The organism is Alishewanella aestuarii B11 (assembly GCF_000280055.1).
Taxonomy (GTDB): Bacteria; Pseudomonadota; Gammaproteobacteria; order Enterobacterales; family Alteromonadaceae; genus Alishewanella; species Alishewanella aestuarii.
The window spans coordinates 1-113574 of record NZ_ALAB01000005.1 but is presented as its reverse complement, the minus strand read 5'-3'; the positions used below and the strand labels follow the sequence as shown (position 1 = coordinate 113574).

Sequence of the window (113574 nt, the reverse complement as noted above, 5' to 3'; positions counted from 1 at the left end):
CAGTTTGGGCAGGCACCGTCACACCACCGACCGGTAAAGAGATATTTCGCTGGCAGTATCCGGCTGAGGGCTTAAACAGCATCAGGCTGGAAAAAGGTGCCGAGATGGGTCGTTTTAAACTGGGCTCTACCGTGATCCTGGCGTTCCCGCATGGCAGCATCGACTTTTTAGCTGACCAACAGCCGGGCACAGTGACCCGTATGGGCACCGCCTTTGCCAATATTAAGCCAACCAAGACGGCGGACTAAGATGCAAATTATTGCGCATCGCGGCGCCAGTGGTGAGTATCCGGAAAATACCCTGCTGGCGTTTCGCCAGGCCTTAGCCCAGGGCGCAGATGCTATCGAACTGGATGTGTTTGCGGTAGAGGGCGAACTGATTGTGATCCACGATCCGCATTTACAGCGCACCACCAATGGCAGCGGCAGTATTTACCAGCATAGCTTGGCACAACTGGCCACCATCGACGCCGGTGCCGGCGAGCCGATCCCACTTTTGTGGCAGGTGCTGCAGCTGGTACAGGGCCGCTGTTGGCTAAATATCGAATTAAAGGGCGCGGATACGCTCGATCCCTTGCTAAAGCTGCTGCAGCGCGCTGAGCGCGAGCTGAACTATGATCTTAACAGCCTGCTGATTTCCTCCTTTAATCATAAACTGCTAGCAGCCGTAAAAGCGGCGCGGCCTGAGCTAAAAACCGGTGCTCTAACGGCTTCACTGCCCACCGACAATTGCGCCTTCGCTGCGCAATTGCAAGCGTACTCAGTGCACTGTGATGCCGGTTTTATCGACGAGGCACTGGTTGCCGATGCCAAAGCCCGGCAACTACAGCTTTATGTTTATACGGTAGATGAGGCAGATGATTTAGCGCGGCTAAAGGCGCTGGGTGTCGATGGGGTTTTTACTAATTATCCGGCGCGCAGCCGCAAGCTTCTGACATAAAACCACAACCACCTGACGTAAAAAAACCTGCATTATGCAGGTTTTTTATCATCGGTTTCACAGCTATTACACTGATTGCAAAGCCGCATATTCATAATATGGGCAAACACGACGAGCGAGGCGCCAATCACCAGAATGACATGCTCGTAATCGTGGCCCCAGGCATCACGCTGCCAGTAAATAAAACCACCTAAGAACAGCGAATAAAACGGGTAGAGTTTGCGATGATAACGATGAAAGCCGATAAACAGCGTAATAAAACCCAGCACCATGGTAAATAACAGCACAAAGCCTTCAAAGGCATGGTTATGGGCGGCGGTTAAGCCCAGTAACGGTAATACAGGCAGGATCACCGGCAATAAAATACAGTGAATGGCACAGAGTGATGTGACCATAATACCGAACTTATCAAATAATAGCCTTGCCTTTGCCAGCACAACCGAACCCCTATCTTCGTTCCGAGTGTTGTCTCGAGACGATATAATATAACAAAGCACTGTAATTGCAAACCGCAGATTGCAAAGCCGCCGTCAAAAAAGTACACCGGCCACACCAGCAATAGCCAGACTATGGCATAATACGGCTACTGAAACACGAAGTGACATGATCAATGGAAAACTTGCTACAACAGTTGGATGAAAACCTGAAAGAACTTTACCGCAAGGCGTTGGATGCAGATGCTTTGCTGGAGCAGCTACAACAACAGGGCCAGGCCAAATATCAGACAGTCTTTAGTAAAGATGCCGGTTTCAAAGTCGAGAGCAACCGCTTTATGCCGTACCTGGCTGAAACCGCGGAACAGGTAGCGGCGATCCGCCATAGCCAGCAATTTAATACCAGCACACTACAGCGGGTCGTGCAACAGCTACAGCTGTTACATAAAACCCTGACTGAGTTCCGTGCAGCCGTAAAGGCGTAAGCGACACAGCCGGCAAGTTTGCCGGCTGGATGGATTACTGCGGGAAAACTGCAGTATTAGTGCGCAGTTTTCGGCGTAACGGCAGCATGCTGGGTGACGGCTGGCTGCACATTCTTAGTAAACCAGTCGTTTAGCATCACTCTTTCGTATTCAAACTCGGGTCTGGCGCTCGGCCGGCTGATGCGCTGTAAAAAGCCCATATCGCGCAAGCGCTCCTCACCACTCAGCACTTCCTCACCCCGCTGGTCACGCAACACATGACTAAAACGCACTGCCGGTGAATGTACATCTTTAATAATCCGCAGTGCCTGACCGCCAGTGCCGGCAAAGTAGTCGACATCACCCGCCAGATCGATATCGGTAATGGTCACTTGCCACTGATAACCCTCTGGCATCTGCGCCGCCATGTCGTTAAACATTTTTTCAAATGCGGTCTGTACCCGCTGTTGATAACGGCTACGGGTGTCATTGGTCGGCCGGATATCCGTAAATTTTTCCGGTTCCTGGAAGCTGACCTGCACCTCGGCAGCAGCGGCCTGGCCGATGCCCAACACCGTAATAAGGCTTAAGGCGATTAAATGATTACGCATTGTCTTTCTCCCGGTAGAAACCTTTCCTAAGATTGCGCTAAAAGTATAGATTGCGCAAAGTTTATGCAAGCTGAATAGCTAAAAAAAAGCCCCGACGTTTCCGTCAGGGCTTATTTATTTAAAATCAGCGGGTTACATCATGCCGCCCATACCACCCATGCCACCCATATCTGGCATTGGTTTTTCTTCTTTTGGCAGCTCAGTTACCATCGCTTCGGTGGTGATCATCAGCGAGCCAACAGAGGCAGCGAACTGCAGTGCAGAACGTGTGACTTTAGTTGGGTCCAGGATACCCATTTCCAGCATATCGCCGTACACGTCGGTCGCAGCGTTATAACCGTAGTTACCGCTACCTTCTTTAACCTTGTTAACCACAACTGATGGCTCTTCACCGGCGTTAGATACGATCTGACGCAGTGGCGCTTCCATTGCGCGCAGTGCGATCTTAATACCGTGCGTTTGATCTTCGTTCGCACCGGTTAAGCCAGCAAGTTTGGCCGCTACGCGCACCAGCGCTACACCACCGCCAGGCACCACGCCTTCTTCTACCGCAGCACGGGTAGCGTGTAAGGCGTCTTCTACGCGGTGTTTCTTCTCTTTCATTTCGATTTCAGTGGCGGCACCAACTTTGATTACGGCAACACCGCCAGCCAGCTTGGCCAGACGCTCTTGCAGCTTCTCTTTATCGTAGTCAGAAGTCGCTTCTTCGATTTGCTGACGGATTTGCTTCACGCGAGCGTCAATCGCCGCTTGCTCACCGGCACCATCGATAATGGTGGTGTTATCTTTAGTGATAACAACGCGCTTCGCGGTACCTAAGTCTTCCAGCGTGGCTTTTTCCAGTTCCATACCGATTTCTTCTGAAATCACAGTACCGCCAGTCAGAGTAGCGATATCCTGCAGCATCGCTTTACGACGGTCACCGAAGCCTGGTGCTTTCACGGCAGAGATTTTCACGATACCGCGCATATTGTTGACGACTAAAGTCGCTAAGGCTTCGCCTTCGACGTCTTCAGCAATAATCAGCAGTGGCTTACCTGATTTGGCTACGCCTTCCAGTACCGGCAGTAATTCGCGGATATTAGAAATTTTCTTATCCACAGTCAGGATAAAGGGGTTATCCAGTTCAACCTGGCCTGCTTCCTGGTTGTTAATAAAGTACGGAGACAGGTAACCACGGTCGAACTGCATACCTTCAACCACGTCCAGCTCGTTGTTCAGGCCCTGGCCTTCTTCAACGGTGATCACACCTTCTTTACCCACTTTGTCCATGGCATTGGCAATGATCTGGCCAATTTCATCATCAGAGTTAGCAGAGATAGTACCTACCTGCGCAATAGCTTTGCTGTCAGCACATGGCTGTGACAGGGCTTTTAATTCGGCTACGGCAGCGATGACAGCTTTGTCGATACCACGTTTTAAATCCATCGGATTCATACCGGCAGCAACGGCTTTCACACCTTCGTTAATAATGTTTTGGGCCAGCACAGTAGCAGTAGTGGTACCATCACCGGCTTCGTCATTGGCTTTAGACGCCACTTCTTTTACCATCTGGGCGCCCATATTCTCGAACTTATCTTCCAGCTCGATTTCTTTGGCAACTGACACACCGTCTTTGGTGATCAGAGGAGCACCGAACGATTTGTCCAGAATCACGTTACGGCCTTTTGGACCTAAAGTAACGCGCACAGCGTTCGCCAGAATGTTTACGCCTTTCAGCATCTTGTTACGGGCTTCATCGCCAAAACGTACGTCTTTTGCAGCCATTTTCGTATCCTTAAAAGTCGTTAATTGTTAATCAGAAAAGGGAAAGGGGAATTAATCCAGAATTACACCTAAGATATTGTCTTCTTTGGTGATCACATATTCCTGACCATCAATTTTCTCAGTGCGCTCTACATAGGCACCGAACAGAACCTTGTCGCCAACCTTAACGTCCAGTGGTTTCACATCGCCGTTATCTAAAATACGACCATTGCCCACTGCTACTACGACACCGCGCGTTGATTTTTCTGCGGAAGCACCAGTCAGAACGATGCCACCGGCAGACTTGCTCTCAGCGTCGGTACGTTTGATGATGACACGATCATGTAATGGACGAATATTCATGCTCTATCTCCTAAAGCGTTTGGGTTTTAACGTGACAGTTAAATTTTGTGTGCTCGCTATATGGGGCGAACCGAAAAAAATTCCAAGGGCCGGCAGAAAAAAATTCCGCAAAACACAGCCACGGTTTACCGTACAATGGTGCTAACCTAACAAAAAACCAAGGTCTGATATGCGCGATTATCTGCTGATCCTGTGTAACTGCCCGGATGAGGCAACGGCAACCGCCATTAGCACCCAGCTGTTACAGCAACGGCTGGTGGCCTGTGTTAACCGGCTACCCGCGGTACAATCCAGTTATATCTGGCAAGGCAAACTGGAGCAGGCGGTGGAAATTCAATTGCAACTTAAAGCGCCAAAGCGGAACTTTACCGCAATTGAGCAAGCCATAAGCGCCATTCACCCGTATGCTGTGCCGGAAATTATCGCCGTTGAGCTTTGTCAGCTGAATCAGGCTTATGCCGCCTGGATTAATGAGGTTACCTGTGATTAAACGCTGTTGTTATCTACTGCTGCTGCCCCTGCTGTTCCTGTTGCTAACCAGCACGGCGGCTGCGCAGCAGCAAAGCCCGCAAACCAGCCCGACGAATAATAATGCTGTGCTGCAAAGCCTGTTGCAGGGCCAGCCACAATTTTTACCGGTGGAACAGGCCTTTGTGCTGGACTACCGCCAGCAGGATAACGAGCTGTTGCTAAGCTGGACCATCGCCGATGGCTATTATATGTATCGCGATAAGTTTAAGTTTGGCGGCGTGGCAGTCAGCTTTTCGCATCCAAGCTATCCGGCCAGTATCAGTATTGAAGATGAATTCTTTGGCAAAACCGAAGTCTATTATCATCAGCTGCAGTTGAAGATCCCGCTGTCTGATATCGACGAAGATGCACTCTTTCGGGTGCAGTTTATGGGCTGCGCCGAAGCCGGTCTGTGTTATCCACCAACGACCATTGAAATTCCACTGACCCAGCCTGGCCAGTCTGAAACCAGCACCAGCTTAGCGACAACAGCACCGGTATCCAGCCAGTTTGGCTTATTGGAGCGCTTAAGCGAAGGCTCAGTGCTGGTGAGTCTGGGCATATTTTTCCTGCTCGGCTTAGGGCTGTCCTTTACCCCCTGCGTGTTTCCGATGTATCCGATTCTAAGTAGCATTATTGTCGGCCAGGGCCAGCGGCTGTCGACCCAACGCGCCTTTGGCTTGTCGATGTCCTATGTGCAGGGTATGGCACTGACCTACTCTCTGCTCGGACTGGTGGTCGCCAGCTTAGGCGTGAAATTCCAGGCGGCAATGCAGCATCCAGCCGTGTTAATCGTCGCTGCCGTGATCTTCGTGCTGCTGGCCTTGGCGATGTTCGGCGTCTTTAATCTGCAATTGCCAGCGCGCTGGCAGGAAAAGGTGGCTGGCGTCAGTAATAAACAACAAGGCGGCTCGCTTAAAGGCGCCTTTACCATGGGCGCATTATCCGGCTTGATTGCCTCACCCTGCACTACGGCACCGCTGTCTGCGGCACTGTTATATGTGGCGCAAAGTGGCGATCTGGCCCTTGGCGCCCTGACGCTTTATGTGCTGAGCCTGGGGATGGGTTTACCCTTGTTATTACTCGGTACCTCAGGCAGTCGCCTGCTGCCAAAAGCCGGCAACTGGATGAACGCGGTAAAAAATATCTTTGGCTTCCTGTTACTGGCCGTGCCACTGATCCTGTTAGAGCGCTTTTTACCTTTCTGGATCGTATTAGCCCTTGGCAGCGTCTTAACGCTGGCGCTGGTATTTTATTTATACCGCTTGCTGTTCAGCCTAAGCAGCGTCAACGCTAAAGCCGGTGTCGCAGTGCTGGCGCAGCTATTGTTACTGGGTATCTTCTGGCTGAATTTACAGTATTACCGCCCGGGCAGCCCGGCACTGCCGCAAGCGACGGTAAGCGCAGAAGGCGAGCATATTAATGCGCTCGGCTTTATTGTGGTAAAAGATGCCGATGAGCTGGCGCAGCAACTGCAGAAGGCGAAAGCGGCCGGTCAGTATGCATTGGTCGACCTGTATGCCGAGTGGTGCGTAGCCTGTAAAGAGTTTGAGCAATTGACCTTTCCAAGGCCGGAGGTTACCGCCCTCACCTCACAGATGCGGCTGATTAAAATTGATGTCACCCGGATGACCCGCAAAGATCAGGCGCTGCTGGATAGCTATCAGGTGTTGGGTTTACCCACCCTGCTATTTTTCGCCCCCGATGGCAGCGAGCTAACACAAAGCCGTGTCACCGGCTTTATGAATGCCAGCGCCTTTGCCAATCATTTACAGGCCATGATGCAATAATAATGACCGGCTGCAGCAAGCCAGGCTGCAGCCGAGTCCTTTCCTCTTGTCTTCCCCTTTAGGTCGCCGAGATCCTAACCATCCAGATGGCTACTGGCTGATAAGACCAGTATTTTGCTGCCATTTGCGGCGATTTCACTATAATAAGGCGCGGATCTGTCAGACAGGCATCGACAAGGTGCCCAAATTGGCCGTAAAGTGTGCATCTAACAGCTACGGCAACACTTGCTGACATCTTCCGGGAAAAGACAGGATAACTTAATTAATGACCGCGAATTTACGCATTCTGTTATTGAATGGCCCTAATCTGAATATGCTGGGTATTCGGGAGCCTGCGACCTATGGTGCCGCGACGCTGGCGCAAATTGTCGCCGGCTTGCAACAACAGGCAGCAGAGCTTAACGTGACGCTGACGGCGCTGCAATCGAATGCCGAGCATCAATTGATTGACGCCATTCAACAAAGTTATCAGCAGCAGGATTTTATTATTATCAATCCCGGAGCCTTTACCCATACCAGCATTGCGCTGCGTGATGCGCTGTTAGCAGTGGCGATTCCCTTTATCGAAGTACATTTATCCAATGTGCATGCCCGGGAAGCTTTCCGCCAACACTCTTATTTATCTGATATCGCCAAAGGGGTCATTTGTGGCCTGGGCGCCAGAGGCTACCACTATGCTCTGGATGCGGCGGTATCACTGTTACGACCACACAACCAAAATTAACTCAATCAGGCGAAAAAGATGGACATTAGAAAAATTAAAAAATTGATCGAACTGCTGGAAGAATCAGGCATTTCTGAGCTGGAAATTACCGAGGGTGAAGAGTCGGTACGTATCAGCCGTAATGGCCCGGCGCAGCACTATGCCCCAGCGCCGATGCATTATGCTGCCCCGGCTCCGGCACCTGTTGCCGCTCCTGCCGCCGCACCTGTGGCCGCCGCTCCAGCCGCTGCCCAACCTGCGGTGTCTGGTCACGTGGTTAAATCACCAATGGTCGGTTCTTTCTACCGCGCCGCTTCGCCAACCTCGAAAAACTTTGTTGAAGTCGGTCAAAGCGTAAAAGTCGGTGATACGCTCTGTATCGTCGAAGCGATGAAAATGATGAACCAAATCCAGTCTGACAAGGCCGGGGTGGTAAAAGAAATTCTGGTTGAAAACGGCGAGCCGGTAGAATTCGATCAACCGCTATTTATTATCGAATAAGATAAGGACGCACTAATGCTGGAAAAAGTCCTGATCGCAAACCGAGGCGAAATTGCGCTGCGCATTTTGCGTGCCTGCAAAGAGCTCGGGATCAAGACGGTAGCCGTGCACTCCACGGTTGACCGTAATTTAAAGCACGTGCTGCTGGCCGATGAAACCATCTGTATTGGCCCGGCACCGTCACCACAAAGCTATTTGAATATCCCCGCGCTGATCGCGGCGGCCGAAGTGACCAATGCCCAGGCCATCCACCCGGGTTACGGTTTTTTAGCCGAGCGCGCTGACTTTGCGCAGCAGGTTGAAGAAAGCGGCCTGGTCTTTATCGGCCCGCACCCGGATTCGATCCGGCTGATGGGTGATAAGGTTTCCGCCATTGAAGCAATGAAAAAAGCCGGCGTACCTTGTGTACCGGGCTCAGACGGCGCAGTCGGCGATGATGCGGCTACTAATAAAGCGATCGCGAAACGCATCGGTTACCCTATTATCGTTAAAGCTGCCGGTGGCGGTGGTGGCCGCGGTATGCGCGTGGTGCGTAGCGAAGAAGAACTGGTTAGCTCAATTGAAATGACCAAGGCCGAAGCCAAGGCCGCCTTTGGTAATGACATGGTGTATATGGAGAAATTCCTGGAAAACCCACGTCATATCGAAATTCAGGTGCTGGCGGATGGTCAGGGCAATGCGATTCACTTAGGTGAACGTGACTGTTCAATGCAGCGTCGCCATCAAAAAGTGGTGGAAGAAGCACCAGCACCGGGCATTACTCCAGAACTGCGTGCCTTTATCGGTGGCCGTTGTGTCGATGCCTGTAAGGTGATGAACTACCGCGGCGCCGGTACTTTCGAGTTCCTGTTTGAAAACGGCGAATTCTTCTTTATCGAGATGAATACCCGCATTCAGGTAGAACACCCGGTTACTGAGATGATTACCGGCGTCGACCTGATTAAAGAGCAGCTGCGCATTGCCTCTGGCATGCCACTGACCATTAAGCAGGAAGATATCGTGATCCGTGGCCATGCGGTGGAATGCCGGATTAACGCCGAAGATCCGGTTAGCTTTATTCCGTCACCAGGTAAAATCACCCGCTTCCATCCACCAGGTGGTAACGGCATCCGTTGGGATTCGCATATCTATGCCGATTACAGCGTACCGCCAAACTACGACTCCATGGTTGGCAAGCTGATTACCTACGGTGAGAGCCGTGATATCGCCATCGCCCGGATGCGTAACGCACTGGACGAGTTACTGGTCGAAGGCATTAAAACCAATATCCCACTGCATAAAGATATTATGCGCGATGCCGGTTTCTGCCAGGGCGGCACCAATATCCACTATCTGGAAAAGAAACTGGGTATTAAGTAACAACCATAACGTAAAAAGCCCCCGCCTGTTACCTGCCGGGGGCTTTTTTTATTTTATTATCACACTTTTTTGAAAACTCAGGCATTAAATCTATTAGCTCAAAGTCCTGGATCTGCGTCCAGGACTTTGTCAGCAGTCTGAGACAGCATTATTTATACTTTCTTTTTACCGTATTTATCTTTGATTAGTTAGATGATTCCCTTAACCACATTTAACACATCCTTATTTTTAGATATGTTGAAGTCAAAGCTTCTTGGTACTACATCGTTTTCAAAAATCTCACCGTATGTTTTGTTACTCCGGCTATTAACAGGGGTTAGGAATACATATTGCTTGTTATTTTTATTGGTGAATACATATATCACCATACCCTTATCTTTTTCTGACAGCTTAGGCTTGTCGTTTTCATCGCTGAATTTATCAATGTTGTAACCCGACTTTAAGAACGCTTCAACTTTTACTGATCTAGCGTAATCAAGTATGGCTCTCCTGTAGTTATTAGCTGTTTCATTTAATTTGCGATCATTGTAGTTTGCGCGATTAAATTGGCTGGTAAAGTTAGTCGCTGATTCCAGGCTTGCACGCTCTGTATTGATCTGACGGTCAAGATTTGCAATTTCGCGTTCAATTCTGGTTGGATTAATGCTTAATCTGTTAGAAGCGATGATCCGTGCATCTGATAATGCTTTTTGTGTCGTACTGACTTCCTGATTAGCTTGACGTCTCTCGCTTTGCAACTTCTCATAATCCATACCGTAGCTTATCAATGCTGGCGCTAAAGCAATTTGCGATTGATCTATCCGAGCTTCAACGCAATAGGCTACTGGAGTACCTCGATTGCTCATTACCTCAATTCGATTATCACACGGCGCGTTATTCTTTAACGCATAAGACCGATAAAAGTTTCTTGGTTCTGGTCTTGAATTAACATCGATAGGCAGATTGCTTTCCAAAACAATTTTCTTGAATTCCTCATAGAACTTTTCTTTTCGCTCGCTCATTTTGCGTTCAATGCCTTGATGCTTGCTTCTCGCTTGTTCGTGCAAGGCTAGCTCGTTTGCAGTAGCGGCATTGTAGCTTATCATTCTTTCTTGCAGCGTTTCACGCTCACCTTGAAGCTTGGTAATGTTACCGTTAATTCTTTTTGCCTCTACATCAATGTTAGATTGCACTCTCGTTCTAAGGGCTGCTAATTCACTTTCATAGACTTTTCTAATTTCTTCAATTTTTCGAAATTCATCATTTTTAAATGACACTTTATTAAGGGTTTTTAGATGACCATTTTCATCCACACCTGTGTCAAACCCTAAGCTGTTTTTTTCTTCAAACTCATTCGCTTTTTTAATGCTACTTTCAGTAACAATTACCGTGTAGCCCGTAAAGCTGTGTTTCTCTGTACTGTCGATTCTTTCAGCAAATTCGCTTTTTATACCATCAACCTTCTGGCCGCAGCCTAATAATGTTAACGCCGAAAGCGTAATTCCAAGTCCTAGTAATAATGTTTTTTTCATACAATATCGGTAAAAATACCGCTCCATCGTTAAGATTTTAGTGTCCACAAACTCTTTAAGTTTTTATTCTGAATTAATTTAATTAAAAACTCCACGTCAAATAACCAAGAATAAGCAGATTATCTGAGGGATCCCCAAAAATTCTGTAGTTAAAATAAAAAGTTAGGCGATTAGGGAACATTCATGGTAGTTCCCGATCTGATCATTCGTCAAAAGTCCCAAACCGCGGATGCTCACCATGAATGTTAAAACGATGCACGCCGATTTCCTCGGATTTGTCACCCCAAAGTACGTGACCCCCAGGGCAAGATTACGAGTGGTTATTTAATAACCATACCCATGCAGGCTTCCAGCACTGCATCCAAATAAGCCTCATTCATCAATGCCTGACGCTGCTTTCTTCTGATACTCATTTTTCGCTTCTCAGCGCGTAACATATTCAAACCAAAGTGTCGCATCGTGGCAAGATTAGTCGCTGCATTACCACGATATATCTGGCACGCATCCTCACCTAAACTCACATCCAGCACCCAGTGTAACTGGTTTTCGATACTCCAATGCTCGCGAACTGCGCTGGATAGCCGCTCGGCACTAAGCGCGGCTGAGCTGATAAAATAACGTTGTTCTAATACTGCTCGCTTGTCCTTTTCCACCCGATAGGTGGTTGCCATGCCCAAGGTTGTCAGCGCAGGCCACGCAGCTTTGAGTTTTTCCGGTAATTCACTGGCATCACATACCTGGAATTCTCGGTACTCCAAGCGCCCACGGTTCTTTTCCAGTGACTGCGCTGCAGTGTCTTTGTGCGCTTTACCCGCAAAGACTTGTTTTACTGCATCATGCAACTGCCCTTGGTTGCCTTTAACCGTCAACAGGTAGTCAGCTTCTTTATCTACTATCTGCTGCGCTATCTCTTTCTGGCATCCCATGGCATCCAAACTGACCAAGCATCCTTTAAGCTCCAGCAAGTTAAGTAGCTGAGGTATCGCCGTAATTTCGTTGCTCTTCTCGTCCGTTTTAACCTGGCCCATTACCACGCCATTGGCACTGGCAAAAGCGCTAACCATATGAATAGAAGAGCAGCGGTTTTCACCGAAATCTTCAATATCTTCCCAGCCCTCACAGCCTGCAATAACGGCACACAGCGTTAAAAACACCACGTCAAACAAGGGGTAAACGACCTTAGATGCTTGCCTTGGGTCTTCTAATTCTGAAAAGTGCTCTGCAAAAATATCGATGTTCATAAACTGGCTCCGCGCAAAAGCCAGTATCTGATCACAACGGAAAATCGCGGTCAATCAGTTATGTTAAAGTGCGCGTTAAATGTTCGTGATCTTGCCCTGACGTGACCCCAAAGTACGAGCAAAATGCGGCGTTTGGGTATACAATATCGCCCCTTTATTGGCGAGCTGAGGTTTTATCATGCCCTGGATCCAACTGCGGGTCACCACCACTGAGAAAAAAGCCGAGCAGGTCAGCGATATGCTGATGAGCTGGGGCGCCCAGGCTGTAACCTTTCTTGATGCCAAAGATACACCAATTTATGAGCCGCTGCCGGGGGAAATCCTGTACTGGGAAAATACCGTGGTAATGGGCTTATTTGATGCCGAACACCCGATGCAAAAAGTGCTGAAGCAGTTGGAAAGCACGGCGCTGTTTAAAGAAGGTCTCAGCTATAAGCTGGAACAGCTGGAAGATAAAGACTGGGAACGCGAGTGGATGGATAACTTCCACCCGATTAAATTTGGCAAGCGCTTATGGGTTTGCCCCAGTTGGCGCGATATTCCGGACCCGACTGCCGTTAATGTGCTGCTGGATCCGGGCCTGGCCTTCGGTACCGGTACCCACCCTACCACCGCACTTTGTATGCAATGGCTGGATAAGCATATCAAACCGGCACAAACCGTGGTCGATTTTGGCTGCGGCTCGGGCATTCTCGGCATTGCCGCGCTGAAACTTGGCGCCAGCCGGGTGGTCGGTATCGATATTGACCCGCAGGCGATTATGGCCTCTAAAGCCAACGCCGAGCGCAATGGCGTAGCCGGGCAAATTGAGCTGTATTTACCCAAAGATCAACCGAGCTTACAGGCCGATGTGGTGGTGGCCAATATCCTGGCCGGCCCGTTGGCGGAACTCTCGGCCGTTATCAGCGCCTATGTTAAGCCGGGCGGTTTACTGGCGTTATCCGGTATTCTGGAGAGTCAGGCACAAAGCGTCATGGCGGCCTATGCCAGCGAATTTGAGTTTGACCCTATCGCAGTACAGGAAGAATGGGTGCGCTTAAGCGCGCGGAAAATCGCCTGATTCAGGCGCAATTCAGCCGATTATGTTTTGCTGGCTACTGTTGCAAAAAACAGCAACAGTTAAATTATCTTTTAATGACATGCAGTAAATTCGCGGGTCGGTTTTTCGGAAAACACTTATTTTCAGCCTTTTAGGGAATGTCAATCCCTGAAACGGCAAAAAAAAGCAAAAATTGTTTAAAAAACAGCCTTTGCTTTAGTGGTAAAAATCCGTAAACTTAGCGCCCCTTGAGGACAGAGCCTTGGAATCAGTGGTGCGCATAGGTCCATATCAGTTAGCGAATCAGGTGATCTGCGCTCCGATGGCTGGGGTAACCGATCACACTTTTCGTGAACTCTGCCGCCGGTTTGGTGCGGCTTTAGCTGTGTCAGAGATGCTATCGAGCAATCCGCAGGTCTGGCAAAGCGAAAAGTCACAAAATCGGATGGGCCATCGCCAGGAGTCTGGTATTCGCTCGGTGCAAATTGCTGGCAGCGATCCGGAACAAATGGCTGCCGCCGCGCAGTATAACGTCGACATCGGCGCCGATATTATCGACATTAATATGGGTTGCCCGGCGAAAAAGGTGAATAAAAAGCTGGCTGGCTCAGCCCTGTTGCAATACCCGGAGCTGGTAGAGCAAATTGTGCGGGCAGTGGTACAAGCCGTTAAGGTACCGGTAACACTGAAGATCCGCACTGGCTGGGACCCGGAACATCGCAATGGCGTGCAAATCGCCCGCATTGCCGAGGATAACGGCATTCAGGCGCTGGCGGTGCATGGCCGCACCAAAGCCTGTATGTATAAAGGAGAAGCCGAGTACGACACCATTGCTGCCATTAAGCAGCAGGTGAAGATACCGGTCATCGCCAATGGTGATATAACCTCACCGGAAAAAGCGCAATTCGTGCTCGACTACACCGGCGCCGACGCCATTATGATTGGTCGCGCGGCCCAGGGTCGGCCATGGATTTTCCGGGAAGTGGTGCACTATCTGGCAACAGGGGAGAAACTGGCTGCGCCTTCGGTTAGCGAAGTGCAGCAAATCATGCTGGAACATGTGCAGGGCTTGCACCAGTTATATGGTGACTATGCCGGTGCCCGTATCGCCCGCAAACATGTGGGCTGGTACCTGGCAGAGCATGATCCGGATGGGTTATTTCGTAGTGAATTCAACGGTATTGAGCATGCCAATGTGCAGCTGGATGCCTTAAATAGCTATTTTCATAAACTAGCAGCAACCTAACGTAAAAGAGAAAAGCAATGTTTAATTCGAACGTTACTTCGCCATTTATCACTAACGCCCACGTTCAGTCTCAGGAAAAGCCACAAGCCTTATCCAGTGCCGTCCAAAAAGCTGTTGCCAACTACCTGCAACAGTTAAACGGCCAGGACGTTAACGATCTGTACGAGCTGGTATTATCTGAATTAGAGCGGCCATTACTGGAAGAAGTAATGAAATATACCCGCGGCAACCAAACCCGTGCCGCTAACCTGATGGGTATCAACCGCGGCACGCTGCGCAAAAAGTTAAAACAATACGGCATGTCATAATGCCAGGCGGGGTTGGCCCCGCTAAAAGCACCTTCGGGTGCTTTTTTATTGGCTAAACTTTAGTGACAAAATAGCAGGCTGGCAGCTGCAGCCAGCCTGAAGCAAGCAATAGCAAGCATTCGTTTCCGTGACAACCGTGACGACAACCGTGACAAAGAGAACCCGCTGATGAATACACTTCGCCCTGTGCGCCGCGCTTTATTAAGCGTATCTGATAAAACCGGTATTGTAGAATTTGCCAAAGCCCTGGCCGCAATGCAGGTTGAGATCCTGTCTACCGGTGGTACCGCCAAACTGTTGGCCGAGCATGGTATCGCCGTGATTGAAGTATCAGACTACACCGGTCATCCGGAAATTATGGATGGCCGGGTAAAAACCCTGCACCCGAAAATTCACGGCGGCATTCTGGCGCGCCGCGGCACCGACGAAGCGGTAATGGCAGCCAATAATATTGGCCCTATTGATCTGGTAGTGGTGAACCTGTATCCCTTTGCCAATACCGTAGCCAAGCCGGGTTGCACCTTGGCCGATGCGGTAGAAAATATCGATATCGGTGGCCCGACTATGGTACGTGCCGCCGCGAAAAACCATCAGGACGTTACCATTATCGTCAATGCCAGTGATTATCCGAAAGTACTGGCTGAGCTTAACGCCAATAATGGCGCCACCACCTTAGAAACCCGCTTTAGCCTGGCGATCAGCGCCTTTGAACATACTGCCCAGTACGATGGCATGATTGCCAATTACTTTGGTGCCATGTTACCGGCTTATGGCAGCGAAGAAGCCGCCAGCCGTTTCCCGCGCACCTTTAACAGCCAGTTTGTGAAAAAGCAGGACTTACGTTACGGCGAAAACAGCCACCAGCAAGCCGCCTTCTATGTCGATGCCAACGCCACTGAGGCCTCAGTTTCGACCGCGACGCAGCTGCAGGGTAAGGCGCTGTCTTACAATAATATTGCGGATACCGATGCGGCGCTGGAATGCGTGAAAGAGTTTGCCGAGCCGGCCTGCGTCATTGTCAAACACGCTAACCCTTGCGGTGTAGCGATTGGCGATAGTATTTTAGAAGCCTATAACCGCGCTTACAGCACGGATCCGACCTCGGCTTTCGGTGGCATTATTGCCTTTAACCGTGAGCTGGATGCAACTACCGCCCAAGAAATTGTAAGCCGTCAGTTTGTTGAAGTAATTATTGCCCCTAGCGCCAGCGCTGAAGCCGTTGCTGTAGTGGCGAGCAAGCCGAATGTCCGCTTATTGGTGTGTGGCGACTTTGCCGCTGCTGCGCCGGCGCTGGATATTAAACAGGTTAATGGCGGTATTTTACTGCAAGATCGCGATCAGCACCGCATCAGCGAGTCAGATCTGAAAGTGGTGACCAAACGGCAACCGACAGCGCAAGAGCTAAAAGATCTGCTGTTCTGCTGGAAGGTGGCGAAGTTTGTCAAATCCAATGCCATTGTTTATGTGAAAGACAGCATGACCATTGGTGTCGGCGCCGGCCAGATGAGCCGCGTTTATAGCGCAAAAATTGCTGGTATTAAAGCTGCAGACGAGAAACTGGAAGTAAAAGGGTCAGTGATGGCTTCAGATGCCTTCTTCCCGTTCCGCGATGGTATTGATGCCGCTGCCGCTGCCGGTATTACTGCAGTGATTCAGCCAGGTGGCTCAATGCGCGATGCGGAAGTGATTGCCGCCGCCGACGAGCACGGTATGGCGATGGTGTTTACCGGCGTGCGGCATTTCCGCCACTAAACGATTGGATAATCTGGCTGTGAACCAAATAAGCTGCTACTTTGGCAGCTTATTTATTTTTCGGCACCGGCAATAATGCCAGCGGATAGGTTGGCTCTGCCGCACCATGTTCTGGCGCAATGGCTTTACCGCAGGCCAGCATGTCAATGTGATGGCCATTTTGTTTACGAGCAGATAAGCTGATCCACTGCTGTTTAGCGGCATCCTGATAGAAAACCGAACTTGACAAAAAAATAACGCCAAAATAAAGTAAGGGCCTGCAGAGGTACCCGGCCTACCCTATTTACGGTGGTCCGTCGCGGGTAAGTTCAGCGTTCACACTCCTTGTTTTTACAGACTTAACCTGGTTAAGCCCTGTCACAGCAGTTTTCAATCGGATTATTATTTAAGGAGCCAGATGCTACTACTCTCTCTGATTTTACTGCCTTTTCTCGGTGCCGCTGTCGCTGCCTGTATGCCACAACATGCCCGTAACCGTGAAGCCTGGTTCGCAGCCATTATCGCGCTATGTGGCTTGCTACTCACGCTATCACAATATGCAGTAATCAGTGAGGGTACAGCCCTGCGTTATCAACTCAACTGGCTAAGCGCTTTTGACCTTAATTTGATTTTCCGGATGGATGGATTGGCCTGGCTATTTTCGGTGCTGATCCAAGGTATTTGTCTGCTGGTGGTGCTGTATGCCCGCTACTATATGTCACCCAAAGATCCGGTGCCGCGGTTCTTTGCCTTTTTACTGGCATTTATGGGCGCCATGCAAGGGGTAGTGCTCTCCGGTAATCTGATTCAACTCGTCATGTTCTGGGAGCTCACCAGCCTGACCTCATTCTTGCTCATAGGTTACTGGCATCACCGACCCGATGCCCGCCGCGGCGCGCGGATGGCCTTTACGGTGACCTCGATTGGTGGCCTCTGTTTACTGGTTGGTGTACTGCTGTTAGGCCATGTTGCTGGCAGCTATGATTTGGATCAGATCTTACAGCAAGCCGAGCAGATTAAAGCCCATGACTGGTATCTGCCAATCCTGATCCTGATTGCGCTGGGCGCTCTGACCAAGAGTGCCCAATTCCCTTTCCATTTCTGGTTACCCCACGCGATGGCCGCGCCTACCCCGGTGTCAGCTTATCTGCATTCGGCAACCATGGTAAAAGCCGGGGTGTTCCTGTTAATGCGGTTATGGCCGGTCTTGGCCGGCACCCCGGAATGGACCTGGATTATTGGAACTGCCGGGGTTTGTACCATGCTGATTGGTGCCTTTTTGGCGATTTTTCAGCACGATTTAAAAGGGTTACTCGCCTATTCGACGATCAGCCATCTTGGTCTGATTACCTGCTTGCTTGGTATCGGTACACCACTGGCCATGGTCGCGGCGATCTTCCATACCCTGAATCATGCAACCTTTAAAGCCTCACTGTTTATGGCGGTGGGAATTATCGACCATGAAACCGGTAGCCGCGATATGCGTAAATTATCGGGCTTACGACGGGTTCTGCCTTATACCGCTGCGCTGGCCATCGTTGCCAGCGCCGCTATGGCCGGGGTGCCATTGTTAAACGGCTTCTTATCAAAAGAAATGTTTTTCGCTGAAGCGTTAATGGTTGGCTCAGCATCAAACTGGTGGATGTCAGCCGCGGCCGTCATGATGGGTATCTTTGGTGTCGCTTACTCGTTACGCTTTATTCAGGTATTTTTTGGGCCACTGCAGACCGACGGCGGCGAAGAGGTGCACGAGCCGCCTCGCTGGATGCGCTTCCCGGTAGAGTTATTGGTCTTATGTTGTCTGGTGGTAGGCATCCTGCCAGAATTAAGTATAGGCATTCTGCTGGAAGCAGCCGCAGCCTCGGTGTTAGCAGAGCAATTACCGGAGTATAGCCTAGCGATCTGGCATGGTTTTAACCTGCCGCTCACTATGAGCATTATCGCCTTTATTGGTGGCATTGTTTTCTATCGCTGGCTGCAATTAAAATGTAATTTGCGCCAGCGAGATAAAGTCCCGCTATTCCACCGTTTAAATGGCAAAGAAAGTTACGAAGCCACTATGCTCTGGCTGGCAGCCAGTGCTGCCCGACTGGAGCGTTCACTCAGTTCACGCCGCTTGCAGCCTCAGCTGTTACTGCTCATCCTGGCAGGAATGGCGGCGGGAGCAGTCTTATTATGGTTTATGCCGACTGTTCCGGCGCAATTAACCTATACTCCCATTCACTGGCCCTTTGCTTTACTCTGGCTGGCTGGCACCGCCTGTGCTATTGCTGCGGCCTGGCAGGCAAAGTATCACCGGCTGGCAGCATTGATTCTGGTGGGCGGTACCGGTATCGTCACCAGCCTGACCTTTCTCTGGCTGTCGGCCCCGGATCTGGCACTGACGCAACTGATGGTCGAAACGGTAACGACCATCCTGTTACTGCTGGGCTTACGTTGGTTGCCGGCACGGATTTCGGCAAAAAAATTACAGTTGATTGCCAGCTCCCGCGATAAACTTCGACGCAGCCGTGACCTGTTGATCGCTATTAGCTCAGGGGTCATTCTCAGCGTAGTCAGTTACCTGATCTTGATCCAGCCTGAAAATCAAACGATAAGCCGGTTCTTTATCGAAAACTCCTTACCACTTGGTGGTGGCAGTAACGTGGTTAATGTGCTGTTGGTCGACTTCCGCAGTTTTGATACGCTGGGTGAGATTACGGTGCTGAGTATTGTGGCACTGACTGTCTATGCCCTGCTACGCCGTTTTCGGCCTGCAGCCGAAAGTATTAAACTGCCACCGCAGCAAACCAACCCGATTGATCCAGCGTCAATCCAGACGCCGGCAGAACAAGCCGGCAGTGGCTATTTGCAGGTTCCGGGCATATACATACGTTTGCTACTCCCGATTATTATCGTGGTATCGGTGTACTTCTTTATGCGGGGTCATAACTTACCCGGCGGCGGCTTTATCGCCGGCTTAATTTTTGCGGTCGGTTTAATTATTCAATACTTACTGGCTGGCACCGCCTGGGTTGAAGCTCGCTTAAAAATGCAGCCACACCGCTGGATTAGCGTTGGCCTGGGCTTAGCAGTGGTTACCGGCTTGGGAGCCTGGGTCTTTGGTCATCCGTTCCTGACAACACATACCGCGCATATCTATTTGCCAGTATTAGGAGAGCTGCATTTACCCAGCGCCTTTATCTTTGATTTAGGTGTATTTGCCGTCGTCGTAGGCACCACCATGTTAATCCTGACTGCTCTGGCTCACCAATCGGTACGTAGCCATCGGGTTCCGGGAGCAAATCCCGACGCCACTAACCTGCAACAGGAGGATCGCTAATGGAAATCATTCTGGCACTGGCGATTGGTATTTTATTTGCTTCCGGCGTCTGGTTGGTACTTCGGCCCCGTAGCTTTCAGGTCATTACGGGCTTGTTATTGCTGTCTTATGCGGTAAACCTGTTTATTTTTATTACCGGTCGGATCAGTCTGAATAAACCGCCGCTCACTCTCGATGAAACAGCACTGGACCCGGCGTTATATGCCGATCCGTTACCACAAGCGCTGGTACTGACAGCAATTGTTATCGGTTTTGCGACCACGGCGCTTTATCTGGTAGTGCTATTGGGCTCACGCGGGTTAACCGGCACCGACCACGTTGACGGTAAAGAGAAGGAAACGGACGAATGACCAGTATGTTGTCGGAAATTTTGGTCCTGCCTATTTTGCTGCCTCTGTTGACCGGTGCGGTACTGGTACTGGTCAATGAGCGTCATCACCAACTGAAATATGTATTAAATCAACTTAGCACACTGCTGTTGCTGGTGCTGGCCTGCTGGCTGTTAATCGTGACCGATGGTCCGGCTACCGGCGACGATTTGTTAGTGTATCTGGCGGCCAATTGGGTGGCGCCCTTTGGTATTGTGCTGGTTGGCGACAGGCTGGCCAGTCTGTTCCTGGTGTTGGCTGCGTTATTAGCCAACTGCGCGCTGCTGTTTTCCTACAGTCGCTGGGCTAAGCTTGGCGTACACTTTCATACATTATTTCAGCTCCTGCTGATGGGGATTAATGGCGCGGTATTAACCGGTGACCTGTTTAATCTCTTTGTTTTCTTTGAAGTTATGCTGGCAGCCTCGTATGGCCTGTTACTGCATGGTTATAACATCACCCGGATCCGGGCCGGCATGCAGTATATCGTGGTGAATCTGATTGCATCGGTGTTTTTTCTACTCGGGATTGCGCTGGTTTATGCGGCAACTGGCAGCTTGAACTTTGCCGATCTGGCGCGATTAATACCAGAACTGGCGCCGGCACAACGGCAACTGATGCATACCGGCGCTGCGATTTTGGCAGTGGCCTTTTTAACCAAAAGTGCAATGTGGCCGTTAGGTTTTTGGTTACCTACCACCTACTCAGCGGCTTCGCCACCCGTTACCGCCATGCTGGTATTACTGACCAAAATTGGGGTTTATGTGGTACTGCGCCTCAATTATCTGTGGTTTGGTGATACCGCCGGCAGCTCTGCTGGCTTTGGTAATACCATGCTGCTATATGGTGGCTTACTGACTCTGGCCTTTGGCGCTATTGGTTTATTGGCCAGTCAGGACCCGGGCCGGATTGCCAGTTACAGTGCGGTGATTTCCTCCGGTATCCTGCTGGCGTTAATTGGTTTAGGCCAAGATCTGACACTAAGTGCCATGCTATTTTATTTACTCAGCTCGACATTGGCAGTCGCGGCCTTCGTGTTACTGACCGAATTGATTGAGCGCATCTACACCCCAACCGACAGCGTATTAGCATTAAGTATGGAGTTTTTTGCACTCGATGGCGAAAAGAAGGAATCGGCCGGTGTGGTGATTCCGGCTGCGATGGCATTCCTGGGGCTGGCTTTTGCTGCCTGTGCTCTGATTATGGCCGGCTTACCGCCGTTATCCGGTTTTATTGCAAAGTTCAGTATCTTACATCAACTGCTACAAACACCAATGCACGCCAGTAGCTGGGTCTTCTTGCTACTGCTGTTTGTCGCCGGCCTGACTGCGATTATCTCGTTGATGCGTTTTGGTGTTCGCAGTTTCTGGACAGCACACAGTGCACAAAGTCCACGCCTGAAATTCAGTGAAGTCAGTCCGGTCTTATTGTTATTGCTGGTTTGCATTAATATGGCAATCTTTGCCGGTCCACTTAGTGGTTTGCTGGAGCGGGTCGCCGATGATTTAGTACAGACCAGCCGTTATATTGAGCAAGTATTACAAACGGTCGCTGTAAACCGGGAGGGTCAATGAGCCGATTCTTGCCGTCACCTATACTCTCACTGACGCTGCTGCTGATCTGGCTGCTGCTGAATCAAAGCATCGCCCCCGCCCATATCCTGTTTGGTAGTGTGTTGGCGCTGGTAGTGCCGCTTTATACGGCCCCCTTACAGCCAGTGCATAGCGGTATTCGTAAACCGCTGGTGTTATTCCGTTTATTAAGCTGGTCACTGGTGGAGATTATTCGGTCCTGCGTTAACGTCAGCCGGATTATTTTGTTTCAGCGCCAGCAAATTAACTCGCAGTTTATTCGGGTACCTCTGGATTTGCGTAATCCGGCGGGGCTGGCAGTATTGTCCTGCTTAATTAACTCGACGCCTGGCACAGTTTGGGTGGAGATTATTCCGGAGACCCACGAATTGTCGCTACATGTCTTTGATTTACATGATGCAGCTTGGTGGGTAGCTACCATTAAACAGCGCTACGAACAGCCCTTGCTGGACATTTTTGAAGCGGAGGCCAAATGATCGTTGTTTTAGAGTACAGTCTATATTTTGCGCAATGCTGCATGCTAATTGCCATGTTGTTGTGTACCTTGCGCTTAATGCGAGGCCCAACTGCACAGGATCGGGTTCTGGCGCTTGATACGCTGTGGATGGTGGTGATGCTGTTTACCCTACTGTTGGGGATCAGCTTTGCCAATTTGGTGTATTTTGAGCTGGCCATGTTAATCGCCCTGACCGGCTTTGTCTCGACCATTGCGCTGGCGAAATTTTTGATGCGCGGAGAGATTATCGAATGATGCAATTACCTGAAAGCCTGCCGCTCTGGCTCGGCATCCCGGTGGTGCTCTTACTACTGACCGGCAGTATTATTACGTTGATCGGTGCGCTTGGCTTGTATCGGCTGCCTAATTTTTATCAGCGGATCCATGGTCCGGCCATTACTATCACCTTTGGTGCAGGCTGTTTTTTAATTGCTTCTATGCTGTATTTCACTGGCCTTGAGCAACGTCCGGTGGTGCATGAACTGTTAATCACCGCATTCGTACTATTAACGGCGCCAGTCAGTGCCATGCTGATTATGCGAGCTGCGGTATACCGCGATTTACGTAACGAACGTAAAGGTAAAGAGCTCAGCGAAAATCTGCACGATAACATGCATCAATAATGCTTTAGGCACCCAGGCCAGGCATCATGATTTGGTCCTAAGCCTGGGATCCGGTATACTCCCTGCTCGGTTAATTTTTTCGGCGTAACGCATCCAATCGGATATTTTCTGTCGTCCTGAACCGTTGTAGATACGATGCGTATCGCCGAAACAGGAGGTGAAATTGGATAGTTCAACCCAAACACTACTGGATAGTGTAACGCAGGATAGTCACCTGCAATTAGTGCTGGCGCTGTCAGCTTTGTTAGTTCTGGCCTGGTTGGCCAACTTTATCGTCAAACAAATCCTGCTTAAAGGAATTTTCCGGCTACTTGGCCAACGAGCCCTGCCGGATGCTGCAACACAGCTGGCTTTTGTTGCCCGCCTGGCAAATGTGGTACCGGCCTTAGTGATCTCCACCGGTGTCAACTTAGTACCAGGGCTACCTGAGACCTTGATCACAATCGTGGCCAATGTTGCTAATGCTTTTATTGTGCTAACGATTGCGCTGGCGTTAAGTGGTTTTCTGACTATGGTCAACGGTCTTTACGAGCGACGGCCTGATGCGAAGAGCAAACCTATTAAAGGCTATATTCAGGTCGTAAAAATTCTGATTTACGCGCTGGCACTCATTCTGATTATCGCTGCGCTGTTTGATCGCTCACCGCTGATTTTGCTCTCCGGCTTAGGTGCCATGGCTGCCGTGTTGATGCTGATCTTTCAGGACACCATCCTTTCTCTGGTGGCCAGTGTACAAATCTCTTCAAACGATGTGATTCGTGTTGGCGACTGGGTTGAAATGCCTCAGCTCAATGCGGACGGCGATGTGATAGATATTGCTTTGCATACGGTGAAAGTCCAGAACTGGGATCGGACTATTACCACCATCCCGACCCGGCGCTTTATGACGGATCCCTTTAAAAACTGGCGCGGTATGCAGGAATCCGGTGGTCGGCGGATTAAACGCAGCCTGATGCTGGACCAGCAAAGTGTCAGCTTTCTGAATACCGAACAAATTCAGCGTTTAAGCCGCTTTCGTTTATTGCAGGCTTACCTTACAGAAAAGCAACACGAAATTGATGATTGGAATAAGTCTCTGGCTGAGCAAGGCAAAGAACCGGTGAATACCCGCAGGATTACTAACCTGGGCACCTTTCGTGCCTATGTGCAGCATTATCTGAAAAACCATGCCGGCATCCACCAAAATATGATTTGTATGGTCAGACAGTTAGCGCCGGGTGCAGATGGCCTGCCATTGGAGATCTACTGTTTTACTAATACCACGGCCTGGGTGAGTTATGAAAATATACAGTCGGATATTTTTGATCATTTACTGGCCATTCTGCCGGAATTTGGTTTAAGGGTTTACCAACACCCCAGTGGCATGGACGTCCGTGCGCTGCAACTTGCTGCACCACAGCCAATCGCCAATAGCGGCAATTAAGACATAAACCTGACCGGTAACGACCACTGTAAGCTGGCTGAGCCATCATCAGCCAGCTGCAGACAGGTTAAAGAGGCTTTGCGGATCTTTAATAATGGCGGCTGGCTACCGAGCAAAGCGCTGATTAACGCCGAGAAGTCCGGTTCATGCCCAACCAGCAACACCTGCTGCGGCCATGCCAATCTGGCCTGCTGCAGTGCGGTTAATGCCTGGCAGGTTGGCGTTTCCAGCGCCAGCCAATGCTGTTCCTCGGCCGACGGTAACCTTGCCACCTTACTGACGATAGCCGCCGTTTGGCTGGCTCTGGGGTAAGGGCTGCTTAGCACCAACTGCGGTGTCAGATTGTATTTCAACATAAAGTTAGCCACCTTGCGTGCCTGCCACCGGCCTTTTTCAATTAAACAGCGGTCAATATCCAACTGACCGGGGCGAATTACTTCGGCAGTGGCGTGGCGTAAGAAAAATAGGCTGGTCATAACAAAACCCTAAGTTAAAGTTGTCATGCATTAAACGCGTTTAAAATGACTTTTTTATGACGACGCAGCGATCCGAGCCATTAATTGCCGGATAAAATGCGCTTTCGCCAGATTGTACGCCTGGCGATCGTCAGCAAAATCTGCTGCAGCCTGACGTTTAATCCTGGCATACTCAGCAGCCACAAGCGGATGCTGCTGCAAATAATGACAAAATATCAGCTTCTGCCAATGCTCCGAATCGGGCGTCAGCATATGCAAATGATGGCTGCGCTGCCCCTCGGCGTTGCGTTTAATAAACCACAGATAATCAATCTCCTGCTCGCCTTTGACCTTTGGCCGCCAAAATAGTTGATATCCCTCAGCTGCCATCAATGGCGCTGCCTGGTCGCGGATCTGCGCCAGACTCGCGACTTCCACTAACAGATCGATAATGGGTTTGGCCGGCATCCCTGGGATGGCAGTACTGCCAAAATGTTCAATCCGGCCGGAAAAAAACTGTGGCCAGCGTTGTTTTAACCGCGCTGCCTCGGCAGCCGCCTGCGCTGGCCAGTCGGGCTGCCAATCGGACAGTCTCACCGGCTCAGTGCTGGCCTGCCGCCAATACTGGCTCATTTAAAAGATCCCGGATAACGAACGGAGTAAACCCTGATGTAAGGAAGGTTCGGCTTCCTGCCAGGTCAGATTAGCCTTGTTGGCAAAACCGAGCAATTTGACCTGGTATTTACGCCGATCTGTCATATTTTCCCACATCTGCTCTAGCTGGCCGCTGTCGCCCTGTACTAACCGATGTTCGCTTTGCTCCAGCACTAACGCCGGTGCCGACGGGTCCAGACGCTCTGCCACCTGAATATCCGCCAACAGGGTATAGTACTTGTCTTTGACCATTTGGTTACCGACATATTCAGCACCGGCAATCACAGCGACCGCCGCCAGTACCCGCACCACATCTTTAGTGCGGACGTCACTATCAAAATGCGTATCAGCGTAAATGACCGCTGGCGTGACACCACGTTGCCGCGGCGCTTTTGGCTCTGGCGGCGCCATCCCTGGGTGCATAAACTCGGCAATTTGTTGCTCAGTCATCGCATACTGCTCACGCAATACCTGTTGTGGTGGCTGATTGAGCACAGTACGGATATTTACCTGCAACCAATACTGAGCGGCTGCCGGAGAATTTACCAGCTGATAGCCGCGCTCGGTTAATAAGGCTGCCACATCGCGCATCAAAGGCTGCTGGTACTCGGCCGCGGTTTGCCGGATATCGAGAAACACCGTGCGCTGTTCTGGCTCCACCGGGTCCAGATAGATGGTCTGACTCATCCGCATCTGTACGTCCAGCTTCCCCTTACTGATCGAGGTATGCATGGCCGTACAACCAGTAAGCAGCCACAGTGCTGGCAGAAGCAGTACCAGCAAACGCATTTAGAACAATCCAGCCAGAGCGCGCGCCAGACCGTCGGTTAATAACGGTGCGGCCTCTTCCCACTTCAGGTTGGCCTGATTGGCTGAGCTGACCACCCGGGTCTGGTATTTACGCATATTGGTCTGTTGGGAAAAGGTACTACGGGTACTGCCGCTATCACCTTGCAATAACGTATGCTCAGAGCGCTCCTGCACCTTGCCGTCAAAGCGCTCCATAATCTGAATATCAGTGATCACGCTGTAGTACACATCCTGTACCATCGCATCCACTATGGTACCTACCGCCGCACCGGCTACCGCTGCACCAGCCGTCCCCCCTACAGAGCCACCGGTAGAACGATGGATCACCGCCCCTGTGACCGCGCCGCCGACGGCACCAGGTCCGGCAGCCAGCGCGCCCTGCGTTTCGCGGGCATTACTACGCCCTACCTGTAACACATTGGCTTGTAACCAGTAGTGCGCCCGTGACGGACTGTCAATCACCTGATAACCCCGGCTGCGCAGGCTGGCAACCACCTGTGAACGTAAATCAAACTCCGGTTTATCCGAGGTATTGCGGATATCAACAAAGACGGTGCGTTGCTCCGGTTCTACCGGCTCGAGGAAAATTGAGGAACTCATCTTGGTTTGCACATCAAGATTACGTTTCGCAACTGAGGTATGTAAAGCACCACAGGCGGTTAAACTGAGCATGGCACTGACGGCCAGCAGTAGGGTAATTTTTTTGATCATGGTTGGGTTCATCCATTCGGGCGTGTTGACTATTGCTACTTTAGCTTATTCTGACCAGCGAAACTGAATTGGCTCTGAATAAATTAGCGCCCGTAAAAATATCTGTTAGTGCGATGCAAACCTTGCTTTTAGCTTTACTTTTTTGCTGTAGCCGCTACAATACGCGCCGCTCTTTTGATTGTTCTTTATACAGCTCTTTACAAATAAGGTAATCGCTATGCATCCGATGTTAAACATCGCAATCCGTGCTGCGCGCAGCGCAGGTAATGTTATCGCCCGGGCCTGTGGCCAGCTGGACATGGTTCAGAAACTACAAAAAGGCACTAACGACTTCGTCACCAACGTTGATCGTGAAGCTGAACAGGCTATCGTGGCTGTATTAAAGAAATCCTTCCCAACCCACGGTATTGTTGGCGAAGAGCATGGCGATTACGGTAATAATGACAGCGAATTCCAATGGATTATTGATCCGCTGGATGGCACCACCAACTTTATTAAAGGCATTCCGCATTTCGCGGTCTCCATCGCCTTAAAACACCAGGGTAAATTAGATCAGGCGGTGATCTTCGATCCGCTGCGTGGTGAGCTGTTTACTGCCTCACGTGGCCGTGGCGCCCAGTTAAATGGTACCCGCATCCGGGTTAATAATTTACCGGATTTGGAAGGTACTATCCTGGCCACCGGTTTTCCGTTTAAAGCCAAACACCATTTAGACAGCTACAGTAAAATCTTTAACAGCTTCTTTGCCGATTGCGCTGATATGCGCCGTACCGGCTCGGCCGCACTGGATTTAGCCTATGTTGCGGCCGGTCGCTTTGATGGCTTCTGGGAAATCGGCTTAAAGCCATGGGATATCGCTGCCGGTGAACTGATTGTGCGTGAAGCCGGTGGTATGGTCTGTGACTTTGCCGGCGGCAATAACCATATGAAGAGCGGCAATATCGTTGCTGCCAGCCCGAAAGTGCTGCAGGCGATGGTTAAAGATATGCGCCCGCATCTGTCAGAAACGCTGGCGAAATAAAGACGCTTTAAGATATAAAAATCCGGCTGCGGCCGGATTTTTATTTGCCGCCAGTTTAACCTGGCTGATTCAAGGTTTAACCACTGGCAGATTGCGCTGCAACCAGTCCCGGTAACCACCGGCTAAACTTAGCACCTGCTGATACCCCATTTGCTGTAAGGTCTGGGCAGATAATGCGGAGCGATAGCCACCGCCGCAGTACAACACGATCTTTTGCTTCTTATCCGGTACGGTTTGCTCGATATCGCGTTCAATAATCCCCTTACCCAGATGCATCGCCTCTGGCAAGTGTCCGTCTAACCATTCATGATCTTCGCGAATATCCAGTAACACATAAGGCTCTCGATGTTGTAACAGCTCGTCAATGCTGATCTCTTTGATCTGGGCTTTGGCCGCCTCAACTAAGGCCAGAAAGCCTGGTGCATGCTGCTTACTCATCTGTTACTCCAAAAAAAATGCCAGTCGTTGACTGGCATTTTTAGCATATTTCAGCTGGAATTACAGCAGCGGCTCAGTACCTTCGCCTTCTTTTTCCGGCGGTGGCGGTGGCAGCATATCTTCGCGATTCAGCCCCAGTTGCACAGCGATACCGCTGGCAACGAAAATCGACGAATAAGTACCAATCGCAATACCGAATAACAGAGCAGTCGCGAAATTATGAATTAACGCACCGCCCATAGTGAACAGTACTATTAATACAATAATGGTCGTTAAGGAGGTGACCACCGTCCGGTTTAGGGTTGAGGTGACAGCATCATTCACGGTTTCTTCCGGTGTGGAGTCGCGTAGTTTACGGAAACTCTCACGAATGCGGTCAAATACCACTATGGTATCGTTAATCGAGTAACCGATCAGCGCCAGAATCGCCGCCAGTACCGTCAGGTCAAATTCCAGTTGTAATAACGAGAATAAGCCCAAAGTAATGATAACATCATGTGCCAGTGCTAATACCGCGCCGACGGATAGCCGCCACTCAAAGCGCATACCGACGTACAACAAAATACCCAGTAAGGCGACCAGCATCGCCAGGCCACCCTGCTCGCGCAGTTCAGCACCGACCGAAGGACCAACAAACTCAATCCGGCGCATCTCAATCTGGCTGTCACTGGTTTTCGCCAACGCAGCCATAATCTCGTTTGAGATCCGGCTTTGTTCTACACCGTCCCGGGGGGCGATACGGATCGCCACATCCTGGCTGGAACCAAAGTACTGCACCACCGCATCCGGATAGCCACTTTCAGCCAGCACAGTGCGGATCTGGCTCAGATCGGCGCTTTGGCTAAAGCCCGCTTCAATCACGGTACCACCGGTAAAGTCCAGCCCCCAGTTAATGCCTTTTACTGCCAGTAAACCGAGTGACCCCAGTACCAGCAAGGCCGACAGCATTAATGCCGGCCATTTAAAACGCATAAAGTTGATCGCTTGTTGGAAACGGAAAATTCTCACTGTGCCTCCTTACATCGGCAACGACTGTACACGACGGCCGCCCCAGAACAGATTCACCAGTAAGCGGGTACCCACTACAGCGGTGAAGATTGAGGTTAAAATACCGATGGCCAGCGTAATAGCAAAACCTTTCACCGGGCCGGTACCGATACCGAACAGGATCAGCGCGACCAGTAAGGTGGTAATGTTAGAGTCAGCGATAGTCGCGAAGGCCCGGTCGTAACCCTGATGGATCGCCTGCTGCACCGAGCGGCCTTCTGCCAGCTCTTCCCGGATCCGCTCAAAAATTAGCACGTTGGCATCAACCGCCATCCCCACTGTTAATACGATACCTGCCATACCCGGTAAGGTTAGCGTGGCCCCTGGGATCATCGACATAATACCAACGATTAACACCAGATTCGCAACCAGTGCGACGTTGGCAATCAGACCAAACACCTTGTAGTAGATCACCATAAACACTAACACGACCACCATACCCCACATAATGGCGGTCATACCCAGATCGATATTTTCCTGCCCCAGGCTTGGACCTATGGTGCGTTCTTCAATAATCTGGGTTGGTGCAATCAGCGCACCGGCGCGTAGTAACAGTGCCAGATTCTGTGCTTCGGCCGGATTACCAATACCGGTAATACGGAAACTACGACCCAGGCGGGCCTGAATAGTCGCCGCGTTAATCACTTCTTCCTGCTTGATCAGCACCGGGGTGCCGTCTGCCTGCAGCTCTTCACCCGGCTTATATTCGATAAAGACTGTGGCCATACGCCGGCCAATCGAATCACGGGTCGCTTGCGACAGCTGGTTACCGCCCTGGGCATCCAGTGAAATATTGACCTGCGGCTGACCATATTCGTCGTAACTGGAACTGGCGTTAGTGATATGCTCGCCGGTAAGCATAATGCGGTTTTCCAGCAAATATGGCTGACCATTGCGATCGTAATACAGGCTTGAGCCTGGTGGCAGGCGGCCATTTAGCGCTGCGGCTAAATCGCCCTGGTCATCCACTAAGCGAAACTCCAGCGTAGCGGTTGCCCCCAGAATTTCTTTCGCTTGCGCCGGGTCTTGTACGCCGGGTAGCTGCACGATAATACGATCGGCACCCTGACGCTGTACCAGCGGCTCGGCCACACCGATTTCATTTACCCGGTTGCGGATAATAGTAATATTCTGATTCAGCGCGTATTCGCGGATTTCACGGATGCGGTTTTCACTCAGGCTCACATTCAGGCTAAACTCAGCCGCACCATCGGTAAACACATACTCGCGATCCAGACGCGCCAATGCTGCGCGGGCAGCGGCAACATCTTCGGCCGAGCGCAGCAGAATTTGTACCTGACCCCGTTCAGTGTCAGCGGTGACCGAGCGATAACGCACCCGGGCCTCACGTAAATCGGCACGAAACGCCTGCGTCAGATCGTTGATATTCTTGTCCAGCGCGGCCTTCATATCGACTGCCATCAGGAAATGCACACCACCGCGTAAGTCCAGACCCAGCTTCATCGGGCTGGCACCGATAGCAGCCAGCCAATCCGGCGTAGTCGGCACCAGGTTTAACGCCGTCACATAATTAACATTACCCAGTAGCTCAGTGGCAACCTGACGGGCGCGCAACTGATCTTCCGCGCTGGCAAAACGGGCCAATACCTGCCCGGCTTCCAGGGTCACAGCTTTGGGCGTAATGCCTGCACTTACAAAAGCTTGCTCTAACTGCTGCCGGGTGTTTTCTGATACGGCACCACCACGGGTCGCATTAATATTCAGCGCCGGATCTTCCGGGTATAAGTTTGGCATGGCATACACCAGTGCCAACAGCAGCACCCCTACGACCAGGAGGTACCGCCAGAGCGGGTTTTGGTTTAACACTAAAAATTCCTTATCTATCCGAAGCGCAACTCAGCGCTGCAGCCAGTGCCGGGCAGTGGCTGCAGTGCTGTCTTACAGTGACTTTAAGGTGCCTTTGGGTAATACCGCCGCTACCGCTGACTTTTGCACTGTCACTTCAGTGCTGTCATTCAGCGCAATGGCGATAAAATCCTTGTCTTCGGCAATCTTGGTAATACGGCCGACTAAACCACCCTGCGTCAGCACTTCATCACCTTTGCCCAAAGCAGACATCAGGTTACGATGTTCCTTTACCCGCTTGGCTTGTGGCCGGTAAATCAGGAAATAAAAAATCAGACCAAAGGCCAGCAGCATAATGATCAGATCCCAGCCACCCCCCTGAGGTGCGGCAGCAGTGTCAGCATAAGCCTGGCTAATAAATAAACTCATTTGTATCCCCTTAGTATTGTAATGCGTTATTGGTTTGTTTCGTCGGCCAGTGCCGGCACCGGCAGGCCGCGTTTGGCATAGAAATCTGCCACAAAGTCGTCCAACTTACCAGCGGCAATAGCTGCCCGCAATCCCTGCATCAGCTTCTGATAATGGTGCAGGTTATGGATGGTATTCAGCCGTGCGCCCAGGATCTCGTTACAACGGTCCAGATGGTGTAAATATGCACGGGAATAATTTTTACAAGTGTAGCAATCACATTCTTTATCCAGTGGCGCCGTATCGTCCTTGTGCTTAGCGTTACGGATCTTGACCACACCGTCAGATACAAACAGATGGCCGTTGCGGGCATTACGGGTTGGCATCACACAATCAAACATGTCCACGCCGCGGCGTACCGCCTCAACAATATCCTCCGGCTTACCCACGCCCATCAGATAGCGTGGCTTATGTGCCGGCATCTTATCGGTGGTGTGATTCAGGATATTAATCATATCGGCTTTCGGCTCACCCACTGACAGGCCACCAATGGCGTAGCCATCAAAGCCAATCTCTTCCAGGCCTTGCAGCGAAATATCGCGCAGGTGTGGATACATGCCGCCCTGAATAATACCAAACAAGGCTGACGGGTTATCGCCATGCGCCTCTTTCGAGCGTTTGGCCCAGCGTAATGATAACTCCATCGACTTGCGCGCCTGCGGCTCAGTCGCCGGATAGGGCGTGCATTCGTCAAAAATCATCACGATATCGGAGCCAAGCGCGCGCTGCACTTGCATTGAACGCTCCGGCGTCAGCATAATTTTTTCGCCGTTAAGCGGTGAGCGGAACTTCACACCCTCTTCGGTAATTTTTCTAAGCTCGCCCAGGCTAAATACCTGAAAACCGCCCGAATCGGTCAGGATAGGCTTATGCCAGTGCATAAAGTCATGCAGATCGCCGTGCTTACGGATAATCTCGGTACCCGGACGCAGCATCAGGTGGAAGGTGTTACCCAGACAGATTTGGGCGCCGGTCGCATCCAACTCTTCCGGCGTCATACCTTTTACGGTGCCGTAGGTCCCTACCGGCATAAAGGCCGGCGTATCCACCACACCCCGTTCAAAAATCAATTGGCCGCGACGGGCTTTGCCATCGGTTGCCAGCAGTTCAAATTTCACGTTCTAACCTCTTCTGGCCGGAAAAACAGTCCGGCCTTGCCTACTCTGTTAGGGCCGGCAGCACAACGCCACCGCCCGGTGTTGCAGTATACCAGAAGACGCGCACTAACTGATAAACATGGCATCGCCGTAGGAGTAAAAGCGATACTGTTCGGCGATCGCCGTCTGATAAGCCGCCATAATATGTTCGCGCTGACTAAATGCAGAGACCAGCATAATCAGCGTTGATTCCGGCAGGTGGAAATTGGTGATTAACGCGTCCACTACCTTAAACTGATAGCCGGGGTAGATAAAGATCGCGGTATCGCCGCTATAAGGGGCGAGCGTGCCGCCATGTTGCATCGCTGCTGACTCCAGCGAGCGTACTGAAGTGGTGCCGACTGCCACCACCCGGTTACCACGAGCCTTACAGGCAGCAATGGCATCCACCACCTGCTGCTCAACCTCAAAATATTCGCTGTGCATCTTATGCTCGGTCACGCTATCAACCCGCACCGGCTGAAAGGTGCCAGCCCCGACGTGCAAGGTCACGTACGCAAACTCGATACCTTTTTGCTGTAACGCTGCCAGCAGCGGCTCGTCAAAATGTAACCCGGCTGTCGGCGCCGCCACGGCACCAGGCTTTTGGTTGTATACCGTTTGATAGCGTGCCTTATCCGCTTCGGTATCCGGTCGCGCAATATAAGGCGGTAACGGCATATGGCCCAGCCGCTCCAGCATAGTCAAAACCGGCTCTGCTGACTGGTATTCCAGTTCAAATAAACTGTCATGCCGCGCCACCATCGTTACCCGGGCGTCATTTTCCAGTATCAGCTCAGTGCCAACTTTGGGCGCCTTGCTGGCGCGGATATGTGCGAGAAAACGTGGACCAGACAACATCCGCTCAACTAACACTTCCACCTTACCACCCGAGGCTTTCTGGCCAAACAGTCGCGCCGGGATCACGCGGGTATTATTAAACACCAGCAGATCGCCCGGGTTTAGCAGCGCCAGAATATCTTTAAAAATGTGATGTGACAGCGCCCCGCTGTGCTTATTCATACAGAGCAGGCGGCTGGCAGAACGTTCGGCTTGGGGTTCACTGGCGATCAGCTGCTCTGGCAGCTCGAAACTAAAATCTTTTACTAACATAGTGCACTCTCTGGCTTTACCGGCCAATCCGGCGGGCGCTATGGTAGCAGAATTACCGTGCGGCAGCGCGTTTTTGCGTTATGCCGACCGAGGTTTAAGCTTAGGGCGTGTTGACGTTTGCTGCTTGTTTACTTGCCTTCGCGGCATTTGCTTTGCAGCACTTCGGCGATCAGGGCTGTCATTAGCTGGTAACTGCGCGCCTTACTGGAGGTCGGTCGCCAGGCTACGCCAATATCACGGTAGGCATTGCCGGTTGCGGCCGGCTGACTAATCAGTTCGGTACCTTCCAGTACACCACTGTTAATCGCCATCTGTGGCATAAAGGTGACGCCCAGTTTGTTATTCACCATCTGGGTCAGCGTATGCAAGCTGGTGGCAAAGAACGGATTCACCTTGCGGCTGTCCTCCAGCTCACAGGCCTTTACCGCATGCCCGGTTAAACAGTGTTCACGCTCCAGCAGGAAAATACTTTCATCCGGCCACTGGTTAATATCCTGATTAAAGCCACGGTCCTGCCAGTCGCGGTGTAGTACCAGATTAAACTGATCCTGTGCCAGTACTTCAGTATGCAGGGCACCGGTTTCATACGGCAGCGCTAATAGCACCATATCCAGCCGGCCTTCACTTAACGCATGCAAGGAATTATCCGAGGTGTCCTCGCGTAGCAACAGCTGCAGCTGGGGATAGCGCTCGCGACACAGCGTCATCACTTCGCCCAGCACAAAGGGCGCGATAGTCGGAATACAACCCAGCCGGAACGGTCCGGTCATCGGCTTACCCTGAGAGCGGGCAAAATCCGCCAGCTCTTCACACTGCTCGATAATATGCCGCGCCTGACGCACTACATCCTCACCCAGCGGGGTAAAAATAAAGGTTTTATGGTCCCGCTCCAGCAATTGCGCATCCATGGTTTCTTCCAGGTTAGCAATAGCAGCACTTAAAGTGGACTGTCCGATATAGCAGGCGTCGGCAGCACGGCCAAAATGCTGATGCTCATGCAGTGCCAGCAAATACTGCAGCTGTTTAATACTAGGCAGGCGTTTCATGCGATATTCCGATTAGTAAGTTGCTAATTCAGAGATTATTGCGATTAAAATACGGCAATTAGCCAACAGAGGCAAGAGGAATCAGGTACAACGCTGGTGTAACGTCGGGCAGCTGAAATAACAGAAGCGCCCTAAGGCGCTCCTGTGAGGATAGCTTACTGGCAACCAGGCTTAGCTTTTTAGCGGTGCAGCGCCTTCGATCCGTAATGCTTTTAAACGACGGCCAGAAGCCGACTCGTTAACATTCAGAATATGGTCACCGATCCGCTCCAGCCGGTTTAGCATATCGATAAAGATCACGCCGGCCCGCGGTGCATAATCGCCCTGCTCCAGCCGCAGGTAATGATTATCGCGGAACTGGTCGCGGTACTTATCAATAGCATCTTCACGTAGCAGAGCGTCTTTCATGCTAACTGCGGCCGGATCTCTGGCCACATTATCCTGCATCGTGGTGATGGCAGCTTTTAATGCCTGCATCATCTGCTGCATTTCAGCCGTCGCTGCTTCAGGCCATACCGATTCGGTTTCAACCATCCGCTCGCAGAGTTTCGCTACCTGATAATAGATATCGGCTACCCGCTCCATATCATTTATCGCCGTCTGCATAAAGCGAATGCGCTCGGTCATCCAGTGTTCCAGGTTAGTATGCTCACTGACCCGCACTAAATAATCCGAAATCTCAATTTCCAGTACGTCAGTGGCATCTTCATATTTGCGCACTTTTTCGATCAGTTTCGGCTTGTCGGCAGTGGGATCAAACAGCAACTCAGTCACCGAGTCGTGCATCTTGTCAATCACCGCAGCAAACTGCTGGATCTCTTTTTGTGCCTGAGTAATGGCCAGGCCTGGCGAAGTCATCACACCGGCACTGATATATTGCAGGTGAAACTCTTCATCCTTGCCGCCCCGATCCGGCTGGATATACTCAACAAAGCGCACCAGATACGGAATAAAGGCAAACAGGATAATCACATTCAGCACATTAAAGGAGGTATGGAATAATGACAGGCCAAGCGTCGCATTAGCACGACTTTCCGGACTACCAGCCATCAAGGACACTGGATTTTCGGTAAAGTACTGTACAGTAAAATCAATCGCATGCAATACCGGATAAATCAGTGCCATCATCCATAGCACACCGACCACATTAAAGAAGAAGTGGAAGCGGGCTGCCCGTTTTGCGTGCACGTTTCCGACCAGAGCCGCGATATTAGCGGTAACGGTAGTGCCGATATTCTCACCCAAAATCATCGCCGCCGCGATCGGGAAGGAAATCCAGCCTTCAAAAACCATCACCAGCGTAATTGCCGTTGCTGCAGAGGAGGACTGGGTTAACAGTGTCAGAACAGTACCTACCAAAACAAACAAGATCAATGACCAGTAGCCGTAGTTGGTAAAGGCATCTAAAAAGGCAAAAATTTGCGGGTTACTGTTAATATCCGGCACTGCACCCTTAATAAAATCCAGGCCGATAAACAGAATACCAAAACCGACCATCGCTTCAGCGATATTACGTAAACGGTTATTTTTCGAGAACAAAAAAGCGAAAAAGACACCGATTACCGCTACTGCTATGGTCGTAATTTTAAATTTAAAGCCAAATAGCGCCACCATCCAGGCGGTAATAGTAGTACCGATATTGGCTCCCATTATTACACCTGTAGACTGCACAAAGGTCAGTAAACCGGCGTTAACAAAGGTCACCGCCATTACGGTGGTGGTGGTAGAGGATTGTGTAATAGCGGTCGTAGCAAAACCTGTTACCACGCCGGTCAGGCGGGTGCGGGTCATACCACTTAAAATTCCTTTTAAACGATTACCGGCGATTTTCTGCAAGCCTTCGCTGAAAATCTTCATGCCGAAGATAAAAATCCCTAACGAACCAATAAGTTGCAGGAAATCAAAAAACGAATAATTCATAAATTATGCCCTGAACAGTACCAGACAACTGAAAGTCTCTTGCTCAGACAGGAGCTTTTCAGTTAGCGGGAACCACGTTTTGCAAGGTTGTGTTTCGCCGCGCATTATACTCAAAGCCCACTGTAATAAGAATGAAATATCTCTGAAATATTAGGGGTATCGAAAAAAAGCCTTTTACTTTATAACTTTAGACGCTATTTTTTGAATATTCATCAGCTGAGCACTATTTTCTGGCGCCAGCACAAACAACAATATCGGATACTAACTGAGCAGGGCAGCAAAAACCAAGGTGACAGACTAAGCTTGAGCTGGCCTAAGACAAGGGAACGAGCAGATGATCGACCTACATCAACTTTTTGATATTAGCCCTTTTCGCTGGCAGGAGATCCTTACTGCTATTGCCTGTGGTTTCGTGATTGGACTGGAGCGGCAACTGCGCGGCAAACCTGCCGGGATCCGCACCTCCATCCTTATTGTACTGGGCACTTATGTGTTTATCGCCGCCTCGATGTCGACCAATACCGAAATGACCGATCCATCCCGGATAATTGGCCAGGTAATTACCGGAGTTGGCTTTTTGGGGGCCGGCGTGATGCTAACACGGGATGGTATGGTGTTAGGCGTCACCTCTGCTGCCACTATCTGGATGTTAGCAGCGATCGGAGTTTGTATTGGCATCGGGCAAGACGTTGCGGCCATTAAGCTGTCAGTGCTGTCGGTGGTGATGCTGATTGGTATTGATATACTGGAGAACTCCAGCTCGGCACTGCGCCGGGGGGTTCATCGCAAGTACAGTGAGTGGGCTACCCGTAATGGAGGTCTATTATTTGGCCGCCGCCATGACGATAGCAGCGCAAACCGGCCAGATCCAGATGATCCGCATTAGCCGGGGCAGTTTACTATGACGAGCTGGCATTTAAGATAAGCCAACTCGTCAAAGCTTAGAGTACTTTAATTAATCACCGCGTAGTTGCTCTTCAAGCTTCTCGTGGCTGACATGACGCACTACCTTACCTTTAACAAAGAAGATAATGTATTCAGCTAAGTTCTTGCAGCGATCACCGATCCGCTCCAGCGAGCGTGCTGACCACAATACGTTCATCACTTTTGGAATTGAGCGCGGATCTTCAATCATATAGGTCATCAGCTGCCGGGTGATAGCCTCATATTCGCGGTCAATTTTCTTATCTTCCTTGTGCACCGCTAACGCCGCTTCCACGTCCATCCGGGCGAAGGCATCCAGCACATCGTGTAACATCTGCCCAACATGGCGCCCCATATTTTCCAGATTTACCAGCAAATCCTGCTGATCGCTGTTAAAGGATTCTAAGGCAACCTTAGCAATACGTTTGGTTTCATCGCCGATCCGCTCCAGATCAGAGATGCTTTTTAAAATCGACATAATTAAACGCAGATCACTGGCCGCCGGCTGGCGTTTCGCAATCATCCGGGTACATTCTTTGTCAATCTGAATTTCCCAGTCATCCACTTTCAAATCGTTGGCCATCACTTCCTGAGCCAGGTCGCTGTCGCCATTGGCGATGGCGTTCAGCGCATCAAATAACTGCCGCTCAATCAGACCACCCATTGACATCACATGGTTACGGATCTGCTCCAGTTCTTCGTTAAACTGGCTGGAAATGTGCTTTGATAAGTTCAGTTTATCCATGTGTATCATCCCCTTGTGGTCTGCTTGACCCGGTAACGCTTTAACCAAAGCGGCCGGTGATATAATCTTCCGTTTGCGCTTGCTGCGGATCGGTAAAAATCTTATTGGTGGCATCAAACTCCACCACCCGCCCCATATTCATAAAGGCAGTAAAATCGGACACCCGCGCTGCCTGCTGCATATTATGAGTCACTATCACTATAGTGTAGTGTTGTTTCAGTTCGTAGATCAGTTCTTCAATTTTCAGTGTTGAAATCGGATCCAGTGCCGATGCCGGTTCATCCAGCAGTAACACCTCCGGCTCGATGGCGATAGCGCGGGCGATCACCAGCCGTTGCTGCTGGCCACCCGACAAGGTCAGCGCATTTTCGTAGAGCCGATCTTTTACTTCCTGCCATAAGGCTGCCTTTACCAGCGCCGCCTCGACCAATTCGTCCAGCTGCCGCGGGCTATTCACCCCCTGCAAGCGTAAACCAAAGGCGACATTTTCATACACTGACTGCGGAAACGGATTCGGCTTTTGAAACACTATGCCGACCCGGCGCCGTAACTCAGCCAGGTCTATGCCATCCTGGTAGATATTTAACTGATCCAGCCAGACTTCACCCCGGGTTTCCGTGTCATCCAGCAACTCGTTCATGCGATTAAAACTGCGCAATAAACTTGACTTGCCACAACCGGACGGACCAATCAGTGCTGTCACCTTATGAGTCGGGATCTGCAGGTTGACCTGGTCCAATACCACTTTTCCAGCCAGCCTGACTGATAAATCCTGCACCGAAATTTTCACAACCCACTCCTGTTCAGAGTTTAACAAGCAATCATTACAGTTTTATGACGAGCGCTGCTGTAACTGCCGATAGTGACGGCGTAAGCGCATTGCCAGCAGATTAAGCGCGCCGATCAGCAGCAGTAACACCAGCGCAATAGCAAATACTCTGGGCTCAGCCGCATCCGCATTGGAGCTTTGCAAACCCACATCGTAAATCTGGAAGCCCAAGGTCATAATCTGTTGCTCCAGATGCAAATAGGGCCAGCTGGCGGAGACTGGTAATACTGGCGCATACTTCACGACCCCGACAAAAATCAGCGGCGCAACCTCGCCGGCCGCCCGCGATACTGCCAGGATCAAGCCGGTTAGCATCGCCGGCCGCGCCTGGGGCAAGATCAGTTTGTATAATACCTCAGCTTTGGTTGCACCCAGCGCATAGCCACCCAGCCGCAGACTTTGCGGGATCCGGGATAAGCCTTCTTCAGTGGCGACGATGACTACCGGTAAGGTTAGCAGCGCCAAAGTCAAAGACACCCAAAGTAAGCCGGGGGAGCCAAAGGTTGGTTGTGGCAACTGCCCGGCATAAAACAACTTATCAATACTGCCACCGAGTACATAGACAAAAAATCCCAGGCCAAAGACACCAAACACCACTGAGGGTACGCCGGCCAGATTATGTACGCTGAGCCGGACCAAACGTACCAGCCGGCTATCGCGGGCATACTCATGCAAATAGATGCCGGCCATAATGCCGATAGGTGCTACCAGCAGTGCCATCAACAGTACCGACAGCACAGTGCCCACTATCGCCGGCAGGATACCACCGGCGCTGTTTGCTTCCCGTGGTTCAGTGCTTAAGAATTGCCACCACTGCTTAAGATAAAGCTTTAGCTTGGCCGGCCAACTAAGCTGATTAGTCGGCAGCAGTAACAACAACTGGTTGGCCGCGACATTAAGCTGATGCCCATCGGCCAGCAGCAACTGGTAACCGTCGGCCGTCGCTGCCAGCTGCAACGCATACAGATCCCCCAACTGCTGCTCCCGCACCAGGGTCAGTTGCGGCGGTTGCTGCCATTCGGAAATCTGCGCCTGCCAGAACCAACGATAGCCGCCCTGCCCTGACGGTAAATAGCCTTGTCTTACCAGAATTCGCTCTGCCGGCGCGCTGGCATCCAAACCAGCAGCGGCCAATTGCGCAACCGACACCTGCTGCCGGCTAATCACCTCACCGGCAATCAGCCGGTTTTCGCCAGCTTGCTGATAACGGAATTGCACCAAATCCTGTGGCCAGAATAGTCCCAACCCACGCTGTAGCATCAGCCAGGACAATAACAGTACCAGCAGCAGAATCAGGGCACTGGTGAGTGCTGACAGCCAGAACCAGGCGTTGGTGTGTAGCCGCGGTTTGGTCATCCGTCTAGCCTCTGAAAGTTTCGCCGCAGTCGCTGCCGAAGCAAATCGGCCAGGGTGTTAGCGGTAAAGGTAAACACAAACAGCAGGATAGCAACCAGAAACAGCACCCGGTAATGGCTGCTATCCACTGCGGCTTCCGGTAGCTCGATGGTCAGCGCCGCGGTCAGACTGCGCAGCCCTTCAAACAGATTAAAATTAGTAATCGGCGTATTACCGGTTGCCATCAGAATAATCATGGTCTCGCCAATGGCCCGACTTAAGCCCAACATCACTGCCGCCAGAATACCGGGCACCGACAGCGGCAGGATCACCCGCTGAATAATTTGCCACGGCGTGGCACCGAGCGCTGAAGCGCCCAGCGTCAATGAACGCGGGATCTGGCTCATCACATCAAAGCAAACGCTGTAAACCAGCGGCATCACCGCCAATCCCATCGCCAAGCCAACCAGAAGCGCATTACGTTGCTGATAATCAATGCCCTGGCTGTTTAGCCAAAAACGGAAACTGCCATCAAACAGACTCAGCTGCAGCGTATGCCCCAAATATAGCGCCAGCAAGCCAACCGCTGCCAGTAACGCCAGTAGCAACAGTAATTCCCAGCCGCTGCCCGGTAATTTTTGTAATGACAGCGGCAACCTGGGCCAGAGCCAGCTTAAACCAAATACCAGCAGCGGCAGCAAGCCAAAAAAGCAAAGTAACGCCAGTAAATGTTGCTCCAGCGCCGGAGCCAGCCAGATCGCCGCCAAAAAGCCAATAATTACCGTTGGAAACAACGCCAGCAACTCAATCAGCTGACTTAGCCGGCTGCGCAGTGGTTCAGGTAAAAAGCAGCAGGTGTAAAGCGCAGCCAGCACCGCCAGTGGCACCGCCACCAACATCGCATAAAAGGCGGCCTTAAGGGTCCCCAGTGTCAAAGGTACCAGTGAGTATTTACCTTGTACCGCGGCACTGGCACTGCCGGTTTGCCAGACATATTCCGGTTGCTGCCAGCCCTCATACCATACTTGCTGCCACAAGGTGCGCCAGGAGATCTCCGGGTGCCGGTTATCGATAAGCCACTGTTGTTGCCCGCTGGCGTTACTGAACAGCAGGCGCTGATTGCCGGGTAAAAAATGCAGCTCACCTGGCTGGGTGTCTACTGCAGCCGGGCCCTGCCATAACGGCTTAGTCAGATTGGCATAGAACAAACTCAGATTACCGGCGCTATCCAGTACCGCAAAACCACTGCGCCCCTGCTCGGCAGCGATGGTCTGGATAGCGGCAGCGCGGCGGCTAAATGGTTTAACCCAGCTTAAACGTAACTGCCCCTGCTGATCTGGTAATAAAAACCACTGTTTTAGCTGGCCACTGCTGTCGCCACTGATCAAACTGCGCTGGCCGGCCAACCAGACTAAAGCGGTCAGATCGACAGTGCGATCGGTCAGACTTAAGCGCTGCAGGCAGCCTTGCTCCGCTCGCGTCCGATCCAGCAGGCAGGCTTCGCCATGACGGGCGGCTAACAGCAGATAGCGTTGCTGCGGCTCCGATAACACAAAAACCGGTTCAAACTCCGGCAACAGGGCGTGATCCGGCAGCACCACCCTGGGCGTCGTTGCCACCGGCAGCGGTTCGGCTAGCGCCTGCGGCGTACTGATGCTGACCGGTTTAAACAGTGGCAGCACTTCTGAACCCAGGTAAAAGAAGATCGCCAGTAAGGCAACGATAACACTACTGCCGGCACTGGTGATCAGCAAATACCAGAGTCGGTCCAACCAACGCCGGCGGCTAGCCCGCTGCTTATTTGTGGTTAATCGATTGTCCTGCGCTGGTATTGGCGAGTTCTGGCGCGTCATAGCTCCAGCTCCTGCCGGATCGACGCCAGCACTGAGGATGGCACCGGCACCATGCCTTCCGTTGCCAGCAGGGCCTGGCCCTCTGTGGATAATACAAAGCGTAAGAATTCGCGCTCTGCCGCTGGCAGGGCTTTGTCGGGCGCCTTGTTCAGGTAAATATACAGCATACGCGCCAGCGGGTAAGCACCGGAGGCAGCATGTTCGGCCAGCGGTAACACCGCGGCATCTTCAGTTGTTGGGCGCACAGCCAGCCATTTTACCCCGGCGATCTGTTGCCCCACTCCCGAGTAGCCAATGGCATTTATGCTCTGACTCACTGCCCGCACTACAGCCGCAGCCCCTGGCAATTGCTGAACCTGAGAGCGGAAATCGCCGTCACACAGCACTTGCTGGCGGAAAAAAGTGTAGGTTCCCGACGCCTGGTTACGGCCATAAGCCACCACTGGCCGTTGCTGCCAGACACCACTTAAACCGAGCTGTTGCCAGTTCAGAATGGGCGGCGTTGCGGCACACCAGCCATTTTGAGCATAGATCCCTTCCAGCTGCGCCATACTAATGCTGTTTAGCGGATTGTCCTGATGCACATAGATGGCCAGCATATCCAGCGCGACCGGCACTGCGGTTGGCAAATAGCCAAAGCGGCGTTCAAAGCGGGCCAGTTCAGCAGGGATCATCAGACGGCTCATCGGCCCCAGACTGGCAGTGCCTTCACTGAGCGCGACAGCGGCGGTCGCAGAGCCACTGCTCTGAATTTGCAAATTCAGTTGCGGATGACGAGCAACGAAGTGACGGCGCCAGATCATCATCATATTATGCAGCGTATCTGAACCGGCACTGGACAGGGTGCCGCTAAGCGGCGCAGCAGCAGGAGCGGCAGGCTCGCTCAGGTCGTCGCCAGCCAGGCAAGCAACTGACGCCAGCAGCAAGCCACAGCGGATTAGCCCACGCGATATAATCTGAAAAACAGCCATCTTAGAATATCTGCTCCAAAAGTCGCCTTATCTTACCCCAGAGCGCAAAAACCACCTAGGGCGTGTTGACGTTTGCTGCTTGTTTTTGCAGCCGTTTGGCTGGTGTTTATACAAGGCAGAGCTTGTGATGTGTAGTTATTCTACATGAACAAGCGATAACGCAGTAGAAACGCCAGCCAAACACTGCCCGAAGGGTTCGCGCTGGCGACGCTTTGCTCTTTGTGGCCTGCATGGATGCAGATCAGGGGCGAGAGCAGGACGCGGTAGCTTCACTCGTCACTTATTTAGAATAACTAAACCGGGTACCGCGTACTGCGCTCCTCGTTTCGCGATCAAAGCGCCGCCAGTGCGAACAAAATCTAAGCAGCAAGCGTCAACACGCCCTCAAGCAGTAAATAAAAATTCACAGCTGGCTTTAAAAACAAAAAGTTGCCGCTACACTCTATACAACAATCAGGAACAAAGGCGTTGTCATTCAGAGGAAGCAGTATGAAGCAGTTGGTACTCACCATTATCGGTAAAGATAAAGCCGGCTTAGTTGAACAATTATCGCGCGTAATTAATGAACATAAAGGCAACTGGATGGCCAGTAACCTGAGCCATCTGGCGGGCTTTTTTGCCGGTATAGTGCAGATTGAAGTCGCCGAGCAGGATCTTGATACCCTAACCTCGGCGTTGGCAGGCATCAAAGATCTGGATATCCGGGTGCAGCAAGGCGAAGACAGTACTCTGGATAAAGGTCAGCAGTTACGTTTTGTGATTACCGGCAATGATCGCCCCGGCATTGTCAGAGAGCTATCGACCATTCTTAGCCATAAAGGTGCCAATATTGTTGCCTTTGAAAGCAGCAAACAAAGTGCGCCCAATTGGGGCTCGCCATTATTTCATGCCCTTGCCACCATTCAGCTACCGGCTGGTATCGAGCGGGATGAAGTGACGGCCGCGCTGGAAGCCATTGCTACTGATATCGTTGTCGATCTGGAGTAAAAAAACCTCGCCACAGGAATGCCCTGTCATCGCTCTGTCATAAAACTGACATAGAGTGAAATCCAGGCAGTAAGCAGGAGCACACTATATGGAATCGTCCTCACCACAAACAGCGGCACTTGAGTATCCGCTGTTTCCGCGCGAACTCAGTTGGCTGGCGTTTAACGGCCGGGTGTTACAGGAAGCTGCCGACACCCGCAATCCACCGATTGAACGTTTGCGTTTTCTGGGTATTTACTCTAATAACCTCGATGAGTTTTTCCGGGTGCGGGTGGCAGATGTTAAACGCCGCATCCTGCTGAAGAAATACCAAACCTACGAGCACGAAGATGCTGAGCAGCTGTTGTTAGAAATCCAAAACCAGGTGCTGCAACTGGGTAAGCAGTTTAATAAAATCTATCTCGATATCCAGCTGGAGCTGCGCAAGCACAATATTGAGCTGATTGACGACAGTAAGTTAACGGAGCTGCAATCGGCCTGGGTGCGCGCCTTTTTTAATAATGAAGTAAAGAAGCATATCTCGCCGATCATCCTCTCCAGTACCGATGCCTCGCTGGGTAAAATTCTGGAAGATAACACCACCTATCTGATGGTGGAAATGACCGGTAGCCACAAACCGGAATATGCGATAGTGCAGGTACCAACCGATGAAGTATCACGCTTTATTGAATTGCCACTGCATCTGAATACGCGCAAGAAAAACGGCCATTACCGGCGCCAGATTTTGCTGCTGGACGATATTATCAACCATTGTGTCGCCGATTTGTTCCAGGGTTTCTTTGAGTTTGACAGTATTTGCGCTTTCTCGCTGAAGCTGACACGGGATGCGGAATACAATATCAGTGATACGCTGGACCAAAGCTTAATCGACAAGATGTCCAAGGGGATCCGGCAACGGCTGAAGTCAGAGCCGACCCGCCTGGTGTACGATGCCGCCATGCCAGAGCAGATGCTGAAAGTGCTGACCAAACAGCTGGGCACCGGCTCAATGGATGCGCTGATCGCCGGTAGCCGCTACCGCAACTTTAAAGACTTTATCGGCTTTCCGAATCTGGGCCACCAGAGTATGGAGTTTCCGCCGCTGCCACCTTTACCCAGCCCGGACTTTGAACAGCACCCAACCACCTTCGATGCCATTCGTAACAGCGATATCCTGTTGTATTATCCGTACCACAGCTTTGGCTATTTTACTGAGTGGGTACGCCAGGCTTCGTTCGACCCTAAAGTCACCCATATCCGCATTACTATGTACCGGGTCGCCAAACAATCGCGGGTGATCCATGCCTTACTGGACGCGGTGCGCAACGGTAAAAAGGTCACCGTAGTGGTCGAGCTGAAAGCGCGCTTTGACGAAGAAAACAATATCAACTGGGCACGTAAGATGACCGATGCCGGTATTGAAGTGATCTTCGGCCAGACCACGCTGAAAATTCACTCCAAGATTTGCTTAATCACCCGGCTGGAAAAAGGCAAACCGGTGCGCTACGGCCATATTGGCAGCGGTAATTTTAACGAGAAAACCGCCCGTATCTATACCGATATGAGCCTCTTTACTTGTCATCCTGACATCACCGCCGAAATTGAGCAGGTATTTGAGTTTATCCAGTACTCGTACCGGCCCTTTGTGTTTAACCATCTGATTGTCTCGCCCACCTGGAGCCGACCCAAGTTACAACAGCTGATCCAGCGCGAAATCGACTTTGCTGTCAGCGGCCGCAAAGCTGAAATCTTTCTGAAGGTGAATAACCTGGTAGACGAAGACATTGTCCAGTTACTGTATAAAGCCAGTCAGGCTGGGGTAAAGATCCGGATGATTATCCGCGGCATGTGCTCACTGGTACCTGGTATTCCGGGTAAGAGTCAGAATATTAAAGTACTGAGTATCCTCGACCGCTTTCTGGAACACGCCCGGGTTTATGTATTTCACAATGGCGGTGATACTGATCTTTATATCTCATCTGCCGACTGGATGACCCGGAATATCGACCAGCGGGTGGAAGTGGGAGTACCGATCCTGGATGCGAAAATCAAACAAACCGTACTGACCACGCTGGATATTCAGTGGCGGGATAACGTGAAAGCCCGTATTATTGATGCTAAGCAAAGCAATCCATACGTCAAGCGTGGCAATAAACGGAACATCCGTTCGCAGCAAAGTATTTACGAATTCTTTGCCAGCCAGAGCCAACTGACGCAGCAACAGGCAGATCCGGAATTTTGATAACCACCCCACAACAGGACAACGCCGCCAGTGCCTATATGGCGGCAGTGGACCTGGGCTCGAACAGCTTTCATATGGTGATCGCCCGCATAGTGCAGGGCGATATTCAACTGCTACATCGTGAAAAACAAAAGGTACAACTGGCCGAAGGTTTAAACGACGATCTGGTCCTAAGTGAAGAGGCCATTGAACGCGGCCTGACGGTATTACGGCAATTTGCCGATACGCTGCAACCCTTCGCGCCGCAATCGGTGCGGGTCATCGCAACCTATACCCTGCGCCGGGCAAAGAATGCGGCAACGTTTTTACGCCGCGCCAAAACCTTATTTCCGTTCCCAATCGAAGTGATTTCCGGGCAGGAAGAAGCCCGCTTTATTTATCAGGGCGTGGCGCATTTTGAACATTTCGATGGTAAGCGCCTGGTGATGGATATCGGTGGCGGTAGTACCGAATTTGCCATTGGTGAGGGCAGTCAGCCATTACGGCTGGCCAGTCGTAATATGGGTTGTGTCAGCTATGCCAAAACCCATTTCGGGGCCGGTAAAATCAGTAGCCGCCGTTTTCAACGTGCTATCGTTCAGGCCGAACAGGAATTAGAACCTATTGTCAGCAGCTTCCGCGCCAGCGGTTGGCAGCAAGCCGTGGGTACCTCCGGCACCATTAAAACCATTCGCGATATTGTGGTCGGGCTGGGCTGGAGTCAGGGACCGCTGGAGCTGACACAGCTGTTACAGCTAAAAGACTATCTGCAGAAGTTTGACAGCTGTGATGAACTGCAGCTTACCGGCCTAACCGAAGATCGTAAGCTGTTAATCTGCTCCGGCTTAAGTATCCTGATCGCCGCCTTCCAGATGTTGCAAATTGAGCAACTGGTTTATGTCGATGCGGCGCTGCGCGAAGGCGTGCTGTATGAAATGACCGATAGGTTGCAGCATCTGGATATCCGCGAGCAAAGTATCCAGAGCCTGGTGCAGCGCTATGCAATCGATCAGGCGCAGGCCGAGCGGGTAAAACAGACCGCCTTGCAGCTGCTGGCACAGGTAAAAGACAGCTGGCAACTGACCGACGAAGCTGCGCTACTACTCGGTTTTGCCGCCACTGTGTACGAAATTGGCTTACAGATTAACTCCTCTGGTGTGCAGAAACACTCGGCCTATATTCTGCAAAACGCTAACCTGCCCGGCTTTAACCAGGAACAGCAACAATTGTTGGCCTGTCTGGTGCGTTTTCACCGCCGGAAAATCCGGGCTGATGAAATCCCCTACTTCAGCCTGTACGAATTGCCGCTGGTGATAAACCTGCTGGTGCTGCTGCGTTTGGCGGTGCTGCTGAATCAGAAACGCCGGGATGAGTTTTTACCCGAATTACAGGCCAGCGCCCGGGTACAGTCACTGCAACTGCAGCTGCCGTTGAGTTGGTTACAGCAACAAACCGTGCTGGCAGCCGATCTGCAGCAGGAGCAGAAAAGTCTGAAGAAAATTGCCTTTAAACTGGACATCCCGGCGCTGCAGGATCTGAACGATGCTCAGCTCAATCAGGACGCAGTCTGATGTGCCGCTGCCCCTGGCTGGACCTGAGTAAGCCAGACTATGTCGCCTACCATGATACGGAATGGGGCGTGCCGGTACTTGATGATAATACCTTGTTCGAGTATCTGACGCTGGAAGCGGCCCAGGCCGGCTTGAGTTGGTATACAGTACTAAAGAAGCGGCAACATTACCGTCAGGCCTTTGCGGGTTTTGATCCGGTGCAAGTCGCCGCCTTTACTGAGCAGGATGCCGCGCGCTTATTGCAAAACCCAGGCTTAATCCGCAACCGCCTAAAAATTGCCGCCGCTATCAATAACGCCGCCCGTTTTCTGGAAGTGCAGCAGGAGTTTGGCAGCTTTGCCCGTTATCAGTGGCAATTTGTCAATTATCAGCCGCTGTTAAATCAACGCCAGACCCTGGCCGATTATCCGGCGCGCACGGCCGAGTCCGATGCGTTTAGCGCCGATTTAAAACGCCGCGGCTTTAAGTTTGTTGGCTCGACCATTATATACGCCCATATGCAGGCCTGTGGTATGGTCAATGACCACAGTATCGATTGTTTCCGCTACCCGCAGCTGATACAACAGGTCGCTAGTCTGGACCTGCGCTCAGCCCTCGGCCTTACTTCACCTTAAATTTAGCGCGCTTTTTCGGCGTCTGAGCACCCAGCACCAATTCGGGTGGCAAGGCAAAGGAAAAGGTACTGCCTTGGCCGGGTTCAGAGAAAATCAGCAGCTGGCTGTTATGGCGGGATAACACATGTTTGACAATCGATAAGCCAAGGCCGGTACCGCCGGTATTGCGCGCCCGAGCCTGATCAACGCGATAAAAGCGTTCCGTTAAGCGTTTTAAATGCTGCGGCGCTATGCCTTCGCCATTATCGGTGACAGTGAAGAGTGCGCGCTGGCCATCACGCTGCCAGCTAACCTGGATCACGCCGCCCGGCGGCGTATATTTAATAGCATTGGTCACCAGATTTGAGAAGGCACTGCGTAGCTCCTCTGGCGCACCGGTCACTTTAAGCTCAGGATCAATCTCAAACTGCAGGCTATGTTGTTTGTCGCGGTTCAGCGTCTCAGCTTCCTGCTGGATCAGAGCCAACATCGCCGGTACATCCACTTCCTGATCAAATTGCACCCGGGCCGCAGCTTCAATCCGTGACAGCGTCAATAGTTGCTGCACCAGACTGTCCATGCGCCGGGTTTGTTCCAGCATCACGCCATGCGCCTTTTGCCAGATCGGCGCTGCCGGCTGGGCACTGCCATCCATCATTTCCAGATAGCCCTGCAGCACCGTCAGCGGCGTGCGCAACTCGTGCGAGACATTGGCAACAAAGTCTTTGCGAATTTGCTCCAGCTGCTTCAGCTGGGTAATATCGCGGACAATCAACAGAAACTGCGCCTTGCCATAAGGCATCATTTTACATTCCAGCATAATGCTGGACGTGGTCGGTGACATCACTTCCAGCGGCTGCTGAAAGTTGCGCTGCTTCAGATACTGATGAAACTCCGGTGAGCGGATCAGGTTATCAATCCGCTGCCCTTCGTCGCTGGGCCAACGCAGGCCAACCAACAGCTGGGCTAACTTATTACACCAGATAATATTCCAGTCTTCATTCAGCACCACCACGGCCTCCGGCAGTGCTTCCGCGCCGTCGCGAAAGCGCCGTACCAGAGTTCGTAATTCTTTGCGTTTACGCCGCTCCCGCCGCTGCTGGAAATAAATACCGTCGAAGATTTGCTGCCAGCTGCCATCACCAGCCGGTGGCGTCAGTTTACGATCGCGCCACAGCCACTTATCAAGCAGAAAGATATGTTTGTATTGCCACAGCAGGTGGCCAAGGGTCATCAGCAACAAAGCCAATAACAGATGGCCAAACAACAGGCCGGCAAAGGCGGCTGCACCGTAATACAGCGACACCTTGGCCAGGATCTGTCGCTTAGACAGCAACAGGCGCATCAGAAGTTACTTCGCAGAGAAACGGTAACCAGAGCCGCGTACCGTTTGCACCAGCCGGTCATGACCGCTGGGCGAAATGGCTTTACGTAAGCGGCGGATATGCACATCAACGGTCCGATCCTCAACGTAGACATTGGTACCCCAGACATGATCCAATAATTGCTCGCGGCTGTAAACCCGTTCCGGATGGGTCATAAAGAAATGTAGCAAGCGGAATTCTGTTGGCCCCATATCCAGTGCCTGATCGGCAGCATTAACCCGATGTGAAATCGGATCCAGGCGCAGTCCTTGCACTTCTATCACATCGTCCAGACTGGTCGGTGCCACGCGGCGGATCACAGCTTTAATCCGCGCCATCAATTCTTTTGGTGAGAAAGGTTTGGTCACATAATCATCAGCGCCCACTTCCAGACCGCGCACCTTATCTTCTTCTTCGCCACGGGCAGTGATCATTATAATCGGTATATTACGGGTCACGTCGTGTTGCTTAATTTTCTTGGCGATCTGGATACCACTGCCGCCAGGCAACATCCAGTCTAGTAAGATTAAATCAGGATAGGGTTCAACCAATTGATTGATTGCCGCATCAAAGCTGTCGGCGGTATAGGGCTGATAGCCGTTTTGTTCCAGCACAAAACACAGCATATCGCGGATTGGGGCTTCATCTTCAACAACCAGTATTCGTCTTGACATAGTTCGCTAGCCTGTTAATAAAACTTTGCCCTATTATCAAAGCATAATATGACAGTTTTATGAAAACCGCGAATAAAGCCACCAGAAACAGCTGAATAATCAGTAGTTATCTGCAGCCTATAAACAAAAAAACCCCGCCAACAGGCGGGGTAAGATAATGCTAGGGCTTGTTGACGTTTGCTGGTTAGATTTTGTTCGTCTGGCGGTGTTTTGATCGCGAAACGAGGAGTGCGGTTTAGTTATTCTAAATAAACGACGAGTGACAAAGAGCAAAGCGCCGCCAGACGAACCCTTCGGGCAGCGTGTGGCTGGCATTTCTACTGCGTTATCGCTTGTTCATGTAGAATAACTACACATCACAAGCTCTGCCTTGTATAAATACCAGCCACTCAGCTGCAAAAACAACCAGCAAACGTCAACAAGCCCTACTGAACAGCAGATTAGAAATTGTACACCACGCCCAGTGACAGCGCTTTAGCGTCCTGACCAGTAACGGTATTCAGCTGGGTATCACGGCCACCGGCAGTAACGCGGAAGTTTGCATTGTCGTCATTTGACGTCACGGCGTAAGCAGCATACAGCGTTAAAGCACGACCGAAGTTACGATCAACACCAAACACAAACATATTGGCACCTGATTCGGCTACGTCATTCTTACCGGCAACATAGTACTGGCCACGCAGAGTGTAATCACCCATCTTGTAGCTGGTACCCAGACCGTAAACATTGCGGTCACCGCCAGGTACATCGCTGGCAGTTTGATACATACCTGAAACGCGCAGATCTGAGGTCAGGTCATAGTACAACCCAACACGTACAGCATTCGGATCTAAATCGTTAGTCCCTTCAAAGGTCTCATAAGCCACAGCAGCATAGAAGCCTTTCACTTCATAACTTACTGACATACTGTAAGACTCTTGAATATTGTCTACCGTAGCGCCAGTGTTGTTATGTGGCGTGTAGTGGAAATCAAATACGAAGTCACCAAATTTTGGTGAAGTATAGGCCACGCCGTTTCTGTAACGCTCGTCAAAGACGTTACCGATGTTAGCGTTGGTTGCGCCAGCAGTAGAAGTACGGGTCAGGTTACGGATATCACCTACGCGGTCACCAAACATATCCACTTTACCACGCACGTTTTTCAGTGGGGTGTCAAACTGACCGATACGCACAGTACCAAAACCGCCTTTTAAGCCGACGAAAGAATCGCGTGAAGCCCAGTTACCTGAACCTTCGTCAAAACGGATATTCTGTTCAATTTGCATAAAGGCTTCTAAACCGCCATCCAGCTCATGCTTGGCACGGAAACCTAAACGGCTGGAGTTGCTTGATACGTTAGTACCGCTGTCTACACCGTTATCCAGTGAATCAACTGACAGGTGAGCGCGGCCGTAGATCTGTACCGTGTTAGCCAGAGCCGGGGTCGCCATTACTGAACACAGTGCGGCGGCAACTAAACTTAATTTGATGGTTTTCATGGAACTCTCCTGATTAGCTTTTTATTGGTATGCTGAACACGGGACTTATTATCAGTAACAAAGATGTCAGTAATGTGGCTCTTGCATGAAGCTTTTATGACAAAGGCCGGATAACCGGCCTTTGGAGATAGCGAGATAAAACAAAAACTTAACCGTAACGACCGGTAATATAGTCTTCGGTTCTTTTCTGTGTCGGGTTGGTGAAGACGTCGTTGGTACCACCAATTTCAATCAGATTACCCAGGTGGAAGAACGCAGTACGGTCTGATACCCGCGCCGCCTGTTGCATATTGTGCGTCACAATCACGATAGTAAAGTTCTGCTTTAACTCGGTGATCAGCTCCTCGATAATTGAGGTCGCAATAGGATCCAGCGCTGAACACGGCTCATCCATTAAAATCACTTCCGGGCTGACCGCGATAGTACGCGCGATACATAGACGCTGCTGCTGACCGCCTGACAGACCGGTACCCGGTTGATTTAAACGATCTTTAACTTCATCCCATAAACCGGCGCGGCGCAGACTGGATTCAACCACATCATCCAGATCCGATTTTTTGCTGGCCAAACCATGTAACTTCGGGCCATAAGCAATATTTTCATAAATCGATTTCGGGAAAGGGTTAGGCTTTTGGAACACCATACCGACCTGAGCCCGCAGCTGCACCACATCCAGTGACGGCGCATAAATATCCTGGCCATCCAGTGCAATTTCTCCGGTTACCCGGCAGCTGTCGATGGTATCGTTCATCCGGTTTAAACAGCGTAAAAAGGTCGATTTACCACAGCCTGACGGGCCGATAAAGGCAATCACTTCATTCTCCACAATATCCATATCCACGCCGTGGATGGCCTGGTTGCTGCCGTAAAATACTTTGACATCACGGGCCGTCATTTTAATTTTTTGGCCGGCTTCATTAACTTTTGCAGTAGTCATACTTAATTCCTGTATTCAAAAACGGTTAGGCGGGCCAACTGTTACCAACGCACTTCAAAACGACGACGTAACCAGATTGCCAGACCATTTAAGGTCAGCATTAATCCCAGTAACACAATAATGGCGGCTGAGGTTCTGGCTTCAAAGAAATTCCGCAGCTCATTACCCTGCCATAAATAAATCTGTACCGGTAGCGCCGTAGACTGTTCCATCGCGCTGGACGGCACTGAAGCGACGAAGGATTTCATGCCAATTAGCAGTAAAGGTGCACTTTCACCCAGCGCCTGGGCGACACCGATAATGGCACCGGTGAGGATGCCTGGAATCGCCAGCGGTAACACATGGTGAAATACCGCCTGAGTTTTTGACGCCCCCAGGCCTAAAGCTGCCTGACGAATTGACGGCGGAATAGCTTTTAACGTCGAGCGGGTCGCAATAATCACCGTGGGTAAGGTCATCAAACTCAATACCAGGCCACCAACAAAGGGGGCTGACATCGGCAGATTAAACCAGCCGATAAAGATCGAGGCACCCAGTAAACCAAATACAATAGAAGGTACAGCTGCCAGGTTGTTAATATTAACTTCCACCAAATCGGTAAACTTATTTTTGGGTGCAAACTCTTCCAGATAGATTGCCGCCGCCACGCCCATAGGTACCGATAGCAGGATAACAATCAGCATCATATACAGTGAACCCATAAAGGCACCGGCTAAACCGGCCGAGGCCAGTGAGCTGCGTGAATCAGGGTTCATAAACAGGGCCCAGCTAAAGCGATTCTGAATCACGCCTTCCGCTTTCAGACTTTCAACCCACTCCCGCATCTTTGGACTTAACTGCTGCTTCTCATCCGGTAAGCTGCGATCGATATTGCCTTTTAACCAGACATCAATATTGGCATCGGTTAATAAAAACAGCTTTTGGGTTTGCCCGATAATAGCGGGGTTAGCAATAACTCTATCCCGCAGCGCAAAACGCTCGCCTGAGGTCACAATACGCGCCAAATCCCGCCGATGCTGCGCGCCGTCCGGAATCACCTTTAGCAGGGCATCCTGAATTAAGCGGTTAAAATTGACCATCCCGACTTCAGAGCGCCAGGCCAGATGCCGTTGCTCAAAAGCCTGTGGCGATTCGCCGGCCTGCAGCACCGGTTGTTCACTGATCTTGACCACTGCCGGGTCAAAGTGGATCTCCAGCTCAATACCATGCTGCCAGAACGCCGGTAAGCCTTTAGAGAAGATATTGATAAAGAGTAAGGCGACTAACAGTAAGCTGATGCCTACCGCCGTCATACCGGCAAAACGAAATAGCTTTTCCTGACGGTGCCTTTTCTTTAATGAGCGCACTACCTGCTGCTGTACCGGGCTGGCGCTATAAGTTGAAGACGCAGAAGTCTGCACAGTTTTCATAAGCTATTACTCGTATTGTTCACGGTATTTACGGACGATCACCAAAGCGACGATATTCAGTAACAGGGTAATCACAAACAAGGTTAAACCGAGCGCAAAGGCCACTAATGATTGCGGGCTGGCAAAATCATTATCACCTGTTAACTGGTTCACAATGGTTACGGTTACCGTCGATACGGCTTCAAAGGGGTTCGCAGTTAACGACGGGCTGTTACCTGCCGCCAGCACTACTATCATAGTTTCACCAATGGCGCGGCTGGCTGCCAGTAATACGGCGCCAACGATCCCAGGCAATGCTGCAGGTAGTACTACCTTGCGGATAGTTTCGGACTTAGTCGCACCCAAACCTAAGGAGCCGTCGCGCAGCGCTTTGGGTACCTGAGTAATAATGTCATCAGATAATGAGGAGATAAAAGGGATAATCATAATTCCCATTACCACACCGGCAGTCAGGGCAGAGGTAGCGCGGATGGTAAGTCCCAGCATCTGCCCCAAATCGGCTAAATAGGGCCCTACCACCACTAAAGCAAAGAAGCCATAGACAATGGTCGGGATACCGGCCAATACCTCGATAATAGGTTTTACGGTGTCACGCACCTTTTTCGGCGCATACTCGGCCATATAGATAGCCACCATTAAACCTAGTGGAATCGCCACTAATAACGCAATACCGGCGACCAGCATAGTGCCTGATAACAATGGTAATAAACCAAAGCTGCCCTGACTCCCGGTCAGGGAGCCGTCGGCAACACCAGCGGTGGAGAAACGCGGATTCCAGGTGGTACCAAAAAAGAAATCGCTGGGCTTAATAAAGCTAAAAAACTTCAGCGTTTCGCCAACCATCGACAGCACGATACCGATAGTGGTTAAAATTGCGATGGTTGAACAGATCAGTAAGGTCGCCATTAAGGCTTTCTCGACCTGATGCCGGGCGCGTAATGACGGCCGGATTTTCTGATAACTGACCAGCAAACCCAAAGCACCGATAATAAACATCAGCGCCGTTAGTAACAGCGTACTTTTTTGCTGCAGCGCGGTCAGATAATTAGCCGCACTAATCTCCCAATCCGCCGCTTCGCTTAATACCGCAAAATTGGTGGCAAGATTGCTGATACGACGCAGTAATACCTGAGCCTGCTCACCGCTGTCCAGTATCTCAGCAGGTAAGGATGCCAACACCAGTTGCTGGATCACTGCCGGCGAAAACCAATTCCACAACAGCATCACAAACAACGGCGGTAGTACCGCCCAAAGCCCAACCATCATGCCGTAATGATGGGGCCGTGAGTGCAGGCTGGCACTATTCTGGCCACCAGCCAGTTTACGGCTGCGCTGCATGCCTAGCTGATAGGCTACCGCCAGCAATACCAGCAAAATAATTATAAGTGACAAGTTATTCATCAGTGCTCCGCTACTGATCGTCAGATAATCCACTGATACTAGCTTAAAGTATCAAGATTGCACTTTTATGACAAAGTGACGCAAACGAAAAAAGGCGCCCTAAGGCGCCTTAGCGTAATATCGGATATTACAGAGATTTTTTGCTGCGGATAGTTTGCAGAACTTCAGCACGCTCAGCATCAGCCAGTGGGATCAGACCTGCAGCTTCCAGTGGACTACCGAAGCCTGAAGTCGCTTCAGACACGTGGAACTCAGCATATTCCTGCAGACCTGGGATCACGCCGATATGCTGGCCTTTTACATAGAAAAACAGCGGGCGAGATACCGGGTAAGTACCCGCGATAATGTTATCGATAGTTGGTACGATACCGCTTACGGTAGCCACTTTAATACGGTCACGGTTGCTTTCATAGAAGCTTAAACCGAATACACCGACTGCATCTTTCTGGGCCTGTAAACGGGCCAGAGTTTCAGTGTAGTCACCAGCGATTTCAACTACACGGCCGTCAGTACGCATCGCTAAACAGAAGTTATTCTGGTCAGCAGATGGCATGGCTTTTACTTCTGGCAGCGTCTTACAACCGTCCAGAATCACTTTCTCTTCATATACTTCACGGGTACCGTGGTTTGAACCAGGGATAGCTAACAGAATTGCCTGATCTGGCAGTGACTTGTCGATTTGTGACCAGCGAGTGTATGGGTTAGCAACCATCTGGCCATTTTGTGGTACCTGAGCGGCCTGAGCCAGGAATACGTGCACCGGCTGCAGAGCAAAAGTACCGGCATCAATGCGTGACGCAAAGACGATACCATCGTAGCCGATCTTCACTTCGATAACTTCTGTCACACCATTGGCTTTACAGCTGTCCAGCTCGGCAGGACGGATAGCGCGTGATGAGTTAGCGATATCAATAGTGTTAGTGCCAACGCCCTGACAGAATTGACGTAAACCACCGCCAGAACCACCTGAACCAACAACCGGTGTTTTGAACTGAGCAAAGCTGTTACCAAACTCTTCAGCAGCGATAGAAGAGAACGGCAGTACAGTTGATGAACCGGCGATTTGAATAGTATCGCGGGTAGCTTGCGCCTGAGCGGCAAAGCTCAGTGATACGGCAGTGGCCAGAACCAGTTTAGTTAAGTTTTTGATTTTCATTTAATCATTCCTCAAAGTGGACGTTTCAATTTGTACGGGCTTAGTCTGCTTGCTTTTTATTTCAGCAATATGACAATAGAAAACTTTTTCTCAGTTAGTGCGAAATTGTTGCCAGCCACGCTCTAACTCCGCGGCCAGCGCAGTCAGTTCTTCTGCCGCCTGCGACGACTGACTGGCGCCCTGATGTAATTGCTGGCTGGCTTGATGCATGGCCGCAATGCCAGACACAAAGCGGCCGGCGGTTTGCTGCTGCTCGGTTGCCCTGGCCTGCTCAACACTGTCTTTGGCTTGTACATCGGCCTGTGCAATGCTGGAATCATTCAAAATTTTGATGAGCAGCGCATCATCACCGACAAAGCCTATCCAGTCCTGATAATGTTTAACGGCTTTGGCAAAGGCCGCATCCAAAGCCGCAAAGGCCTCTTCATCCGTCGGCGATTTTATCGTACGCTGCTCACTAAAACCTTGCCATTGCGTCGCAGCTTCAGCCAGTAGCGCCTGCACGCTGCTACGGGTCGCCTCGGCCGAAGACCAGCCGGATTTATATTGCTGCACCTCGCTAAACGCCTGCTGTTGCAGAATTTTTTGACTTTGCATAACACCAGTCAGGATCGCCAGGTGCTCATGATACAGGCGGTTAAACAGCTGGTCCTTGCTGTTAGCGGCCTGAAAAGATGCCACCAAAACCAGCAGCAACAAACCCAGGGGTACCAGTCCCAATACCAGCACCCGGCTGGCGATGGTAGAGAAATTAAACATAGTGAGGACCTGCATCGGAGTGAAACTTGCGGCAACTTAACAGCTAAGTGTGTCTTTTTTATGACAGCAGCAATCCTTACGCAGGGATCCACGGCAGTAAGCGTAAAGTATATACTTGCTGCTACGCCTGCCTGACCGTCAAAACGTCAGGCAATTAACCAAGGATTTCCTATGCATAAACCCATTATCGTCATCACCGGAGCCGCGCAGCGTGTTGGCCTGGCACTGGCGTTAGACCTACAACAGGCCGGTTATCAGGTGGTGGCCAGCTACCGTAGTGAGCGACCGGGGCTGGCACAACTTAAAGCCGCCGGCGTGCTAACCTACCAATGCGATCTGACCGATCTAAATAGCCTGGCGGATTTTATCAGCCAGCTGCAGCAGCTTGGTCCACTGCGGGCGCTGATCCATAATGCCTCGGACTGGCGCAAGGATCCGCCGGCAACTGCAGACTCCTTGTTGGCGCAACTGCAAGCAGAAGCAGAAAGCTTTGATTATTTGCAGCAAATTCATGCCCGTACGCCCTACTTGCTTAACCGTGCGCTGCAGCCACAACTGCAGCTCAGTGAGCAGGCCGATATTATTCAGCTGAGTGATTTTGTAGCCAGTGTTGGCAGTAGCAAACATATTGCCTATGCAGCGTCCAAGGCCGCGCTAGAGAACCTGACCCTGTCTTTTGCCCGGCAATTTGCACCAAAGATTAAAGTTAATACCATAGCGCCGGCGCTACTGATGTTTAATGCCGGTGATGCCGAGGAATATAAACAGCAGGCTTTGCAAAAGTCGTTGTTACAGTGTGAACCCGGGGCACAGGAAGTGGTAACAGCAGTACGCTATATTCTGGACAGCCGCTATCTGACCGGACGGGTACTGGCGCTGGATGGCGGCCGGCATTTAAATTTACCCTGAGTTTCGCGTAAACCCCAACGCAACACTGAAGTTTAGACGCGGCGCACACAAAAACGCCGGCAGCAGGCCGGCGTTTATCCTCAAGGCGTTAGCTTAAACCTTTTTCACCCAGGCAGCACACCAGCCTTCTGAGGCGACTAATTTGCCCGGGAAAATGGCGCAAGGCCGCCATTCCTGGCCATCTTCACCCTGAATCAGGTTACAGTTACTGCATTTCTGACCTTCCACTTCCGACTTGTGGGTATAGCGCATCGCTGCCGCTAAAGGGTCATCCAGCTTTAATTGCTCAGCGGCAAAGGCTCTGAGCGTGACACCGCCCAGCGTCATACCAATGACGGTACCGGCTGAGATTTTGAAAAAGTTACGACGGTTAATATTATTCATTCGAACACTCCTGCATTGTAGTAAGGGCCGCTGGCCGTTGCCGGCTAACGCTGGTCTGCCCTGATTATCATACTGAGGATCCGTCTTTGCGGATTTGATAAGTATCAACTTAAGTTCGGCTTTTTAACCATAACAGCTATAGCGATACCCGGTGTAGGGTAGCAGACAATGGCCCGGGCTGCGACCAGGCGGGACAGCTACGCGGCAGAAAGATTGCCAGCTGTGGCCTTTTTACGGCACACTAGCAACACCCCAGCGCCTGAACTCGCTCTGGCGCCCACTTCTGACTTATAAGAATAATATATGCAAGAAACCACTGTTTTGATCACCAACGATGCCGTCGTTCTTGGCCTGCTGGCGCTGATCCTGGGGCTGGTGTTTTATACCAGTCACAGTGCTAACCGCTACTGTAAAGCTTTTTATCGTTATGTCCCTGCCCTGCTGCTTTGCTACTTTATTCCGTCACTGCTAAACAGCTTTGGCATTATTGATGGGGAAGGCTCGGCCCTGTACAAGATGGCATCGCGCTATTTATTACCGGCCAGTCTGGTATTGCTGACGCTGAGTGTCGACTTTAAAGCCATTATTGGCCTTGGCCCGAAAGCGCTGATTATGTTTCTTACCGGCACCCTGGGGATTATTATTGGCGGTCCACTGGCACTTTTGATGCTGGGTAGCCTGTACCCGGAAGCACTGGGCGGTGATATCTGGCGTGGCATGAGTACTATCGCCGGTAGCTGGATTGGTGGTGGCGCCAATCAGGCCGCGATGAAAGAAGTGTTTGAAGTTGATGGCAGCATTTTCTCGGTGATGATTACCGTGGATGTCATAGTGGCTAATGTCTGGATGGCGGTGCTGTTGCTGATGGCCAGTCGCGCCAGCTATTTCGACCAGAAAACCGGTGCCGACACCAGTGCTATTCGTCATCTACAACAGAAGATCGAGAATTATCAGGCTCAGCATGCGCGCATTCCGACCATGCATGATCTGATGCTGATCTTTGCCGTCGCCTTTGGCGTGACCGGTTTTTCACATTTAATTGCCGATATCGTTGCGCCCTGGATTGGCCGCGAAGCACCGGTGCTGGCAGACTATAGCCTGGCCAGTACCTTCTTCTGGCTGGTGGTGGTAGCCACCACCGTTGGCCTGATCCTGTCCGCAACCCGGGTCAGACAACTCGAGGCAGTAGGCGCCTCTAAAGTCGGCAGTGCTTTTTTGTATATCCTGGTAGCGACTATCGGTATGCATATGGATGTGACCGCCATTTTAGACTATCCCCTGATGTTTGTAGTCGGTATCGTCTGGATGGCCTTTCATGCCGGCCTGATGTTACTGGTAGCGAAATTGATTAAGGCACCGCTGTTTTATATGGCAGTGGGCAGCCAGGCGAATGTCGGTGGCGCGGCGTCGGCACCGGTGGTCGCTGCCGCCTTTCATCCATCGTTGGCGCCGGTGGGTGTACTGCTGGCGATCCTCGGTTATGGCCTGGGTACCTATGGCGCCTATCTGTGTGGCTTATTACTGCGGATGGTGGCACCTTAAAGCCTTGTTATTAGCACCGATAAAACAAAGCCCCGCGTTAAGCGGGGCTTTTTTATGTCACAGCAAAGCGCTTACTCTGACTGACGGCTGGCGCGTTTACGCTCGTTCTCGGTCAGGTGCTTTTTGCGAATGCGGATCGATTTTGGTGTGACTTCAACCAGTTCGTCGTCATCGATAAATTCCAGTGCGCTTTCCAGCGTCAGCTTGATCGGTGGCGTCAGGGTTAAGGCTTCGTCGGTGCCGGCAGCCCGGATGTTGGTCAGCTGCTTACCTTTTAAACAGTTAACGGTCAGGTCATTGCTGCGGCTATGAATACCGATAATCTGGCCTTCGTACACTTCGTCAGCATGGCTGGTAAACAAGCGGCCACGCTCCTGCAGCGTAAACAGCGCATAAGCCAGCGCTTTACCGGTCGCGTTAGAGATCAGTACGCCGTTGTTACGCTGACCGATGTTACCGCCTTTAAAGTCACCGTAGTGGTCAAAAGTATGGTACATCAGACCGGTGCCAGAAGTCAGCGTCATAAACTCGGTACGGAAACCGATTAAACCGCGGCTTGGCATCACGAAGTCCATCCGGATCCGGCCTTTGCCATCCGGTTGCATATCGGTCATTTCGGCCTTACGCTCACCCATCTTCTCCATGATTGAGCCCTGATGCTGCTCTTCCACGTCGATGGTCACTACTTCAAACGGTTCCTGCTTCACGCCATCGACCATTTTCATGATCACTTCCGGCCGTGATACCGCTAATTCAAAGCCTTCGCGACGCATATTTTCAATTAATACGCCCAGGTGCAGTTCACCGCGGCCTGAAACCCGGAATTTATCGCCGTCTTCGGTTTCTTCTACTCGCAGTGCCACGTTATGCTTCAGCTCGTTGTTCAGGCGCTCCAAAATTTGGCGCGAAGTGACAAACTTACCTTCTTTACCAGCAAACGGCGAGGTATTGACCTGGAAGGTCATGGTTACGGTCGGTTCATCAACCTGTAACGCCGGTAAAGCTTCAACCTTACTTGGGGCACAGATGGTATCAGAGATTTTCAGCTCACCTAAACCGGTAAAAGCCACGATATCCCCAGCGGTGGCTTCCAGCGTTTCATGCCGTTCTAAGCCTAAATAACCGAATACCTGACCAACCTTACCGTTACGCTTGCTACCGTCCGCGCCAACAATGGTGACCTGTTGGTTTGGCTTTAAAGTACCGCGTTTAATCCGGCCGATACCAATAATACCCAGGTAGCTGGAGTAATCCAGTTGCGATACCTGCACCTGAGTTTCACCTTCCAGCTCAACCTTTGGTGGCTCAACATATTTCACGATGGCTTCGAACAGATCGGTAATATCGTCTTTCTTCACATCGGCTTCTAACGATGCCCAGCCATTTAAGCCTGAGGCATATACAATTGGGAAATCCAGTTGCTCATCTGAGGCACCCAGATTGTCGAACAGATCGAATACTTGATCGATAACCCAGTTGACCCGTGCACCCGGCTTATCAACTTTGTTGATGACTACGATTGGCTTTAAACCGTGGGCAAAGGCTTTTTGCGTCACAAAGCGGGTTTGTGGCATTGGGCCTTCAACGGCATCAACCAGCAGTAATACCGAGTCTGCCATAGAGAGTACCCGCTCTACCTCACCACCGAAGTCGGCGTGGCCAGGGGTATCCAGGATATTGATCTGATAGCCATTCCAGCGTACAGACGTATTTTTTGCCAGGATGGTAATACCCCGCTCAGATTCCTGAGCATTGGAGTCCATGATCCGCTCCTGCAGCTTGGCGCGCGAATCCAGGGTACCGGATTGCTGCAACAGCTTATCAACCATAGTAGTTTTACCGTGGTCAACGTGGGCGATAATGGCAATATTACGAAGCTTGTCGATGGATGACGCTGTGACGCTCATGAATAACTATCCTCTGTGTGGCACTAGATGACCAGAATGACCACCAGGCGAACGCAAATAAAAACTAAAGGGCGCATATTCTACTCTGTTTTCGCGCCGAAACAAAAAACTCCTGCAAGCATTTCGGTATTTTTTTTCGGCAGCCCCTTTTCGCCGCCGATAATTGACTACACTGAAACGGGTTAGCTTTAGCACCATTATGAAGCGCTTGCGCACCAAGTTGGTGCAACACTAAGGCTTGGCGCAGCAGCCTTGCAAATTAAACCAATTAAATACAACACCTTAAGATATTGGCATATATCTGGCATTTAACAGGGCAACCAACCGGATATTTGCTCAAAATGGGTCACTTGGAGGAATACATGTCTGTAGAAAACGTACTGAAATTAATCAAAGAGAACGAGGTTAAATTTGTTGACCTGCGTTTTACCGATACTAAAGGTAAAGAGCAGCATGTAACGGTACCGGTCAGCCAGATCTCAGAGAGCACCTTTGAAGACGGCAAGATGTTTGATGGTTCTTCTATCATGGGCTGGAAAGGTATCAATGACTCAGACATGATCCTGTTACCGGACCCAACCACTGCCGTGCTGGACCCGTTTTTTGAAGAAACCACGCTGAATATCACCTGCGACGTCATTGAACCAAGCACTATGCAAGGTTATGACCGCGATCCACGTTCTATCGCCAAACGTGCCGAAGACTATCTGAAGTCAACCGGTATTGCCGATACCGTGCTGTTTGGCCCGGAACCAGAATTCTTTATGTTCGACGATATTCGTTTCGAAACCAATATGTCGGGCTCATTCTTTAAAATTAACTCTACGGAAGCCGCCTGGAACTCAGGTACCGCTTACGAAGAGGGTAACAAGGGCCACCGTCCGGGCGTTAAAGGCGGTTACTTCCCGTTACCACCGGTAGACTCAGGCCATGACATCCGTAGCGCCATGTGTATGGTGCTGGAAGAAATGGGTCAGGTAGTCGAAGCTCACCACCATGAAGTCGCCACTGCCGGTCAGAACGAAATCGCGACCCGTTTCAATACCTTAACCAAAAAAGCCGATGAAATTCAGCAGTTAAAGTATGTGATCCATAACGTGGCACACCTGTATGGCAAAACTGTTACCTTTATGCCAAAACCACTGGTTGGCGATAACGGTTCAGGTATGCACTGTCACCAGTCACTGGCTAAAGACGGCGTCAACCTGTTTGCTGGTGATAAATATGCCGGTTTATCTGAGCTGGCGCTGTACTACATTGGCGGTATTATCAAACACGCTAAAGCGCTGAACGCCTTTACTAACCCGTCAACCAACTCGTACAAGCGTCTGGTTCCGCACTTTGAAGCCCCGGTGATGCTGGCTTACTCTGCCCGTAACCGTTCTGCGTCAATCCGGATCCCGCTGGTACCAAGCGCCAAAGCCCGTCGTATTGAGTGTCGTTTCCCGGATCCGGCCGCTAACCCATATCTGGCCTTTGCTGCCCAGTTAATGGCCGGTATTGACGGTATTCAGAATAAGATCCACCCAGGCGATGCGATGGATAAAGATCTGTACGATCTGCCAGCAGAAGAAGCAGCTAACATTCCACAGGTTGCTACCTCGCTGGATGAGGCCCTGAACGAGCTGGATAAAAACCGCGCCATCTTCACCAAGGGCGGCGTAATGTCAGACGATATGATTGATGCTTACATCGCTATCAAGCGCGCCGAAGCCCGCAAAGTATCGATGGCAGTACATCCACTGGAATTTGAACTGTACTACAGCGTTTAAGTAAATGGCGGCAAGCCAGCGTTACTAATTCCTTAGTATTAAAACAAAAAGCTCACTCCGGTGAGCTTTTTTTGTAGAAAAGTTAACGCTTTCCAGCTAAAGTTAATCTGATCGTCAGGATGACATTTTAGGCATGGTAACCATGAAACTGCGGACACTGCTACTGCTGATAACTTTACTTGCGCTGCACGGCTTCGTAGCGGCTCAGGAAAAACGTATCTATGTGACCCGCGATGCCAATGGCGTAGTGATCTTCTCCGATAGTCCAACCCCCGGTGCCGAAGAAATTACCCTGACTGTGCGCCCCAATCTGATGGATCCGGTGGATACCCGGATGCCAGATAAAAAGCCCGCCGAACCCGAACCTTTTAAAGTCAGTATTATCCAGCCGGAAGAGCAAGGTACGGTGCGCGACAACACTGGCTCAGTTTATATTGAAGGCCGGATCACACCGCGTTTTCAACGCGGCTTCAGAGTGCGGCTGGTATTCGACGGTCTGGCTTATGGCGAGCCACAAAACAGCGCCGTCTTTGTACTACGCGATGTTGACCGCGGCGCCCATACTATTCAATTAGAACTCCTCGACCAAAACGGCAAGCTAATTGCAATAAGTCCTGTCACAACCTTTTATTTGCATCGGGCCAGCGTAATTTCACCAAATTAGTGCAAAGCCAGTGTAATCCGACTTCAGTCGGGCTAAACTGCCGCTCAAAAGCACCGATTTGGTGCAAAGGAGGGGTATGACAGCACACGCAAGCAGCCAGGGCTTGACCGAGCAGCTCACCACTGCAGTACTGGTGTTGGATAGCCAGTTACAGATTTGTTATTTCAATACCGCCAGCTGTGCGGTATTAGGGCTGGGCGAAAAACGTCTGGCGCAACATTATTTTCCGGCCTTATTCCAGCATCTGGATTTAAAAGCCAGCCACTTACACAATGCTTTATTGCACCGCCAATCCTTTAGTGTTGGCGATGTACAGGCGGTGACTATCGACGGCCGCCTGTTACTGCTGGATATTGCGGTAACCCTGCTGGAGCAGGAACAGCCGCAGTTGTTGCTGGAACTGCGACAAGTCGAGCAGCAGCGCAAGATTAGTATGGAAAATTTGCAACAACACCAACATCTGGCTGCCCGCGAGCTGGTACGCAATCTGGCACATGAAATTAAAAACCCGCTCGGCGGCCTGCGTGGCGCGGCACAATTGCTGGAAGAGTCGCTGAATAACGAACAAAAAGAGTACACCCAGCTAATCATTGCCCAGGCCGACCGCTTGCGCAATCTGGTGGACCGCTTACTGGGCCCGTACCGGCCACCGCAGCGTATCCTGAGCAATTTACATCAGATGGCCGAGCAGGTACTGCAACTGGCGCAAATTGATAATCCAGCGCCGATCCGCTTTCACCGCGACTATGATCCCAGTATTCCGGATTTTTACTTTGACCCTGAGCTGTTACAGCAGGCGCTGCTGAATATCGTGCGTAATGCCCAGCAAGCATTGCAGGACGGCGGCGATATTACGTTGCAAAGCCGTATTCTGTCGCAGCACACCCTGCACGGCAAAAGATACAAACTGGTCGCCTGTATCAAAGTGATTGATAACGGGCCGGGGATCCCGGCGGAGATCCGCGATACCCTATTCTATCCGATGGTCAGCGGCAAAGCCGGCGGCACCGGCCTTGGTCTGTCCATCGCGCAAACCCTGATCCATCAACAACGTGGCTGGATCGACTGCGAAAGCTGGCCCGGTCACACCGCCTTTATGCTTTATCTGCCAATTTCAGACTATGAGGAAGCACCATGAAACAGGATGTCTGGATCATTGACGATGATAATTCTATTCGCTGGGTACTGGAAAAGGCGCTGAGCCGCAGTGCCATTGACTGCGAAAGTTTTGCCTCAGCCGATCTGATGTTACAGCGGCTGGAATATGAACAGCCGGCGGTCGTGGTATCCGATATCCGGATGCCGGGTACCGATGGGATGGAACTGTTAAGCCGTTTACAGCAACTGAGCCCGGAACTGCCGGTGATCATTATGACGGCGCATTCGGATCTGGACAGTGCGGTCAACGCCTTTAAACGGGGCGCCTTCGAGTATCTGCCGAAACCCTTTGACGTGAACGATGCCGTCAGCCTGATCAGCCGCGCGCTGGAGCACAGCAAAAACCGGCGCGCCAAACAGCAGCCGGCAGCACCGCTGCTCAGTACCGAAATTATTGGCGAAGCGCCGGCGATGCAGGAAGTGTTTCGAGCCATCGGCCGCCTGGCCCGTTCCAGTATCAGTGTGCTGATTAATGGCCAGTCCGGCACCGGTAAAGAACTGGTGGCGCGGGCGCTGCATAAACACAGTCCACGGCATGAACAGCCTTTTATCGCGCTGAATATGGCCGCAATCCCGAAGGATCTGATCGAGTCTGAGCTCTTTGGTCATGAAAAGGGCGCCTTTACCGGTGCCCAGAATGCCCGTAAAGGCCGCTTTGAGCAGGCCGATGGCGGAACCCTGTTTCTGGATGAAATCGGCGATATGCCGCTGGACGTACAAACCCGGCTGCTGCGGGTGCTGGCCGATGGCCAGTTTTACCGGGTCGGAGGCCATCAACCGGTAAACGTCGATGTGCGGATCATTGCCGCGACCCACCAGGATTTAGAGCAACTGGCGGCGCAGGGCAAGTTCCGGGAAGACTTATTCCACCGCTTAAATGTGATCCGTATTCATCTGCCGTCCCTGAAAGATCGCCGCGAAGATATCGGTAAACTAGCACGACATTTTTTACAGCAAGCGGCGACCGAGCTGAATGTGGAAGCCAAAACGCTAAGTAAGGAAGCTGAGCAGGTGCTGACCCGGCTTGACTGGCCGGGCAATGTGCGGCAACTGGAAAATACCTGTCGCTGGTTAACCGTGATGGCCAGTGGCAAGCATATCGTGGTGGCGGACTTACCGCCGGAATTACTGCAGCAACCGAAAACTCAGCCAAAGCTGAGTAGCGCGGAGGGCCATACCGATTGGCAAAGTTTATTAGCAGCCTGGGTTAGCGAGCGCCTGGCAGCGGGTCAGGATAATATTCTGGACGAAGCCGCACCGGCCTTTGAGAAAATTGTACTGGAACAGGCGCTGCGTTATACACACGGCCATAAACAGGAAGCGGCCCGCAAACTGGGTTGGGGCCGCAATACGTTAACCCGCAAGCTGAAAGAGCTGGGGGTAGAATAGCTGCCTGAGCGGGTTGACGTTTAGCCCGCGTTCGCCGGCTGCCGGGCTTTGCGTTCTTTACGCTCGCCCGAATGCTGACGCCATGGTTTGCCCTCGCCGCTTTGGCGTTGGCTACGCAGCTCTGCCAATTGCTGCCGTTGTTCCGGCGTTAAAATCTGATGGATTTGATGCTGTAACTTTAAGCGCGCTAACTGGTGCTGCTCACGCTGCTCTGCACGCTGTGCCAGCAGTTGTTGCGCCGCCAGCTCGTCAAACTGTGGCGCGTCCAGCAGCTGTTGCATGGCTTCTGGATTACGCTGTTGTTGCCGGGCTTCGCGATGTTGCTGCATCAAACTCTGGATTTGTGCCCGCTGTTCAGCACTCAGATCCAATTGCTTTAATGGCAGCATAGTGCGCTCATGCCGCTGTCCCTCACCCTGCCAGCCTTTGCCAGGATGCGCCAGCGCCAGTGGGCTGCTTAACAGTAATACAGTACTTAAGGTCAAAATTAAGGTATTCGTTTTCATCATCTGCACTCCGCTTGGTTGACGCTTTCAGTTTAGCGCCGCTATTGCAAAGCAACGCAAAGCCAGCGTAAAGGTTCTGTAAAGGCCCTGACATTGCCCAGTCAAGCACGTAAACTGCAATTGTGATCACCTTTGAGGTATAAGATGCCGAAAATTCTGATGATTGACGACGATGTTGAGCTGACCCGCTTAGTGGCGGAGTATCTGGCATTAGATGGCTTCGAGTTTCTGGCAGTGCATGACGGCGAGCAGGGCCTGCAACAGGCCGCCAGTGCCGGTTGCGACCTGATCCTGCTGGATGTGATGTTACCCAAACTGGATGGCTTGTCCGTTCTGAAAGCGCTACGCCAGGGCCCCTACTGCCCGGTACTAATGTTAACGGCACGCGGTGACGATATTGATCGCATCCTCGGTTTAGAGTTGGGAGCCGATGACTACCTGGCTAAGCCCTTTAATCCACGCGAACTGGTAGCCCGGATCAAAGCCATTCTGCGCCGGATCGAATTATTACAGCAAGACGCGCCGCAGCAAGCCAGCGTGTTGGAGCTGAATGCCGTTAAACTCAATAGTCAGAACCGTCAGGTCAGCTGTAATCAGCAGCCGGTCACACTCACCGCGACGGAATTTCAGATTTTGGAGCAGCTGATGCGCCGCGCCGGCGAAATTGTCAGTAAGGATGAATTAAGCCGCCTGGTACTGGGGCGGCGGCTGCAGCAGTATGATCGCAGTCTGGATATGCATATCAGTAATATCCGCAAAAAGCTGGCGCAACATAGCGACAGCGAAAAAATCCAGACCCTGCGTGGCAGTGGCTATTTATTTCTGACGCAGGGTAACGGATGAACTGGCAACACTTAAACCCGTTAAACTCGCTGGCCGGCCGGATCTTCCTCTGGTTCTGGCTGGTATTGCTGTTGACCGTGGCTTTAACTTTAGTGCTGTCGCGCCAGCTGATGGAAGATACCGAGATCCGGCGGCTACCACCCGGGGTGATCCAGCAACTGCAGCAACAGCTACAGCCCTTGCGGCAAAGTCAATCCGCTGCTGAGCTGCTACAGCGCCTGGCCGCGCACGGCGAAGCACGCTGGGTGGTGGTGCAAACGGCGGATAATCAAGTGCTGACGCCGACACTGCTACCGCGCAACTTTAACCAGAACTGGCTGGCTGAGCTAAATCAGCTGAACCGGCCACGCTTGCTACGCCACAATAATACTCATCTGGCCGGCCCCTTTATGCTGCAGCTTGGCGAACAGCAACTGGCGCTATATCAGCTACGGCAACGGCCGGCGCAGCCCTGGTGGCGCCTGAGCAGCCTGTCACAGCCGCTGCTGATCCTGCTGCTGGTGCTGATCTCCGCGGCCGCCAGCTTTGCGTTAGCCATTTCAATCTCGCGGCCACTGCGCGAGCTGGTGCAACAAAACCTGCAATTTGCCAGCGGCAAACTCGATAGCCGGGTGCAGCGGCTGGCCAGACGCCCGGATGAATTGGGACAACTGGGCCGTAGCTTTAATACCATGGCTGAACAAATCAGTGCTCTGCTACATAATCAGCAGCGGCTGATGCGGGATATCTCGCATGAGTTGCGTTCGCCGCTGGCCAGAGCCCAACTGGCAATAGCGCTGAGTGAACGCCAGCAGGATCTGCAGCAGTTGCCGCGCTTAAAAAGCGAATTGGAACGGCTGGAAGCCATGCTGGATGAATTACTGACCTTCAGTAAGCTGGACGCCGGCCAGTATCAACTGGAGCGCCACCCGCTGGATTTGGTCGCTCTGGCCGAGGAAGTACTGAGTATTAATCAGCTGGAAGCCGATGCCAAACAACAACAGCTGGTGCTGCAGGCTCCCGAACAGCTATGGCTGGAAGGCGACAGCCGTTTGCTGGGCCGGGCACTGGAGAATATTGTCCGTAATGCGATGAAATACAGTCCGTCCGGCAGCCAGATTAATTGCACCATAAAGGTGCATGACACTCAGGCACAGCTGAGTATCAGCGATCAGGGCCCGGGCTTGGCCAGTGACCAACTGGAGCAAATTTTTCAGCCGTTTTACCGCGTTAGCCACAGCCGCGATAGCCAAACCGGCGGTACTGGTCTGGGGCTGGCTATTGTGGCCCAGATCATCCGCCAGCATCAGGGGCAGGTCAGCGCCAGCAATGTCAGTAGTGGCGGTTTGCAGATTAATGTTACACTGCCCCTTACCTGAACCAAGCCGTTACCCTGTCTGCCGATGACTCAAGCTTTTCCCGATATTCAGCAACTGGCCACTGAAACCGACCTCAGTGAGCACTGGCAAAGCCGCTTGCTGCCATTCTGGCAGCAGCTGCAGCATGGCGTTTTAAGCGGTAGCGGCGATGTGCCACTGGCCTATAGCTATCATCGTAACCCCGCCGCCAGCACGGCCTGGGTGATCAGCAGTGGCCGCATTGAAACGGCGATTAAATACAGTGAATTGATGCTGGAACTGGTTAACGCCGGTTACAGTGTTTATATCATCGATCATCGCGGTCAGGGCCGCTCTGGCCGCTTACTGGCCGATCCGCAACCCGGTTATGTCGAGAGCTTTGCGCATTATCAGCAGGATCTGGCACAGTTTTTACAGCACATCGTCGAGCCTGGCGGCCATCAGCGGCATCTGCTGCTCGGTCACTCTATGGGCTGTGCCATCGCAGCGGGTTTACTCACTGCTGAGCCCTGGCAGCGCTGGTGGCGTTTTTTCGATGCCGCGGTCTTCTGCTCTCCGATGTTGGGGATCCATAGCGGACCTGTGCCAACCCGGGTCGCTGAAGGCCTGGCGCTGGCTTATTGCCGCAAGCTCAGAGCTGAGCCAGCAGCTCAGGCTGGCTATTTCCCAGGCCAGCAAGCCTATCAGGCCAAGCCTTTTGCCGGTAATGATTTAACCTCCAGCCCGGCGCGCTATCAGGCGCTGCGCGATTGCTATCAGCGTGAGCCAGAGTTGCAACTGGGCGGTGTCAGTTGCCAGTGGCTGGTGCAGGCGATCCTGGCCATGCGCCAGCTCAGGCGGGATGTAGTACATTGCCAGACCCCGCTGTTATTGCTACAGGGCAGTGCCGATAAGGTGGTGGCCAATGGTGCACAACGGCAGTGGTTCGATGCACTGCCCGCCGCTTTACCCAAGGCGCTGTATAGCCTGAATGGCGGCAGGCATGAGCTGTTAATGGAGCAGGATGCGATCCGCCAACAGGTGCTGGCGGCCATTAATCAGTTTTTACAGCAACTAAGTCATGGCAGCGAAAAGGCCCTTTAAAGTCCGCCCGGATATCCCAGCTGCCGCCACGCCTCATAGCTGACAATAGCCACACTGTTCGACAGATTCAGACTGCGGGCGCCCGCCTGCATCGGGATCCGCAATTTCTGCTCTGCCGGCAGACTATCGCGTACACTGTCCGGTAAGCCACTGGTTTCCGAGCCAAACAGCAACACATCGTCCGGCTGAAAGCTAACCTGATGATAAAAGCGCGTCCCCTTGGTAGTGATCGCAAAAATCCGCCGCCCCTGCATGGCGCTTAAAAACTGCGGATAATCCGGATAACGGCTGACATTGGCCAAATCATGGTAATCCAGCCCGGCCCGCCGCAACTTTTTTTCTTCAAAATCAAAACCCATTGGCTCGATAATATGCAAGCGGCAGCCATTGTTGGCGGCCAGACGGATAATATTGCCGGTATTGGGGGCGATTTGTGGCTGAAATAGCGCCAGATGTAACATTCATTAAGCTCCGGTTTTTATTTCGTGTTAGCTCTTGTCCTGTAGGTAACAAAGCAACTATATTTAACAGTGGTTATTAATTGAACAAGGAATGTGTGCCCATGCTGTTGCTCACCCCGGGCCTTTGGTTATTGTTGCTGAGCTGGTCTTTCCCCGCTGCCGCCGAACAAAGTGTTATTGAAGGCAGTTTCTTATTAACGCTGGCGGCACTTGGTGTACTCAGCCTGGCGCTGGCCCTAACCTGGCTTAGTTTAACACGCCGCAGCCGCGCACTGGATGCCCAGCGCCAGGATTTTCAGCAATTACTGGCCGAGACCCCGGGTGCCATCGCTATTCTGGATCGCAATCTGGCAGTACGAAATGCCAGCAGTTCGTTAAAAAGCCTGTTAAAAGAGCAGGATAACAGCAGTGTCAGTATCAGTTTGCCGCTATTTGCCGATGCCGATGGCCAACATGCACTGGACCTTACGCTGAAACAGCAACTGCGACAGCAAGGCTTTTGGCACGGCGAAGCCTGGCTTAAAAACGAACGTCATTGTGAGGCCTTCAAGCTAAGTATCCATACCTTGCGCCAGCAGAGCAGTAAAGAACCGCGCTATATGTTGTACGGCCAGAATATCACCCATCTACGTAGCCAGAGTGCGCGGCAACAACAGCAAGTGTTACGTGATGACAGTACCTTACTTCCGAACCAACTGTTGTTTACTGAACAATTACGGCAGGCAATCCTAAGCTGTGACGAACATTACCCCAGTGTCGCCCTGCTATTAGTCCAGCTCAGGACCAGCCCGACCGCCACTATGGATGCCACCCCTGATGAGTCTCAGCTCATCGAAGCGGCAAAACGTTTACAACTGCTGGTATCCGATAAATTAGTGCTGGCACGCTATCAAAGTGACTGCTTTGCGATTCTGGTGCCACCGCATCTGTGCCAAACCAACAGTACCATCCTGCTTAATCAGCTGGCACATAAAATTATTGCTGGCTTCCGACAAGCTGATCCTGATGCTGCTTACGCTAATCTGAGGTTAGCAATAGGTATCAGCTGCAGTCCAAATGATGGTGAAGATGCGACCAACTTAATCAACAGTGCGGAGCGGGCACTACGACTGGCCAGCCAGCAGCAGGACCATGCTCTTTGTTTTGCCGACAGTGGCAGCCAGCAGCAGGCACCGGATTATCTGGCACTGGAAAGCGAGCTGTACCGCAGTGCAGCCCAGGGAGAGTTTGAACTGTTTTATCAGCCCAAGTTTAGTATCAGCAGTAACCGAATCGCTGGTTTCGAGGCCTTATTGCGCTGGCCCAGCCCGCGTCGCGGCATGCTGCCACCACCGACCTTTCTGCCGCTGGTTGAGGAAACCGGCCTGATTATCAATCTGGATCGGCTGGTATTTCGCAAAGCCTGTAAACAAGTTAGTTATTGGCAACAAACCGCGCTGATGCGCGGCCGGCTGGCACTGAATATTTCAGCCCAGCAGTTTGCCCAAACCGATTTCATCCGTTTTATGCAGGATACGCTCAGCGAGTTTGAGCTGAGCGCCAGTTTGTTTGAGCTGGAGCTACCGGAAGCGATTTTTAATCACCCGACTATCTGGCTGCGTGAGCGCTTACACAGCCTGGAGCGCATGGGGTTCCGGGTCCTGCTCGACAATTTCGGTGATGGTATAGCATCGCTGAATCAGCTAAGACAATTTCCGTTACACGGCGTCAAACTGGCACCCTCGCTGGTGCGTTATATTGAGCAGCAGGAACAACAACGTAATATCTGCGCCACCCTGATCCGATTAGCGGGCTATTTGCAGTTGGATGTGATTGCCACCAATATCGAAACTGAAATGCAGGCGTACCTGCTGCATGTGATGGGCTGCGACTGTCAGCAAGGACATCGCTTCAGCCGGGCGGTGCCGGCTGAGGATATCGGACAACTATTACTAAAAGAAAATCAGCTGCTGAATAATCAGCGGCAGCTGGCTAACTGATCTCGTCTTTACGCTCGCGGCCCAGTAGATCCTGGGCTGCCAGCTTGACGTTTTTCCCTTGATATAACACCTGATAGATCTGCTCAGTGATCGGCATTTCAACGCCAACCCGCTGCGCCAGATTAAACACCTCTTTGGCGTTACGGAAACCTTCCACCACCTGACCGATCGCCTGCATCGCCTCTTCGACCCCTTTGCCCTGCCCCAACAGCAAGCCAAAGCGGCGGTTACGTGACTGATTATCGGTACAGGTTAATACCAGATCACCCAGCCCGGCCATACCCATAAAGGTATCCTTTTGCGCGCCCATGGCACAGCCAAGACGACACATTTCAGCCAGCCCCCGGGTGATCAGAGCTGTGCGGGCATTAGCACCGAAGCCAATACCATCGGCCATGCCGGCACCAATGGCGATCACGTTCTTCACCGCGCCCCCAAGTTGCACACCAATAAAGTCGCTATTGGTATAGACGCGGAAAGTACGGGCACAATGTAGCAGATCAGACAGCTGTTTGATAAAAGCCGGATCGGCAGAAGATAACGAGATAGCAGTGGGTAAACCAGCAGCCATTTCTTTGGCAAAGGTGGGCCCGGACAGAACCGCCAGCGAGACCTGCTCACCGAGGATCTCACGGGCGACATCCTGCAATAAGCGACCAGTTTCCGGCTCCAGACCTTTGGTTGCCCAGGCAACCCGGGCATCCGCAGCCAGTAAAGGCTTAATCTGTCGCAGGGTTTCAGCAAAGGCGTGGCTGGGCACCACTACCAGGATATCGCGGCTTTGTTGCACGGCATGCGCCAAATCCGCTGTCACTTCCAGGGTCGGCGGCAGTGGAATATCCGGCAGGTATTTCTGATTCAGCCGTTGCTGCTGCATCTGCGCCATTTCGGCAGCATTGCGGCCCCACAGCGTAATAGGGTTACCATTGCGGGCCAGACAAATGGCAAGGGCAGTGCCGTAAGACCCTGCCCCTAATACCGTGATCGCAGAAGCGCTGCTCATTAAGCGTTCAGTTGCTGAGTTTCGGCCTGACGCTGTTGCAGATACTGTGCAAATAAGGCGTCAAAGTTAACCGGTGCCAGATTCAGCTGTGGGAAGGTACCACGGTTAACCAGGTTAGACACCGCTTCCCGTGCGTACGGGAACAGAATGTTCGGACAGAATGCCGCCAGCATATGCGCCATTTGCGGCTCTTCTAAAGCACCGATAGAGAAAATACCTGCTTGTTGTACTTCACACAGGAAGGCAGTTTCTTCACCAACAGTGGTAGTCACGGTCAGTGACAGGATAACCTGATAAACATTGTCTTCCAGCTTTTCGCTGCGGGTATCTAAATCCAGTTTAACTTCCGGCTTCCACTCTTTGCGGAAAATCGCAGGGGCATTTGGCGCTTCAAAAGAAATGTCTTTTACGAAGATGCGTTGAATTGCAAACTGTAAACCCTGTGCAGCCTGTTCTGCTGCGATGCCATTGGCTTGTTGTTCTGCCATGATAAATCCTGTTTAGTTATGCTTGTAATAATGAATCGAGTTTGCCCTGGTTATCCAGAGCAACCATATCGTCACAGCCACCTATGTGCTGATCACCAATAAAGATCTGCGGCACTGTGGTGCGGCCATTCGCCCGGCTAATCATCTCATCCCGGCGCTCAGGGTGAAGATCGATGCGGATCTCCTGATAAGCCACCTGCTTTTCACGCAATAAGCCTACCGCTCTGACACAGTAGGGGCAATATGCTTTAGTGTAAATAACAACGTCTGCCATGCTTACCTCTTTGCTTTGACAACCGGCAAACTGGCACCGGTCCAGGCATTCATACCGCCCTGCAGCACTGAAACCTGAGTAAAACCTTGCTTAGACAGGGTTGCCGCGGCTTTTTGCGCACTGACACCCATCTGACACACTACTATAATGGGCGTATCTTTTTGCTTTTCAAGGCCAGACAACTGCAGATTAGCAATTTGCTCCTGCTTAACGTTCCGGGCGTCGGTAATATGCCCCTTGCGGAAATCGTCCTCACTGCGAATATCCAGTAGCACGGCATTTTCACGGTTCACTTTTAACGTCAGTTCGGTCGGGCTGACCGCTTTCACCGGTGACAATTTCGACTTTAACCAGCCACCGATAATCAGTACCACTAACACCAGCCAGATCATGCTGAGCAGCAGATGATTTCCAATAAATTCGATCATTTGGTCCATAGGGCAAAATTTCTTCTGGTTGAGATTAAAAACAGCGCTGAGTATACCGATTTTATCGAAAATCGACAGCTAAAAAACCGCTCAGCCGGTTAGTACCGGCGGCTAACGGCGAATCATCACTGGTGCAAAAGCAAAAAAACGGTAAGATAAGCGCATTATTCCACCACCTTTGTAATCTGTTAAGGGAGATGCTATGTCCGCACCGAAAAAACCCCTGGTTTTATTAATTCTGGATGGATGGGGCTACCGTGAGGAACAACAGCATAATGCGATCGCCCAGGCCAACACCCCGGTAATGGATGCCTTATGGCAACAGTATCCACACACCCTGATTTCCGGCTCTGGCCTGGATGTCGGTTTGCCTGACGGGCAAATGGGAAACTCCGAGGTTGGCCATGTCAATCTTGGCTCGGGCCGGGTGGTCTATCAGGACTTTACCCGCATTACCAAAGCCATCGCCGATGGTGATTTTTATCAGAATCCGGTGCTGGTGCAAGCGGTAGATGCCGCTGTCAGTCAGGGCAAAGCCGTGCATCTGATGGGCTTGCTGTCACCGGGAGGCGTGCATAGCCATGAAGAACATTTACTGGCAATGGTGCAACTGGCTGAGCAACGTGGCGCGACCCAGGTGTATCTGCATGCCTTTTTGGATGGCCGCGACACCCCGCCTCGCAGTGCCGCCGCCTCGCTGGCGCTGTTTGAACAGCACTTTGCGCAAAGTGGTAAAGGTCAGATCGCGTCCATTATCGGCCGTTACTACGCGATGGACCGTGACAAACGCTGGGACCGGGTAGAACAAGCTTATAATCTGCTGACGCAAGGTCAGGCCGCGTATCGCTTTAACTCGGCCAGTGACGCCTTGCAAGCCGCCTATCAGCGTGATGAGAACGATGAGTTTGTCAAAGCCTCTGCCATTTTGAATGCTGCCGGCGAACCAATTCACTTACAGGACGGCGATGCGCTGATCTTTATGAATTTCCGCGCAGACCGGGCCCGTCAGTTTACCCGCGCCTTTGTCGATGCTGATTTCAATGGCTTTGTCCGCCAGGCGCAACCGAAGTTAAGCCAGTTTGTGATGCTGACCGAATATGCTGCTGATATTGCGGCGCCCTGCGCTTACCCGCCGGAAAGTTTGAACAATGTGCTGGGTGAATGGCTGGCTAAGCATCAGAAAACCCAGCTGCGGATCTCCGAAACCGAAAAATATGCGCATGTGACTTTCTTTTTCAGTGGCGGTCGCGAAGAGCTGTTTGCCGGCGAAGAGCGGATCCTGGTGCCGTCACCACAGGTCGCCACCTATGACCTGCAACCGGAAATGAGCTCGGAAGAACTGACTGACAAGTTAGTCGCCGCCATTCACAGCGGTAAGTTTGATGTGATTATCTGTAACTATCCGAACGGCGATATGGTCGGTCATACCGGCATTATGTCAGCTGCGGTCAAGGCCGTTGAAGCGGTTGACCGTAGTATTGGCCGGGTGGTTGCAGCCTTACAACAGGTTGGTGGTGAGTGCCTGATCACCGCAGATCACGGTAATGCCGAACAAATGCAGGACCCGGATTCTGGCCAGGCCCATACCGCCCATACCAGTGATCCTGTGCCGCTGATCTATGTCGGCCGCCCGGCTACGGCAGTGGAAGGTGGCATCCTCAGCGATATCGCCCCGACCATGCTGCAGCTGATGGGTATGCCGATCCCCGCCGAGATGACCGGCAAAGTCCTGATGCAATTGCGTTAATGTCAAAGCGCTTGCCTTACCTGTTCGCAGGCTGTTTCTGGCTCAGCCTGCTGTCCACAGCCACGTCTGCCCAGCAGACGCCGCAGGCTGAGCGGGAATTACAGCAGCTACAGCAACAAATCAAGCAAACCGAGCAGCAAGTCCGGCAACAACGCCGTCAATTGCAACAGGCGGAGCAGCGGTTGCAGGCCGCAGACAAAGCCCTGGCGGAAGCCGCGCGTAAACTCAGGGACACTCAGGGCCGCCAGCAACGGCTGGAGCGGGAAAGTGCTAACCTGAACCGGCAGCAACAGCAATTGCAGCAACAACTGGCAGAGCAGCAGCAATTATTGGCTGAACAACTAAAAAGTGCCTACAGCCTTGGTCAGCACGATTACTCGCGCTTGCTGTTAAACCAACAGGATACCGGCAAGCTGGAACGGGTGCTGACCTATTATCAGTACTTTAATCAGGCCAGATTACGTCAGCTAGCTCAAATCAATCATACCGTCAGTGAACTGGAGCAGGTCAAACAGCAACTGGCCAATCAACAGCAGCAGTTACAAACCGAACTCAGTGCCCTGCAACAACAACAGCAACAACTGAGCGAAGCCCGCGGTAGCCAGCAGGCGTCCGTCAATGAATTGCAGGCGCTGTTAAAGCAGCAGGGTAATCAGCTTAGTTATCTGCGGCAAAACGAAACCACGCTGCAAAATACCATCAACGAACTACGTCGTCTGGCGGAGCGTAATCGCGATCTGTCAGGGCTGACCGCAGGTCGGGGCAAGTATCCCTGGCCGCTGCGTGGTCGGGTATTGCAGCGCTTTGGGCAAAACCGCCAAGGTGGCCTGGCCTCACGCGGTATCCTGATCCAGGGGGTAAGCGGTGCTAATGTGCAGAGCATCGCGGATGGCCGGGTGATCTACGCCGACTGGCTAAAAGGCTATGGCTGGGTGATTGTGGTTGACCACGGTAAAGGCTTTATGAGCCTGTATGGCCATAACCAGAGTTTACTGAAGCAGCCCGGTGACAATGTGCGCGCCGGTGATGCCATTGCTCAGGTTGGCGCCAGTGGTGGTCAGGCAGACCCGGGGTTGTATTTTGAAATCCGGGAAAAAGGCGAAGCGGTTAACCCGTTAAATTGGCTGGGCGCACAATAAAAAACTTGCACCCGACTAAGGCTGTCCTATAACCTGAATGGGTGAGGTTAATATCAGGTTTTTCAGTATGCTGCGCATGACAAGCGGAAAACCGGAGCAATAAAAGGAATCCTAGTGCGACTGCTGCGTCTGTTATGTCTGAGCCTGTGCTGTCTGAGTTTACCGCTACTGGCCAGCCCCCGGATTGCGATCATTATCGATGATATTGGTTATCAACGCGCCGATCTGAAGATGGTGGAGCTGCCGCATGCGCTAACCTATGCCGTTCTGCCGCATACTCCCTATGGCCGGCAAGCCGCCAGACAAGCCGCTCAGGCGAAAAAAGATGTGATGCTGCATATGCCGATGGAAGCCAGCCAGCAAAATGCGCTGGGGCCGGGCGCGCTGACCCGCAATATGAGCCGCCAGCAAATTCATCATACCCTGCAGCAGGCGCTGGCAGATATCCCATACGCCATTGGCATTAACAACCATATGGGAAGTCTGTTTACCGCGCTGGAGCAGCCAATGGACTGGACCATGGAGTACCTGCAGCAGCGCCGGTTGTTCTTTGTCGACAGCCTGACCACCCCACAAAGTACCGCCAAAAAGTACGCCAGCCAGCATGGCGTGACGCTGCTGTCGCGGCATGTATTTTTAGACAATGAGTTAAGCGAAGCGGCGCTGGAGCGGCAGTTTAAACAATTACTGCAAATTGCCCGCCGCCATCAGGTCGCGATTGCGATTGGTCATCCGTACCCGGAAACCTATCGCTTTCTAAAACACCGCTTGCCGCAGTTGCAGGCAGAAGGCATTGAGCTGGTGGGGATCTCGGCGTTACTGCCACAGGAACATCAGGTGATAGCGGCAGGTGTGACCGCACCGGCGATCGCGGCACCACAGGAAGAATAATCACGACCTAATAAAAAACGGCGCTGCGGCGCCGTTTTTTGTCAGTCTGCTTTGACTATTAGTGTTGTAATACCTGCTGCAGCTTTTTCATCGCATTTTTCTCCAGCTGCCGCACCCGCTCAGCCGAGACCTGATAGCGATCGGCCAGCTCCTGCAGGGTTAGCTTCTGATTATCCAGCCAACGGGCACGTACGATATCCTGGCTGCGATCATCCAGGGTGCGAATCGCCGCCTGTAACCGATCCACTGCTGCGGTATCCCACTGATCATCGGCAACCTGCGCCGCCAGATCAGAACTTTTATCTTCCAGATAGTATACCGGCGCCGTATAGGCCTGCTCGTCATCTTCATCCGGCGCATCGAATGGCATATCATAGTTGCTCATCCGAGCTTCCATTTCACGCACTTCGTGCTCAGCCACACCCAGCGACTCAGCAACCTGCTGCACTTCCTGCTGATTAAACCAGCCCAGATGCTTTTTGGCCTTACGCAGATTAAAGAACAGTTTGCGCTGTGCCTTAGTGGTGGCAATTTTAACGATGCGCCAGTTTTTTAGCACATATTCATGAATTTCGGCTTTAATCCAGTGCACGGCGAAAGACACCAGGCGCACGCCTACCGCCGGATCAAAGCGCTTTACCGCTTTCATCAGGCCAATATTACCTTCCTGAATTAAATCGCTGATTGGCAGGCCATAACCGGCATAGCTGCGGGCGATATGCACCACAAAACGCAGATGCGACATAATCAACTGGCGCGCCGCTTCTAAATCACCGTCTTGCTGCAGGCGTTCGGCCAGACCGCGCTCTTCTTCAGCGCTCAGCATCGGGATAGTACTGACGGCATGGGTGTAAGCCTCCAGACTGCCGCTGGCTGCTACCGTAAGGGGCATGTAAGCTGATTTCGTCATGGTATTGCTTATCCTGTGTTGAACTAAGTGAGCTGATATTAGCACTCTTTGACTGAGAGTGCTAATACTAGTTGCAACTCTTTATAGATCTGGTTTTTATAAGATAAGCAATTTTTATAACCAGCTGTCAGCTTAGCCGCAGCGGGCTCAAGACGGCTCAATGGCCCGTAAATGACGGCGTACCGACAGATAGGATCCCATTACTCCGAGTAGGATCGCCAGTAACAGCAAGCCGCCGAACTCATGCAGACTCATTGCCTGTAACTGAAAATCGCTCTGGTACAGGCTGCTGATGCTGGCAATGGCGCTGCGCAACCACCAGAGTAAGGCTTCGGTGACCAGAAAGGCCAATAGCCCACCAAAGACGCCGAACCAAAGCCCGGTATAAAGAAAAGGTCGCTGAATAAAAGCATCGGTCGCGCCGACCAGCTTCATCACTTCAATTTCATCGCGCTTATTAATAATTGATAAGCGGATGGTATTGCTGACAATCAATAACACGGCACTGAGTAACAGCAGACCAATGGCCACCACCGCTTGCTGTAACAGCAGCACCAACGCATCCAGCCGTTGCAGCCATTCCAGATCCAGCTTGGCAAACTCGACTATCCGCTCTTTTTCCAGCTGCTGTTGTAACTGCCGGGCGGCAGCAGGTTCAGTATGCACCGGTAGCACCACCAGCACATCCGGCAGCGGGTTGTCGGTCAGATAATTCAGCGCCGCGCCAAAGCCGGATGCCTCGCGAAATTCTGCCATCGCCGCCTCTTTACTGATATGCCGCACGCCGACGATCTGACTGTCTGCTTCAAGAATGGTTTTCAGGCTCTGCACTTGCTGTGGTGTCGCGGTGTCACGGATAAACAGATTGATTTCTGCCGCCTTGGCAAAGCCCCCACTAATTTGCTGCACATTCTTGACCAGCAGGTGCAGCGTCGTTGGCAGCGTCAGGCTCAATCCCAGTACCGCTATCGTCATCAGTGAGGAACCCGGGGTACGCCAAAGCTCCCCCAAACTAAATACCGCCTGGCGGATATGGTGCACAAAAAACATCACAACACGCTGTATCGCATTAACGCGGCTGGCCTTAGCACCATGGGCCCGGCTGCTGAACAAAATACTCATAGCGGCTCCTGTGCTGGCATCAGGCCATCATTAATCATCCGGCCCTGCTTTAACGTCAGGGTGCGGTAACGCATCCGGGCAATCAGCCCCAAATCATGGGTTGCCACCAGCACCGAGACGCCAACCTGATTAAAGGCTTCAAACACCCGCATAATGTCGCGTGACAGTTCCGGATCCAGGTTACCGGTTGGCTCGTCAGCCAGTAGTAACGGCGGCTTATTAACCACGGCCCTGGCGATACCAACCCGCTGCTGCTCACCGCCTGATAAGGTCTGTGGTAGACAGCGCTGCTTATCCAGTAAACCGACCTTATCCAGCGCGGCGTGCACCCGTTTTACCATTTCCTTACCGGTAAAACCTTCAATCACCAGCGGCAAAGCCACATTATCAAATACGGTATGGTTCATCAGCAGCCGGTGATTCTGGTAAATAATGCCGACATCGCGCCGGACATAAGGAATTTGACTGCGTTTTAAGCGGCTAAGATCGATATTGTTAATCATCACCCGGCCAGTGCTGGGGCGTTCAATCATGCTGATCAGTTTCAGGATAGTACTTTTACCTGCGCCGGAGTGGCCGGTCAGAAACACCATTTCGCCTTTAGCGATACGAAAGTTAATCCGCTCCAGTGCCACAAAGCCACCCGGATAGCTTTTACTTACCTGATCAAACTGCAGCATAGCGGTTATTCCTTGTTAAACAGCGCCCGGATAAAGTCCTGGGCCTGGAACTGCCGCAGGTCATCGATGGCTTCCCCTACCCCGATAAAACGGATCGGCACCTTAAACTGATCGGCAATCGCAAAGATCACCCCGCCTTTGGCGGTACCATCCAGCTTGGTCAAACTAATACCGGTCAGAGGGACCGCTTCGTTAAAAAGTTTGGCCTGACTCAGCGCATTCTGGCCGGTGCCGGCATCCAGCGTCAGCATCACTTCGTGTGGTGCCGCCGGTTCAATCTTTTGCAATACCCGGACAATCTTTTTCAGCTCTTCCATCAGGTGTGCTTTATTTTGTAAGCGGCCGGCGGTATCAGCGATCAGCACATCGACTTTACGGGCTTTGGCCGCCTGATAAGCATCAAAAATCACTGAGGCGCTATCCGCGCCGGTATGCTGGGCAATCACCGGGATCTGATTACGTTCGCCCCACACCTGCAGCTGCTCCACCGCGGCGGCCCGGAAGGTATCGCCAGCCGCCAGCATCACGGTTTTGCCCTGCTGCTTAAACTGCTGTGCCATCTTACCGATAGTCGTGGTTTTACCAACACCGTTTACCCCGACCATCAGGATCACAAAGGGGCCGTCACTGGCTTCAGGTTGCAGTGGCTGTTCCACGTGCTGCAACAACTCGGCCATATCCTGCTGCAGTTTTTCATACAGCAGACCGGCGTCTTTCAGTGCCTTGCGATCAGCATGGCTGGTTAACTGTTTAATCAGCTTCTGGGTCGTATCCATACCGACGTCAGCCAGCAGTAACTGCGTTTCCAGCTCTTCGTACAGCTCGTCATCAATTTTCTTGCCAACGAACAGTGAGGCTAAACCAGCCCCCAGATTCAGACTGGTTTTCGCCAGTCCCTGCTTTAAGCGGGCAAACAGACCTGGCTTTTTCGGGTTATCCAAGATCGGGTTAACCTTGGGTGCTGCGGCCTCTGTCGGTGCTGCTGGCGCTGGTGCAGCGGTAACCAGCGCCGGACTGCTGTCTGCCTGCTGTGCGGCGGCCGGACTTTCCTGGGCTGGCAGGTCGGCCTCAGGCGCATCCGTTACTGGCGCCGCCGATACTGCTGTATCAGCAACCGGCGTAGCAGCGGCTGAGGTTTCCGTTGTTGCTGTCGCGTTAGCGGCCGTAGACTCAGGCTGAGTTGCCGTGTCCGGTGCATCTGATGGCTTCTTACCAAAACCAAGCCAGGAAAAGAGTTTATTCTGTTTTGTCATATGCAGTTAGGTCAGAGCTGAAAACTAGGATAAAATTGGCCTTATACTAACACCTTTATCTGTCAGGCAAAAACGAATCAATGAAACAATCGAGCAGTCGTGGTAGTGCAGGCGGCCCCAGCGGTTTCGTCAGAATCATCAGTGGCAAATGGCGGGGTAAAAAGCTGCCGGTAGCCGATGCCGCGGGCCTCAGACCCACGACCGATCGCGTTAAGGAAACCCTGTTTAACTGGCTGATGCAGGATACGGCACAAAGTACGGTGCTGGATTGTTTTGCCGGTAGCGGTAGCCTGGGTTTAGAGGCACTGTCACGCTACGCTGCTTATCTGACACTGGTAGAAAAAGCGCCGGCATTGGCGCGGCAGCTGCAGCAACATCTGAAAGCGTTAGCAGCGAGCAATGCTGAGGTGGTTAATGCCGATTGTCTGCAATGGCTGCAGCGCCCGGCACAGCGGCAATATAATCTGGTGTTGATCGACCCGCCATTCCGGCAGGGCTTGGCACTGCCTTGCTGTCTGGCGTTAGAGCAACAGGGCTGGCTGACAGACAGCGCCCTGATCTATCTGGAAACCGAGAAAGAACTGGCATTAGGAACCATACCCGCCAACTGGCAGCTGCTAAAGGAAAAGGTTGCCGGCCAGCTGGCCTATCGCCTCTTTCTGCGCCATAGTAGCCGCTAAATAAGGTTACTCTGTCTCCGGGCTAAGCTCCATACCGAGGTTAGTTAGCCCCTGCTCTTTGACCCAGGCTTTTAACTGCTGCATTTGTCCGCGGCCGATCCGCGTCATAGGTTTGACCAGTTCGATTAGCTCCGCCAGACACTCCATCTCGTATTGCATCAAGGGGTGATCCCGCACCAGCTTTTTCAGCTCAGCTTCGGTGGTAATATCCGCGTCTTCCGCTTCATATTCAATCAGCCGGGCCACGGTGGCCTGCGAAATCTTCGCCACATTAATAAATTCGGCGGCATCCTGTTCGCGGATGCCATTGAGCATCATATCCAGCGCCGTGGCGCAATCAACCGCCGGATAGACCCCGAACATATCGTAATGATTGACCTCAGGCGTCGCCAGCTCCAGTTCTTCCGCCAGGCGCTCGAAATTGATTTTCGCTTTCGGTACCGTCAGCCACTCCCAGCACAGATCAAGAATTTTGCGCACCAACACCGGATCGCCGAACTGACTGACTTCGCTAAACAGTTGATAATTCGGTAACATCCGCTCCAGCAAACTGGCAGCAATTGCCGCCTGCTGCGCCAGATTAAGTTCGCGCATCTGCTGAAAGTTATTGGCTTTTTGTTTCATAGCATTCCTAAAAAAGAGTGTTCCTGTCAAAAAAATAGCAGGCTAGCCGGCCTGCTTTGGCGCCTATTATGGCATGGTCGACAGCTGACGCTGTGCATATTCAAATTTCAGCTTGTATTCGGTCAGCCGGCTTTGCAGATCGGATAAGGCCGCCTGATGCTCTTCCTGGCCTTTGGCTAATTCCTGCCGCAGCACCCGAATGGTCTCCCGGGCCTGATCCGCTTCCAGCTGCTGTTTCTCGACTGTGACCTCCAGCCGCAAGCGGGCCTGTTGCAGCAGTAAATCCTGCCGCTCCAGCTGTTCCCGTAATTGCTGCTCACTGGCGGCCAGTTGCTGTAATTGGGCAAGCTGTTCGCTTTGTTGCTGATTCAGCACCTGATTTTCTTCCTGCAATTGCAGATACATCTGCTGCTTAAATTGCAGTTTCTGCCCCAGCTCTGTCTGCTGCTCAGTCAATTGCTGTATCAGCTGGCGTTGTGACTCAAACTCAGCCTGTACCAGCTCCAGTTGCTGCTGTAATGACGCCCCCTGAGCCGCCAGCTCGTCAGCCTTTTGTTGTTCAGCGGCAACAGCTGCTGCCGCTTGTTGTTTATGCTGCTGCAGCTGTTCGGTCAGTTCAGTCAGTTTCTGTTCGGCTTCTGCCTGGGCGGCTGCCGCTTGCTGCTCACGCTGTTGTAGCTGTTCGGTTAATTCCACCAGTTTCTGCTCAGCGTCTGCCTGGGTGGCGGTAACCTGCTGTTCGCGCTGCTGTAGCTGCTCGCTAAGCGCCGCCAGTTTCTGTTCGGCTTCCGCCTGGATGGCCAGCGCTTGCTGTTCACGCTGTTGTAGCTGTTCGGTTAATTCCGCCAGTTTCTGTTCGGCTTCTGCCTGTGCCGTAGCTGCGTGTTGTTCGTGTTGCTGCAGCTGCGCAGTGGTCTGCGCCAGTTGTTGTTGCAGCTCGGTTACTTTTTGCTGTTCAGCACTCAGCGTACTGGCAGTGCCAACACTGGCTGCAGCCAGCTGCTGCTCCAGCTCTGCCACCTTTTGCCGTTCCGCCGCATAAGCGGTATCGGCCACGGTCAGTGCCTCCTGCTGCACCTGCATTGCCTGTTGCAGCTCGGCTAACTGTTGCTGCAACTGACCAGCCATTTGCTGTTCTGAGGCGTGTTGTTCTGCCGCACTGGCTTGTTGTTGCTGCAACCCGGCTAACTGCGCTTCTAATTGCTGCAGTCTTTGCCGTAATTGCTGATTTTGCCGTTCCTGTTCCTGTAACAGCCGCGGATCGGCAGCAGGTGCCGGCACGGCCAACTCCAGCTGCTGCCGGCTTTGTTGCCAATCTTTGTAGAGTTTTTGATAAGCCTGTTCGTGGGCGATAAGCCGCTGCTGCCATTGGGCATCCAGCGCAGTTTGCATTTGTTGCAGCCAGAGTTGCTGCTGTTGCTGTAACTGGGTGGCAAAGCTGGCCAGTGCATCAGACAGGGCGGCTGAGGCCTGTTGACTGACTGCTTCAGGTTCAGCTCTGGTTGGCGTTTTATCCTTTGTTTTCATTATTATCTCGTAAAATCTGCCGTTACAGGCTGGCAATACACTATGCTAAGTGTAATAGCAGCACGCATGCAATGCTAACTTCTTAGCAGCATCAAGTCAGTGACTCCTGTCTGGCTGGGTAATTTGCTGTGCCAGCCGGAACTTAGTTTGCTTGCCGGCGTCAAAATATGCAAGTCGCCGCCGGGTTGATCGCAGAAATGGCTGGCGTAGTATAGTAAGATATCAAGGCTAAGTTGATTGAGATGGCGGTAGTTATGAATAAGCAGCATTCTTCCTGGCTCTGGCGCGGCATTCTGCTCGCCTCAGCCTTGTGGTTAACAGCCTGTGCCTCAGGTCCTAAAGTGCGAACCGATCAGGCGCCGAACGTCGATCTGAGTAGTTATCAAACCTTTGGCTTTATGTCCGAATTGGCAACTGATCGCGCCGGCTATACCAGCCTGGTGACCCAGCACCTGAAAGCCGCTATTACGGCGGAGATGACAGCGCGCGGTTACCGGCTAAGCGATGATCCACAGCTGTTGATTAACTTTAACTCTAACGTGGCCCAGCGTTCCGAAGTGCGCAGCACCACTTCACCCAGTCTGCATCCGTACAGCTACTATTATTATCGCCGTGGTCTGTATGCGCCTTTCCCCTACTATCAAACCGATGTGGAAACGGTGCATTACCGCGTTGGTACCGTAAATATTGATTTAGTGGATGCCAGCCGTAAGCAACTGGTGTGGGAAGGGATCGCCGAGGGCGTATTAAGCCAGCAGGATCTGCAGCAACCACGCGAGTCCACCGCGCGGGTCGTCAATCATATTTTTCAGCAGTTTCCAGGCCGCCGTTAAATGCGCTCAGCGCTGTTGAGCCCACAACGGGCTCAACGGCACAATGCCCGATACTATTACAACTTAGCTGCCAACTCTGCAACCTGCTGCTTTAACGGCGTACAGTCCGCACTGGCATCGGTTTGTTGGATCGATAACGTCAGCTCTGCCACCTTCAAGCCAAACTTATGCATCGTGGTGCGGTTAATCAGATTTTGCGGATCAATCAGATATAGCCAGTCTTTAACCGTCACATCCAGGGTGCTACCATCGTAAGGGATGCGCAACACATATTGCCAATACAACGCATTACCGGCCAGTTGGCCGCTGGCTTCCCCTACCACGTCACCGGCCGTACCACTGATTTTGCCTGAACTGTCCTGCTGCAGCCGCCAGTGCCGCTGCTCGATACGGCCGTCACTAAAATAGAACACCTCGTACAGGTCGCCACGGCCTTGTTGCCACTCGCCACAAAGATCCGCGGTAAAGCGTAGCGTCTGGCGGCCACGCCAGTCGTGTAGCACGCCATAGGCGCGGCCACTGCCAGCGAAGAACTCATCCAGTTTTAATACCGGCGTTTGTTGCCGGTAGTCCAGTACAGTTTTGCTGCAAGCGGTCAGCAGCAGTGTCGCCGCTAGTAAAGCGATGCGCATGGTCAATCCTCCTGTTTCTTACGTTGCTGATACGCGAGTCTCTATGAGCTGGCTCACTGCTATGGCAAACTATGTCCGTTACCGCTTTTGGAGTCATTATGTCAGCGCCAACCGCAACCGACTGGGACAGCATTATCACCCCCTTCTATCAGCAGGGCTGGGTTTGGCTACCCACTTTTTTACCCGAGCCGCTAACCTCTGCGCTATTGGAGGATTTGCAGCAGCAGCCGCTACGCGCGGCAGGCGTGGGCCGCCAGGCCGCGCATTTGCAGGATCAACAGATCCGGCGCGACCACACCGCCTGGCTGGACGCCAGTACGCCAGCACAACAGCAGTATCTGGCACTGATGCAGCAATTGCAGCAGGTATTTAACCAACGCTGTCTACTCGGCCTGTTTGATTTTGAATGCCACTATGCGCGTTATCAAAGCGGTGACTTTTATCAGAAGCATCTGGACGCCTTTCAGGGCCGCTCCAACCGGGTGCTGACCACGGTTACCTATCTTAACAGCGTCACTGAAGGTGGCGCTCTGGCATTGTATGACGAGCAGGATCAGTTGATCCGGCAGTTTCAGCCAGCAGCCGGCGGGTTAATTGTATTTGAGAGTGAGCGCTTTCCACATGAAGTGCTGCCGGCCAGCAGCCCGCGCTTTAGCATCGCCGGCTGGTTTCGGCGCAATAACAGCCTGAATGGCCTGATTGACCCCAGCCGCTAAGCGGCTGTCAGTCGCGCACTAAGCTGAGCTGACTGCCGACCGTCAAGCCGCGGGCGGCAAACCAGCCGCGCGGTTTCTCCAGGGCGGCAATCACCGGGCCTTCCGAGCTGACAATGCTTTCATCATAAGGCTCAAGTGGCTTAATACTCTGGATCTGCCAGTTGGCATCAATAAAGGCGACATCCAGCTCCAGACCGGTATTACGCATCCACAAACTTATTGACTCCGGCGCCGTGTATAACAGCAGCATACCCGGCTCGGCACTTTGCTGAAACATCAGACCGCGGGCTCGTAACGCCGGCGTATCGGCCAGTTGCACCGCAACTTGCTGCCCGGCAAAGGCGATCTGGGCCCTGCCAAACGGCGGCTCTGCCTGCACGCTGCAGCAACCCGCTAACAGCAGTAAACTAAGTAAATAGGCTTTCATATCAGTGCTCTTTCCAGTTAATTATGAATGATTCAGTCGGAATTAAAATGCCCTCAGGCTAGGCGCTTGTTTGCAGGTTTAGTGGCGCTAAATCAAAAACAAGCAACGACGTCTGAGGGCATTTTAAACCGACCCTGCGGGCGTTTGCCCGGGCTTCCAATGCCGCGTTGTCTCGTCTTGACAGAGCGCCACTATGCCTTCGACGAGTCGCCTTGCCTTGAAAGCCCGGGCAAACGCTGAACACGTCATAATTAACTGGAAAGAGCACTATACTCCCACCGCCACCCCGACAAACAGCAGCATACCAACATAATGGTTATCCAGGAACGCGGCAAAGGCGCCCTGAGGCCCCTTCGTCGCCCGGTAGTGCTGCCAGGCAAAAGCCGGCACACAGAGCGCCAGGGCTAAAAAGAACGGCCAGCCCAGTGCCAGCGTTTGCCCAAGCAATGCCAACAGGCCCAAAAAGCCGAGTTGCAACAGCGCTATCACCGGCTGGGCATAACGGCCAAACAACACCGCCGTCGATTTAATACCGGCCTTAAGATCATCGTCACGGTCGACCAGCGCATAAAAGGTATCATAGGCCACTGTCCACAGCAGATTCGCCAGATACAGCCACCAGGCATACAGCGGTACCTCGCCCTGCAGCGCCATAAAGGCCATCGGGATCCCCCAGCTATAGGCCGCACCCAATACCAGCTGTGGCAGATGGGTGTAGCGTTTCATAAAGGGATAGCTGCTGGCCAGCAGCACGGCCACCAGCGCAAGCAGTTGGGTTTGCCGGTTTAAGAACAGCAGTAAGCTGGCAGCCAGTAACAGCAACAGCAGAAACAGCTGCAGCGCTTCAACCGGCTGTAGCTGGCCACTGGCCAGTGGCCGGGCTTTAGTGCGGCTAACCTGACCATCAAAATGGCGATCGGCATAATCATTGATCACACAACCTGCTGAGCGCATTAACAGCACGCCGAGGCTAAAGATCAGCCAGTAATCGAGAGGCGGGATCCCATCCGCAGCAAGCCATAATGCCCACCAGGTAGGCCATAGCAGCAGATAGGTGCCGATCGGCTTATCCAGCCGCATCAATTGCCAGTAGGCCTGGCGTCGTTGCCAGCTTAGCGTTGTCATAGCGTCTCCACCACCGGCAGAAAAACCTCTGCCACTAATAAGGGCGCACCGGCTACCGAAAACACGGAGCGTCTGGCCCAATATTCACCCGCAGCGATCTCTGCGCTTGGCCGCGGCAGGCTAAGCCGGGCAATTTCAATCGGACTGCGTTGCAAATCCGGATACTGAAACAACAACTCGCCCAATGGCTGTTCCCCGAGGGCAGCCAGCTGCTGCAAGCGTTGTTGGCTGGACTGCGGGATCCAACTCTGGGCATAGACGGCCGCTTGTTGATCGCACCACATTAACACCTCGCGGCGGGTACAAAGGCTACTGGCCGGCAGCAGCGACTGTAAGGTCTGCGGCAGTGGCAAAGATTGCTCCGCCAGCAACTGCAGCCGGAATTGCTGACAGTGCGCTTTTAAACGGGCGGTCAGTGACGCCGGCTCCAACAGCCAGGGTAACAAAGTAGCCGGTGCCTTACTGGCATCAGCCTGTTGCCAGGGTTCAGCACAGGCCGCCAGCGAAAATACTGCTGTCATCAGTTAGTCGGGTTCAGAATGCAAAAATTGCCGCATTATAGCAAGGGCAGGAATTTTTTTAAGCGGCAATTCGTTTAACTATTCTTTACCCGGCCATTCGCCTAACTTTTTTAAGTCGGCAATTCGCCTAACTAAGAGACTGCTGATATGATTATCAGAAATCCGCTCCGATGAGGAAAGCTAACGTTGCGCGTATTACTGCCCCTGATCTTTGCACCACTGCTGTTATTAACAGCGCTGCCTGCCCAAGCACAGCAAAATGTGCCTGAGGTGGTGTATTACGGCTTTGACCCGGATATCGTCACCAACTATGTCACCGAAAACCGCCGCACCCTGGGTTACTTGCGGGTGTCAGTAGAGCTGATGTTACCCAGCCGGGATATGCTGAAAACCATCGAGTACCATGAGCCACTGATCCTGGATACCATTATTGGCATTCTGAGTAAGCAATCGGAAGAGAAGGTCAAATCCCTGCATGGGCGCGAAGAGATCCGACTGATTATTCTGGAACAGCTGCAACAGGTGCTACGCCGGGAAACCGGACAGCCGATGGTGCAGGATGTGTTGTTTACCAAATATCTGTATCAGTAACGGCAGAGCCTGCCGTTACTGCCAGCTGAATTATTGATGCCGCCGGTCCCGGCTTAACCAGGCCCAGAGTAAGCCACAGCCCAAGCCGCCCAGATGCGCCCAGTTCGCCATATTAACCCACAGCAGATCGAAGAAGCCCAGCAGCAACCACAGCAACATAAAGCCAAACAGACCATGCCCCAACTGATAGCGCTGGCGACCGCTTAATACATCACTCAGGTAGCAATAGCCCACCAGCGCATACACTACCCCGGATAAGCCACCAAAATTGGGACCGGCCAGTGCCAGTTGCAAGCCATTGGAAATCACCGCACTGCTCAGCGTCAGTTGCAATAAAAAGCCACTGCCTCTGAAGCGTTCGATTTTGGCGCCCAACAAGCCCCACCAGGCCAGATTAAACACCAGATGCGTCAGTGAGAAATGCAGTAATATCGGAGTAAGCCAACGCCAGAGCTCTGCATTATTGGTTAACAGCAGTGCCTGAGCGGCCGCGCGAAAATCCAGCTGTTGCCAGCCATAGACCGCCAGCGTCAGCGCAACCAGCAGCAGAGTTAGCGGCAGTTGGCGCCACAGCTGCTTGGACGGCAGCCGGATCGATGGCTCAAGTTGCACACTGTTACTCTGTTGCCAGGCTGCCGCCTGATAACGCGGATGATCCGGCTCACGGATAAATTCCGTCAACAGGGCTTCCACTTGCGGCAACTGCGCGCTGTCGGCCAGCAGCAGTGTCAGCTCGCCTTCCAGCTGCAGCTGCACCGTCAGCCCCTGACTGGTGCAGTAATCGGCAAATAACAGCGCCGCCGGCTGGGCCCGAAACTCCGCAACCTTAGTCAGCATCAGGCGTCACTGTGCCCGCTGACAACAGGCTGCTGGGTGCGCCAGCTCTCAACGCCGCCATCCATACTGTACACCTGTTCGTAGCCCTGCTCTGCCAGATAACGCGCCGCGCCCTGACTGGAATTACCGTGATAACACACTACGACCACCGGCTGTTCAAATGGCACCTGGCGCATAAACTGGCCCAGGCTGGTGTTGGTCAAATGAAAGGCGCCCGCAATATGACCACTGGCAAAACTTTGTTCGTCGCGGATATCGGCAATTACTGCCTGCTGGGCTAATAAATCCAGCGTTTCTGCCACTGAAATACGTTTAAAATCACTCATAGCTACTCCCGGTGCAAGGCCGTTATCATACCGCAGGTTGCCGCACTTTAGTACTAATCCGGCGAAATCCGGCTGCAGACACTGGACAGAAGGTTAAACTTTCATTAACAATACACCTTGATATCCTGTAAGGAGCTTAAAATGACGTTACTGATAATTCTGGCCTTGCTGGCGGCGGTGGTATTTTACCTGATCAGCATCTTTAACCAGCTGGTTAAACTGAAAAACCGTTTTCAGAATGCTTTTGCGCAAATCGAAGTACAACTTAAGCGCCGTTATGATCTGATCCCCAACCTGGTGGAAACTGCCAAAGCCTATATGCAGCATGAGCGCGAAACGCTGGAAGCCGTGATCGCCGCCCGTAATGCCGCGCTAGCCGGGCTGAAAGTGGCCGCCAATAACCCGGGCGATGCCGGTGCCATCAGCCAGTTAGCCCAGGCCGAAGGCGCGCTGCAAGGTGCAATGAGCCGCTTTAGTATGGTGATGGAAGCTTATCCGGACCTGAAAGCCAGCGCCAATATGCAGCAGCTGTCAGAAGAGCTGACCAGCACCGAAAATCGTGTTGCTTTTGCCCGTCAGGCCTTTAATGATGCGGTAACCGAATATAACACCTACAAGCAAAGCTTCCCGCCGATGTTCTTTGCCGCCAGCTTTGGCCACAAACAGGATGCCAAGCTGCTGGAATTCGCTGACAGCGCGCAAATTCAGCAGGCTCCCAAAGTCAGCTTTTAAGCAATGGCGAGCAATTTCTTCCAGCAACAGGATCTGGCCCGGCGCAATACCCGGGTCCTGATCACGCTGTTCGCTTTGGCGGTGCTGGCGCTGATCATCCTGACCAATCTGCTGGTGATGCTGAGTTTCAGCCTGTTTCAGGGTGGCCCGGTACAACTGCCATGGGAAGTGATCAGCAGCATCAGCCTGGTGGTACTTGCCGTGGTGGGCCTGGCGATTATGGCCAAGTGGCAGCAACTGAAACTGGGCGGCCGCAGTGTAGCCGAAGCGCTTGGCGGGGTGCGTCTGAAACCGGATGCTCAAGATCCGCTGCAGCGCCGGTTACTGAATGTGGTAGAGGAGATGGCGCTGGCAGCTAACCTGCCGGTGCCACCGGTTTATCTGCTGGCCGAACGCGGCATTAACGCCTTTGCTGCCGGTTACAGCCCGGCCGATGCGGTTATTGGCGTCACTCAGGGCGCGCTGGAGCAACTTAGCCGCGACGAACTGCAGGGCGTGATCGCCCATGAATTCAGCCATATTCTGAACGGCGATATGCGCATGAATATCCGGCTGATCGCGGTGCTGAATGGCATCTTATTTATCGGCCATCTTGGTTATTACCTGTTACGCGCCGGCCGTGGCGCCAGCTATGCCCGCTCCAGACGCAATAATAATGATGGTGCCGGCGCCATTATGCTGCTGGGGCTTGGCCTGGTCGTGATCGGCTATCTCGGTTCGTTTTTTGGTAATCTGATTAAGGCTGCCGTCAGCCGGCAGCGCGAGTACCTGGCCGATGCTTCGGCGGTACAGTTTAGCCGTAATCCAAGCGGTATTGCCGGCGCCTTAAAGCGCATTGGTGGTCATCAATACGGCGCCAAAGTACAACACGCCAATGCCGATGAAGTCAGCCATTTATTTTTTGGCGAAGCGCTAAGCCGCTGGGTGGCGATCTTTGCTACCCATCCGCCGCTTGAAAAACGTATTCGCCGGCTGGATCCAAGCTGGAATGGCCGTTATCCAAGCAGCCAACAGCCAGTCAAACCCACTGTATCCCAGACCCCGGAGCAACCGCAGGAGCGCCAGCGTCGCGCCATGCTGGCCGCTATCCCGGTGCTGCTAAGCCAAAGCAGCCATCAAACCCGTCCGGCACAGGCTATCGCCTGTGCGCTATTACTCAGAACTGAGCAGCTAGCCAACCAACTGGCCCAGATTAAAGCCTATGGCGGCAGCCAGTTGCTGGCCGAAGTTGATCAACTCTCCGATGCGGTACAACGCCTGGCCCTGCCACAGCAGGTGCAGTTGTTGCAAATGTCGGTGCCAGCGTTAAAGCAGCTGAGTGAGTCAGAGTTCCGCGCCTTCGATAAGTTACTGCGACAACTGGCCGGTAACACGCCGGATCTGGCACAGTGGCTTAGCTTAAGTTTGCTGGAGCATGTGGTGGCCAGTGAATTCGACAGCAAAGAACTGGTTCGCCAGTATAACCGCCAAAGCCTGGCCGACCTGTTGCCCGCCCTGCTGCCCTTGCTCAGCGCCGTTGCCAGCGCCGCCGGTGACAGCAATAAGCAGCAAGCCTGGCAGGCCGCGCTAAATGCGCTGCAACTGCCAGCGGATACCACGGCACCTCAGGTAGACTTTAGCCGCCTGGATCAGGCATTGCGGCCGCTACTGAGTGCGGCTCCGGCAATCAAACAACAGGTCTGGCAGAGCATCCTGGCAGCAGTCGCTGCTGATCAGGCGGCAACGGCCGCAGAGCAGGGCTTACTTAACCTGCTGGCGTTACTGCTGGAGCTGCCGGTGCCGCTGACTGCGGATTTCCACTAGCCGGGCCGGCAATTGCGGTTAAATCGCTACAAGATCCGGCCAGAGGGCTTTAGTGCAGCTCCGACCTCAGGTAGAATAGCCGCTTGTTTAGCAAGCCGGGGTCGCCATGTCTGATAATCGTTTGTTCCTGTTGTACGATCCGTCGTTCGACGAAATGGATGCCGAAGGCTGCCCGGGTTTTGGCTATGTGCTGCTGTTTTCCGAGCAGGATGCCGAACAATTTACCCCGGGTGAAAACCCCAGCTGCGCCGCTGTTTCAATGCTGTTTACCGATCATGCCGATGGCAGCATCAGCGGTGACTTATTAGGCTGGGCGCATCTGGATGATCCGGTATTTCAGCGCTATCCGCTCGGGCATTTTCTCGCCTTAATGGAGCAAGCCGCCCAGGTGGCGATTAATGCCTACCGTCAGGTGCATCAGGTACCGGATAAGCTGGTGGCGGTGCATTTAGCAGACGACGACCTGCTGCAATTTGATGTGCAGTTTCTCGACCTGCAGCTCACTGATCAGCAGGCAGAAACGCAACTGGCACAGCAATTAATGCTGGGCCGGCCTTACCTCGATTCGTAAATCCTTAGTTCTGATTAGCGGCGCACGACAAAAGGCATACCCAAAAGTGCACAACCGGGAGTAAAGCAGATGGTAAAAGCAATCGATATGAGCCTGGTTGAGCATGCGCTGCAGGGCTTTACCATTCCGCCACAACCCCAGGTACTGCGGCATATCCAGCAACAACTGAATGCTGCCGAACCGGACTTAAACCGTATTGCTTCGCTGATTGCGCTGGATATCGGTATTGCCGGCTTTACGCTCAAGGTAGTCAACTCGGCCTACTTTGGGCTGCGCAATAAAATTACCTCGGTGGAGCAAGCCTGCCGCTATCTGGGATTAAACCGGGTAGTGATGCTGGTACGCAGTGTACTGCTGCGCTTTACGCTGGAAGAAGGCCGCCAGGATGAGTTTAGCCGCAAGCTCTGGACCAATGCCCTGCATACCGCCACCCTGGCGATGACACTGGCGAAACAGCTGAATTTTGATCAGCAGTGCCAGGACGATTGTTACTCACTGGGGCTATTTCGCAACGCCGGCATGGCACTGATTAGCCAACAGGCGCCGCAATATGCCACTGTGCTGCAGCAAGGTTTGCTGCAACAGCAGGCGGTCAGCAGTATTGAAGAGCAGCATTTTCATACCAGCCATGAAGTGCTGGGCTATCTGATTGCCGAATCCTGGGGTCTAACCCAGACACTGTGTAATATTATTGCCTATCACCACAGCCCGGCGCTGTTGCTGGAAACCGATAACCAGGCCGAACATCAGCGCTTTGCCATTTTAAAAATTGCCGAATTTTTCAGTGGTGAAAGCCGGCAGCTGTTTCAGGTTAATCTGGATCCGGAATGGCAGCTACATCAAAGCCGTATTCTGGATGTGTTGGAGCTGGAGCCGCTGCAATTGCCGGAGCTAGCCGAGCTGTTGCACCGCCAGGAACTGCGCACCATCTATAGCGTTTAAGGCGGCTTTATGGCCCACCACAAAACCACCCTGCCGCAAAAAATCTGCCCGGTGTGCCAGTTAGCTTTTAGCTGGCGCAAAAAGTGGCAGCGTAACTGGGATGACGTGCGCTACTGCTCTGAGCGCTGCCGCCGGCAACGCCAGCATGCGCACGCCAGCTCGCCGCAAGACAGCAACTAAATGAAGCAAAACAGTAACTAAATGAAAATCGTACTGGCCCCGATGGAGGGCGTGGTTGATCACCTGATGCGCGAGATGCTGACGCAAATTGGCGGCTATGACTTGTGCATTACCGAATTTGTGCGGGTGGTGGACCAAAAACTGCCGGCCCGGGTGTTTACCCGGCTGTGCCCGGAACTGCTGCAAGGTGGTAAAACCCGCGCCGGCACCCCGGTACGGGTGCAATTATTGGGGCAGGAACCACACTGGCTGGCCGAAAATGCAGCGCGGGCGGTGGAACTGGGCTCACCCGGCGTCGATCTGAATTTTGGTTGCCCGGCAAAAGCAGTGAATAAAAGCCGCGGCGGCGCCGTGCTGTTAAAAGAAACCGAGACCCTGTATCGGATCGTAAAAACGGTGCGCGACGCAGTGCCAGCGCAGTTCCCGGTCAGCGCCAAAATTCGGCTCGGTTATGACGATACCAGTCTTGCGCTTGACAATGCTAAAGCCATTGCCGAGGCCGGCGCCAGCAGCCTGGCGATCCATGCCCGCACCAAAAGCGATGGGTACCGGCCACCGGCGTACTGGCCCTGGATTGCCAAAATAAAGCAGCAGGTAAAAATACCGCTGGTTGCCAACGGCGAGATCTGGAATGCCGAGCAGGCGCTGCTCTGTCAGCAGCAAAGTCAGTGCCAGGATATTATGCTTGGCCGCGGCGCGCTGGCGATGCCCAATCTGGCGCGGCACATCCGTGATCAGGCCGCCCCACTGCCCTGGCCAGAGGTGCTGGCGTTATTGATGCACTATTCCGAATTTGAAATTGCCGGCGATAAAGGCAAATATTACGCTAACCGGGTAAAGCAATGGTTTAGTTACCTGAAACTGCAATACCCCGAGGCGCAGCAGTTATTTAGCCAACTGCGCTTACTGACCAAAAGCCGGGATATTTTGCAGTTACTTGAGCAACAACGCAGCGACCAGGAGGCCACATGACGCAGGGCAGTCTGATTTGCCTGGGTACCGGCATTATGCTGGGCGCCCATCTGGACCCGCTTAGCCGCAACTATATCGCTGCTGCCGATGTGGTCTTTGTGCTAATGGCCGATGCGTTAACCGAGCAATGGTTACTGGAAATGCACCCGGACGCCCGCTCACTGCAGCCTTATTATCATCAGGGGCCATCACGCCAGCATAGCTATCAGCTAATGGTTGAGGCGATGCTGGCTGAAGTCGTAGCCGGTAAAAAGGTGGTTGGCGCCTTTTATGGTCATCCGGGGGTCTTTGCCTGGGTACCGCATCAGGCAGTGAAGCAGGCGCAGCAACAAGGTTATTTTAGCCGGATGCTACCGGCGATCTCAGCCGAAGACTGTCTGTATGCCGATCTGGGGATTGACCCGGGCCGCTATGGTTGCCAGCTGTACGAATGCAGCCAGTTTATGTTTTATCAGCGCACTATCGATACCGCCGCCTACCTTATTTTATGGCAACTGGGTGTTGCCGGCGACCGCAGTCTGGCACGCTTTGCCACCCCCGGCCAATACCGGCAGCTGTTAAGCGACTATTTATGCCGTTTTTATCCGCCGGCACATCAGGTTACCCTGTATGAAGCGGCCAGCCTGCCGACCCAGCAAGCCCGCATTGAGCATTTGCCTCTATCAGAGCTGGCACAGGCCACTGTCAGCGGTAAAACCACACTGGTGATCCCGCCCTGTAGCGCGCTACAGGCCAATACGGAGCTGCTGCAACAATTGGCCGCACTGGATCAGGCAACAGATGTTAGCCGTTAACGGCACCAGCCAACCCGGCCTGACGTTACAGGCTCTTGACCCTGCGGCCGAGCCACTATTTCTGGCGTTATTTTGCGAACCCCAGGTAATGCGGCATATCGGTCCGGCACTAAGCATAACGCAGGCGCGGGCGCGTTTTAATACGCTGCTACAGCACCTGCAGCAGCCTGCCTCTTTGCCTGTGACCACAGCGACAACCACCAGCTGGCCGGCAGCGTACTTTCAGGTACAACTGGCCGGAGTGGGCGCTATCGGGCTGGCGATGTTATTACCGGGCGCCAATGCCAGCGAGGCTGAGCTTGGCCGTATGTTGTTACCTGCCTGGCAACAGCAGGGGCTCGGCACCCAACTTAGCCGATTGTTGATTGCGCAGGCCGGGTGTCTGGGCGGAATTGAAACCCTGAGCAAAAGGATCCAGCAGCAAAATCTCGCCGCCCTGCATTCGGCAGCCAAGCTGGGGTTTAAGGTCAGTGCCGAACTAGCGGATGGCTTTTTACGGCTAAGCCGGCCACTTAAGCTGAACCCGGCGGAAGAATCCCGAAAATAAAACCAAAGGCCCCTTGCTGCTGTCATAAAAACTGCCTACATTAGACATATCGACCTTTAATTACCGAGCCCTGCTAATGTCTACTTTATCCGAGCAACTACTAAGCCTGGCACTTACGCCGCTCTGGCAGCCCAGCGTCGAATCCGATAATGCTGCGCTACTGGCTTCGCTTAATACGGCAGAGCAGGCATTATTGCGGGAAAAGATTATCTGTTTTGTCTACACACCTGAGCCTGAAAACCCAGAGGAAAAAGAAGAAACAGAGGAAACAGGAAATCCTAATCCACAAACTCCGACTCCAAGCGATGACAAAGAAAACTTATCGTCAATTCGGCTAGCCGGTTAGAGAATGAAGGTCCTCGCTTTTAGGTGTTTTTTGCTTCTAGCACTAGCAGTTGCTAATGTACCAGCTCTTGCCAGCGATTTTAGTCAACACTTAGAGCAACTGAACGACCTAAGGCTCAAAGATCGCAATCAGTTCCAAGGAAATGTCAGGCAGCTATATGAAAATACTGACAAAACTACGCTAAGTAACACTGAGCTGGGTCATTTGTTATTACTAACTGCTTGGGACCATGTACTTACTGGAGATTTTGAGCGCGCCTTAAATCAACTCGAACAAGTTGATACGAATATAAGTCCGGAACTTGAATTAAAAGTAAGTAGCTTAAAAACAAACATTTATGTTTTAAGCTATCGATATAGTGATGCATTCCTACAAGCGGAACAAGTTTTAGTTTCTCTACCAACGATAAGAGAGCCTTCTCTTTACACCCAAGTAGCAGGTCCTCTTATTCTTCTTTATAACAACGTTGAGAGATTTGAGCTAGTTAATCAGCTTATTGACCAAGGTCTAAGAATTACTTCCGATAATGCTTTGCGCTGTCGGTTGATAGCTCCGAAACTACAAGGTGCATATAAAACTAAAAATTTCCAACAATACTCACTAGATTTCGACTCAACACACTCACTCTGCGAACTCGCCAACGAAGTTATTTTCTCACTACTAATTATCCGCAACCATATGTTCTATTTACTGGAACAACAGCAAGCCGCTGCTGCCCTGGCGTTTTATCAGCAGTATTATTCTCAGGTTGAACAGATTAATTATCCGATTTTAACCGCAGGTTTTAACGCCGCCGCCGCAGAAGCGCTATTACAACAGGGCGAGTTGGCTGCGGCCAATGAGCTGGCGCAGCGCGCTGAGCAAAGTTTACCGGGCGATCGGAATGATCCGGCGGTGCTGAGTACCTACCGGGTACTAACGCTGCTGGCGCAGGCGGAGCGTAACTTTGACAACCTGCTGCGTTATAGCGAAAAACGCCGTGATACCGAGCTGGCAATTGCCAGAGAAAAAGCCTCGCAGCAATTGGCTTACCAGCTGGCCAGTGGCGAAGCCCGTCTGAAAGAGCAACGGATCCAGCTATTGGATAAAGATAATGAACTGCTTACGCTGGAACGTAATTTATATCAGCAGCAGGCGGAAAATCGCTATTTAATGCTATTACTGATTGGTAGCCTGAGTTTAATCCTTGGCTTACTGACCTACCGTGGCCTGACCCGCAGTAAGCGTTATCGCAAAATGGCCGAGTTTGACCAACTTACCGGCATTAGCAACCGTTATCATTTTACCGAGCAGGCGAAGCAGGAAATTACCCATTGCATCCGGGCGCAGCGGCCGGTAGCGCTGATCCTGTTTGATTTGGACCACTTTAAACAAATTAATGACCGTTTTGGTCATGCCGCCGGCGACTGGACCTTGCAACAGGTGGTGCTAAGTTGCCGCAACTTTATCCGGCATAGCGATATTTTTGGCCGTATTGGTGGCGAAGAGTTTGTGATCCTGCTGACAGACTGCACGGCCGAGCAGGCGGTGATGCTGGCTGATATTTGTCGTACCGCACTGGCAGATATTGATACCAGTGGTTATCAGCAGCAATTTAAAGTGACCGCCAGCTTTGGTGTAGCAGACAGCAATCAGGCCGGTTACGATTTAAGTGCGCTGCTGGCAGCAGCTGATGCTGCGATGTACCAGGCCAAACAGCAGGGACGTAATCAGGTGTACTGCCCCGCCACAGCGGACGGGGCTGTTTAAGCCGGGGCTTAAGACCAGTTTAGGATCACCTTACCTGACTGGCCTGAGCACATAATTTCAAAGCCTTCTTTATAGTTTTCCATCGGCATTTCGTGGGTAATAATCGGGCTTAAATCCAGACCAGACTGAATTAAGCTCGCCATCTTATACCAGGTTTCAAACATTTCCCGGCCGTAGATGCCTTTAATTACCAGGCCTTTAAAGATGACCTTATTCCAGTCAATCGCCATGGTCGATGGTGGAATGCCCAGCATGGCAATCTTACCGCCATGGTTCATGGTATCCAGCATGCTGTTAAAGGCTGCCGGTACGCCAGACATCTCCAGACCAACATCAAAGCCTTCGGTCATGCCCAGTTCCTGCATCACGTCTTTCAAGTTCTGTTTGCTGACATCAACGGCGCGGCTGGCACCCATTTTCAGCGCCAGCTCAAGCCGGTATGGGTTGACATCGGTTACCACCACATGCCGGGCACCAACATGGCGCGCGACTGCGGCCGCCATAATACCGATAGGGCCAGCCCCGGTGATCAGCACATCTTCACCCACCAGATCAAAAGACAGGGCGGTATGTACGGCATTGCCAAAGGGGTCAAAGATCGCCGCGATATTATCCGGGATATTGTCCGGCAGCTTAAAGGCGTTATAAGCCGGGATCACCAGATACTCAGCAAAAGAGCCGGTACGGTTTACCCCCACACCAATGGTATTACGGCATAAATGCACGCGGCCGGCGCGGCAGTTACGGCAGTAGCCGCAGGTAATATGGCCTTCACCGGAGACACGGTCACCCAATTTAAAGCCGCGCACTTCTGAGCCCATGCCTTCAATGACGCCGACATATTCATGGCCAACTACCATGCCATGCGGAATGGTGTTCTGCGCCCATTCATCCCATTTGTAGATATGTACGTCTGTGCCACAGATGGCGGTTTTTCTGATCTTGATCAGGACATCGTTTGGCCCCACTTCCGGTTTCTCAACCTCGGTTTGCCAAATACCCGGTTCTGCTTTTAATTTTGCTAATGCTTTCATTATTACGCCCCGCCTTATGCGATCACGCCCATGTCTTTACCAATACGGATAAAGGCCGCAATGGCTTTATCCAGCTGCTCTTTTGTATGTGCCGCTGAAATCTGGGTGCGGATCCGCGCCTGGCCTTTTGGTACTACCGGGAAGGAGAAGCCAACCACATAGATGCCCTCGGCCAGCATCCGTTTCGCCATTTCGGCAGCCACCTTGGCATCACCCAGCATGACCGGAATAATCGCATGATCTTTACCGGCCAGCGTAAAGCCGGCAGCGGTCATCTGCTCGCGGAAATAATTGGCGTTTTGCCACAGCTTTTCCCGCAGTGCGCCGCCCTGCTCCAGCATCTCCAGCACCCTAATTGACGCCGTAACAATAGAAGGTGCTAAGGAGTTTGAGAACAGATATGGCCGTGAACGCTGGCGCAGCCATTCGATAATTTCTTTTTTACCTGAGGTATAACCACCGGAGGCACCGCCCAGCGCCTTGCCCAGGGTGCCGGTAATAATATCGACTCTGTCCATCACGTCACAGTATTCGTGGGTGCCGCGGCCATTTTTACCCACAAAACCCACGGCATGGCTATCGTCAACCATTACCATGGCGTTGTATTTATCGGCCAGATCACACACCGCTTTTAAGTCGGCAATCACGCCATCCATGGAGAACACACCATCAGTGGCAATCAGCTTAAAACGGGCGCCATCGGCATCGGCCTGCTGCAGCTGGGCTTCCAGCTCGGCCATATTGTTATTGGCATAACGGTAGCGTTTGGCTTTACACAGCCGCACGCCGTCAATAATGGAAGCATGGTTCAGTGCATCCGAGATCACCGCATCTTCAGCACCGAGGATGGTTTCAAACAAACCGCCATTGGCATCAAAGCAGGAAGAGTACAGGATGGTATCTTCGGTACCTAAAAAGGCACTAATTTTTGCTTCCAGCTGTTTATGGATATCCTGGGTACCACAGATAAACCGCACTGAGGCGACACCAAAGCCGTGGCTTTGCAGGCCCTGCTGCGCGGCAGCAATCAGTTCGAGGTTATTGGCCAGGCCCAGATAGTTATTGGCACAAAAGTTTAGTACCTGCTCGCTGCCAACGGTAACGCTGGCTTGTTGTTGTGAGCTGATAATACGTTCTGCTTTGTACAGACCTTCTGCTTTCACCTCTTCGATTTGTTGTTGTAGATGGTGCAGAAAAGCGCCATTGCGCATAAAGCCTCCTCTGGCAATGTAGGCGGGTAAGTTGATTTGACGCGCTATTGTACTTTCTAGCGGCCCTTGCTGCAGCGATTATACCGAAGATTAGCGGGGCTTGCCTGCCCCGCTTGTAAAGAATTGGCTACAAATCGGCCGCTGCCTGATCTGTTCCGACCAGCTGACTATAGTAGTGCTGCAGTTGCAGCATATCGGCGCGGGCGGCAGCGGTGGCATAGGGCTTAAATAATAGCAGTACTTTCAGGACGCCACGGTACAGGTTGGCCTGATTCACTTCGGCCTGTGGCGCCTGGGTTTTCAGATAGCTGATCCAGAAGGTAACCAGCAGTTTGATATTGTGCGCCAGATCGCGGATATCGGCCTCATCGACTGCAATGACGCCCTGGGCTTTTAAGGCTTTAATTACCGTCATCACCCGCGCCAGTACGCCCTGCTGCACCTGCAGGTAATCCTGTTGCAAGGCCGGATCCCGTGACAGGATATCCGGCAGATTGGCGTAGAAAAAATGAAACCGCCACATCAGCTCAAATACGATATCCAGATAATCAGTCAGGGCATCCAGCGGCCTGGCTTGGGCTGAAGGCGGTTTAATCCGCGTTTCCAGCAGCTTGGTATATTCACGGAAAATATGCCGGATAATGTCTTCTTTATTGCGGAAGTGGTAATACAGGTTGCCGGGGCTGATGCCCAGATGGGCTGCAATATGGTTAGTGGTAACCTGACGCTCACCAACCTCATTAAATAACGCAATACTGGCTTGAATAATCCGGTCTTTGGTTCTGAGCTTCTTTTCCATTGCGAACTGCAGGCTTCTTTTTTTAGGCGGTTATTTTGCTATAGTAACGCCAAATTGACGTTAAATGCCAGCAAGCTCTGCGCTGGCCCTGACAGGAACTGCTTTTGATGCATATTCGTGCGATTTACCCCGGTACCTTCGATCCTTTAACCAATGGCCACGCTGATATTGTACTGCGTGCCGCGCGGCTATTTGAAACCGTAATTGTTGCGGTAGCTGCCAACCCCAGCAAACAGCCGTTATTTAGCCTGGATGAGCGGGTCGCGCTGGCCCGGCAGGCCTTTGCCGACTGCCAGAATGTGTCAGTAATTGGGTTTTCTGGTCTGCTGGCTGATTTTGCCAAAAGCCAGCAGGCACAGGTGCTGATCCGCGGTGTACGGGCGGTAGCAGACTATGAGTACGAATTTCAGCTGGCCAGTATGAACCGCTCGTTAAACCCGGAGCTGGACAGTATTTTTATGACGCCGTCGGAGAAAAACACCTTTATCTCGTCGACCTTGGTTAAAGAAGTGTGCCGGCATGGCGGCGATGTCGCCAGCTTTGTCCCCGAGCATGTGAAACAGGCCTTACTGGCAAAGTTTGGCCGCGCTTAGTCACGCTTAGCCGCGTTTAACAGTATGCGATAGCCACCAACGCAAAACGGCAGCCGAGGCTGCCGTTGCTGTTTGCCGATAACGCTTAGGCCTTAGCGGCTTCTTCGCGCTCAGCCAGTTTTTGTACCAGCTTCTGCGTATGCTGCAGTGACATCAGGTGCGCATAAATTGCCGTCAGATAACCCAGCTTACGCAGTTCGAGGAAGGTTTCGTCGCTCAGCTCATTCAGCTTTTGATCGTCGACCATATGGATGCCGTTGATATTGCGCTTTTCTTCGTTGATGGTAACTGTTAATACCTGCTCTTTCAGCAGACCCAGGCTTTTTAGTTTTTCCATAAACACCTGCGTCATCTGGGCATAATCAACGTACTCGCCCATTTGCTGCTTGCGCACAGTTAAAAACTCACTTTCGCTGCCATCATCGTTAAACAGCGGGAAGCCTTCGGCTTCATTTACCCGCTCTGAGGCTTCATCAATCGCCACCATCAGGCGGTCACTTTCCGGTGCTTCCTGTACCAGCACCAGCGGATAGTTACGCACTACGCGCGGTACGTACATGGCTTGCCATTTATCATCAACCAGCATCAGGTTTTGCTGCGACGCCAGGCCCAGTAACACAACCGGCTGGAAACGCTCAGTTTGCTGATCTTTAACAAACACTACCGGGAACTCGGCACCGGCTACCACAAATTCATGTACTACTACCGGCAGCATATGTTCCTGCGCGATATGGCTAAAAGGCCGCACTGAGCTGATTTTGGTTTTCGCGTGTTTTTCTTTGTGCAACCCTACAACTTTATTCTGTTCCATAAACGACTCTGTTCTCTGAATTTTTTCTCTAATTGCCCGCCGGTCGCGGGCGCCTGTAGCAGATCGGCAGCGCTTTCGGGCCAGTTTAGCGAGCAGCTGACCGCGCAATCTGCCCGTGTTATATCACAGCTTTATGACCACAGTAAGACCCTGTTGCCTATTACTGCGTGAATTCATAATAGGTCGGTGAGCCCGGACCAACCGGCAGCCCCAGTAAAAACACCCAGATATAAAACAGCACCACCCAACCGATAAAGAAAATCATGGTATAGGGCAGCATGGTAGCAATCAGGGTACCTATACCTAGGTCTTTCTTATAGCGGGCAGCCACAGCCAGGATCAGGCCAAAATAGCTCATCATCGGGGTGATAAGGTTGGTTACCGAATCGCCAATGCGGTAAGCAGCCTGGATCACTTCGGGCGAGTAGCCAACAATCATTAGCATCGGTACAAAGATGGGGGCAAAAATTGCCCACTGTGCCGAGGCCGAGCCCAGCGACAGGTTAACAATGGCGCACATCGCAATAAAGAACACAAACAGCATCGGGCCGGTTAAACCGATATCCTGTAGTAAGTTCGCACCTTTCACCGCCAGAATGGCCCCCAGATTCGACCAGCCAAAAAAGGCCACAAACTGCGCCGCAAAAAATACCAGCACGATATAGAGCCCCATCGAGCTGATGCTTTTCGCCATCGCATTAATCACATCACGGTCGGTTTGCATGGTGCCGACCACCTTGCCATAAACAAAGCCCGGAATAGCAAAGGACACAAAGATAAACACCACTATGCCTTTTAAGAAAGGCGAATCGGCGACTAAGCCGGTATCCGGGTGGCGCAGCACACCATCGGCCGGCACCACGCTAAGTGCCAATAGCAAACAAATACCGAGAAAAGCTAAACCGGCCAGCTTTAAGCCCTTACGCTCCTGCGCACTAAGCTGTTCCAGCTTTTGCTCGCCCAAATCGACGGCAGCTTCACTCACGTTATATTTGCCCAGTTTCGGCTCAACAATTTTTTCGGTGACAAAGGCGCCCAGACCAGCAATAACGAAGGTACTGGCAATCATAAAGAACCAGTTTGCTTCCGGGCCCACCACATAGTTTGGGTCAATCAGATTGGCTGCCGAAGTGGTAAAGCCGGCTAGTAACGGGTCGACAGTGCCGATAAAGAGATTAGCGCTGTAGCCACCGGATACGCCGGCAAAGGCCGCCGCTAAGCCCGCCAGCGGATGGCGCCCCAGCGAGTGGAAAATCACAGCCGCCATCGGGATTAGTACCACATAGCCCAGCTCAGAAGCAGTATTCGAGATAATACCGGCAAAGACTATAGTCACTGTGACCATACGCTTAGAGGCATTCATCACCAGGCCGCGCATGGCGGCGGAAATCAGACCCGAATGCTCAGCAATACTGACCCCCAGTAACGCAACCAGCACCACGCCCAGTGGCGGGAAGTTGGTAAAGTTGGTGACCAGATTCGAGACAATACGCTGCAAGCCATCAACATTCATCAGGCTGACTACCCGGATCATGCCATCGGCGGCGCGCCCGGCAGTGCCTTCCGGGCGGGGATCGACAGCACTAAAATCAAAGTAACCGGCAATACCGCTACCAATCACCACAGCCAGCGCAAAGCAGGCAAACAGCGTAACCGGATGCGGTAATAAATTACCTAAAAATTCTACGGTATCGAGAAAGCGGGTAAACCAGCCACGTTGTTCCGGGGCGCCTTGCGGCGTCCTGCTGGTAGTTGTCATAGGTGTATCCTCTTGGTCTGCGGCTTGGCGCTGTCTTAGCAGGCCTTTGTTTTAGCTTCGGTTTATCGCAATATCAGCCGTATGATACCCACCCGGTATCACGATAAGAGCCTTAATTGAAGCGCGTAAAAATCTTACAAAGCGGCTAAATCTACCACAGGTCGCCCGCTTAGCAAAGTCGCTAACGCTGATGTGGCAAGCCTGAGCGGGCAGCGGCCAGGATACCCGACACTCAAACATAGCACTAAAGTACCGTTGAGTAACGGCGCCGGCTTTTTTAGTATCAAACCATAGCAGTTAAGCGGAGAGTGATTATGCAGGTTGTTATTACAGGCGCGACCGGCGGCATTGGTTTTGCTGTGGCAGAGGCTTTTGCCAAGGCACAGCACCAGGTGGTGTTGGCCGATTTGGACGAAAAGTTATTAACCGAAAAGGCTGCGCAGTTACAGGCACAGGGCTATCAAGCCGATTATTGTGTGCTGGATGTGACTAATCCGGAGCAGATTGCCGACTGCGCGGCGCGCTTTCCGGCCGATATTCTGGTCAATAATGCCGGAATTCAACATGTGGCACGGCTGGAGGATTTTCCTCCGGAAAAGTGGCAGCTGCTAATTGAGGTCATGCTGACCGGGCCGGCGATGTTAACCCGTGCCATGTTGCCGCAAATGCGCGCCAACAACTTTGGCCGGGTAATTAATATCGGCTCTATTCATGCTTTGGTGGCCTCGCCGTTTAAATCGGCCTATGTTGCCGCCAAGCACGGTTTACTTGGTTTTAGTAAAGTCGTGGCACTGGAGAATGCCGACTGTAACTTTACCATTAATACCATTTGCCCGGCTTATGTAAAAACGCCGCTGGTGGAAAAGCAAATTGCGGCCCAGGCCAAAGAGCATAACCTGACCGAACAACAGGTCGTGGAGCAGATCATGCTAGCGCCAATGCCGCAAAAAGCCTTTATTGATGTCAGTGAAATTGCCCAGACCGCGCTGTTTTTATGCCAGGACGCCGCCAAACATATCACCGCGCAAACGCTGGTATTGGACGGCGGCTGGACGGCGCGCTAGCAAGTTGCGCGCTTATTCGGCACAATCAGCCAATACTCTGAGATGAATTCTGCGGCTGAAATGATTCAAAACGCCAGCGGCATCGGTCTGGCGATCCTTGCCGCCATTTCACTACTCTACTTATTGGTGCTGTATTCGGTGGGCTTATTTGGCCGCCGGGTCAGCGCCCATCACCCTTTGGCGCCCTGGGTGTTTAGCCTGGCGCTGTCAATTTACTGTACCTCCTGGGCCTTTTATGGTGTTACCGCACAAGCTGTGGTTAATGGCTGGTGGCTGCCACCCACCTATATCGGCTCTTTTATCCTGTTTTGGTTTGGTTTTAAGTTAGTCGCACGTATTGCCATTGCCTGCCGGCGCTACCGTATTACCTCTATTGCCGATTTTATCGCTACCCGTTTTGGCCATTCCCGCTTACTGGCCATCTTAATAACGGTGATTCTGTTTTTAGCCGTAATGCCCTATGTCGCGTTGCAACTGCAGGCCGTCGCAACCAGCATTAATACCTTAGTTGGCAGCACCACCGGCGAATATTGGTATACCGATACCGGGCTTTATGTTTGCTTGTGGATGGCCGTGTTTGCCATGCTATTTGTCAGCCGCAGCGCCAAAGCGCATCAACCCAACCCCGGCCTGATGACAGCTATTGCCTTTGAGTCGTTAATTAAGCTATTGGCCCTACTGGCGATTGGTGCCTTTGTGGTCTGGGGCATGTTTGACGGCTTTGCGGATATTTTTAGCCGGGCGGCTGATAACAGCGCGGTACAGAATATTCAGCAACAAGCCCTGCCAGCCCACACTTACTGGGTGCATGTGTTACTCGGTTTTGCCGCTACACTCTGTCTACCACGGCAATTCCACGTCAGCTTTGTTGAGAACCAGCGCCTGAGCCATTTACGCAGCGCGCGCTGGCTATTTCCGTTATATCTGCTGTTAATGGGTATTTTTACCCTGCCGCTGGGTCTGGCCGGGGTGATGCTGCTGGGTGAACAAGCAAATATTGATCTGGTGGTTTTACAATTACCGCTGGCCGCCAACCGCACCGATATCGCCTTATTGGCTTATCTGGGCGGCTTCTCTGCTGCAACCAGTATGGTGGTCGTAGCGACAGTGGTACTGGGGATCCTGATTACCAACGAATTACTGGTGCCACTGTTGTTCCGGCGCAGTAAACTGGATACCGCCGCGCAAAACCCGATAAAAATTGCTACCTTACGCAGGCTGGCAATGCTATTTGTGTTGCTGCTGGGCTTTATTTATTACCGCGCTATCGGCAGTGGTACTGGTCTGGCACAGCTTGGCCTGACTGCTTTTGCTCTGGTTGCCCAGCTGGCACCCGTGTTAATTATGAGTTTGCTATCACGGCGCATCAACCGCAGCGGCGCTATTGCCGGCTTGCTAAGTGGCGCACTGCTCTGGGCTTATATTCTGCTGTTTCCAGAGTTAGTACGCGCCGGCATTATCAGCAGTAGCATCCCGCAGCAAGGCTTGTTCGGCCTGACCATGTTGGCACCACAGCATTTGTTTGGCTGGCAGGGCGATAGCATTACACTGGGAGTAGTGCTGAGTTTAAGTGTTAATAGCCTGATGATTTTAGTGGTCAGTCAGTTAACCCAAACCGGACTGGGTGAATATTTGCAAAGTGGCCGCTTTCTGCGCAGCAGCAAAGAACCCGCACCAAAGCCACAACAACAACTCAGTTTTGAAGAGTGCTATCTGCTGGTGCGCCGTTTTGCCGGTGAGCGTGAGGCACAGCGTTTACTGCAACGCAACCTGCGCGAACGCGAACCGGATTTACAGCGCCAGGCATCCGCCAATTTTATTCAGGCCACTGAGCGTAGCTTAGCTGCGGTATTAGGTGGCGCCTCAATGCGCCTGGTGATGGGCGCAATTGGCCGTCACGCCCGCCTACCGATGGAGACAGTCGAACGCTTTGTTGATGAAGCCGGACAGGTGTTTCGTTTTAACCAGAGCTTGCTGCTGTCAACCATTGATAATATCAGCCAGGGGATCGCCGTCGTAGACGCCGACCAGCGGCTAATAGCCTGGAACCCACGCTATATTGAGATGTTTAGTTATCCACCTGGCATGGTTGAAGTGGGTAAGCCTGTGGCCGAGCTGATTCGCTTTAACTTGCAGCGCGGTCTGATTGATTCGGCCGATATTGAAGCTGAGGTGCAAAAACGGATTGGCTATTTACGCCAGGGCAGCCCCTATAAAGTGCAGCGCCGGCAGCAAGATGGCCGGGTGCTGGAAATTCAGGGCAATCCGTTGCCCGGTGGTGGCTTTGTTACCACCTATACTGATGTCAGCTCTTTTATTGCTGTGCAGCAACAGCTGGAGCAAAGTAATCAATTACTGGAGCAACGGGTAGCAACACGCACCAGCGAACTGCAGCAACTCAATGATCAATTGCAAAAAACCCAGCGCCAGCTGGAAGCCAGCACCCAGGCCAAAACCCGGTTTTTTGCCGCGGCCGGCCATGACTTAATGCAACCTTTTAACGCTGCAGCCCTATTCGCCAGCCTGTTGCGCCAAAAAATCGCCGAGCCAGAGCTAAGGCAATTAACTGATAACCTGAGCCAGTCGCTAAATTCAGCAGAGGAGCTGCTAACTGCCATTCTTGATCTGACTAAACTGGATTCCGGGGTGGTTAAACCGCATCATCAACCTGTGGCCGTGGCGCAGTTACTACAGGATCTGGCCCGCGATGCAGCCGTACTCGCCGAACGTAAAGGGCTAAGGTTTAAGCTGCATAGCAGCAAGTTAGTGGTAAATACCGACCGGAAACTGCTAAAACGGGTGTTACAGAATTTATTAGCCAATGCCATTCGTTATACCGAAAGTGGCCGTGTGATCCTCGGCGTAAAACGCACTGGCCACACCTTAAGGCTCTGCGTACTGGATAGCGGCGTTGGCATTGCCACCGCCGATCAGCAGCGGATTTTTGAAGAGTTTCAACAAGGCAGCCAGCCGGATCAAAAAGGCCTGGGCCTGGGTCTGGCAATTGCCCATCGCATCAGTACTATTCTGGATCATCCACTGCAGCTGCAATCGGTACAGGGCCGCGGCAGTTGCTTTAGCGTTACCCTGCCGCTGATCAGCGGTAGCACTGCGGTCAGCGTTAGCCCGGCACTTAGCAACGATATCAGCGCCAGCTTTAACGGCAAAAAAATCCTGCTGCTGGATAACGAACCCCAGTTGTTATATGCCGTACAAAGCCTGCTGCAAAGCTGGCAGTGTGAAGTGCGGGCGTTATCACAACCGGCTGAGGTACTGGCTGCGCTGCAACACGGGTTTCAGCCCGATCTGTGCCTTTTTGACTACCACCTGGATAATAATGCCACCGGCATTGAGGTCGCTAATCAACTTAGTGCCCATTTTGCGCTGACTGCCCCCGTTATTATTCACTCCGCCGATCATGATCAGCAAATCCGCGAGCTGGCACTCAATAGCGGTTATTACTTTTTATTAAAACCGTTAAAGCCGGTGGCGCTAAAGCGCTTGTTTCAGCGGTTATTGAAATAAAACGCCCTCCTTAAGCACCATGCTTTATAAACCGTTAAGTTTTATCGGTTCTACTTTTTATAAATTATTATTCTTAGATGCTCCTTTACCACTCACAAATTAACGCCTATAAATTAATCACCATTAATTAACTTATTTATCACAAATGACAGGAAATAACCTTTTCCGGCTTGCCGCGGTTAAACAGCAAGCAAACCGGCTGGAAGGCGACGTCATCATAGCCCAGCCGCTCAGCGGTACTGTGCTTACCGCCAGCCTGGTTGCAATAGTCGGCAGTTTAATTAGCTTTCTGGCGCTGGCTGACTTTAACCGCAAAGAAACCGTAACCGGCTATCTGCAGCCTACCGCGGGTTTAGCCAAAGTCTACGCCGGACGCACTGGCGTAATTAGCCAGGTCTTGGTCCGGGATGGCAGTGAAGTCGCGGCCGGTACGCCACTGCTACTGATTCAATTTCCCGATCAATTGGCAGAAGGTGAGTAAGCGTCCGGCGAACACATCTTTTATTTGCTAACTGATCACGCATCATAGTGCTCACTGTTGCCAACTGTGAGACTTATGAATGACAGCTTTAAAACACCCCGATGTGCGCCGGGTCTTTTCCCCTGAGTTTAAATGGCAGATTGTCCGAGAATCCAAAGAGCGTACACTGTCCGTTTCTGAATTAGCCCGCAAATACGATGTGAACACCAACCAGGTATTTCGCTGGATGCGTGAAGCTGAGGCGGGTCAGGCTTTGTGGGTCAGACGCGCTAAAGGTGAACCGGATGCGCCTGTAGCTGCTTCAGCTTTTCTACCTGTCAGCGTCCGCCCGGCTAATGCAGCAGCCCCCGTTTTGCCTAAAGCTGCCATCACGGTGTCATTTCGAAGTGGTCATCAGTTGATGTTGCACGAGGCGACACCGGCCCTGTTAGCGCAACTGGTGGCAGCGTTATCATGATGATGTTATCGCGTGATGTGCGTATCTGGCTGTGTGCGGGTTTCACCGATATGCGCAAAGGGTTTGATGGCCTGGCTGCCATGGCGCAGCACGTCCTGCAAAAAGACCCTTTCAGTGGTCATGTGTTTGTCTTTCGCGGACGGCGTAGTGACCGGGTGAAATTACTGTGGTGGGATGGTCAGGGCTTGTGTTTATTCTACAAGCGTCTTGAGCAGGGACAGTTCGTCTGGCCTGTCGCAAAATCCGGTGCTGTGCATTTAACCCAAGCGGAGTTAGCGCTACTGCTTGAAGGCTTAGACTGGCGTCCGCCCGCCAGAAAAAATACGCCAAAAAACACAGCTTAAATACAATTAATCAATGAGTTA

115 protein-coding genes (1 of these 115 only partly in view) are annotated in these 113574 nt (G+C 52.1%); 58 read left to right on the top strand and 57 right to left on the bottom strand.

Going from position 1 to position 113574, the window contains the following annotated elements:
* Together asd and AEST_RS03430 are read left to right on the top strand one after the other, a co-directional pair.
* On the top strand, positions 1-248 hold the 3' end of the coding sequence (gene asd, locus AEST_RS03435) for an archaetidylserine decarboxylase (protein WP_008607078.1). 628 nt of this gene lie to the left of the window's left edge; the window shows 248 of its 876 coding nt (coding positions 629-876); its start codon lies off the left edge, out of view; its stop codon occupies positions 246-248.
* A gap of 1 nt (position 249) precedes the next feature.
* Positions 250-939, top strand: coding sequence for a glycerophosphodiester phosphodiesterase (locus AEST_RS03430; protein WP_008607076.1), 690 nt, complete (start codon positions 250-252; stop codon positions 937-939).
* A gap of 32 nt (positions 940-971) precedes the next feature.
* Here the strand turns inward: AEST_RS03430 and AEST_RS03425 are convergent, their stop codons facing one another.
* Complete coding sequence (locus AEST_RS03425; RefSeq protein ID WP_008607075.1) at positions 972-1376, bottom strand: MerC domain-containing protein; 405 nt, start codon at positions 1374-1376, stop codon at positions 972-974.
* 173 nt (positions 1377-1549) lie between these two features.
* Here AEST_RS03425 and AEST_RS03420 point away from each other — a divergent pair, with 173 nt between their 5' ends.
* A complete protein-coding gene (locus AEST_RS03420) occupies positions 1550-1858 on the top strand; it encodes a hypothetical protein (RefSeq protein ID WP_008607074.1) in 309 nt (102 codons plus the stop codon).
* A gap of 56 nt (positions 1859-1914) precedes the next feature.
* Here AEST_RS03420 and AEST_RS03415 read toward each other — a convergent pair whose 3' ends face one another.
* The 3 genes from AEST_RS03415 to AEST_RS03405 form a co-directional block, all read right to left on the bottom strand.
* Positions 1915-2448: a DUF3016 domain-containing protein gene (locus AEST_RS03415; protein ID WP_008607073.1), complete on the bottom strand. Its 534-nt coding sequence runs from the start codon at positions 2446-2448 to the stop codon at positions 1915-1917.
* A gap of 132 nt (positions 2449-2580) precedes the next feature.
* Entirely contained in the window at positions 2581-4215 is a 1635-nt protein-coding gene (groL, locus tag AEST_RS03410; protein WP_008607072.1) for a chaperonin GroEL, read from the bottom strand.
* A 51-nt stretch (positions 4216-4266) separates the two neighbouring features.
* The gene (locus AEST_RS03405; protein ID WP_008607071.1) at positions 4267-4557 is read right to left on the bottom strand and encodes a co-chaperone GroES; all 291 of its coding nucleotides are present in this window, start codon (positions 4555-4557) and stop codon (positions 4267-4269) included.
* Positions 4558-4726: 169 nt separating this feature from the next.
* Here AEST_RS03405 and cutA point away from each other — a divergent pair, with 169 nt between their 5' ends.
* From cutA to accC, 5 genes are all read left to right on the top strand, one after another.
* Positions 4727-5047, top strand: a complete 321-nt coding sequence (gene cutA / locus AEST_RS03400; protein WP_008607070.1) for a divalent-cation tolerance protein CutA — start codon at positions 4727-4729, stop codon at positions 5045-5047.
* Positions 5040-6857 (top strand): protein-disulfide reductase DsbD, encoded by a 1818-nt coding sequence (locus AEST_RS03395; protein WP_039925052.1) that lies wholly within the window; start codon positions 5040-5042, stop codon positions 6855-6857. Before cutA ends, AEST_RS03395 begins: the two co-directional genes overlap by 8 nt.
* Before the next feature lie 265 nt (positions 6858-7122).
* Positions 7123-7581, top strand: coding sequence for a type II 3-dehydroquinate dehydratase (gene aroQ / locus AEST_RS03390; RefSeq protein ID WP_008607068.1), 459 nt, complete (start codon positions 7123-7125; stop codon positions 7579-7581).
* 18 nt (positions 7582-7599) lie between these two features.
* Positions 7600-8061: an acetyl-CoA carboxylase biotin carboxyl carrier protein gene (accB, locus tag AEST_RS03385; protein WP_008607066.1), complete on the top strand. Its 462-nt coding sequence runs from the start codon at positions 7600-7602 to the stop codon at positions 8059-8061.
* A gap of 15 nt (positions 8062-8076) precedes the next feature.
* Positions 8077-9420 (top strand): acetyl-CoA carboxylase biotin carboxylase subunit, encoded by a 1344-nt coding sequence (gene accC / locus AEST_RS03380; RefSeq protein ID WP_008607065.1) that lies wholly within the window; start codon positions 8077-8079, stop codon positions 9418-9420.
* Positions 9421-9608: 188 nt separating this feature from the next.
* Here the strand turns inward: accC and AEST_RS03375 are convergent, their stop codons facing one another.
* Both AEST_RS03375 and AEST_RS03370 read right to left on the bottom strand, forming a co-directional pair.
* Positions 9609-10931, bottom strand: coding sequence for a hypothetical protein (locus AEST_RS03375; protein ID WP_039924999.1), 1323 nt, complete (start codon positions 10929-10931; stop codon positions 9609-9611).
* 320 nt (positions 10932-11251) lie between these two features.
* On the bottom strand, positions 11252-12172 hold the full coding sequence (locus AEST_RS03370) for an ISAs1 family transposase (RefSeq protein WP_039924996.1): 921 nt from the start codon (positions 12170-12172) through the stop codon (positions 11252-11254).
* A gap of 178 nt (positions 12173-12350) precedes the next feature.
* Between AEST_RS03370 and prmA the strand changes: the two genes are divergently transcribed.
* The 4 genes from prmA (at position 12351) to purH (ending at position 16517) form a co-directional block, all read left to right on the top strand.
* Positions 12351-13232, top strand: a complete 882-nt coding sequence (gene prmA, locus AEST_RS03365; protein WP_008607062.1) for a 50S ribosomal protein L11 methyltransferase — start codon at positions 12351-12353, stop codon at positions 13230-13232.
* A gap of 253 nt (positions 13233-13485) precedes the next feature.
* Positions 13486-14457: a tRNA dihydrouridine synthase DusB gene (gene dusB, locus AEST_RS03360; RefSeq protein ID WP_008984489.1), complete on the top strand. Its 972-nt coding sequence runs from the start codon at positions 13486-13488 to the stop codon at positions 14455-14457.
* 17 nt (positions 14458-14474) lie between these two features.
* Complete coding sequence (gene fis / locus AEST_RS03355; RefSeq protein WP_008607059.1) at positions 14475-14765, top strand: DNA-binding transcriptional regulator Fis; 291 nt, start codon at positions 14475-14477, stop codon at positions 14763-14765.
* A 168-nt stretch (positions 14766-14933) separates the two neighbouring features.
* A complete protein-coding gene (gene purH / locus AEST_RS03350; protein ID WP_008607057.1) occupies positions 14934-16517 on the top strand; it encodes a bifunctional phosphoribosylaminoimidazolecarboxamide formyltransferase/IMP cyclohydrolase in 1584 nt (527 codons plus the stop codon).
* A gap of 49 nt (positions 16518-16566) precedes the next feature.
* On the opposite strand, the gene AEST_RS03345 is transcribed toward purH, so the two are convergent.
* The gene (locus AEST_RS03345) at positions 16567-16746 is read right to left on the bottom strand and encodes a hypothetical protein (RefSeq protein WP_008607056.1); all 180 of its coding nucleotides are present in this window, start codon (positions 16744-16746) and stop codon (positions 16567-16569) included.
* 168 nt (positions 16747-16914) lie between these two features.
* Here AEST_RS03345 and AEST_RS03340 point away from each other — a divergent pair, with 168 nt between their 5' ends.
* From AEST_RS03340 to AEST_RS03310, 7 genes are all read left to right on the top strand, one after another.
* Positions 16915-19818 (top strand): monovalent cation/H+ antiporter subunit A, encoded by a 2904-nt coding sequence (locus AEST_RS03340; RefSeq protein WP_008607055.1) that lies wholly within the window; start codon positions 16915-16917, stop codon positions 19816-19818.
* Positions 19818-20168, top strand: a complete 351-nt coding sequence (locus AEST_RS03335; RefSeq protein ID WP_008607054.1) for a Na+/H+ antiporter subunit C — start codon at positions 19818-19820, stop codon at positions 20166-20168. Before AEST_RS03340 ends, AEST_RS03335 begins: the two co-directional genes overlap by 1 nt.
* On the top strand, positions 20165-21760 hold the full coding sequence (locus AEST_RS03330) for a monovalent cation/H+ antiporter subunit D (protein ID WP_008607052.1): 1596 nt from the start codon (positions 20165-20167) through the stop codon (positions 21758-21760). Before AEST_RS03335 ends, AEST_RS03330 begins: the two co-directional genes overlap by 4 nt.
* Complete coding sequence (locus tag AEST_RS03325; protein ID WP_008607051.1) at positions 21757-22254, top strand: Na+/H+ antiporter subunit E; 498 nt, start codon at positions 21757-21759, stop codon at positions 22252-22254. Before AEST_RS03330 ends, AEST_RS03325 begins: the two co-directional genes overlap by 4 nt.
* Positions 22251-22529 carry a K+/H+ antiporter subunit F gene (locus AEST_RS03320; RefSeq protein ID WP_039924995.1) on the top strand — a complete coding sequence of 93 codons (279 nt, stop codon included), beginning with the start codon at positions 22251-22253 and terminating at the stop codon, positions 22527-22529. The genes AEST_RS03325 and AEST_RS03320 overlap by 4 nt, the downstream gene beginning before the upstream one ends.
* The gene (mnhG, locus tag AEST_RS03315; RefSeq protein WP_008607049.1) at positions 22526-22897 is read left to right on the top strand and encodes a monovalent cation/H(+) antiporter subunit G; all 372 of its coding nucleotides are present in this window, start codon (positions 22526-22528) and stop codon (positions 22895-22897) included. Before AEST_RS03320 ends, mnhG begins: the two co-directional genes overlap by 4 nt.
* A gap of 163 nt (positions 22898-23060) precedes the next feature.
* Positions 23061-24320 carry a mechanosensitive ion channel family protein gene (locus AEST_RS03310; RefSeq protein WP_008607048.1) on the top strand — a complete coding sequence of 420 codons (1260 nt, stop codon included), beginning with the start codon at positions 23061-23063 and terminating at the stop codon, positions 24318-24320.
* Here the strand turns inward: AEST_RS03310 and AEST_RS03305 are convergent.
* From AEST_RS03305 to AEST_RS03290, 4 genes are read right to left on the bottom strand one after another with little or no spacing between them, the layout of a single operon-like run.
* Entirely contained in the window at positions 24317-24796 is a 480-nt protein-coding gene (locus AEST_RS03305; RefSeq protein WP_008607047.1) for a SixA phosphatase family protein, read from the bottom strand. The two genes, AEST_RS03310 and AEST_RS03305, sit on opposite strands and share 4 nt — an antisense overlap.
* A gap of 54 nt (positions 24797-24850) precedes the next feature.
* The gene (locus AEST_RS03300; protein WP_008607046.1) at positions 24851-25408 is read right to left on the bottom strand and encodes a GrpB family protein; all 558 of its coding nucleotides are present in this window, start codon (positions 25406-25408) and stop codon (positions 24851-24853) included.
* Entirely contained in the window at positions 25409-26218 is an 810-nt protein-coding gene (traT, locus tag AEST_RS03295; RefSeq protein WP_008607045.1) for a complement resistance protein TraT, read from the bottom strand.
* Positions 26219-26950 carry a complement resistance protein TraT gene (locus AEST_RS03290; protein WP_008607044.1) on the bottom strand — a complete coding sequence of 244 codons (732 nt, stop codon included), beginning with the start codon at positions 26948-26950 and terminating at the stop codon, positions 26219-26221.
* A gap of 217 nt (positions 26951-27167) precedes the next feature.
* Here AEST_RS03290 and suhB point away from each other — a divergent pair, with 217 nt between their 5' ends.
* Positions 27168-27971, top strand: coding sequence for an inositol-1-monophosphatase (gene suhB / locus AEST_RS03285; RefSeq protein WP_008607043.1), 804 nt, complete (start codon positions 27168-27170; stop codon positions 27969-27971).
* Between the two features lie 69 nt (positions 27972-28040).
* Here suhB and AEST_RS03280 read toward each other — a convergent pair whose 3' ends face one another.
* The 8 genes from AEST_RS03280 to AEST_RS03245 form a co-directional block, all read right to left on the bottom strand.
* Entirely contained in the window at positions 28041-28409 is a 369-nt protein-coding gene (locus AEST_RS03280; protein WP_008607042.1) for a rhodanese-like domain-containing protein, read from the bottom strand.
* A gap of 60 nt (positions 28410-28469) precedes the next feature.
* Positions 28470-29417 (bottom strand): protein translocase subunit SecF, encoded by a 948-nt coding sequence (secF, locus tag AEST_RS03275; protein ID WP_008607041.1) that lies wholly within the window; start codon positions 29415-29417, stop codon positions 28470-28472.
* Positions 29418-29426: 9 nt separating this feature from the next.
* Positions 29427-31283 carry a protein translocase subunit SecD gene (gene secD, locus AEST_RS03270; protein ID WP_039924994.1) on the bottom strand — a complete coding sequence of 619 codons (1857 nt, stop codon included), beginning with the start codon at positions 31281-31283 and terminating at the stop codon, positions 29427-29429.
* A 72-nt stretch (positions 31284-31355) separates the two neighbouring features.
* Positions 31356-31691 (bottom strand): preprotein translocase subunit YajC, encoded by a 336-nt coding sequence (gene yajC, locus AEST_RS03265; RefSeq protein ID WP_008607039.1) that lies wholly within the window; start codon positions 31689-31691, stop codon positions 31356-31358.
* A gap of 26 nt (positions 31692-31717) precedes the next feature.
* Positions 31718-32848, bottom strand: a complete 1131-nt coding sequence (gene tgt, locus AEST_RS03260; protein WP_008607037.1) for a tRNA guanosine(34) transglycosylase Tgt — start codon at positions 32846-32848, stop codon at positions 31718-31720.
* A 105-nt stretch (positions 32849-32953) separates the two neighbouring features.
* Positions 32954-33979: a tRNA preQ1(34) S-adenosylmethionine ribosyltransferase-isomerase QueA gene (gene queA / locus AEST_RS03255; protein ID WP_008607036.1), complete on the bottom strand. Its 1026-nt coding sequence runs from the start codon at positions 33977-33979 to the stop codon at positions 32954-32956.
* Positions 33980-34107: 128 nt separating this feature from the next.
* Positions 34108-35025, bottom strand: coding sequence for a hydrogen peroxide-inducible genes activator (locus AEST_RS03250; protein ID WP_008607034.1), 918 nt, complete (start codon positions 35023-35025; stop codon positions 34108-34110).
* A 171-nt stretch (positions 35026-35196) separates the two neighbouring features.
* A complete protein-coding gene (locus tag AEST_RS03245) occupies positions 35197-36945 on the bottom strand; it encodes a Na/Pi cotransporter family protein (protein WP_008607031.1) in 1749 nt (582 codons plus the stop codon).
* A gap of 334 nt (positions 36946-37279) precedes the next feature.
* On the opposite strand from AEST_RS03245, the gene AEST_RS03240 reads away from it, so the two are divergent.
* Positions 37280-37831, top strand: coding sequence for an MgtC/SapB family protein (locus AEST_RS03240; RefSeq protein ID WP_008607030.1), 552 nt, complete (start codon positions 37280-37282; stop codon positions 37829-37831).
* A 69-nt stretch (positions 37832-37900) separates the two neighbouring features.
* On the opposite strand, the gene phoU is transcribed toward AEST_RS03240, so the two are convergent.
* From phoU to AEST_RS03215, 5 genes are read right to left on the bottom strand one after another with little or no spacing between them, the layout of a single operon-like run.
* Positions 37901-38614: a phosphate signaling complex protein PhoU gene (phoU, locus tag AEST_RS03235; protein WP_008607029.1), complete on the bottom strand. Its 714-nt coding sequence runs from the start codon at positions 38612-38614 to the stop codon at positions 37901-37903.
* Between the two features lie 40 nt (positions 38615-38654).
* Positions 38655-39404, bottom strand: coding sequence for a phosphate ABC transporter ATP-binding protein PstB (pstB, locus tag AEST_RS03230; RefSeq protein ID WP_008607026.1), 750 nt, complete (start codon positions 39402-39404; stop codon positions 38655-38657).
* 42 nt (positions 39405-39446) lie between these two features.
* On the bottom strand, positions 39447-40799 hold the full coding sequence (pstA, locus tag AEST_RS03225) for a phosphate ABC transporter permease PstA (protein ID WP_008607024.1): 1353 nt from the start codon (positions 40797-40799) through the stop codon (positions 39447-39449).
* Positions 40796-42631 carry an ABC transporter permease subunit gene (locus tag AEST_RS03220; RefSeq protein WP_008607022.1) on the bottom strand — a complete coding sequence of 612 codons (1836 nt, stop codon included), beginning with the start codon at positions 42629-42631 and terminating at the stop codon, positions 40796-40798. Before AEST_RS03220 ends, pstA (AEST_RS03225) begins: the two co-directional genes overlap by 4 nt.
* The gene (locus AEST_RS03215; protein WP_008607021.1) at positions 42628-43602 is read right to left on the bottom strand and encodes a PstS family phosphate ABC transporter substrate-binding protein; all 975 of its coding nucleotides are present in this window, start codon (positions 43600-43602) and stop codon (positions 42628-42630) included. Before AEST_RS03215 ends, AEST_RS03220 begins: the two co-directional genes overlap by 4 nt.
* A 489-nt stretch (positions 43603-44091) precedes the next feature.
* Here AEST_RS03215 and AEST_RS03210 point away from each other — a divergent pair, with 489 nt between their 5' ends.
* The 4 genes from AEST_RS03210 (at position 44092) to AEST_RS03195 (ending at position 48974) form a co-directional block, all read left to right on the top strand.
* Positions 44092-44589: a glycine cleavage system transcriptional repressor gene (locus AEST_RS03210; RefSeq protein WP_008607019.1), complete on the top strand. Its 498-nt coding sequence runs from the start codon at positions 44092-44094 to the stop codon at positions 44587-44589.
* 88 nt (positions 44590-44677) lie between these two features.
* Positions 44678-46810 (top strand): polyphosphate kinase 1, encoded by a 2133-nt coding sequence (gene ppk1, locus AEST_RS03205; RefSeq protein WP_008607018.1) that lies wholly within the window; start codon positions 44678-44680, stop codon positions 46808-46810.
* Positions 46807-48360, top strand: coding sequence for a Ppx/GppA phosphatase family protein (locus AEST_RS03200; protein ID WP_008607017.1), 1554 nt, complete (start codon positions 46807-46809; stop codon positions 48358-48360). Before ppk1 ends, AEST_RS03200 begins: the two co-directional genes overlap by 4 nt.
* Entirely contained in the window at positions 48360-48974 is a 615-nt protein-coding gene (locus tag AEST_RS03195; protein WP_008607016.1) for a DNA-3-methyladenine glycosylase I, read from the top strand. Before AEST_RS03200 ends, AEST_RS03195 begins: the two co-directional genes overlap by 1 nt.
* Here the strand turns inward: AEST_RS03195 and phoR are convergent.
* From phoR to AEST_RS03155, 8 genes are all read right to left on the bottom strand, one after another.
* On the bottom strand, positions 48961-50298 hold the full coding sequence (gene phoR, locus AEST_RS03190; protein WP_008607011.1) for a phosphate regulon sensor histidine kinase PhoR: 1338 nt from the start codon (positions 50296-50298) through the stop codon (positions 48961-48963). The genes AEST_RS03195 and phoR overlap by 14 nt on opposite strands.
* A 6-nt stretch (positions 50299-50304) precedes the next feature.
* Positions 50305-50991 carry a phosphate regulon transcriptional regulator PhoB gene (phoB, locus tag AEST_RS03185; RefSeq protein ID WP_008607010.1) on the bottom strand — a complete coding sequence of 229 codons (687 nt, stop codon included), beginning with the start codon at positions 50989-50991 and terminating at the stop codon, positions 50305-50307.
* Positions 50992-51431: 440 nt separating this feature from the next.
* A complete protein-coding gene (locus AEST_RS03180; RefSeq protein WP_008607009.1) occupies positions 51432-52469 on the bottom strand; it encodes a porin in 1038 nt (345 codons plus the stop codon).
* Between the two features lie 148 nt (positions 52470-52617).
* Positions 52618-53406, bottom strand: coding sequence for a phosphate ABC transporter ATP-binding protein PstB (gene pstB / locus AEST_RS03175; RefSeq protein ID WP_008607008.1), 789 nt, complete (start codon positions 53404-53406; stop codon positions 52618-52620).
* 41 nt (positions 53407-53447) lie between these two features.
* Positions 53448-54815 (bottom strand): phosphate ABC transporter permease PstA, encoded by a 1368-nt coding sequence (gene pstA / locus AEST_RS03170; protein WP_008607006.1) that lies wholly within the window; start codon positions 54813-54815, stop codon positions 53448-53450.
* Between the two features lie 6 nt (positions 54816-54821).
* Positions 54822-56216, bottom strand: a complete 1395-nt coding sequence (gene pstC, locus AEST_RS03165) for a phosphate ABC transporter permease subunit PstC (RefSeq protein ID WP_039925044.1) — start codon at positions 56214-56216, stop codon at positions 54822-54824.
* Positions 56217-56343: 127 nt separating this feature from the next.
* The gene (locus tag AEST_RS03160; protein ID WP_008607000.1) at positions 56344-57372 is read right to left on the bottom strand and encodes a substrate-binding domain-containing protein; all 1029 of its coding nucleotides are present in this window, start codon (positions 57370-57372) and stop codon (positions 56344-56346) included.
* 90 nt (positions 57373-57462) lie between these two features.
* Positions 57463-58131 (bottom strand): hypothetical protein, encoded by a 669-nt coding sequence (locus tag AEST_RS03155; RefSeq protein ID WP_008606998.1) that lies wholly within the window; start codon positions 58129-58131, stop codon positions 57463-57465.
* 171 nt (positions 58132-58302) lie between these two features.
* On the opposite strand from AEST_RS03155, the gene folM reads away from it, so the two are divergent.
* Positions 58303-59040: a dihydromonapterin reductase gene (gene folM, locus AEST_RS03150; RefSeq protein WP_008606997.1), complete on the top strand. Its 738-nt coding sequence runs from the start codon at positions 58303-58305 to the stop codon at positions 59038-59040.
* A 93-nt stretch (positions 59041-59133) separates the two neighbouring features.
* On the opposite strand, the gene AEST_RS03145 is transcribed toward folM, so the two are convergent.
* On the bottom strand, positions 59134-59424 hold the full coding sequence (locus AEST_RS03145) for a high-potential iron-sulfur protein (protein WP_008606996.1): 291 nt from the start codon (positions 59422-59424) through the stop codon (positions 59134-59136).
* 303 nt (positions 59425-59727) lie between these two features.
* Between AEST_RS03145 and AEST_RS03140 the strand changes: the two genes are divergently transcribed.
* On the top strand, positions 59728-60966 hold the full coding sequence (locus AEST_RS03140; protein ID WP_008606994.1) for a DUF819 family protein: 1239 nt from the start codon (positions 59728-59730) through the stop codon (positions 60964-60966).
* Positions 60967-61037: 71 nt separating this feature from the next.
* On the opposite strand, the gene typA is transcribed toward AEST_RS03140, so the two are convergent.
* Complete coding sequence (gene typA / locus AEST_RS03135; protein ID WP_008606992.1) at positions 61038-62873, bottom strand: translational GTPase TypA; 1836 nt, start codon at positions 62871-62873, stop codon at positions 61038-61040.
* A 362-nt stretch (positions 62874-63235) separates the two neighbouring features.
* Between typA and glnA the strand changes: the two genes are divergently transcribed.
* The 4 genes from glnA (at position 63236) to glnG (ending at position 67856) form a co-directional block, all read left to right on the top strand.
* Positions 63236-64645 carry a glutamate--ammonia ligase gene (gene glnA, locus AEST_RS03130; RefSeq protein WP_008606990.1) on the top strand — a complete coding sequence of 470 codons (1410 nt, stop codon included), beginning with the start codon at positions 63236-63238 and terminating at the stop codon, positions 64643-64645.
* Positions 64646-64778: 133 nt separating this feature from the next.
* On the top strand, positions 64779-65309 hold the full coding sequence (locus AEST_RS03125; protein ID WP_008606989.1) for a DUF4124 domain-containing protein: 531 nt from the start codon (positions 64779-64781) through the stop codon (positions 65307-65309).
* Between the two features lie 76 nt (positions 65310-65385).
* Positions 65386-66447, top strand: coding sequence for a nitrogen regulation protein NR(II) (gene glnL, locus AEST_RS03120; protein ID WP_008606987.1), 1062 nt, complete (start codon positions 65386-65388; stop codon positions 66445-66447).
* Positions 66444-67856: a nitrogen regulation protein NR(I) gene (glnG, locus tag AEST_RS03115; protein ID WP_008606986.1), complete on the top strand. Its 1413-nt coding sequence runs from the start codon at positions 66444-66446 to the stop codon at positions 67854-67856. The genes glnL and glnG overlap by 4 nt, the downstream gene beginning before the upstream one ends.
* Positions 67857-67876: 20 nt before the next feature.
* Here glnG and AEST_RS03110 read toward each other — a convergent pair whose 3' ends face one another.
* On the bottom strand, positions 67877-68365 hold the full coding sequence (locus AEST_RS03110; RefSeq protein WP_238534552.1) for a Spy/CpxP family protein refolding chaperone: 489 nt from the start codon (positions 68363-68365) through the stop codon (positions 67877-67879).
* 141 nt (positions 68366-68506) lie between these two features.
* On the opposite strand from AEST_RS03110, the gene AEST_RS03105 reads away from it, so the two are divergent.
* Genes AEST_RS03105 through AEST_RS03095 form a run of 3 tightly spaced genes read left to right on the top strand, consistent with a single transcriptional unit; the run spans position 68507 to position 71625 of the window.
* Positions 68507-69205 carry a response regulator gene (locus AEST_RS03105; protein WP_008606984.1) on the top strand — a complete coding sequence of 233 codons (699 nt, stop codon included), beginning with the start codon at positions 68507-68509 and terminating at the stop codon, positions 69203-69205.
* Positions 69202-70563, top strand: coding sequence for an ATP-binding protein (locus AEST_RS03100; protein WP_008606982.1), 1362 nt, complete (start codon positions 69202-69204; stop codon positions 70561-70563). Before AEST_RS03105 ends, AEST_RS03100 begins: the two co-directional genes overlap by 4 nt.
* Positions 70564-70587: 24 nt before the next feature.
* Positions 70588-71625 carry an alpha/beta fold hydrolase gene (locus tag AEST_RS03095; protein WP_008606981.1) on the top strand — a complete coding sequence of 346 codons (1038 nt, stop codon included), beginning with the start codon at positions 70588-70590 and terminating at the stop codon, positions 71623-71625.
* Here the strand turns inward: AEST_RS03095 and AEST_RS03090 are convergent.
* Complete coding sequence (locus AEST_RS03090; protein ID WP_008606980.1) at positions 71622-72086, bottom strand: tRNA (cytidine(34)-2'-O)-methyltransferase; 465 nt, start codon at positions 72084-72086, stop codon at positions 71622-71624. The two genes, AEST_RS03095 and AEST_RS03090, sit on opposite strands and share 4 nt — an antisense overlap.
* 101 nt (positions 72087-72187) lie before the next feature.
* Between AEST_RS03090 and AEST_RS03085 the strand changes: the two genes are divergently transcribed.
* Positions 72188-74065 carry a putative bifunctional diguanylate cyclase/phosphodiesterase gene (locus tag AEST_RS03085; RefSeq protein ID WP_008606979.1) on the top strand — a complete coding sequence of 626 codons (1878 nt, stop codon included), beginning with the start codon at positions 72188-72190 and terminating at the stop codon, positions 74063-74065.
* Here the strand turns inward: AEST_RS03085 and gpsA are convergent.
* From gpsA to AEST_RS03065, 4 genes are read right to left on the bottom strand one after another with little or no spacing between them, the layout of a single operon-like run.
* Positions 74058-75068, bottom strand: a complete 1011-nt coding sequence (gene gpsA, locus AEST_RS03080) for an NAD(P)H-dependent glycerol-3-phosphate dehydrogenase (protein ID WP_008606978.1) — start codon at positions 75066-75068, stop codon at positions 74058-74060. The two genes, AEST_RS03085 and gpsA, sit on opposite strands and share 8 nt — an antisense overlap.
* A complete protein-coding gene (secB, locus tag AEST_RS03075; protein WP_008606977.1) occupies positions 75068-75556 on the bottom strand; it encodes a protein-export chaperone SecB in 489 nt (162 codons plus the stop codon). Before secB ends, gpsA begins: the two co-directional genes overlap by 1 nt.
* Positions 75557-75572: 16 nt before the next feature.
* Positions 75573-75830: a glutaredoxin 3 gene (gene grxC / locus AEST_RS03070; protein WP_008606976.1), complete on the bottom strand. Its 258-nt coding sequence runs from the start codon at positions 75828-75830 to the stop codon at positions 75573-75575.
* Positions 75831-75832: 2 nt separating this feature from the next.
* Positions 75833-76258, bottom strand: a complete 426-nt coding sequence (locus tag AEST_RS03065) for a rhodanese-like domain-containing protein (protein ID WP_238534551.1) — start codon at positions 76256-76258, stop codon at positions 75833-75835.
* A gap of 202 nt (positions 76259-76460) precedes the next feature.
* Between AEST_RS03065 and gpmM the strand changes: the two genes are divergently transcribed.
* The 3 genes from gpmM to AEST_RS03050 all read left to right on the top strand — a co-directional run bounded on the left by gpmM (position 76461) and on the right by AEST_RS03050 (position 80035).
* On the top strand, positions 76461-78005 hold the full coding sequence (gene gpmM, locus AEST_RS03060; RefSeq protein ID WP_008606973.1) for a 2,3-bisphosphoglycerate-independent phosphoglycerate mutase: 1545 nt from the start codon (positions 76461-76463) through the stop codon (positions 78003-78005).
* Positions 78005-79144, top strand: a complete 1140-nt coding sequence (locus AEST_RS03055; protein WP_008606967.1) for a murein hydrolase activator EnvC family protein — start codon at positions 78005-78007, stop codon at positions 79142-79144. Before gpmM ends, AEST_RS03055 begins: the two co-directional genes overlap by 1 nt.
* A 114-nt stretch (positions 79145-79258) precedes the next feature.
* The gene (locus AEST_RS03050) at positions 79259-80035 is read left to right on the top strand and encodes a divergent polysaccharide deacetylase family protein (RefSeq protein ID WP_008606966.1); all 777 of its coding nucleotides are present in this window, start codon (positions 79259-79261) and stop codon (positions 80033-80035) included.
* Between the two features lie 58 nt (positions 80036-80093).
* On the opposite strand, the gene rpoH is transcribed toward AEST_RS03050, so the two are convergent.
* From rpoH to ftsY, 4 genes are all read right to left on the bottom strand, one after another.
* Positions 80094-80945, bottom strand: a complete 852-nt coding sequence (gene rpoH, locus AEST_RS03045) for an RNA polymerase sigma factor RpoH (protein ID WP_008606965.1) — start codon at positions 80943-80945, stop codon at positions 80094-80096.
* Between the two features lie 147 nt (positions 80946-81092).
* Complete coding sequence (ftsX, locus tag AEST_RS03040) at positions 81093-82067, bottom strand: permease-like cell division protein FtsX (protein WP_008606963.1); 975 nt, start codon at positions 82065-82067, stop codon at positions 81093-81095.
* Positions 82064-82747 (bottom strand): cell division ATP-binding protein FtsE, encoded by a 684-nt coding sequence (gene ftsE, locus AEST_RS03035; RefSeq protein ID WP_008606962.1) that lies wholly within the window; start codon positions 82745-82747, stop codon positions 82064-82066. The genes ftsX and ftsE overlap by 4 nt, the downstream gene beginning before the upstream one ends.
* 5 nt (positions 82748-82752) lie before the next feature.
* The gene (gene ftsY, locus AEST_RS03030; protein ID WP_008606961.1) at positions 82753-84000 is read right to left on the bottom strand and encodes a signal recognition particle-docking protein FtsY; all 1248 of its coding nucleotides are present in this window, start codon (positions 83998-84000) and stop codon (positions 82753-82755) included.
* Between the two features lie 80 nt (positions 84001-84080).
* On the opposite strand from ftsY, the gene rsmD reads away from it, so the two are divergent.
* A complete protein-coding gene (gene rsmD / locus AEST_RS03025; RefSeq protein ID WP_008606959.1) occupies positions 84081-84680 on the top strand; it encodes a 16S rRNA (guanine(966)-N(2))-methyltransferase RsmD in 600 nt (199 codons plus the stop codon).
* Positions 84681-84686: 6 nt separating this feature from the next.
* Here the strand turns inward: rsmD and AEST_RS03020 are convergent, their stop codons facing one another.
* Together AEST_RS03020 and AEST_RS03015 are read right to left on the bottom strand one after the other, a co-directional pair.
* Positions 84687-85304: a YjaG family protein gene (locus AEST_RS03020; RefSeq protein ID WP_008606958.1), complete on the bottom strand. Its 618-nt coding sequence runs from the start codon at positions 85302-85304 to the stop codon at positions 84687-84689.
* A 66-nt stretch (positions 85305-85370) separates the two neighbouring features.
* Complete coding sequence (locus AEST_RS03015; protein ID WP_008606957.1) at positions 85371-86831, bottom strand: coiled-coil domain-containing protein; 1461 nt, start codon at positions 86829-86831, stop codon at positions 85371-85373.
* Positions 86832-87085: 254 nt separating this feature from the next.
* Between AEST_RS03015 and AEST_RS03010 the strand changes: the two genes are divergently transcribed.
* Positions 87086-87664 carry a DUF4136 domain-containing protein gene (locus tag AEST_RS03010; RefSeq protein WP_008606956.1) on the top strand — a complete coding sequence of 193 codons (579 nt, stop codon included), beginning with the start codon at positions 87086-87088 and terminating at the stop codon, positions 87662-87664.
* A gap of 56 nt (positions 87665-87720) precedes the next feature.
* Here AEST_RS03010 and AEST_RS03005 read toward each other — a convergent pair whose 3' ends face one another.
* The gene (locus AEST_RS03005; RefSeq protein WP_008606954.1) at positions 87721-88296 is read right to left on the bottom strand and encodes a DUF3833 family protein; all 576 of its coding nucleotides are present in this window, start codon (positions 88294-88296) and stop codon (positions 87721-87723) included.
* A 98-nt stretch (positions 88297-88394) separates the two neighbouring features.
* Here AEST_RS03005 and AEST_RS03000 point away from each other — a divergent pair, with 98 nt between their 5' ends.
* Positions 88395-89012, top strand: a complete 618-nt coding sequence (locus AEST_RS03000) for a 2OG-Fe(II) oxygenase (protein WP_008606953.1) — start codon at positions 88395-88397, stop codon at positions 89010-89012.
* 7 nt (positions 89013-89019) lie between these two features.
* On the opposite strand, the gene AEST_RS02995 is transcribed toward AEST_RS03000, so the two are convergent.
* The 3 genes from AEST_RS02995 to AEST_RS02985 form a co-directional block, all read right to left on the bottom strand.
* Positions 89020-89439 (bottom strand): DUF192 domain-containing protein, encoded by a 420-nt coding sequence (locus AEST_RS02995; protein WP_008606952.1) that lies wholly within the window; start codon positions 89437-89439, stop codon positions 89020-89022.
* A 267-nt stretch (positions 89440-89706) separates the two neighbouring features.
* Positions 89707-90564, bottom strand: a complete 858-nt coding sequence (ubiA, locus tag AEST_RS02990) for a 4-hydroxybenzoate octaprenyltransferase (protein ID WP_008606950.1) — start codon at positions 90562-90564, stop codon at positions 89707-89709.
* Positions 90561-91085 (bottom strand): chorismate--pyruvate lyase family protein, encoded by a 525-nt coding sequence (locus tag AEST_RS02985; protein ID WP_008606949.1) that lies wholly within the window; start codon positions 91083-91085, stop codon positions 90561-90563. The genes ubiA and AEST_RS02985 overlap by 4 nt, the downstream gene beginning before the upstream one ends.
* A 186-nt stretch (positions 91086-91271) precedes the next feature.
* Between AEST_RS02985 and AEST_RS02980 the strand changes: the two genes are divergently transcribed.
* Positions 91272-91676 carry a flagellar basal body-associated FliL family protein gene (locus AEST_RS02980; protein WP_008606948.1) on the top strand — a complete coding sequence of 135 codons (405 nt, stop codon included), beginning with the start codon at positions 91272-91274 and terminating at the stop codon, positions 91674-91676.
* A 30-nt stretch (positions 91677-91706) separates the two neighbouring features.
* Here the strand turns inward: AEST_RS02980 and glpG are convergent, their stop codons facing one another.
* Together glpG and glpE are read right to left on the bottom strand one after the other, a co-directional pair.
* Positions 91707-92513 (bottom strand): rhomboid family intramembrane serine protease GlpG, encoded by an 807-nt coding sequence (gene glpG, locus AEST_RS02975; protein ID WP_008606947.1) that lies wholly within the window; start codon positions 92511-92513, stop codon positions 91707-91709.
* Positions 92513-92839 carry a thiosulfate sulfurtransferase GlpE gene (glpE, locus tag AEST_RS02970; protein WP_008606945.1) on the bottom strand — a complete coding sequence of 109 codons (327 nt, stop codon included), beginning with the start codon at positions 92837-92839 and terminating at the stop codon, positions 92513-92515. Before glpE ends, glpG begins: the two co-directional genes overlap by 1 nt.
* Positions 92840-92980: 141 nt before the next feature.
* Between glpE and AEST_RS02965 the strand changes: the two genes are divergently transcribed.
* The 10 genes from AEST_RS02965 (at position 92981) to AEST_RS02925 (ending at position 101475) form a co-directional block, all read left to right on the top strand.
* The gene (locus AEST_RS02965) at positions 92981-93571 is read left to right on the top strand and encodes a LemA family protein (protein WP_008606944.1); all 591 of its coding nucleotides are present in this window, start codon (positions 92981-92983) and stop codon (positions 93569-93571) included.
* A gap of 3 nt (positions 93572-93574) precedes the next feature.
* Entirely contained in the window at positions 93575-95374 is a 1800-nt protein-coding gene (locus AEST_RS02960; RefSeq protein ID WP_008606943.1) for a M48 family metallopeptidase, read from the top strand.
* Between the two features lie 106 nt (positions 95375-95480).
* On the top strand, positions 95481-95945 hold the full coding sequence (locus AEST_RS02955) for a hypothetical protein (RefSeq protein WP_008606942.1): 465 nt from the start codon (positions 95481-95483) through the stop codon (positions 95943-95945).
* A gap of 69 nt (positions 95946-96014) precedes the next feature.
* Positions 96015-96887, top strand: a complete 873-nt coding sequence (locus tag AEST_RS02950) for an HDOD domain-containing protein (protein WP_039924988.1) — start codon at positions 96015-96017, stop codon at positions 96885-96887.
* A gap of 9 nt (positions 96888-96896) precedes the next feature.
* Positions 96897-97067 carry a DUF2256 domain-containing protein gene (locus AEST_RS16955; protein WP_008606940.1) on the top strand — a complete coding sequence of 57 codons (171 nt, stop codon included), beginning with the start codon at positions 96897-96899 and terminating at the stop codon, positions 97065-97067.
* A 21-nt stretch (positions 97068-97088) separates the two neighbouring features.
* Positions 97089-98039 (top strand): tRNA dihydrouridine(16) synthase DusC, encoded by a 951-nt coding sequence (gene dusC, locus AEST_RS02945; RefSeq protein ID WP_008606939.1) that lies wholly within the window; start codon positions 97089-97091, stop codon positions 98037-98039.
* Positions 98036-98833 (top strand): SAM-dependent methyltransferase, encoded by a 798-nt coding sequence (locus AEST_RS02940; protein WP_008606938.1) that lies wholly within the window; start codon positions 98036-98038, stop codon positions 98831-98833. Before dusC ends, AEST_RS02940 begins: the two co-directional genes overlap by 4 nt.
* Complete coding sequence (locus tag AEST_RS02935; RefSeq protein WP_008606934.1) at positions 98820-99380, top strand: GNAT family N-acetyltransferase; 561 nt, start codon at positions 98820-98822, stop codon at positions 99378-99380. The genes AEST_RS02940 and AEST_RS02935 overlap by 14 nt, the downstream gene beginning before the upstream one ends.
* A 76-nt stretch (positions 99381-99456) precedes the next feature.
* Complete coding sequence (locus tag AEST_RS02930) at positions 99457-99726, top strand: hypothetical protein (RefSeq protein ID WP_008606932.1); 270 nt, start codon at positions 99457-99459, stop codon at positions 99724-99726.
* Positions 99727-100404: 678 nt separating this feature from the next.
* Complete coding sequence (locus AEST_RS02925) at positions 100405-101475, top strand: GGDEF domain-containing protein (RefSeq protein ID WP_008606930.1); 1071 nt, start codon at positions 100405-100407, stop codon at positions 101473-101475.
* A gap of 8 nt (positions 101476-101483) precedes the next feature.
* On the opposite strand, the gene tdh is transcribed toward AEST_RS02925, so the two are convergent.
* The 3 genes from tdh to AEST_RS02910 form a co-directional block, all read right to left on the bottom strand.
* Positions 101484-102509, bottom strand: a complete 1026-nt coding sequence (gene tdh, locus AEST_RS02920) for an L-threonine 3-dehydrogenase (RefSeq protein ID WP_008606928.1) — start codon at positions 102507-102509, stop codon at positions 101484-101486.
* Positions 102510-102523: 14 nt separating this feature from the next.
* Positions 102524-103720 carry a glycine C-acetyltransferase gene (locus tag AEST_RS02915; protein ID WP_008606927.1) on the bottom strand — a complete coding sequence of 399 codons (1197 nt, stop codon included), beginning with the start codon at positions 103718-103720 and terminating at the stop codon, positions 102524-102526.
* A gap of 127 nt (positions 103721-103847) precedes the next feature.
* The gene (locus AEST_RS02910; protein ID WP_008606925.1) at positions 103848-104519 is read right to left on the bottom strand and encodes a TetR/AcrR family transcriptional regulator; all 672 of its coding nucleotides are present in this window, start codon (positions 104517-104519) and stop codon (positions 103848-103850) included.
* 107 nt (positions 104520-104626) lie between these two features.
* Here AEST_RS02910 and coaD point away from each other — a divergent pair, with 107 nt between their 5' ends.
* Positions 104627-105112, top strand: a complete 486-nt coding sequence (gene coaD, locus AEST_RS02905) for a pantetheine-phosphate adenylyltransferase (protein ID WP_008606923.1) — start codon at positions 104627-104629, stop codon at positions 105110-105112.
* 85 nt (positions 105113-105197) lie between these two features.
* Here coaD and AEST_RS02900 read toward each other — a convergent pair whose 3' ends face one another.
* Positions 105198-105923: a SapC family protein gene (locus tag AEST_RS02900; protein WP_008606922.1), complete on the bottom strand. Its 726-nt coding sequence runs from the start codon at positions 105921-105923 to the stop codon at positions 105198-105200.
* Positions 105924-106083: 160 nt separating this feature from the next.
* Complete coding sequence (locus AEST_RS02895; protein ID WP_008606921.1) at positions 106084-107682, bottom strand: AbgT family transporter; 1599 nt, start codon at positions 107680-107682, stop codon at positions 106084-106086.
* A 314-nt stretch (positions 107683-107996) separates the two neighbouring features.
* On the opposite strand from AEST_RS02895, the gene AEST_RS02890 reads away from it, so the two are divergent.
* The 5 genes from AEST_RS02890 (at position 107997) to tnpB (ending at position 113553) form a co-directional block, all read left to right on the top strand.
* Complete coding sequence (locus AEST_RS02890; RefSeq protein ID WP_008606920.1) at positions 107997-108746, top strand: 3-hydroxybutyrate dehydrogenase; 750 nt, start codon at positions 107997-107999, stop codon at positions 108744-108746.
* A gap of 60 nt (positions 108747-108806) precedes the next feature.
* Entirely contained in the window at positions 108807-112271 is a 3465-nt protein-coding gene (locus AEST_RS02885; protein WP_238534549.1) for a PAS domain-containing hybrid sensor histidine kinase/response regulator, read from the top strand.
* Positions 112272-112416: 145 nt separating this feature from the next.
* Positions 112417-112752 carry an HlyD family secretion protein gene (locus AEST_RS02880; protein ID WP_008606917.1) on the top strand — a complete coding sequence of 112 codons (336 nt, stop codon included), beginning with the start codon at positions 112417-112419 and terminating at the stop codon, positions 112750-112752.
* A 79-nt stretch (positions 112753-112831) separates the two neighbouring features.
* On the top strand, positions 112832-113209 hold the full coding sequence (tnpA, locus tag AEST_RS02875) for an IS66-like element accessory protein TnpA (protein WP_008606916.1): 378 nt from the start codon (positions 112832-112834) through the stop codon (positions 113207-113209).
* A complete protein-coding gene (tnpB, locus tag AEST_RS02870) occupies positions 113206-113553 on the top strand; it encodes an IS66 family insertion sequence element accessory protein TnpB (protein WP_008606915.1) in 348 nt (115 codons plus the stop codon). The genes tnpA and tnpB overlap by 4 nt, the downstream gene beginning before the upstream one ends.
* The last annotated feature ends 21 nt before the right edge of the window (positions 113554-113574 follow it).

What these genes read in the sequence shown, in the direction of transcription:
- AEST_RS03430 (WP_008607076.1), top strand. Translation starts at nt 250, where the DNA reads ATGCAAATTATTGCGCATCGCGGCGCCAGTGGTGAGTATCCGGAAAAT.
- AEST_RS03420 (WP_008607074.1), top strand. Translation starts at nt 1,550, where the DNA reads ATGGAAAACTTGCTACAACAGTTGGATGAAAACCTGAAAGAACTTTAC.
- AEST_RS03415 (WP_008607073.1), bottom strand. Translation starts at nt 2,448, where the DNA reads ATGCGTAATCATTTAATCGCCTTAAGCCTTATTACGGTGTTGGGCATC.
- groL (WP_008607072.1), bottom strand. Translation starts at nt 4,215, where the DNA reads ATGGCTGCAAAAGACGTACGTTTTGGCGATGAAGCCCGTAACAAGATG.
- AEST_RS03405 (WP_008607071.1), bottom strand. Translation starts at nt 4,557, where the DNA reads ATGAATATTCGTCCATTACATGATCGTGTCATCATCAAACGTACCGAC.
- cutA (WP_008607070.1), top strand. Translation starts at nt 4,727, where the DNA reads ATGCGCGATTATCTGCTGATCCTGTGTAACTGCCCGGATGAGGCAACG.
- aroQ (WP_008607068.1), top strand. Translation starts at nt 7,123, where the DNA reads ATGACCGCGAATTTACGCATTCTGTTATTGAATGGCCCTAATCTGAAT.
- accB (WP_008607066.1), top strand. Translation starts at nt 7,600, where the DNA reads ATGGACATTAGAAAAATTAAAAAATTGATCGAACTGCTGGAAGAATCA.
- accC (WP_008607065.1), top strand. Translation starts at nt 8,077, where the DNA reads ATGCTGGAAAAAGTCCTGATCGCAAACCGAGGCGAAATTGCGCTGCGC.
- AEST_RS03375 (WP_039924999.1), bottom strand. Translation starts at nt 10,931, where the DNA reads ATGAAAAAAACATTATTACTAGGACTTGGAATTACGCTTTCGGCGTTA.
- AEST_RS03370 (WP_039924996.1), bottom strand. Translation starts at nt 12,172, where the DNA reads ATGAACATCGATATTTTTGCAGAGCACTTTTCAGAATTAGAAGACCCA.
- prmA (WP_008607062.1), top strand. Translation starts at nt 12,351, where the DNA reads ATGCCCTGGATCCAACTGCGGGTCACCACCACTGAGAAAAAAGCCGAG.
- fis (WP_008607059.1), top strand. Translation starts at nt 14,475, where the DNA reads ATGTTTAATTCGAACGTTACTTCGCCATTTATCACTAACGCCCACGTT.
- purH (WP_008607057.1), top strand. Translation starts at nt 14,934, where the DNA reads ATGAATACACTTCGCCCTGTGCGCCGCGCTTTATTAAGCGTATCTGAT.
- AEST_RS03340 (WP_008607055.1), top strand. Translation starts at nt 16,915, where the DNA reads ATGCTACTACTCTCTCTGATTTTACTGCCTTTTCTCGGTGCCGCTGTC.
- AEST_RS03335 (WP_008607054.1), top strand. Translation starts at nt 19,818, where the DNA reads ATGGAAATCATTCTGGCACTGGCGATTGGTATTTTATTTGCTTCCGGC.
- AEST_RS03330 (WP_008607052.1), top strand. Translation starts at nt 20,165, where the DNA reads ATGACCAGTATGTTGTCGGAAATTTTGGTCCTGCCTATTTTGCTGCCT.
- AEST_RS03325 (WP_008607051.1), top strand. Translation starts at nt 21,757, where the DNA reads ATGAGCCGATTCTTGCCGTCACCTATACTCTCACTGACGCTGCTGCTG.
- AEST_RS03320 (WP_039924995.1), top strand. Translation starts at nt 22,251, where the DNA reads ATGATCGTTGTTTTAGAGTACAGTCTATATTTTGCGCAATGCTGCATG.
- mnhG (WP_008607049.1), top strand. Translation starts at nt 22,526, where the DNA reads ATGATGCAATTACCTGAAAGCCTGCCGCTCTGGCTCGGCATCCCGGTG.
- AEST_RS03305 (WP_008607047.1), bottom strand. Translation starts at nt 24,796, where the DNA reads ATGACCAGCCTATTTTTCTTACGCCACGCCACTGCCGAAGTAATTCGC.
- AEST_RS03300 (WP_008607046.1), bottom strand. Translation starts at nt 25,408, where the DNA reads ATGAGCCAGTATTGGCGGCAGGCCAGCACTGAGCCGGTGAGACTGTCC.
- traT (WP_008607045.1), bottom strand. Translation starts at nt 26,218, where the DNA reads ATGCGTTTGCTGGTACTGCTTCTGCCAGCACTGTGGCTGCTTACTGGT.
- AEST_RS03290 (WP_008607044.1), bottom strand. Translation starts at nt 26,950, where the DNA reads ATGATCAAAAAAATTACCCTACTGCTGGCCGTCAGTGCCATGCTCAGT.
- suhB (WP_008607043.1), top strand. Translation starts at nt 27,168, where the DNA reads ATGCATCCGATGTTAAACATCGCAATCCGTGCTGCGCGCAGCGCAGGT.
- AEST_RS03280 (WP_008607042.1), bottom strand. Translation starts at nt 28,409, where the DNA reads ATGAGTAAGCAGCATGCACCAGGCTTTCTGGCCTTAGTTGAGGCGGCC.
- yajC (WP_008607039.1), bottom strand. Translation starts at nt 31,691, where the DNA reads ATGAGTTTATTTATTAGCCAGGCTTATGCTGACACTGCTGCCGCACCT.
- queA (WP_008607036.1), bottom strand. Translation starts at nt 33,979, where the DNA reads ATGTTAGTAAAAGATTTTAGTTTCGAGCTGCCAGAGCAGCTGATCGCC.
- AEST_RS03250 (WP_008607034.1), bottom strand. Translation starts at nt 35,025, where the DNA reads ATGAAACGCCTGCCTAGTATTAAACAGCTGCAGTATTTGCTGGCACTG.
- AEST_RS03245 (WP_008607031.1), bottom strand. Translation starts at nt 36,945, where the DNA reads ATGAATTATTCGTTTTTTGATTTCCTGCAACTTATTGGTTCGTTAGGG.
- AEST_RS03240 (WP_008607030.1), top strand. Translation starts at nt 37,280, where the DNA reads ATGATCGACCTACATCAACTTTTTGATATTAGCCCTTTTCGCTGGCAG.
- phoU (WP_008607029.1), bottom strand. Translation starts at nt 38,614, where the DNA reads ATGGATAAACTGAACTTATCAAAGCACATTTCCAGCCAGTTTAACGAA.
- pstA (WP_008607024.1), bottom strand. Translation starts at nt 40,799, where the DNA reads ATGACCAAACCGCGGCTACACACCAACGCCTGGTTCTGGCTGTCAGCA.
- AEST_RS03220 (WP_008607022.1), bottom strand. Translation starts at nt 42,631, where the DNA reads ATGACGCGCCAGAACTCGCCAATACCAGCGCAGGACAATCGATTAACC.
- AEST_RS03215 (WP_008607021.1), bottom strand. Translation starts at nt 43,602, where the DNA reads ATGGCTGTTTTTCAGATTATATCGCGTGGGCTAATCCGCTGTGGCTTG.
- AEST_RS03210 (WP_008607019.1), top strand. Translation starts at nt 44,092, where the DNA reads ATGAAGCAGTTGGTACTCACCATTATCGGTAAAGATAAAGCCGGCTTA.
- ppk1 (WP_008607018.1), top strand. Translation starts at nt 44,678, where the DNA reads ATGGAATCGTCCTCACCACAAACAGCGGCACTTGAGTATCCGCTGTTT.
- AEST_RS03195 (WP_008607016.1), top strand. Translation starts at nt 48,360, where the DNA reads ATGTGCCGCTGCCCCTGGCTGGACCTGAGTAAGCCAGACTATGTCGCC.
- phoR (WP_008607011.1), bottom strand. Translation starts at nt 50,298, where the DNA reads ATGCGCCTGTTGCTGTCTAAGCGACAGATCCTGGCCAAGGTGTCGCTG.
- phoB (WP_008607010.1), bottom strand. Translation starts at nt 50,991, where the DNA reads ATGTCAAGACGAATACTGGTTGTTGAAGATGAAGCCCCAATCCGCGAT.
- AEST_RS03180 (WP_008607009.1), bottom strand. Translation starts at nt 52,469, where the DNA reads ATGAAAACCATCAAATTAAGTTTAGTTGCCGCCGCACTGTGTTCAGTA.
- pstB (WP_008607008.1), bottom strand. Translation starts at nt 53,406, where the DNA reads ATGACTACTGCAAAAGTTAATGAAGCCGGCCAAAAAATTAAAATGACG.
- pstA (WP_008607006.1), bottom strand. Translation starts at nt 54,815, where the DNA reads ATGAAAACTGTGCAGACTTCTGCGTCTTCAACTTATAGCGCCAGCCCG.
- pstC (WP_039925044.1), bottom strand. Translation starts at nt 56,216, where the DNA reads ATGAATAACTTGTCACTTATAATTATTTTGCTGGTATTGCTGGCGGTA.
- AEST_RS03160 (WP_008607000.1), bottom strand. Translation starts at nt 57,372, where the DNA reads ATGAAAATCAAAAACTTAACTAAACTGGTTCTGGCCACTGCCGTATCA.
- AEST_RS03155 (WP_008606998.1), bottom strand. Translation starts at nt 58,131, where the DNA reads ATGTTTAATTTCTCTACCATCGCCAGCCGGGTGCTGGTATTGGGACTG.
- folM (WP_008606997.1), top strand. Translation starts at nt 58,303, where the DNA reads ATGCATAAACCCATTATCGTCATCACCGGAGCCGCGCAGCGTGTTGGC.
- AEST_RS03145 (WP_008606996.1), bottom strand. Translation starts at nt 59,424, where the DNA reads ATGAATAATATTAACCGTCGTAACTTTTTCAAAATCTCAGCCGGTACC.
- AEST_RS03140 (WP_008606994.1), top strand. Translation starts at nt 59,728, where the DNA reads ATGCAAGAAACCACTGTTTTGATCACCAACGATGCCGTCGTTCTTGGC.
- typA (WP_008606992.1), bottom strand. Translation starts at nt 62,873, where the DNA reads ATGAGCGTCACAGCGTCATCCATCGACAAGCTTCGTAATATTGCCATT.
- glnA (WP_008606990.1), top strand. Translation starts at nt 63,236, where the DNA reads ATGTCTGTAGAAAACGTACTGAAATTAATCAAAGAGAACGAGGTTAAA.
- AEST_RS03125 (WP_008606989.1), top strand. Translation starts at nt 64,779, where the DNA reads ATGGTAACCATGAAACTGCGGACACTGCTACTGCTGATAACTTTACTT.
- glnL (WP_008606987.1), top strand. Translation starts at nt 65,386, where the DNA reads ATGACAGCACACGCAAGCAGCCAGGGCTTGACCGAGCAGCTCACCACT.
- glnG (WP_008606986.1), top strand. Translation starts at nt 66,444, where the DNA reads ATGAAACAGGATGTCTGGATCATTGACGATGATAATTCTATTCGCTGG.
- AEST_RS03110 (WP_238534552.1), bottom strand. Translation starts at nt 68,365, where the DNA reads ATGATGAAAACGAATACCTTAATTTTGACCTTAAGTACTGTATTACTG.
- AEST_RS03105 (WP_008606984.1), top strand. Translation starts at nt 68,507, where the DNA reads ATGCCGAAAATTCTGATGATTGACGACGATGTTGAGCTGACCCGCTTA.
- AEST_RS03100 (WP_008606982.1), top strand. Translation starts at nt 69,202, where the DNA reads ATGAACTGGCAACACTTAAACCCGTTAAACTCGCTGGCCGGCCGGATC.
- AEST_RS03095 (WP_008606981.1), top strand. Translation starts at nt 70,588, where the DNA reads ATGACTCAAGCTTTTCCCGATATTCAGCAACTGGCCACTGAAACCGAC.
- AEST_RS03090 (WP_008606980.1), bottom strand. Translation starts at nt 72,086, where the DNA reads ATGTTACATCTGGCGCTATTTCAGCCACAAATCGCCCCCAATACCGGC.
- AEST_RS03085 (WP_008606979.1), top strand. Translation starts at nt 72,188, where the DNA reads ATGCTGTTGCTCACCCCGGGCCTTTGGTTATTGTTGCTGAGCTGGTCT.
- gpsA (WP_008606978.1), bottom strand. Translation starts at nt 75,068, where the DNA reads ATGAGCAGCGCTTCTGCGATCACGGTATTAGGGGCAGGGTCTTACGGC.
- secB (WP_008606977.1), bottom strand. Translation starts at nt 75,556, where the DNA reads ATGGCAGAACAACAAGCCAATGGCATCGCAGCAGAACAGGCTGCACAG.
- grxC (WP_008606976.1), bottom strand. Translation starts at nt 75,830, where the DNA reads ATGGCAGACGTTGTTATTTACACTAAAGCATATTGCCCCTACTGTGTC.
- AEST_RS03065 (WP_238534551.1), bottom strand. Translation starts at nt 76,258, where the DNA reads ATGATCGAATTTATTGGAAATCATCTGCTGCTCAGCATGATCTGGCTG.
- gpmM (WP_008606973.1), top strand. Translation starts at nt 76,461, where the DNA reads ATGTCCGCACCGAAAAAACCCCTGGTTTTATTAATTCTGGATGGATGG.
- AEST_RS03055 (WP_008606967.1), top strand. Translation starts at nt 78,005, where the DNA reads ATGTCAAAGCGCTTGCCTTACCTGTTCGCAGGCTGTTTCTGGCTCAGC.
- rpoH (WP_008606965.1), bottom strand. Translation starts at nt 80,945, where the DNA reads ATGACGAAATCAGCTTACATGCCCCTTACGGTAGCAGCCAGCGGCAGT.
- ftsX (WP_008606963.1), bottom strand. Translation starts at nt 82,067, where the DNA reads ATGAGTATTTTGTTCAGCAGCCGGGCCCATGGTGCTAAGGCCAGCCGC.
- ftsE (WP_008606962.1), bottom strand. Translation starts at nt 82,747, where the DNA reads ATGCTGCAGTTTGATCAGGTAAGTAAAAGCTATCCGGGTGGCTTTGTG.
- ftsY (WP_008606961.1), bottom strand. Translation starts at nt 84,000, where the DNA reads ATGACAAAACAGAATAAACTCTTTTCCTGGCTTGGTTTTGGTAAGAAG.
- rsmD (WP_008606959.1), top strand. Translation starts at nt 84,081, where the DNA reads ATGAAACAATCGAGCAGTCGTGGTAGTGCAGGCGGCCCCAGCGGTTTC.
- AEST_RS03020 (WP_008606958.1), bottom strand. Translation starts at nt 85,304, where the DNA reads ATGAAACAAAAAGCCAATAACTTTCAGCAGATGCGCGAACTTAATCTG.
- AEST_RS03015 (WP_008606957.1), bottom strand. Translation starts at nt 86,831, where the DNA reads ATGAAAACAAAGGATAAAACGCCAACCAGAGCTGAACCTGAAGCAGTC.
- AEST_RS03010 (WP_008606956.1), top strand. Translation starts at nt 87,086, where the DNA reads ATGAATAAGCAGCATTCTTCCTGGCTCTGGCGCGGCATTCTGCTCGCC.
- AEST_RS03005 (WP_008606954.1), bottom strand. Translation starts at nt 88,296, where the DNA reads ATGCGCATCGCTTTACTAGCGGCGACACTGCTGCTGACCGCTTGCAGC.
- AEST_RS03000 (WP_008606953.1), top strand. Translation starts at nt 88,395, where the DNA reads ATGTCAGCGCCAACCGCAACCGACTGGGACAGCATTATCACCCCCTTC.
- AEST_RS02995 (WP_008606952.1), bottom strand. Translation starts at nt 89,439, where the DNA reads ATGAAAGCCTATTTACTTAGTTTACTGCTGTTAGCGGGTTGCTGCAGC.
- ubiA (WP_008606950.1), bottom strand. Translation starts at nt 90,564, where the DNA reads ATGACAACGCTAAGCTGGCAACGACGCCAGGCCTACTGGCAATTGATG.
- AEST_RS02985 (WP_008606949.1), bottom strand. Translation starts at nt 91,085, where the DNA reads ATGACAGCAGTATTTTCGCTGGCGGCCTGTGCTGAACCCTGGCAACAG.
- glpG (WP_008606947.1), bottom strand. Translation starts at nt 92,513, where the DNA reads ATGCTGACTAAGGTTGCGGAGTTTCGGGCCCAGCCGGCGGCGCTGTTA.
- glpE (WP_008606945.1), bottom strand. Translation starts at nt 92,839, where the DNA reads ATGAGTGATTTTAAACGTATTTCAGTGGCAGAAACGCTGGATTTATTA.
- AEST_RS02965 (WP_008606944.1), top strand. Translation starts at nt 92,981, where the DNA reads ATGACGTTACTGATAATTCTGGCCTTGCTGGCGGCGGTGGTATTTTAC.
- AEST_RS02960 (WP_008606943.1), top strand. Translation starts at nt 93,575, where the DNA reads ATGGCGAGCAATTTCTTCCAGCAACAGGATCTGGCCCGGCGCAATACC.
- AEST_RS02955 (WP_008606942.1), top strand. Translation starts at nt 95,481, where the DNA reads ATGTCTGATAATCGTTTGTTCCTGTTGTACGATCCGTCGTTCGACGAA.
- AEST_RS02950 (WP_039924988.1), top strand. Translation starts at nt 96,015, where the DNA reads ATGGTAAAAGCAATCGATATGAGCCTGGTTGAGCATGCGCTGCAGGGC.
- AEST_RS16955 (WP_008606940.1), top strand. Translation starts at nt 96,897, where the DNA reads ATGGCCCACCACAAAACCACCCTGCCGCAAAAAATCTGCCCGGTGTGC.
- dusC (WP_008606939.1), top strand. Translation starts at nt 97,089, where the DNA reads ATGAAAATCGTACTGGCCCCGATGGAGGGCGTGGTTGATCACCTGATG.
- AEST_RS02940 (WP_008606938.1), top strand. Translation starts at nt 98,036, where the DNA reads ATGACGCAGGGCAGTCTGATTTGCCTGGGTACCGGCATTATGCTGGGC.
- AEST_RS02935 (WP_008606934.1), top strand. Translation starts at nt 98,820, where the DNA reads ATGTTAGCCGTTAACGGCACCAGCCAACCCGGCCTGACGTTACAGGCT.
- AEST_RS02930 (WP_008606932.1), top strand. Translation starts at nt 99,457, where the DNA reads ATGTCTACTTTATCCGAGCAACTACTAAGCCTGGCACTTACGCCGCTC.
- AEST_RS02925 (WP_008606930.1), top strand. Translation starts at nt 100,405, where the DNA reads ATGTTCTATTTACTGGAACAACAGCAAGCCGCTGCTGCCCTGGCGTTT.
- tdh (WP_008606928.1), bottom strand. Translation starts at nt 102,509, where the DNA reads ATGAAAGCATTAGCAAAATTAAAAGCAGAACCGGGTATTTGGCAAACC.
- AEST_RS02915 (WP_008606927.1), bottom strand. Translation starts at nt 103,720, where the DNA reads ATGCGCAATGGCGCTTTTCTGCACCATCTACAACAACAAATCGAAGAG.
- AEST_RS02910 (WP_008606925.1), bottom strand. Translation starts at nt 104,519, where the DNA reads ATGGAAAAGAAGCTCAGAACCAAAGACCGGATTATTCAAGCCAGTATT.
- coaD (WP_008606923.1), top strand. Translation starts at nt 104,627, where the DNA reads ATGCATATTCGTGCGATTTACCCCGGTACCTTCGATCCTTTAACCAAT.
- AEST_RS02900 (WP_008606922.1), bottom strand. Translation starts at nt 105,923, where the DNA reads ATGGAACAGAATAAAGTTGTAGGGTTGCACAAAGAAAAACACGCGAAA.
- AEST_RS02895 (WP_008606921.1), bottom strand. Translation starts at nt 107,682, where the DNA reads ATGACAACTACCAGCAGGACGCCGCAAGGCGCCCCGGAACAACGTGGC.
- AEST_RS02890 (WP_008606920.1), top strand. Translation starts at nt 107,997, where the DNA reads ATGCAGGTTGTTATTACAGGCGCGACCGGCGGCATTGGTTTTGCTGTG.
- AEST_RS02885 (WP_238534549.1), top strand. Translation starts at nt 108,807, where the DNA reads ATGATTCAAAACGCCAGCGGCATCGGTCTGGCGATCCTTGCCGCCATT.
- AEST_RS02880 (WP_008606917.1), top strand. Translation starts at nt 112,417, where the DNA reads ATGACAGGAAATAACCTTTTCCGGCTTGCCGCGGTTAAACAGCAAGCA.
- tnpA (WP_008606916.1), top strand. Translation starts at nt 112,832, where the DNA reads ATGACAGCTTTAAAACACCCCGATGTGCGCCGGGTCTTTTCCCCTGAG.
- tnpB (WP_008606915.1), top strand. Translation starts at nt 113,206, where the DNA reads ATGATGATGTTATCGCGTGATGTGCGTATCTGGCTGTGTGCGGGTTTC.